The organism is Polynucleobacter sp. AP-Sving-400A-A2, assembly GCF_018688155.1.
Lineage (GTDB): Bacteria > Pseudomonadota > Gammaproteobacteria > Burkholderiales > Burkholderiaceae > Polynucleobacter.
The window spans coordinates 513249-628591 of the sequence record NZ_CP061312.1 but is presented as its reverse complement, the minus strand read 5'-3'; the positions used below and the strand labels follow the sequence as shown (position 1 = coordinate 628591).

111 protein-coding genes, 1 tRNA gene, 1 other RNA gene, 2 pseudogenes and 1 riboswitch (2 of these 116 cut by a window edge) are annotated in these 115343 nt (G+C 46.2%); of the genes and pseudogenes, 54 read left to right on the top strand and 61 right to left on the bottom strand.

What is annotated here, in order from left to right:
• The 5 genes in view from chrA to C2758_RS03300 are tightly spaced (at most 59 nt apart) and all read left to right on the top strand, a layout consistent with a single transcriptional unit that may run on beyond the window.
• Positions 1 to 1162, top strand: partial view of a chromate efflux transporter gene (gene chrA / locus C2758_RS03320; RefSeq protein WP_215329583.1) — the 3' portion only. The gene continues 164 nt to the left of window position 1, outside the view; 1162 of the gene's 1326 nt are visible here — the last part of the coding sequence; the start codon falls outside the window, past its left edge; the stop codon is at positions 1160 to 1162.
• A gap of 31 nt (positions 1163 to 1193) precedes the next feature.
• Complete coding sequence (locus C2758_RS03315) at positions 1194 to 2078, top strand: MaoC family dehydratase N-terminal domain-containing protein (RefSeq protein WP_215329582.1); 885 nt, start codon at positions 1194 to 1196, stop codon at positions 2076 to 2078.
• 15 nt (positions 2079 to 2093) lie between these two features.
• Positions 2094 to 3464, top strand: a complete 1371-nt coding sequence (locus tag C2758_RS03310; protein WP_215329581.1) for an MmgE/PrpD family protein — start codon at positions 2094 to 2096, stop codon at positions 3462 to 3464.
• Between the two features lie 31 nt (positions 3465 to 3495).
• Positions 3496 to 4341 (top strand): CoA ester lyase, encoded by an 846-nt coding sequence (locus C2758_RS03305; RefSeq protein ID WP_215329580.1) that lies wholly within the window; start codon positions 3496 to 3498, stop codon positions 4339 to 4341.
• A gap of 59 nt (positions 4342 to 4400) precedes the next feature.
• Complete coding sequence (locus C2758_RS03300; protein WP_215329579.1) at positions 4401 to 5393, top strand: tripartite tricarboxylate transporter substrate binding protein; 993 nt, start codon at positions 4401 to 4403, stop codon at positions 5391 to 5393.
• A 105-nt stretch (positions 5394 to 5498) separates the two neighbouring features.
• Here the strand turns inward: C2758_RS03300 and C2758_RS03295 are convergent, their stop codons facing one another.
• Genes C2758_RS03295 through C2758_RS03285 form a run of 3 tightly spaced genes read right to left on the bottom strand, consistent with a single transcriptional unit; the run spans position 5499 to position 9075 of the window.
• A complete protein-coding gene (locus tag C2758_RS03295) occupies positions 5499 to 6122 on the bottom strand; it encodes a hypothetical protein (RefSeq protein WP_251369248.1) in 624 nt (207 codons plus the stop codon).
• A gap of 5 nt (positions 6123 to 6127) precedes the next feature.
• On the bottom strand, positions 6128 to 7357 hold the full coding sequence (locus C2758_RS03290) for an exo-alpha-sialidase (RefSeq protein WP_215329578.1): 1230 nt from the start codon (positions 7355 to 7357) through the stop codon (positions 6128 to 6130).
• The gene (locus C2758_RS03285; RefSeq protein WP_215329577.1) at positions 7354 to 9075 is read right to left on the bottom strand and encodes a glycosyltransferase family 39 protein; all 1722 of its coding nucleotides are present in this window, start codon (positions 9073 to 9075) and stop codon (positions 7354 to 7356) included. The genes C2758_RS03290 and C2758_RS03285 overlap by 4 nt, the downstream gene beginning before the upstream one ends.
• 183 nt (positions 9076 to 9258) lie before the next feature.
• Here C2758_RS03285 and C2758_RS03280 point away from each other — a divergent pair, with 183 nt between their 5' ends.
• Positions 9259 to 9588: a c-type cytochrome gene (locus C2758_RS03280; RefSeq protein ID WP_215329576.1), complete on the top strand. Its 330-nt coding sequence runs from the start codon at positions 9259 to 9261 to the stop codon at positions 9586 to 9588.
• 9 nt (positions 9589 to 9597) lie between these two features.
• Positions 9598 to 10875 carry an NAD(P)/FAD-dependent oxidoreductase gene (locus C2758_RS03275; RefSeq protein ID WP_215329575.1) on the top strand — a complete coding sequence of 426 codons (1278 nt, stop codon included), beginning with the start codon at positions 9598 to 9600 and terminating at the stop codon, positions 10873 to 10875.
• A gap of 49 nt (positions 10876 to 10924) precedes the next feature.
• Here C2758_RS03275 and C2758_RS03270 read toward each other — a convergent pair whose 3' ends face one another.
• Both C2758_RS03270 and C2758_RS03265 read right to left on the bottom strand, forming a co-directional pair.
• Complete coding sequence (locus tag C2758_RS03270) at positions 10925 to 12280, bottom strand: DUF3422 domain-containing protein (protein ID WP_215329574.1); 1356 nt, start codon at positions 12278 to 12280, stop codon at positions 10925 to 10927.
• 33 nt (positions 12281 to 12313) lie between these two features.
• Complete coding sequence (locus tag C2758_RS03265) at positions 12314 to 13720, bottom strand: TAXI family TRAP transporter solute-binding subunit (protein ID WP_215329573.1); 1407 nt, start codon at positions 13718 to 13720, stop codon at positions 12314 to 12316.
• 72 nt (positions 13721 to 13792) lie between these two features.
• Here C2758_RS03265 and C2758_RS03260 point away from each other — a divergent pair, with 72 nt between their 5' ends.
• On the top strand, positions 13793 to 14497 hold the full coding sequence (locus C2758_RS03260; protein ID WP_215329572.1) for a pirin family protein: 705 nt from the start codon (positions 13793 to 13795) through the stop codon (positions 14495 to 14497).
• A gap of 49 nt (positions 14498 to 14546) precedes the next feature.
• On the opposite strand, the gene C2758_RS03255 is transcribed toward C2758_RS03260, so the two are convergent.
• From C2758_RS03255 to C2758_RS03240, 4 genes are read right to left on the bottom strand one after another with little or no spacing between them, the layout of a single operon-like run.
• Entirely contained in the window at positions 14547 to 15518 is a 972-nt protein-coding gene (locus C2758_RS03255; protein WP_215329571.1) for a tripartite tricarboxylate transporter substrate binding protein, read from the bottom strand.
• Positions 15519 to 15538: 20 nt separating this feature from the next.
• On the bottom strand, positions 15539 to 16588 hold the full coding sequence (locus C2758_RS03250) for an Ldh family oxidoreductase (protein ID WP_215329570.1): 1050 nt from the start codon (positions 16586 to 16588) through the stop codon (positions 15539 to 15541).
• Between the two features lie 15 nt (positions 16589 to 16603).
• Positions 16604 to 17338 (bottom strand): GntR family transcriptional regulator, encoded by a 735-nt coding sequence (locus tag C2758_RS03245; RefSeq protein WP_215329569.1) that lies wholly within the window; start codon positions 17336 to 17338, stop codon positions 16604 to 16606.
• Position 17339: 1 nt separating this feature from the next.
• Positions 17340 to 18272, bottom strand: a complete 933-nt coding sequence (locus C2758_RS03240; RefSeq protein ID WP_251369247.1) for an SMP-30/gluconolactonase/LRE family protein — start codon at positions 18270 to 18272, stop codon at positions 17340 to 17342.
• Positions 18273 to 18416: 144 nt separating this feature from the next.
• Here C2758_RS03240 and C2758_RS03235 point away from each other — a divergent pair, with 144 nt between their 5' ends.
• Positions 18417 to 19352, top strand: a complete 936-nt coding sequence (locus tag C2758_RS03235) for a 3-hydroxyacyl-CoA dehydrogenase family protein (RefSeq protein ID WP_215329568.1) — start codon at positions 18417 to 18419, stop codon at positions 19350 to 19352.
• Here the strand turns inward: C2758_RS03235 and C2758_RS03230 are convergent.
• Complete coding sequence (locus C2758_RS03230) at positions 19339 to 20484, bottom strand: mandelate racemase/muconate lactonizing enzyme family protein (protein WP_215329567.1); 1146 nt, start codon at positions 20482 to 20484, stop codon at positions 19339 to 19341. The two genes, C2758_RS03235 and C2758_RS03230, sit on opposite strands and share 14 nt — an antisense overlap.
• Before the next feature lie 66 nt (positions 20485 to 20550).
• Here C2758_RS03230 and C2758_RS03225 point away from each other — a divergent pair, with 66 nt between their 5' ends.
• The 5 genes from C2758_RS03225 to C2758_RS03205 all read left to right on the top strand — a co-directional run bounded on the left by C2758_RS03225 (position 20551) and on the right by C2758_RS03205 (position 25226).
• Positions 20551 to 21513, top strand: a complete 963-nt coding sequence (locus tag C2758_RS03225; protein ID WP_215329566.1) for a tripartite tricarboxylate transporter substrate binding protein — start codon at positions 20551 to 20553, stop codon at positions 21511 to 21513.
• Between the two features lie 28 nt (positions 21514 to 21541).
• Positions 21542 to 23089, top strand: a complete 1548-nt coding sequence (locus C2758_RS03220; protein WP_215329565.1) for a UxaA family hydrolase — start codon at positions 21542 to 21544, stop codon at positions 23087 to 23089.
• A gap of 132 nt (positions 23090 to 23221) precedes the next feature.
• The gene (locus tag C2758_RS03215) at positions 23222 to 24181 is read left to right on the top strand and encodes a DnaJ C-terminal domain-containing protein (protein ID WP_215329564.1); all 960 of its coding nucleotides are present in this window, start codon (positions 23222 to 23224) and stop codon (positions 24179 to 24181) included.
• Positions 24182 to 24186: 5 nt separating this feature from the next.
• Positions 24187 to 24504 (top strand): chaperone modulator CbpM, encoded by a 318-nt coding sequence (locus C2758_RS03210; protein WP_215329563.1) that lies wholly within the window; start codon positions 24187 to 24189, stop codon positions 24502 to 24504.
• Between the two features lie 50 nt (positions 24505 to 24554).
• Positions 24555 to 25226 (top strand): alpha/beta hydrolase, encoded by a 672-nt coding sequence (locus C2758_RS03205; RefSeq protein WP_215329562.1) that lies wholly within the window; start codon positions 24555 to 24557, stop codon positions 25224 to 25226.
• A gap of 11 nt (positions 25227 to 25237) precedes the next feature.
• On the opposite strand, the gene C2758_RS03200 is transcribed toward C2758_RS03205, so the two are convergent.
• Positions 25238 to 27169, bottom strand: coding sequence for an ATP-binding cassette domain-containing protein (locus C2758_RS03200; protein ID WP_215329561.1), 1932 nt, complete (start codon positions 27167 to 27169; stop codon positions 25238 to 25240).
• A 101-nt stretch (positions 27170 to 27270) separates the two neighbouring features.
• Here C2758_RS03200 and C2758_RS03195 point away from each other — a divergent pair, with 101 nt between their 5' ends.
• Complete coding sequence (locus C2758_RS03195) at positions 27271 to 27867, top strand: ATP-binding protein (RefSeq protein WP_215329560.1); 597 nt, start codon at positions 27271 to 27273, stop codon at positions 27865 to 27867.
• 4 nt (positions 27868 to 27871) lie between these two features.
• On the opposite strand, the gene C2758_RS03190 is transcribed toward C2758_RS03195, so the two are convergent.
• On the bottom strand, positions 27872 to 29482 hold the full coding sequence (locus C2758_RS03190; protein ID WP_215329559.1) for an NAD(P)/FAD-dependent oxidoreductase: 1611 nt from the start codon (positions 29480 to 29482) through the stop codon (positions 27872 to 27874).
• An 89-nt stretch (positions 29483 to 29571) separates the two neighbouring features.
• On the opposite strand from C2758_RS03190, the gene C2758_RS03185 reads away from it, so the two are divergent.
• Positions 29572 to 30120, top strand: a complete 549-nt coding sequence (locus C2758_RS03185; RefSeq protein ID WP_215329558.1) for a YaeQ family protein — start codon at positions 29572 to 29574, stop codon at positions 30118 to 30120.
• The gene (locus C2758_RS03180) at positions 30117 to 30539 is read left to right on the top strand and encodes a putative toxin-antitoxin system toxin component, PIN family (RefSeq protein WP_215329557.1); all 423 of its coding nucleotides are present in this window, start codon (positions 30117 to 30119) and stop codon (positions 30537 to 30539) included. The genes C2758_RS03185 and C2758_RS03180 overlap by 4 nt, the downstream gene beginning before the upstream one ends.
• Here C2758_RS03180 and C2758_RS03175 read toward each other — a convergent pair.
• Positions 30523 to 31539 (bottom strand): LLM class flavin-dependent oxidoreductase, encoded by a 1017-nt coding sequence (locus tag C2758_RS03175; protein ID WP_215329556.1) that lies wholly within the window; start codon positions 31537 to 31539, stop codon positions 30523 to 30525. The genes C2758_RS03180 and C2758_RS03175 overlap by 17 nt on opposite strands.
• 33 nt (positions 31540 to 31572) lie before the next feature.
• Between C2758_RS03175 and C2758_RS03170 the strand changes: the two genes are divergently transcribed.
• The 5 genes from C2758_RS03170 to C2758_RS03150 all read left to right on the top strand — a co-directional run bounded on the left by C2758_RS03170 (position 31573) and on the right by C2758_RS03150 (position 33133).
• On the top strand, positions 31573 to 31794 hold the full coding sequence (locus tag C2758_RS03170; protein ID WP_215329555.1) for a hypothetical protein: 222 nt from the start codon (positions 31573 to 31575) through the stop codon (positions 31792 to 31794).
• 21 nt (positions 31795 to 31815) lie between these two features.
• A complete protein-coding gene (locus tag C2758_RS03165; protein WP_215329554.1) occupies positions 31816 to 32019 on the top strand; it encodes a SlyX family protein in 204 nt (67 codons plus the stop codon).
• 68 nt (positions 32020 to 32087) lie between these two features.
• Complete coding sequence (locus C2758_RS03160; protein ID WP_215329553.1) at positions 32088 to 32420, top strand: type II toxin-antitoxin system RelE/ParE family toxin; 333 nt, start codon at positions 32088 to 32090, stop codon at positions 32418 to 32420.
• Entirely contained in the window at positions 32417 to 32722 is a 306-nt protein-coding gene (locus C2758_RS03155; protein ID WP_215329552.1) for a helix-turn-helix transcriptional regulator, read from the top strand. Before C2758_RS03160 ends, C2758_RS03155 begins: the two co-directional genes overlap by 4 nt.
• 63 nt (positions 32723 to 32785) lie before the next feature.
• The gene (locus C2758_RS03150) at positions 32786 to 33133 is read left to right on the top strand and encodes a phage holin family protein (protein ID WP_215329551.1); all 348 of its coding nucleotides are present in this window, start codon (positions 32786 to 32788) and stop codon (positions 33131 to 33133) included.
• 3 nt (positions 33134 to 33136) lie between these two features.
• Here C2758_RS03150 and C2758_RS03145 read toward each other — a convergent pair whose 3' ends face one another.
• Positions 33137 to 34951 carry an AsmA family protein gene (locus C2758_RS03145; RefSeq protein ID WP_215329550.1) on the bottom strand — a complete coding sequence of 605 codons (1815 nt, stop codon included), beginning with the start codon at positions 34949 to 34951 and terminating at the stop codon, positions 33137 to 33139.
• Between the two features lie 215 nt (positions 34952 to 35166).
• On the opposite strand from C2758_RS03145, the gene C2758_RS03140 reads away from it, so the two are divergent.
• Positions 35167 to 36042 (top strand): hypothetical protein, encoded by an 876-nt coding sequence (locus tag C2758_RS03140; RefSeq protein ID WP_215329549.1) that lies wholly within the window; start codon positions 35167 to 35169, stop codon positions 36040 to 36042.
• Positions 36043 to 36053: 11 nt separating this feature from the next.
• Here the strand turns inward: C2758_RS03140 and C2758_RS03135 are convergent, their stop codons facing one another.
• Complete coding sequence (locus C2758_RS03135) at positions 36054 to 36323, bottom strand: hypothetical protein (protein ID WP_215329548.1); 270 nt, start codon at positions 36321 to 36323, stop codon at positions 36054 to 36056.
• A 133-nt stretch (positions 36324 to 36456) separates the two neighbouring features.
• Between C2758_RS03135 and C2758_RS03130 the strand changes: the two genes are divergently transcribed.
• On the top strand, positions 36457 to 36768 hold the full coding sequence (locus C2758_RS03130) for a hypothetical protein (protein WP_215329547.1): 312 nt from the start codon (positions 36457 to 36459) through the stop codon (positions 36766 to 36768).
• Here C2758_RS03130 and C2758_RS03125 read toward each other — a convergent pair.
• Together C2758_RS03125 and C2758_RS03120 are read right to left on the bottom strand one after the other, a co-directional pair.
• The gene (locus C2758_RS03125; RefSeq protein WP_215329546.1) at positions 36759 to 37823 is read right to left on the bottom strand and encodes an extracellular solute-binding protein; all 1065 of its coding nucleotides are present in this window, start codon (positions 37821 to 37823) and stop codon (positions 36759 to 36761) included. The two genes, C2758_RS03130 and C2758_RS03125, sit on opposite strands and share 10 nt — an antisense overlap.
• A 62-nt stretch (positions 37824 to 37885) precedes the next feature.
• A complete protein-coding gene (locus C2758_RS03120; RefSeq protein ID WP_215329545.1) occupies positions 37886 to 39442 on the bottom strand; it encodes an iron ABC transporter permease in 1557 nt (518 codons plus the stop codon).
• Between the two features lie 68 nt (positions 39443 to 39510).
• On the opposite strand from C2758_RS03120, the gene C2758_RS03115 reads away from it, so the two are divergent.
• From C2758_RS03115 to C2758_RS03100, 4 genes are all read left to right on the top strand, one after another.
• Entirely contained in the window at positions 39511 to 40581 is a 1071-nt protein-coding gene (locus C2758_RS03115; protein WP_215329544.1) for an ABC transporter ATP-binding protein, read from the top strand.
• 99 nt (positions 40582 to 40680) lie between these two features.
• Positions 40681 to 41160, top strand: coding sequence for a glutathione peroxidase (locus C2758_RS03110; RefSeq protein ID WP_371817709.1), 480 nt, complete (start codon positions 40681 to 40683; stop codon positions 41158 to 41160).
• A gap of 20 nt (positions 41161 to 41180) precedes the next feature.
• Positions 41181 to 41864, top strand: a complete 684-nt coding sequence (gene folE, locus C2758_RS03105) for a GTP cyclohydrolase I (RefSeq protein ID WP_215329542.1) — start codon at positions 41181 to 41183, stop codon at positions 41862 to 41864.
• Between the two features lie 21 nt (positions 41865 to 41885).
• Complete coding sequence (locus C2758_RS03100; RefSeq protein WP_215329541.1) at positions 41886 to 42281, top strand: dihydroneopterin aldolase; 396 nt, start codon at positions 41886 to 41888, stop codon at positions 42279 to 42281.
• A 4-nt stretch (positions 42282 to 42285) separates the two neighbouring features.
• Here C2758_RS03100 and C2758_RS03095 read toward each other — a convergent pair whose 3' ends face one another.
• Positions 42286 to 42933, bottom strand: a complete 648-nt coding sequence (locus tag C2758_RS03095) for a glycosyltransferase (RefSeq protein WP_215329540.1) — start codon at positions 42931 to 42933, stop codon at positions 42286 to 42288.
• A gap of 72 nt (positions 42934 to 43005) precedes the next feature.
• On the opposite strand from C2758_RS03095, the gene C2758_RS03090 reads away from it, so the two are divergent.
• A complete protein-coding gene (locus tag C2758_RS03090) occupies positions 43006 to 43551 on the top strand; it encodes a YggT family protein (RefSeq protein WP_215329539.1) in 546 nt (181 codons plus the stop codon).
• 10 nt (positions 43552 to 43561) lie between these two features.
• On the opposite strand, the gene recQ is transcribed toward C2758_RS03090, so the two are convergent.
• Both recQ and C2758_RS03080 read right to left on the bottom strand, forming a co-directional pair.
• On the bottom strand, positions 43562 to 45397 hold the full coding sequence (gene recQ / locus C2758_RS03085) for a DNA helicase RecQ (RefSeq protein ID WP_215329538.1): 1836 nt from the start codon (positions 45395 to 45397) through the stop codon (positions 43562 to 43564).
• 87 nt (positions 45398 to 45484) lie between these two features.
• Positions 45485 to 45574: transfer RNA gene (locus C2758_RS03080), tRNA-Ser, on the bottom strand.
• Positions 45575 to 45712: 138 nt separating this feature from the next.
• Here C2758_RS03080 and C2758_RS03075 point away from each other — a divergent pair.
• Together C2758_RS03075 and C2758_RS03070 are read left to right on the top strand one after the other, a co-directional pair.
• Positions 45713 to 45958, top strand: a complete 246-nt coding sequence (locus C2758_RS03075) for an AbrB/MazE/SpoVT family DNA-binding domain-containing protein (RefSeq protein WP_215329537.1) — start codon at positions 45713 to 45715, stop codon at positions 45956 to 45958.
• Complete coding sequence (locus C2758_RS03070; protein WP_215329536.1) at positions 45958 to 46380, top strand: type II toxin-antitoxin system VapC family toxin; 423 nt, start codon at positions 45958 to 45960, stop codon at positions 46378 to 46380. Before C2758_RS03075 ends, C2758_RS03070 begins: the two co-directional genes overlap by 1 nt.
• Here C2758_RS03070 and serS read toward each other — a convergent pair whose 3' ends face one another.
• Genes serS through C2758_RS03055 form a run of 3 tightly spaced genes read right to left on the bottom strand, consistent with a single transcriptional unit; the run spans position 46381 to position 50726 of the window.
• Positions 46381 to 47691, bottom strand: coding sequence for a serine--tRNA ligase (serS, locus tag C2758_RS03065; RefSeq protein ID WP_215329535.1), 1311 nt, complete (start codon positions 47689 to 47691; stop codon positions 46381 to 46383).
• A gap of 31 nt (positions 47692 to 47722) precedes the next feature.
• Complete coding sequence (locus tag C2758_RS03060) at positions 47723 to 48442, bottom strand: outer membrane lipoprotein carrier protein LolA (RefSeq protein ID WP_251369246.1); 720 nt, start codon at positions 48440 to 48442, stop codon at positions 47723 to 47725.
• Positions 48414 to 50726 carry a DNA translocase FtsK gene (locus tag C2758_RS03055; RefSeq protein ID WP_215329534.1) on the bottom strand — a complete coding sequence of 771 codons (2313 nt, stop codon included), beginning with the start codon at positions 50724 to 50726 and terminating at the stop codon, positions 48414 to 48416. Before C2758_RS03055 ends, C2758_RS03060 begins: the two co-directional genes overlap by 29 nt.
• A gap of 39 nt (positions 50727 to 50765) precedes the next feature.
• Here C2758_RS03055 and trxB point away from each other — a divergent pair, with 39 nt between their 5' ends.
• Positions 50766 to 51722, top strand: coding sequence for a thioredoxin-disulfide reductase (gene trxB, locus C2758_RS03050; protein ID WP_215306311.1), 957 nt, complete (start codon positions 50766 to 50768; stop codon positions 51720 to 51722).
• Positions 51723 to 51792: 70 nt separating this feature from the next.
• Here trxB and C2758_RS10720 read toward each other — a convergent pair whose 3' ends face one another.
• The gene (locus C2758_RS10720; protein ID WP_251369245.1) at positions 51793 to 52134 is read right to left on the bottom strand and encodes a DNA-binding transcriptional regulator; all 342 of its coding nucleotides are present in this window, start codon (positions 52132 to 52134) and stop codon (positions 51793 to 51795) included.
• Positions 52112 to 52399 carry a BrnT family toxin gene (locus C2758_RS03040; RefSeq protein WP_215329533.1) on the bottom strand — a complete coding sequence of 96 codons (288 nt, stop codon included), beginning with the start codon at positions 52397 to 52399 and terminating at the stop codon, positions 52112 to 52114. Before C2758_RS03040 ends, C2758_RS10720 begins: the two co-directional genes overlap by 23 nt.
• 192 nt (positions 52400 to 52591) lie before the next feature.
• Here C2758_RS03040 and ppa point away from each other — a divergent pair, with 192 nt between their 5' ends.
• Genes ppa through glnK form a run of 3 tightly spaced genes read left to right on the top strand, consistent with a single transcriptional unit; the run spans position 52592 to position 55155 of the window.
• Complete coding sequence (ppa, locus tag C2758_RS03035) at positions 52592 to 53128, top strand: inorganic diphosphatase (RefSeq protein ID WP_215329532.1); 537 nt, start codon at positions 52592 to 52594, stop codon at positions 53126 to 53128.
• A complete protein-coding gene (locus tag C2758_RS03030) occupies positions 53109 to 54764 on the top strand; it encodes an NAD+ synthase (RefSeq protein ID WP_215329531.1) in 1656 nt (551 codons plus the stop codon). The genes ppa and C2758_RS03030 overlap by 20 nt, the downstream gene beginning before the upstream one ends.
• Before the next feature lie 52 nt (positions 54765 to 54816).
• Complete coding sequence (gene glnK / locus C2758_RS03025; RefSeq protein ID WP_215329530.1) at positions 54817 to 55155, top strand: P-II family nitrogen regulator; 339 nt, start codon at positions 54817 to 54819, stop codon at positions 55153 to 55155.
• A 42-nt stretch (positions 55156 to 55197) separates the two neighbouring features.
• Here glnK and C2758_RS03020 read toward each other — a convergent pair whose 3' ends face one another.
• A complete protein-coding gene (locus tag C2758_RS03020; protein ID WP_215329529.1) occupies positions 55198 to 56223 on the bottom strand; it encodes a helix-turn-helix transcriptional regulator in 1026 nt (341 codons plus the stop codon).
• 83 nt (positions 56224 to 56306) lie between these two features.
• Positions 56307 to 56933: a response regulator transcription factor gene (locus C2758_RS03015; RefSeq protein ID WP_215329528.1), complete on the bottom strand. Its 627-nt coding sequence runs from the start codon at positions 56931 to 56933 to the stop codon at positions 56307 to 56309.
• 227 nt (positions 56934 to 57160) lie between these two features.
• Here C2758_RS03015 and ilvD point away from each other — a divergent pair, with 227 nt between their 5' ends.
• Positions 57161 to 58852: a dihydroxy-acid dehydratase gene (gene ilvD / locus C2758_RS03010; RefSeq protein ID WP_215329527.1), complete on the top strand. Its 1692-nt coding sequence runs from the start codon at positions 57161 to 57163 to the stop codon at positions 58850 to 58852.
• Positions 58853 to 58928: 76 nt separating this feature from the next.
• On the opposite strand, the gene C2758_RS03005 is transcribed toward ilvD, so the two are convergent.
• The 8 genes from C2758_RS03005 to C2758_RS02970 form a co-directional block, all read right to left on the bottom strand.
• Positions 58929 to 59402: a copper chaperone PCu(A)C gene (locus C2758_RS03005; protein ID WP_215329526.1), complete on the bottom strand. Its 474-nt coding sequence runs from the start codon at positions 59400 to 59402 to the stop codon at positions 58929 to 58931.
• 96 nt (positions 59403 to 59498) lie between these two features.
• Complete coding sequence (locus C2758_RS03000; RefSeq protein WP_215329525.1) at positions 59499 to 59915, bottom strand: DsrE family protein; 417 nt, start codon at positions 59913 to 59915, stop codon at positions 59499 to 59501.
• A gap of 68 nt (positions 59916 to 59983) precedes the next feature.
• On the bottom strand, positions 59984 to 60355 hold the full coding sequence (locus tag C2758_RS02995; RefSeq protein ID WP_215329524.1) for a DUF2946 domain-containing protein: 372 nt from the start codon (positions 60353 to 60355) through the stop codon (positions 59984 to 59986).
• Positions 60356 to 60439: 84 nt separating this feature from the next.
• Complete coding sequence (locus C2758_RS02990; RefSeq protein WP_215329523.1) at positions 60440 to 61939, bottom strand: tripartite tricarboxylate transporter permease; 1500 nt, start codon at positions 61937 to 61939, stop codon at positions 60440 to 60442.
• A 44-nt stretch (positions 61940 to 61983) separates the two neighbouring features.
• Positions 61984 to 62511, bottom strand: a complete 528-nt coding sequence (locus tag C2758_RS02985; protein ID WP_215329522.1) for a tripartite tricarboxylate transporter TctB family protein — start codon at positions 62509 to 62511, stop codon at positions 61984 to 61986.
• A gap of 88 nt (positions 62512 to 62599) precedes the next feature.
• The gene (locus tag C2758_RS02980; protein WP_215330049.1) at positions 62600 to 63598 is read right to left on the bottom strand and encodes a tripartite tricarboxylate transporter substrate binding protein; all 999 of its coding nucleotides are present in this window, start codon (positions 63596 to 63598) and stop codon (positions 62600 to 62602) included.
• A gap of 189 nt (positions 63599 to 63787) precedes the next feature.
• A complete protein-coding gene (locus C2758_RS02975) occupies positions 63788 to 64264 on the bottom strand; it encodes a DUF1854 domain-containing protein (RefSeq protein ID WP_215329521.1) in 477 nt (158 codons plus the stop codon).
• The gene (locus tag C2758_RS02970) at positions 64261 to 66603 is read right to left on the bottom strand and encodes an ABC transporter ATP-binding protein (RefSeq protein WP_215329520.1); all 2343 of its coding nucleotides are present in this window, start codon (positions 66601 to 66603) and stop codon (positions 64261 to 64263) included. Before C2758_RS02970 ends, C2758_RS02975 begins: the two co-directional genes overlap by 4 nt.
• 210 nt (positions 66604 to 66813) lie before the next feature.
• On the opposite strand from C2758_RS02970, the pseudogene cphA (C2758_RS02965) reads away from it, so the two are divergent.
• A pseudogene (cphA, locus tag C2758_RS02965) lies at positions 66814 to 68982 on the top strand (cyanophycin synthetase); the annotation flags it as partial.
• 24 nt (positions 68983 to 69006) lie between these two features.
• Entirely contained in the window at positions 69007 to 71577 is a 2571-nt protein-coding gene (gene cphA, locus C2758_RS02960) for a cyanophycin synthetase (RefSeq protein ID WP_215329518.1), read from the top strand.
• A gap of 100 nt (positions 71578 to 71677) precedes the next feature.
• Here cphA (C2758_RS02960) and C2758_RS02955 read toward each other — a convergent pair whose 3' ends face one another.
• The 6 genes from C2758_RS02955 to C2758_RS02930 all read right to left on the bottom strand — a co-directional run bounded on the left by C2758_RS02955 (position 71678) and on the right by C2758_RS02930 (position 79813).
• Positions 71678 to 72688, bottom strand: coding sequence for a class 1 fructose-bisphosphatase (locus tag C2758_RS02955; RefSeq protein ID WP_371817708.1), 1011 nt, complete (start codon positions 72686 to 72688; stop codon positions 71678 to 71680).
• A 322-nt stretch (positions 72689 to 73010) separates the two neighbouring features.
• Positions 73011 to 75620, bottom strand: coding sequence for an aminopeptidase N (gene pepN / locus C2758_RS02950; RefSeq protein WP_215329516.1), 2610 nt, complete (start codon positions 75618 to 75620; stop codon positions 73011 to 73013).
• Between the two features lie 33 nt (positions 75621 to 75653).
• On the bottom strand, positions 75654 to 76229 hold the full coding sequence (locus C2758_RS02945) for a TMEM165/GDT1 family protein (RefSeq protein WP_215330047.1): 576 nt from the start codon (positions 76227 to 76229) through the stop codon (positions 75654 to 75656).
• Positions 76230 to 76303: 74 nt separating this feature from the next.
• Positions 76304 to 77422, bottom strand: coding sequence for an alanine dehydrogenase (ald, locus tag C2758_RS02940; RefSeq protein ID WP_215329515.1), 1119 nt, complete (start codon positions 77420 to 77422; stop codon positions 76304 to 76306).
• 10 nt (positions 77423 to 77432) lie between these two features.
• Positions 77433 to 78758, bottom strand: coding sequence for an amino acid permease (locus C2758_RS02935; RefSeq protein WP_305849076.1), 1326 nt, complete (start codon positions 78756 to 78758; stop codon positions 77433 to 77435).
• 305 nt (positions 78759 to 79063) lie between these two features.
• Positions 79064 to 79813, bottom strand: a complete 750-nt coding sequence (locus tag C2758_RS02930) for a ThiF family adenylyltransferase (protein WP_215329513.1) — start codon at positions 79811 to 79813, stop codon at positions 79064 to 79066.
• A gap of 22 nt (positions 79814 to 79835) precedes the next feature.
• Here C2758_RS02930 and pdxH point away from each other — a divergent pair, with 22 nt between their 5' ends.
• On the top strand, positions 79836 to 80471 hold the full coding sequence (gene pdxH / locus C2758_RS02925; protein ID WP_215329512.1) for a pyridoxamine 5'-phosphate oxidase: 636 nt from the start codon (positions 79836 to 79838) through the stop codon (positions 80469 to 80471).
• A 3-nt stretch (positions 80472 to 80474) separates the two neighbouring features.
• On the opposite strand, the gene msrA is transcribed toward pdxH, so the two are convergent.
• Positions 80475 to 81047 (bottom strand): peptide-methionine (S)-S-oxide reductase MsrA, encoded by a 573-nt coding sequence (gene msrA, locus C2758_RS02920; RefSeq protein ID WP_215329511.1) that lies wholly within the window; start codon positions 81045 to 81047, stop codon positions 80475 to 80477.
• On the opposite strand from msrA, the gene C2758_RS02915 reads away from it, so the two are divergent.
• Positions 81030 to 82502, top strand: a complete 1473-nt coding sequence (locus C2758_RS02915) for a coniferyl aldehyde dehydrogenase (RefSeq protein ID WP_251369244.1) — start codon at positions 81030 to 81032, stop codon at positions 82500 to 82502. The two genes, msrA and C2758_RS02915, sit on opposite strands and share 18 nt — an antisense overlap.
• A gap of 17 nt (positions 82503 to 82519) precedes the next feature.
• Here the strand turns inward: C2758_RS02915 and leuE are convergent, their stop codons facing one another.
• Entirely contained in the window at positions 82520 to 83188 is a 669-nt protein-coding gene (leuE, locus tag C2758_RS02910) for a leucine efflux protein LeuE (protein WP_215329510.1), read from the bottom strand.
• A 251-nt stretch (positions 83189 to 83439) separates the two neighbouring features.
• Here leuE and C2758_RS02905 point away from each other — a divergent pair, with 251 nt between their 5' ends.
• Positions 83440 to 85014: a DEAD/DEAH box helicase gene (locus C2758_RS02905; RefSeq protein ID WP_215329509.1), complete on the top strand. Its 1575-nt coding sequence runs from the start codon at positions 83440 to 83442 to the stop codon at positions 85012 to 85014.
• 2 nt (positions 85015 to 85016) lie between these two features.
• Positions 85017 to 85589, top strand: a complete 573-nt coding sequence (locus C2758_RS02900; RefSeq protein ID WP_215329508.1) for a chorismate lyase — start codon at positions 85017 to 85019, stop codon at positions 85587 to 85589.
• On the opposite strand, the gene C2758_RS02895 is transcribed toward C2758_RS02900, so the two are convergent.
• Positions 85586 to 86395, bottom strand: a complete 810-nt coding sequence (locus tag C2758_RS02895) for a uroporphyrinogen-III synthase (protein WP_215329507.1) — start codon at positions 86393 to 86395, stop codon at positions 85586 to 85588. The genes C2758_RS02900 and C2758_RS02895 overlap by 4 nt on opposite strands.
• 36 nt (positions 86396 to 86431) lie before the next feature.
• Positions 86432 to 87412, bottom strand: a complete 981-nt coding sequence (gene hemC, locus C2758_RS02890) for a hydroxymethylbilane synthase (RefSeq protein ID WP_215329506.1) — start codon at positions 87410 to 87412, stop codon at positions 86432 to 86434.
• Between the two features lie 43 nt (positions 87413 to 87455).
• Here hemC and argH point away from each other — a divergent pair, with 43 nt between their 5' ends.
• The 3 genes from argH to C2758_RS02875 are packed head-to-tail and all read left to right on the top strand — an operon-like array spanning position 87456 to position 90960.
• Positions 87456 to 88874: an argininosuccinate lyase gene (gene argH, locus C2758_RS02885; RefSeq protein WP_215329505.1), complete on the top strand. Its 1419-nt coding sequence runs from the start codon at positions 87456 to 87458 to the stop codon at positions 88872 to 88874.
• Positions 88875 to 88879: 5 nt separating this feature from the next.
• Entirely contained in the window at positions 88880 to 89431 is a 552-nt protein-coding gene (locus C2758_RS02880) for a TRAP transporter small permease subunit (protein ID WP_215329504.1), read from the top strand.
• On the top strand, positions 89428 to 90960 hold the full coding sequence (locus tag C2758_RS02875; protein WP_215329503.1) for a TRAP transporter large permease subunit: 1533 nt from the start codon (positions 89428 to 89430) through the stop codon (positions 90958 to 90960). The genes C2758_RS02880 and C2758_RS02875 overlap by 4 nt, the downstream gene beginning before the upstream one ends.
• A 20-nt stretch (positions 90961 to 90980) precedes the next feature.
• On the opposite strand, the gene C2758_RS02870 is transcribed toward C2758_RS02875, so the two are convergent.
• From C2758_RS02870 to C2758_RS02850, 5 genes are all read right to left on the bottom strand, one after another.
• Entirely contained in the window at positions 90981 to 91241 is a 261-nt protein-coding gene (locus C2758_RS02870) for a Txe/YoeB family addiction module toxin (RefSeq protein WP_215329502.1), read from the bottom strand.
• A complete protein-coding gene (locus C2758_RS02865) occupies positions 91231 to 91488 on the bottom strand; it encodes a type II toxin-antitoxin system Phd/YefM family antitoxin (RefSeq protein ID WP_215306249.1) in 258 nt (85 codons plus the stop codon). Before C2758_RS02865 ends, C2758_RS02870 begins: the two co-directional genes overlap by 11 nt.
• 118 nt (positions 91489 to 91606) lie before the next feature.
• Entirely contained in the window at positions 91607 to 93874 is a 2268-nt protein-coding gene (locus C2758_RS02860; protein ID WP_215329501.1) for an arginine/lysine/ornithine decarboxylase, read from the bottom strand.
• A gap of 48 nt (positions 93875 to 93922) precedes the next feature.
• Positions 93923 to 94489 carry a dCTP deaminase gene (dcd, locus tag C2758_RS02855; protein ID WP_215329500.1) on the bottom strand — a complete coding sequence of 189 codons (567 nt, stop codon included), beginning with the start codon at positions 94487 to 94489 and terminating at the stop codon, positions 93923 to 93925.
• A 41-nt stretch (positions 94490 to 94530) separates the two neighbouring features.
• Positions 94531 to 95373 (bottom strand): formate dehydrogenase accessory sulfurtransferase FdhD, encoded by an 843-nt coding sequence (locus C2758_RS02850; RefSeq protein ID WP_215330043.1) that lies wholly within the window; start codon positions 95371 to 95373, stop codon positions 94531 to 94533.
• Between the two features lie 133 nt (positions 95374 to 95506).
• Here C2758_RS02850 and metG point away from each other — a divergent pair, with 133 nt between their 5' ends.
• The 4 genes from metG to panC all read left to right on the top strand — a co-directional run bounded on the left by metG (position 95507) and on the right by panC (position 99239).
• Complete coding sequence (metG, locus tag C2758_RS02845; protein WP_215329499.1) at positions 95507 to 97177, top strand: methionine--tRNA ligase; 1671 nt, start codon at positions 95507 to 95509, stop codon at positions 97175 to 97177.
• Positions 97178 to 97325: 148 nt separating this feature from the next.
• Complete coding sequence (locus C2758_RS02840) at positions 97326 to 97517, top strand: DUF3460 family protein (RefSeq protein WP_371817707.1); 192 nt, start codon at positions 97326 to 97328, stop codon at positions 97515 to 97517.
• Between the two features lie 76 nt (positions 97518 to 97593).
• Positions 97594 to 98391, top strand: coding sequence for a ScpA family protein (locus C2758_RS02835; RefSeq protein WP_251369278.1), 798 nt, complete (start codon positions 97594 to 97596; stop codon positions 98389 to 98391).
• Positions 98388 to 99239 carry a pantoate--beta-alanine ligase gene (gene panC, locus C2758_RS02830; protein ID WP_215329490.1) on the top strand — a complete coding sequence of 284 codons (852 nt, stop codon included), beginning with the start codon at positions 98388 to 98390 and terminating at the stop codon, positions 99237 to 99239. Before C2758_RS02835 ends, panC begins: the two co-directional genes overlap by 4 nt.
• 29 nt (positions 99240 to 99268) lie before the next feature.
• On the opposite strand, the gene C2758_RS02825 is transcribed toward panC, so the two are convergent.
• From C2758_RS02825 to C2758_RS02805, 5 genes are all read right to left on the bottom strand, one after another.
• A complete protein-coding gene (locus C2758_RS02825) occupies positions 99269 to 100201 on the bottom strand; it encodes a methionyl-tRNA formyltransferase (RefSeq protein WP_215329488.1) in 933 nt (310 codons plus the stop codon).
• Position 100202: 1 nt separating this feature from the next.
• The gene (gene frc, locus C2758_RS02820) at positions 100203 to 101450 is read right to left on the bottom strand and encodes a formyl-CoA transferase (protein ID WP_215329486.1); all 1248 of its coding nucleotides are present in this window, start codon (positions 101448 to 101450) and stop codon (positions 100203 to 100205) included.
• A 240-nt stretch (positions 101451 to 101690) separates the two neighbouring features.
• On the bottom strand, positions 101691 to 102941 hold the full coding sequence (frc, locus tag C2758_RS02815; RefSeq protein ID WP_215306229.1) for a formyl-CoA transferase: 1251 nt from the start codon (positions 102939 to 102941) through the stop codon (positions 101691 to 101693).
• A gap of 83 nt (positions 102942 to 103024) precedes the next feature.
• A complete protein-coding gene (oxc, locus tag C2758_RS02810) occupies positions 103025 to 104734 on the bottom strand; it encodes an oxalyl-CoA decarboxylase (protein ID WP_215329484.1) in 1710 nt (569 codons plus the stop codon).
• Positions 104735 to 104944: 210 nt separating this feature from the next.
• Positions 104945 to 105562, bottom strand: a complete 618-nt coding sequence (locus tag C2758_RS02805; RefSeq protein ID WP_215329482.1) for a Crp/Fnr family transcriptional regulator — start codon at positions 105560 to 105562, stop codon at positions 104945 to 104947.
• Positions 105563 to 105633: 71 nt separating this feature from the next.
• Positions 105634 to 105849, top strand: a riboswitch (cobalamin riboswitch).
• A 147-nt stretch (positions 105850 to 105996) separates the two neighbouring features.
• Here C2758_RS02805 and C2758_RS02800 point away from each other — a divergent pair.
• The 5 genes and pseudogenes from C2758_RS02800 (at position 105997) to C2758_RS02780 (ending at position 109823) form a co-directional block, all read left to right on the top strand.
• Positions 105997 to 108120: a TonB-dependent receptor gene (locus C2758_RS02800; RefSeq protein ID WP_215329480.1), complete on the top strand. Its 2124-nt coding sequence runs from the start codon at positions 105997 to 105999 to the stop codon at positions 108118 to 108120.
• A gap of 73 nt (positions 108121 to 108193) precedes the next feature.
• Entirely contained in the window at positions 108194 to 108481 is a 288-nt protein-coding gene (locus C2758_RS02795; RefSeq protein WP_215329478.1) for a hypothetical protein, read from the top strand.
• Positions 108456 to 108686: pseudogene (locus tag C2758_RS10805) on the top strand (cell division protein ZapA); the annotation flags it as partial. The gene C2758_RS02795 and the pseudogene C2758_RS10805, both read left to right, overlap by 26 nt.
• Before the next feature lie 99 nt (positions 108687 to 108785).
• Positions 108786 to 109004: non-coding RNA, 6S RNA (gene ssrS, locus C2758_RS02785), on the top strand.
• Positions 109005 to 109823: a sulfite exporter TauE/SafE family protein gene (locus tag C2758_RS02780; RefSeq protein WP_215329476.1), complete on the top strand. Its 819-nt coding sequence runs from the start codon at positions 109005 to 109007 to the stop codon at positions 109821 to 109823.
• Between the two features lie 18 nt (positions 109824 to 109841).
• On the opposite strand, the gene C2758_RS02775 is transcribed toward C2758_RS02780, so the two are convergent.
• The 6 genes from C2758_RS02775 to C2758_RS02750 form a co-directional block, all read right to left on the bottom strand.
• Positions 109842 to 111365, bottom strand: coding sequence for a malonyl-CoA synthase (locus C2758_RS02775; RefSeq protein ID WP_215329474.1), 1524 nt, complete (start codon positions 111363 to 111365; stop codon positions 109842 to 109844).
• Between the two features lie 39 nt (positions 111366 to 111404).
• Positions 111405 to 112403 (bottom strand): tripartite tricarboxylate transporter substrate binding protein, encoded by a 999-nt coding sequence (locus C2758_RS02770; RefSeq protein WP_215329472.1) that lies wholly within the window; start codon positions 112401 to 112403, stop codon positions 111405 to 111407.
• Positions 112404 to 112509: 106 nt separating this feature from the next.
• Positions 112510 to 113814 (bottom strand): malonyl-CoA decarboxylase, encoded by a 1305-nt coding sequence (locus C2758_RS02765; RefSeq protein ID WP_215329471.1) that lies wholly within the window; start codon positions 113812 to 113814, stop codon positions 112510 to 112512.
• A 128-nt stretch (positions 113815 to 113942) separates the two neighbouring features.
• Positions 113943 to 114740, bottom strand: a complete 798-nt coding sequence (gene lgt / locus C2758_RS02760; protein ID WP_215329469.1) for a prolipoprotein diacylglyceryl transferase — start codon at positions 114738 to 114740, stop codon at positions 113943 to 113945.
• Positions 114741 to 114759: 19 nt separating this feature from the next.
• A complete protein-coding gene (locus C2758_RS02755) occupies positions 114760 to 115224 on the bottom strand; it encodes a DNA polymerase III subunit chi (protein ID WP_215329467.1) in 465 nt (154 codons plus the stop codon).
• Between the two features lie 9 nt (positions 115225 to 115233).
• Positions 115234 to 115343 carry the end of a leucyl aminopeptidase gene (locus C2758_RS02750; RefSeq protein WP_371817713.1) on the bottom strand. 1480 nt of this gene lie beyond the right edge of the window, so the window shows 110 of its 1590 coding nt (coding positions 1481-1590); its start codon lies beyond the right edge, outside the window — the gene reads right to left on this strand; the stop codon is at positions 115234 to 115236.

Below are 115343 nucleotides of genomic sequence, written 5' to 3'. Positions count from 1 at the left end.
GTTGCCTGGACCCGAGGCACAGCAGCTAGTCACTTATATCGGCTGGCTGATGCATCGTACTTGGGGTGGTGTTTTAGCAGGCACCCTCTTTGTTCTGCCTTCCCTCTTTATATTGATAGGCCTATCTTGGGTCTACCTCACCTTTGGGCAAGTGCCCTGGATTGCAGCCATCTTTTTTGGCATCAAACCTGCAGTCACTGCCATCGTCCTTCATGCAGCAGTTCGCATTGGTAAACGCACGCTCCACAATCAAACACTCCGTTGGATTGCAATCGGATCCTTTCTAGCGATCTTTGTTTTTAATTTGGCTTTCCCGATCATCGTTATCTTTGCTGCATTGATCGGCGCCTGGGGAGGCAAACGCTACCCAGAATATTTTCAGCAAACTGCCGCTCACGATAAATCAACAGAGGCACACCCTCCCGCAGTAATTGATGATCACACCCCCACTCCAGACCATGCTCAGTTTTCCAAAAAGAAACTGGCGCTACATAGTTCAGTTGTTCTCGCGCTCTGGTTAATTCCGTTTATTGCCCTTGTTCTGATCTTTGGCTGGAAAACGCTATACCCACAAATTGCTTGGTTCTTTACTAAAGCCGCCTTCCTCACCTTTGGTGGCGCTTACGCAGTTCTGCCCTACGTGTACCAAGGTGCAGTAGATCAATTCCATTGGCTTAGCGCAGGTCAGATGATGGATGGTTTAGCGCTTGGAGAAACCACTCCAGGACCGCTCATCATGGTGGTGGCTTTTGTTGGATATCTGGCTGGCCATATTCAACATCTGATTGGAAATAGCAATCCGTTTTGGTTTGGCGTGCTTGGGGCTTGTGTTGCCACCTGGTTTACTTTTTTACCTTCTTTTTTCCTGGTACTGGTCGGTGGTCCGCTCATCGAATCTACCCATGGCAAGCTGAGTTTTACTGCACCCCTGACTGCCATCTCTGCAGCAGTGGTCGGCGTCATCGCTAATTTAGGCCTGTTCTTTGCATATCACGTCTTTTTTCCGCATGGCCTTGGTGGTTCAATCTCATGGATTTCGATGGTGATCACCTTGTTTGCAGGCATAGCTCTCTTTAGGTACCAAAAAGGAGTGATTAGTGTGTTGATCGGTTCAGCCCTAGCTGGGCTTCTGAGTTATTTACTGACTACTTTATTGATCTAGCAAGGCTGTATTGGGGGCTGAAATTGGCATAATGGAACTTATGCGAATTGAACCCCAAACTATTACCCATCTCCAAGAATGGCTCGGGAAAACTGAGACCCTTCAAGACATCGTCACTGCAGCACCTGTTAGAGCTTTATCAGCAACACTCGATCGACCTGATGCTGCGCCCGTTACCGGAACCTTTTTACCAGAGCTATGGCATTGGCTCTATTTTTTACCTTGCGCTCTTCAATCAGAAATCGGCCCCGATGGCCATCCTAAGCGTGGCGGCTTTCTGCCCCCCGTACCATTGCCGCGTCGCATGTGGGCTGGTAGTCGGATTAAATGGTTAACCCCTTTGGCAGTTGGCGATGAAATCGAGCGCGTCTCCAAAATTGAATCCGTTACACACAAAGCGGGTCGCACTGGTGACCTCATCTTTGTATTGGTGAAACATACCATCTCTAATCAACATGGCTTGGCTTTAGTTGAAGAGCATGACATTGTGTATCGCGATGCTCCCGGACCAGACGATAAGCCAGCAGCACCAACACCAGCTCCTACGGGAGCCTCTTGGTCTAAAACAATTACTCCTGATGATGTTTTATTGTTTCGTTATTCAGCACTGACATTTAATGGTCATCGCATTCATTACGATCGCAAATACGTTACTGAAGTTGAGGGCTATCCCGGCTTAATTGTTCACGGCCCTTTAATTGCGACTTTGTTAGTGGATCTTGTGCGTCAGAGTATTCCAGCCTGCAAGTTAAAGAGTTTTGAGTTCCGCGCCATACGCCCTACTTTTGATATCAATGTATTTAAAGTGAGTGCTAAGCCTGATTTAGAGAAAGATCCTTCTGGAAAAACGCTCTCCATTTGGGCCGAAGATCATGAAGGCTGGCTCACCATGCAAGCGACCGCAGTTTTAGCTTAGGAAATTTTTTACTTAATGACTACTCCACACTTATCTAAAGCCTTAGCGACATTTGCTGCTGAATTAAAGATTGGCGACATTCCACAAGAGGTAATTGCACGCACTGAAGATTTACTGGTGGATTGGTTTGGCTCTGCCATTGCTGGCAAAGGTTCACGCCCAGTAGAAACGATGACGCAGTTTGCGCAAAACATGGGTGGCTTTAATGCCGCCAATCCCGGTTCCGCTGAAATTCTGATTAGCCGCAAGAGCTCGAGCCCTTTTTTGGCGACACTCGCTAATGCCGCAGCATCACATGTAGCCGAGCAAGATGATGTTCACAATGGCTCTGTCTTTCATCCAGGCACCGTAGTGTTTCCTGCAGCATTGGCAACGGCGCAAACGATTGGTGCATCAGGCGAAGATCTTCTGGTAGCTGCTGTTGCTGGCTATGAAGTCGGCATTCGGGTTGGAGAATTTCTAGGTCGCTCACACTACAAAACATTTCACACTACTGGTACTGCCGGCACCTTGGCTGCTGCCGCTGCAGTAGGTCACCTTCTCAAACTAAACTCCACTCAAATGCTGCACGCCTTCGGTTCAGCCGGCACCCAATCCGCTGGCCTTTGGGAATTTCTGCGCGATGCCGCTGACTCTAAACAATTACATACTGCACACGCTGCCTCTGCTGGTTTGATGTCGGCCTATCTGGCGCAATCAGGCTTTACTGGTGCCGAGCATATTTTGGAAGGCAAACAAGGTTTAGCGGCTGGCATGTCAAGCGATGCAGATCCTAGCAAGTTGATTGATCGATTAGGTAGCCGCTGGACTATTGCTGAGACAAGCTTCAAATATCACGCCTCATGCCGTCACACTCACCCTGCCGCAGATGCCTTGTTACAAGTGATGTTGGCACATCAGCTCAAGCCTAGCGATATCGCTAAAGTAGAAACTTTAGTTCATCAGGGTGCAATCGATGTGCTTGGTCCAGTGACTGATCCCGCGACTGTGCACCAATCGAAGTTCTCCATGGGAACTGTATTAGCCTTAATTGCTCACTATCAATTTGCAGGCTTGCAAGAATTTGATCAACACTTTCATGATCAAGCCATTTGCGCATTCCGTGATCGCGTCACTATGGTGCTGGATCCTGAAGTGGATGGCGCCTACCCTCAGCGCTGGATTGGCAAAGTCAAGGTCCATTTAAACAGTGGTGAAGTTTTAGAAGGTCGCGTAGACGAACCCAAAGGTGATCCCGGTAATACTCTGAGTCGCGCTGAAATTACCGATAAGGCTATGCGCCTTGCTGTATTTAGTGGCGGCGCAAGCCCAACTGAGATGAGCGCCGCTATTGAGCGCTTGTGGAATATCCGCAAGCAGTCCAAGATAGGCCTGTTGATCTCCTAAATTTCTGCCTCATATTTAAAAAACCACATTCATGAATCCACTTGATACACCTATCGGCTTTAGCAGCACTTTCTTATTCGTTCCGGGGACGCGCCCAGAGCGATTTACTAAAGCACTCGATAGTGGTGCTGATGGTGTCATCATCGACTTAGAGGATGCAGTTGCCCATGAAGATAAAGAATCTGCACGTGCAGCAATACGTGCAGCTTGGCCTTCATTCACCGCAGAACAAAAAAAGCGTCTGATCATTCGCTCGAATTCTCCTGGCAGTCATTTTTATGCGGCAGACCTCATCTTGATCCAAGAGTTAGATGCCGCTTGCTTACTCATTCCCAAAAGTGAGTCTCTCGATCAAATCAATGGCGCAGCACAAATCCTTCCAAACACAGCCATCATTCCCATGATTGAGACTGCCATCGGTCTTGATCGCCTCAATGAAATTGCAAACTCTGAACAAGTCTTGCGCCTAGCATTAGGCAACATCGATTTGCAGGCAGACTTAGGTATGGTCTGCGACGCACAAGAAACTGAACTACAAACAGCGCGCTTTCAGATTGTGTTGGCCTCACGCTTAGCCCAAATTGCCCCCCCAATAGATGGGGTTACTCCTTCTACTGACAATATTGAGCGCATCACGGATGATGCCGAGCGCGCCAAAAGAATGGGTTTTGGTGGCAAGCTGTGTATTCACCCAAAGCAGATTTCTCTGGTGAAGGATTCCTTTATGCCTACTGCTGCAGAGGTTTCTTGGGCTCATCGGGTCATCGAGGCTGACAAGGCATCTAAGGGAGGCGCAGTGAAATTAGATGGCCGCATGATTGACCGTCCAGTTGTTCTACTGGCCCAAAGAACTCTAGCGATTGCTGGTAAACCCTAAGGCCGATAGTGTTTAATAGTGGCAAAATTGGCTCGCATCACACATTAACGGAGACTTAAATGAAATTCAAGAAAACCCTCTTTGCTGGAATTGCTGCAGTTGTCAGCGCCAGTACTTTATTGGGCAGCAATATTGCATCTGCTCAAAAAGATTGGCCTACAAAATCAGTTCAATTGGTTGTTCCATTTGCAGCTGGTGGCCCAACTGACACTATCGCACGCTTAATTGCAGTGCCAATGGGTCAGGCCTTAGGTCAAACAGTGGTAGTTGAGAACGTGCCAGGTGCTGGCGGCACAATTGCCTCCACCAAGGTTGCACGTGCAGCTCCAGACGGCTACACCATCTATATTCATCACATGGGGATGGCTACAGCAAATGCGCTGTATGACAAACTCCCATACGACCCAATGACTAGCTTTGAGTACATCGGCCAAGTTGCTGACGTGCCAATGGTATTGCTCGGTAAAAAAGATTTGCCAGTCAACAACTTTAAAGAGCTTGAGGCTTACATTAAAGCCAATGGTTCAAAAGTAACGATGGCTAATGCAGGTCCAGGCGCTGTGTCACAGCTATGCGGCTTGTTGTTCCAAAGTCGCATGGGTGTTCGCTTGACCAATATTCCTTACAAAGGAACTGGTCCTGCTTTAACTGACCTCTTAGGCGGTCAAGTTGACCTCTTGTGCGATCAGACAACACAAACTATTCCTTATATTAAGGATGGCCGTGTAAAAGCATTTGGTACAACCACGATGAAGCGTTTACCAGCCATTCCTAACGTTCCTACTCTGAACGAACAAGGCCTCAAAGGCTTTGAAGTTAAGGTATGGCATGGTGTGTATGCTCCAAAAGGTACTCCAAAACCAGTGCTGGATAAAATCAATGCTGCTCTGAAGAAAGCATTGACCAATCCTGATGTGAAGAAGCGCTTGGATGATGCCAACATTGATATCGTATCAATGGATAAAGTATCCGCCAATGGCCTTAAGGATCACCTCGATAAAGAAATCAACGTCTGGGGTCCAGTCATTCGTAAAGCCAATATTCCAGATTAATTCCGGAATAGCGGTAAACAAAAAAGCCAGCAAATTTCTGCTGGCTTTTTTGTTACCTAAAATTATCTGATGTACTGATAATGTACTAATTGCCTAACTCACTAATTAATCCGCCCTAAACAGATAACCTGATTGAACTCTTTCACGACGCTTCTGATAAATCGCATTCGGGATTGCCAGCAAAGCCCAAATAGCCAAGAAGGGATCCAAGAGGTAGTCCCAGAGATTTGCAGATTCATGCCAATGCACTGCCCACGCAATAATCGCAAAGGATAAGATCCAAACACCCTTAGTCCAGCCAGCAAGGCCGCAAACTACAGCAAACAAGATGGTGGCAATTAAAAGGCCAATAGAACCGTATCCCCAAACATAGGGATCGAACATGCCAAGACCTAGCGCCAAGGGATAAAACATAATCGCAATCAAGGCTACTGGCACTTTAAATCCCATTGGTGTTTTTTTAGCAGCCGGAATAATGGAGCTCCACAGCAAGAGCATTGTCACAATACTGAGCTCACCAGTGACCCCGCGAACATAGGCAGATAAAGGTAGTTCCAGCGACATTCCTAATGGCCAGAAAAATAGATTCGCCAGCAACAAAACTACCAGCAGGCGAATTGCAAATGGAATTTCTTTTGAGAACATTTTTTGCGAGAGAATAATCAGTACTACTGCAGAAGTAAGCGACATCTCTAGAAGAGCGATCAGCTGTAAATAAGGGGTCATCATTATGATTACTTTTCTTTCATACTACTGAGGGCATGCTTAAACCAGGCAGCTGGAAAATACACATGCTTAATCTTTGCTCTATTCCAGGTATAAGCAAGATGCGCATCATCACCATTCGCGGAAATCAAATATGGGTAGGAGAATTCTCGATGCTGATCATTGAGTAAAGATGCATCATCCTCGAGTACCTGCACTACTTGCCATTGAGGGGAGCTTGGCTCACGCATGACCATCACCAAGCGATAGCGCGCTGCCTCGATGTTATTCAGGACCATCAATCTTGTGCCATTCGCCAAAGTGAGTGCAGCAAGCGCTGAATTGGGATTTGGAATCTCCAGGTCTTTTGTTACCGTCCATGATCGTCCAGCATCCTTAGTTTCACTTACAGGGATTTGCTTTGGCTGAGAACTGGGTCGAGTTTGGCGAAAGAAAGCTTTTGCCACCTGCGGGCCATCAGTAAAAACTACTGGCTGAATTGCACTCCTGCCCGAACTCATGCGTCGCTTATCGATTACCTGACTCGCATCGATTCTCAAAAGCTCCCCAAAGCGACCAATCCACTCATGGTATGCCGGTAAACCCAGTCGCCCATCTACAAATGCCATGGCTGGTGACTTTACCAAGGTACTGAGATTAATCAGCGGGGAGCTGATTAGGCGCTGCGGCCGATCCCAAGTCAAACCCTCATCATCTGAAATCATTGAAGAAATTGAACTACCAGCCCAACCTCCAATAGAAACTGTGACAAAAAATAATTGCATTCGACCATCGGCTATTCTTGCTGGAACAGGATTGCCTAACTTAGCAATATAACGAGACAAGCCTTTTTCAGCACTAACGCGATCCATCACAACTGTTGGAGCACTCCATCGAGATGCACGCGGATCAAATACAGATGTATTGATGACTACGTCTGGAGCGCCTTCTCGACTACCCGCGAACCAGAAGGCCCTCACTGCGCCATTCTTCAGCGCAATTAAAGAGGCGGCATGCACTGAAGGAGCGCCAGTGTCAGGTAACCAATCTATCAGCAGGTTGGGCTGAACGGGCTGAATGGGCTTTAGTGACTTTACTGGCTTAACATTCCCAGTTACTTCAGATGCAGCTTCAAATTGATTGGCATTATTCACTGGGTAATCACTTGCAAACGGCGCCCACACTGGGAGACTGTCAATGTGGAGATAACCCAGCACCGAGGCCAGCAATAAAAAACAAAAGGCAATCACACGACTCATCGACAAGCATCCTTACCAACCAGTGGCAATGCAATGTTTGCAGGGGTGGCAATTAAATATTCATTCACAAACAGGTGTTCTCCAATATGACCCCTGAGTATCGCCTGAATTTCTGCATCAGAATGGCGTGCTCGCATCTCCATTCGTTTGCCCACTATTTTGCAAGAATCGCATAGTGTGGGTTCCACACCAATCGCTGACTGCACCGCTACTATTGGATAAGTACTGGTCAGTAAATTAATTTGACTGGCATCCTTTGCCAAATAGCCATGCAATATTGCTCCAGGCAATAAGAGTCGATACTCTTCATCCTTGGCGCGATAGTCGCAAGGTACCCAAACATCTTTTCCGGCAAGGCCTTGAATAGTCGCTTGCGAGTACCGGCCTAAGGCACCCTCGAGAGGTGATAAGCCGCTAGTGAGTGCGCAGTAGCAAAGAAAGCAGCCCGCCAAAGCGATTGCCTTAGTACGCTCTCGATTAAATAGTCCAAGTAATACTAGGACTATCGCGGTTCCCATAAAAACCCAATGCCAAGGGGAGTAACTCCAGATGCCAGACTGACCTAGGAAGTTAGACAGCTGTAAATTACCGCCCACCCAAACAAGCGCAGCAAGTAATAGTAACTGCAGTAGTAATGCAATCCGAAATCCCCAGACGGGCAATCGATCCCAATACAGGGCGATCACAGCAGCAAAAGCTGGCATCACTGGAAGCAGATAACGCCCAGAGCGCTGACTTGGCAAACTAAATACAATAAAAAAAGCTAAGATCAATAGCAGTAACAGACTCTCTTCAAGAGACATAAAACGCCGCTCTCGCCAACATTGAATTAATGCAGTAATCAACACAAAGGTAAAGAGTCCGGCATTAGCTAAAGTCGTTAAAGCCAGCATCCAAACACTATCGCCACCTCGTACTAAATCCAATACATAGTTTGAGCTACGCGCTTCAAACTTACCGGCATTCTCACCCAGAACAAATTCTTTCCAAACCGCTTCAGGGAAAGGATCCAGGACAAACCAAAGTGCAAACACACCCAAAGCTAAAATAGCAATCAATAAGACTTTATAAAGGTCTTGCAATAAGACCTTGGGAATGCTCCACTCACGCCAGCGCCAGTAGAACAAACCTAATGCAAATGCAGCGGGCACAATATAAGCAAAAGACTTTGACAGCAAGGCCATCCCAAAAGAGGCGCCTGCCAATACAGGAAATAAAAGCTTCGATTCGAAAGCAGCTCTACCCCAATACAGCAGCGCAAAGAAAGGCAAGCTTAGCCAAAATACTTCAGGGGGATCTGTCAGAAATGGACGACCATAGCGGTAAGTTGCAAAAAAGGAGAGCCATACTAAAGAGGCCAATAAGCCAGTCTGCCGATTACCGCTAAAGCGAGATACAGCCAAAAATAAGAATAGCGCGGTTAAGCCGGTATATACAACACTGGGCCAACGCAGTGCGAAAAGTGTCCAGCTGCTTCCCCAGTCGGTACTAGCAATGCCCTCCCAAAATATCAAGGGAGGCTTCGTATTTTTAATGCCATCCATCTCAGACTGAAGGGGCAACCAAGCACCAGCATCCGCGGTCATTCGGACGATATGCATATAGGGGTATTCGTCCCCATTCTTTGGAGCGAAGCGACTATCTAAACCATATAGATAGGTAAATACACCTAGAAGAAGGATGAAAATAGCATTTCGATAGGTAAATGAGCCACGCATATTGTTAGTTTATAGGCTTAGAGTGGAATACTTAAAACTAGCATGGTCAATACCCTCATTTTTAGTTCTGAGCTTATTGAAAATCAATCTAAGTAAAACTACTAATCCTACCCCAATCTGATTAAGATAGAGTTCATCAGCAGCATCCTAAGAACAGTTGTATGTAAGACGGAGATGATTCCTATGCAGATGAAGTATTTAAAACCCATTTTGGTGACTAGCGCTCTTATTGGCCTTAGCCATTGGAGCGGACTCAGTTTTGCCCAAACCGCTGACCAACTATATAAACGAGGACTTGCAGCTACCTGCGCTAATTGCCACGGCACGGATGGCAAAGGCGTTGTGGATGGTGGTATGCCGCTAATTAATAATCTCACTAGCGAACAAATGCTCGCCAAATTAAAAGCTTATAAATCTGGAGCATTAGAGGGCACGATCATGCCGCAGTTAGCCAAAGGCTATTCCGACGAACAACTCACCACTATTGCCAATCAACTTGGCAAGAAACAATAAGGAGGCGCCATGGATCGTCGACATTTTATAGGTCAGAGCGCTGCAGCAGTTGGCCTGCTTGCAGGTCTCTCAAGTCAAACTAAAGCAGCTAATTTACAAAAAGCAGAAATCTTGGTTATTGGTGGTGGATATGGTGGTGCCACTGCCGCCAAATACTTGCGCCTGTTCTCTAATAACACTGCCAGAGTGACTCTGATTGAGCCCAATACTTCTTTTATCTCTTGCCCAATGTCTAACTTGGTCATCGGTGGTTCACGTACGATAGCTGAAATTACCTCACCGTATGACACTCTGAGCAAGCGCCACGGCATCAAGATTATTCAAGATAGCGTCAGCAGCATGGATCCAGATAAAAAGACAGTCACGCTCGCCTCTGGAAAAACTTTACGCTACGACAAAGCCATTGTGTCTCCTGGAATTTCAATGAACTTCAAAAGCGTTGAAGGCCTTGCACAAGCCAATAAAGATGGCGTAACACTACAAGCTTGGAAAGCTGGTCCAGAGACTGTGGCTTTGCATAAGCAACTCGCTGCGATGCGTGAAGGTGGCACCTTTGCAATCAGCATTCCAGAAGCCCCTTATCGCTGCCCTCCTGGACCCTATGAGCGCGCATGTCAGGTAGCAAACTATCTACAGCAAAACAATCCTAAGGGCAAGGTATTGATCCTAGATGCCAACCAAGATGTGGTTTCTAAAGGGGCCTTGTTCAAGAAAGTGTGGGCAGAGCAATATGCTGGAATGATTGAGTACCGCCCGAAGAGCAATGTCATTGGCGTGGATGCGAAAACCAAAACCCTCAAACTCGAAGTTGAAGATGATGTGAAGGCTGACGTATTAAATATCTTGCCGCAAATGGCCGCTGGTGAAATCGCTATTAAAACTGGATTAGCTAATTCCAATGGTCGCTGGGCGAATGTCAACTTCCTCAACTTTGAGTCAACAGCACGCAAAGATATTCATGTACTAGGTGACGCGATTCAAGTTGCACCACTCATGCCTAAATCTGGTCATATGGCTAATCAACATGCCAAAGTCGCAGCAGCAGCAATCGTTGCAGAATTGAATGGCTGGGAAATCAATCCAGCGCCAGTTCTGACAAACACTTGCTATAGCTTTGTGAATAATCGAGAAGTAGTGCACGTTGCTAGCGTCCATCAATACAACGCTGCTGAAAAAACTTTCAAGACTGTTCCGGGATCTGGGGGCTTATCGCCAGCACCTTCTATTCTGGAGGGTATTTATGCTTGGGGCTGGGCGCATAACATCTGGGCAGATAGCTTGGGCTAAGAAATATTTACGCTCATTAAAAAAGAGGCTGCGGCCTCTTTTTTAATATCTACAGCGCTTTACCCATCTCAATGATTCGCTTGCGTCTTCGCTTACTGATGAACAAGAAAGTAATCGCCACTACTGGGGCTGCAATAGCGGCAATAATTTCTGGATGAATAGCAAGACCAGCTTCTTTTACACCTTTAGCCATATAAGCCAACAAACTCACTGCATAGTAAGTCAACACTAGAACAGATAGACTCTCAACTGTTTCCTGTAATCGCAATTGCAAGCGCGCTCGCTGATCCATGCTAGCTAATAATTTTTGCGTCTGTTCTTCATTTACGAATTCAATACGCGTTCTCAAAGTTTGAGTCGTCCTTGAGATTCGGTCAGATAGTTCTTTTAATCTACGCTGAGTCCAAATGCAAGTTCCCATTGCCGGCTGAAAACGTCGATCCATAAACTCTGAGAGAGACTGCACACCCGGAATCGGAGACTCTACTAGCTCGTATAGATTTTTACTCAGCAACTGGCTGTATGCCTCAGAGGCAGTAAAGCGCAATCCATATCCAGAGATCCATTGTTCAGCTCGCGAGGCTAGATTAGAGAGTTCACCTAAAAAATGGCCATCTTTTTCGGTATGTACTCCCGACTCAGTTTGCAACTGAGAAATACTTTCAGATAAATCTGCCAATTCTGACTCTGCAGTTCTCAGTGGTATAGAAAGGCTCTTCGCTACTGGGAAAGCAATCATAGCTGCCATGCGATAAGTTTCAGCTTCAGCGATTGCACGCGCTACACGACCAGCCTGACGTGAGCCCAAAATATCGTGTGGAATGAAATAAGAGATAAAGCCATCTTCATCTAAACGCAAGTCCGTCCACAACTGAGCCTTCTTGCTAGATAGAATATAACTACCCAGCACGGTATTCCCGCTAAAGATGGAGGACACTTCTTGAGCTTCTGCAAATAGGGGGCGATGCTCAAATGCGAGATCTAAAGCAGAAATTCTTTCGCCACCGGCCTCAACAATAGTTGGGCAGCCTAGACTCTGAAGTAATGCATCTAAACTCTGTTCCAAAGCGAGGCGTGACTCTAGTAACGGTCCAGTGATTTTGATGGGATTGTGCGTAATGGCTGCAATGGTTGCGAACTCGCCATGCAACTCCCATTTAATTAACACCCTCTCTGGTTCGGGCGCCAGAGTCAACATCTTAAAGGAGTGATCCTGTTGATGATCATTAGGAATGCCTAAGGCGACACTAAGCTTTTGTATCCACTCAATTTGAGTTTGGCGAGAACTTGCATCAAGTAAAAAGGATTGCGACAGCACTCTTTCGTTTGGCCAGAGCGCAATAGGTGGACGCGCATGCACCTCTTCATGCAATTGTTTTCGAGCAGGATGATCGTACGGTTTCATAGGGCTTAGCTCGATTGGATAGATATGCTTAAACTATACGCCAACAGCATTCTCTTGGGATTGATATGGATGCACACCCCGATTGAGGCAGTTACGGACATAGTCTATGCTGGTGCGTAAGGCGTAATAATCGCTAGACATACTTTTAGAGACTTTTAACTGCAATGCCTCGTACTCCAGTAAATCCAATTTCTTCAGATATTCATCTTTCACTGCTGGCAGAAAGTTTGCAGTGAGTTCTTGCTCATAGCTCTTTAGAGTGCCGTACAACCTATCAATTTTTCGCTTCATTCGCTTGTTGCGATAGCCCGGTAAAGTAAGCAAGACAGGATATGCCACGGCACAGAACGGCAGCAATACAAAAACCAAGCGATTGATCAGCTCTGCCAACCAAAAAGGGAAATAGAGCATTAGTAATGGCGAGCCATTTTTTTCGTAATGCAAGGCTACAGAGCTTTGTGGGAGACCTGTATTTTTAAAGGAAGGGAATTCACCACTCTCCGCAAAGAAGCTTGCTTTACCATTAATCTCACGTGCAGCCTCTAAAAATAAAAATTGGAGTGCCGGATGCATTCTGTCATCAATCAGTAAATTGGTAGTTGAAGCCATCAACTTAATATCTCTTGGAGGAAAATTCCGCGCTAGGCTAAATGCACCTGCAGGGACATTTAGTATTTGCATATATGGCAGTAAGCGTGCATACGCCTCAGCTCGATCAAAGGCAACCAAATGTAAATTAGGATCCTTTAGCAATTTCTGGACATTCGGAGCCTCATAAGCATCCACAATGAACGCCGCATCGATCTCGCCTTTTTGCAAAGCTTCAGCCGAATGAGCACCAGAGAGATGCAGAAAATGTGACCCTTCCTCAAAGCCATTCGCTTTCAGGATATGCATTGCTTGAGCGTGGGTTCCACTACCCTTCAAACCAACCGACATTCTAGAATTTAGAAAGAAGCTGGCACGAGCTTTAATGGCCTGAAAATCATCCACCTTAATTTCTGGACCACGATAAAACAACCAAATTGGATCATATGAAATCGTGCCAAGAGATTCCACTCCAGTAACCTCATGAGGATTAAATGCGCCTGCTTGTACAAAGGCAGCTTGAACTGGATCCTTACGATCAACCAAGTGGGCCACATTTTCCTCGGCACCTTTTGTAGGGAGTAATTCGAGAGTAATGCCTTTTTTATTGAAAAAGGCAGCGTACTTTTTTCCTAAAACGTCGTAGGAACCCCCGAGCTGACCAGTTGCCATCACCACGTGTCTTGGTGGTGGTGGATCAGCGTACCACCACACTCCGAGCAAGGCTACCAAGAGAAAGACCAAGATAGGCCAAGCCTCTTTCAGGAACTGAGAAAAATCACTCCACTTTTCCTGAACGGTCTCATATAGCCCGAGATAGGTTTCTTTAATGTCTTGTTTGATACTTCCCATGGAAGGCCAATCAGCAAATATGTCAAAAGCTAATGATAATGTGATTACTACCCTCCAGAAAAGACTCTCCTCATGCTAACCCTTCGAAAAGCTCAAGACCGCGGCTACGCTGATCATGGCTGGCTTAAAAGCTTCCATTCCTTCTCTTTTGCGGGCTATCACGACCCCCGATTCATGGGCTGGGGCAATTTAAGGGTAATTAATGAGGACAAGGTGGCTGCAGGCATGGGTTTTGGTAAGCATGGCCACCGCAACATGGAAATCATCAGCTATGTTTTGTCTGGGCAATTAGCGCACGAAGACAGCATGGGAAATATCAAAGGTATTCCACCGGGTGACGTTCAACGCATGAGTGCCGGAACTGGAGTTACCCATAGCGAGTTTAATCACGCCAAAGATCAAACTACCCACTTCCTACAAATTTGGATAGAACCCAATGTCATGGAAATCCCGCCAAGTTATGAGCAAAAATCGATTCCACCCTCAGCAAAGCAAAACAAGCTCTGCTTAATTGCATCGCCGGATGGTTCAGGGAATGCCATCAAAATTCATGCGGATGCCAGAATATATGTGGGCCTTTTTGATGGTCACCATTCCCAAAAATTAGATCTCGATTTACAGCGTAAGGCCTATGTGCATCTGATAAGAGGCTCCCTACATGTCAATGACATACTTCTATCAAGTGGAGATGCACTACTAATAGAGAATGAAAGTAGCCTACTTATTGGTGACGGCAAAGATGCTGAGGTCTTGGTGTTCGATCTCAGCAGCGAATAAAAAAGGGTATCGACTGAGGTCAATACCCTTGCGACGGAGTCAGCTTAAATTAATCTAGCTTAATTTTTGCCTTTTCAATCACCACTTTCCATCTGGCAATATCAGAGACATATAAATCGGTAAATTGCTGGGTAGTCATCGGTGCAATTTGCACACCCGCCTTCACAAAACGCTCTTTCATCTCTGGAGTCTCGAGAATTTTCAAGATTGTCTTGCTGAGGGTGTTGATAATGGCAGGAGGCGTTCCAGCTGGAACAAACAGGCCTTGCCACAAAGCCATTTCATAACCCTTTACACCAGCCTCTTGCATGGTAACTAATTCAGGAGCCCCGCTAAATCGATTCTTGCTAGTAACAGCCAGTGCATTGACTTTTTCACCTTTATATAAAGGTAGCCCCACTGGCATGCCAGCAAAGTAAAAATCAATTTGACCGCCCACTAAATCTGTTGCAGCTGGTGATCCACCCTTGTATGGAATATGAATCGCTTGAGTACCAGTGGTTGCCAGGAATAGCTCTCCAGCCATGTGGTCGGAGTTACCAATCCCAGAGGAGCCAAAGCTCATCTTTCCAGGATCAGCTCGGAGCATAGAAATTAAATCAGCCACATTTTTAGCTTTGGAATTGGTATTCACAATCAAGATATGTGGGGTAGCGGCTACTCCGACAACGGGTAGCAAATCTTTTTGACCGTTAAAAGGGAGTCTTGGGTTTGCAGCGACGTTAATTGCTAAGCCATTTTGCGCAAATAAGACGGTGTAACCATCTGGAGCGCTTTTAGCAACTGCATCAGCCGCCAAACTACCTGCAGCACCGCCTCTATTCTCCACAATGACCGATTGCTTTAAGGCGATGCTGAGCTCATTGGCCACCATTCTCCCAACGATGTCGGTTGAACTTCCTGGCGCATACCCAACCAACATCTTTATGGGCTTATCTGGATAGGACGCAAACGCCGTCCCGAAAACTAGTGGCAACACTAAAGAACTCAACACTATTTTTTTAATTGATTTTTTAATCATTATTTGTCTCCTCCGGTAAGTTATAAATCTAATGCTGTAATCCCGCACTCTTTGGCGCAGTTATTCAATGACTCTTGTAATTCACTTGAAATCGGAATGCCACACGAAAGTCTCTCCGCCATCACCCTTGCAGCACCATCACCGGGCACCCGAATTTGATTCACGCCTGGCAGTGTAGAGGATGCCTTTAAATCATCGACCAAAGCAATCACTCGGGCAACAAACTGCTCTTTATCACCAAAAGCACTTGGATCAACAGCGATGATTGTTTGACCAGTATTGGTAATTAAATCATGATGCGCATTAAAGTCAATCGTGCCTTTACCAACTGCAGCATTATTGAGCGCCCCAGCAAGAAGGCCGATCATGACAGCTAAACCATATCCCTTGTAACCTCCGATAGGGAGCAATGATCCCTCACTCGATTTTTGCGGATCGGTAATGGGTTGACCTTGTCGATCGATCATCCAAGTATCAGGGATAGATTCACCCTTTTGGGCGGCAAGCTTTACCTTGCCGTAGGCAGCGACTGTAGTCGCGATATCCAAGAGAACGATCGGCTTATCCCCGGAAGGAACCGCAATAGCAATCGGATTGGTGGACAACAATAAGTCAATGCCGCCCCATGGCGCCATGTGATTGGCGTTACCAACCGCCATATAGATGCCGATATATCCCTGCTCGGCTAGCTTTCTGACATATACAGATGCTGCACCGGAATGATTTCCATAGTGACTACCAACCCAACAAACGCTGTGTTGTTTTACTTTTTCTATTGCAACATCAACTGCCTTGTTCATTACCAAATGACCTAAGGCGTTATCCCCATTGATCAAAGCGGTTGCACCCTGCTCACGTTCAATCTGAATATTGGGACTCAAATTAATACCGCCAGCCCGAATCCGCTTAATGTAAGCGGGCAGTCTGAAAATTCCATGGCCATCAGCGCCAACGAGATCTGACTGGATCATCAGTTGGGCTACAAGCGTGGCATCCGCCAAAGGTACTTGGTTAGCGTGCAATGCTTGTGCAATGAATGCCTCGGCCTTAGTTGTAGATAAATATTTCATGTTTATTCTGACGATTTAATTCCCAGCATCACTCTTAAATTCCATTTTATAAGTGTATCTATTGTGAGGATGGTAAGTGAAGGTTACTTCAAAAAGCTTATCCTGATTGTCAAAGTAACGCCGAACAATGACTAAACAGGGGGCATGCACCTTTAACCCAAGCTTCTTTGCAATATCAGAAGATACGTTAATGGCATAAACATCAACCTCAGCTCGATCAATTCGAGTGCCATACTTTTTCTCGATCTGCTCGAACACCATCACTTGACTGTGCTCAGGCTCCGATGTCAAGGATGCAAATTGAGGCAGAATATAAATATCAGTCCAAGCAATCACCTCTTCGGTATCTCGCTGCTTTCGAATAGCTCCAATGTGATACCAAGAGGATCCAACTGCATCACCAATCATCTCGCTAAGCGGTTTATCGAGCTCAATAAATTCTTCAATGGTGTTTTGTCGATAGGTATTTCTTGGATAACTCAAAATATCAACAGGTGAATTAAAGCTTTGTGTAAACCTTCTCACCTTCCGTCTGGAGATCACCTGAGTTGGCGCCCCTTGACGACGCAAGACCATACCATCTCGCTCCAAGGTTTGAAGAGCATGTCTTAAGGTATGGCGACTTGCTGTGAAACTTTTGCAAAGTACTGCTTCAGATGGCAAGTGAGAACCTACCGCCCAATCGCCCTCATAAATACGCTGAGCTAGCGCATTCGCTAAGGTTTTATAGAGCGGTAGAGATTCTTTCAACTTAGGACAGACCAAACATTTTTTTGCCGGCTACGGGTAAGCGTGCCTTCAAGATATCGCCGGAGAGAGATTCAGTAATGTACAAATCTCGATTATCTTCGCCACCAAAACACATGTTTGCCAAGTGATGGTGGTGTGGGTTATCTGAGTAGATCAAATGTGTCGGGAGCATATTGCTATCAAATCTCCAGATACCAATGCCTAAGTGGCAAACGAGCAAACCATTTTCAGAATCCATCTCAATACCATCAGGTCCGGCAACACCACCTGTTAACTGAATTGCAACACCCGTTTTAGAGACAGAACCATCAGCCATCAGTGGTAAACGCCAAATTTGCTGAGATCTTGTTGCCGCAACGAATACATGCTTTTCTTGCGTATTTAAGGTGATGCCATTAGGACTCGGTACGTTAATAGCCAAACGATCTAATTGGCCATTGGCACGCAATCGAAATACTCTGCCTGTTGGATCTGCAATTCCAGTTTGCCCCTGATCAGTAAAGTACAGATCACCATTGGAGGCAAAGTGCAAATCATTCAAGCCCTTGAAGTTTTCGCTATACATGGACCCGAGAATTGTTTCTACTTTTCCAGTTTTCGGATCGAGGGCCAATAAGCCTAGCTTGTAATCACAAATAAACGCACGGCCATCTTTGTGGAACTTCAATCCATTCGGCCAGCCATCAAATTGGGTTACCAAATCCCAGTCACCCTTGGGTGTAATTCTGAAGACTCGTCCAAAAGGGATGTCTAGAAACCATAAGTTACCCTCACGGTCAAAAGAAGGGCCTTCTAAAAAGCACTCTACTTCAGCGTTTTGGCGGTTTGGATCAGACCAGCCTGTGCGGGACTTCTTTCTGAACTTCCCAGGCATTGACATAAAGACTTCTGCCTTAATTTTCTCTACAGGCTGAAATGGGTTGTGCATCGTCATAGTTGATTGTTCCTCTTTGTAGTTATACGGATAGGTTTATTTAAATGATTCACAATTAAAACATAATTGGTGATAATGTACTGTAAATATAAGCTTATGATGAGCTTAATTTATTAAAACTTAACCGTATAAGTAAGGTTTCTTATGAACTATGTTGCCGTAATCGGTACCGGAATCATGGCCGCAGGTATTGCTGCAGGATTTGTTGCACAAAGTATTCCAGTTGTCATTTTGGGTAGAAGCAAAGATAAAGCGGATGCATGCCTAGATAAAGCGCTGACACTCGCTCAGAAAATGGGGATTGTCGGGGTCTACTCCAGCCAGAGCCAAGATGCAATCAAGACTAAACAGAAGACTGCAGTCCTTGAGAACTGGTCCGACTGGAATGGGTGTGACTGGGTCATCGAAACTGTGGCAGAAAATCTTGCACTGAAGCAAGAGATATTTCAATACCTTGACGAACGCGTTCCAGCGCATATCCCCATTGGCAGCAATAGCTCGGGGTTTCCAATCAGCAAAATTGCTTCTGGACTTAAAACCGCCAATCGAATGATGGGAGCGCATTACTTTATGCCAGCCGAGGTTGTACCTTTAGTAGAGGTGGTCATGGGGGAGAAAACGGAACTGGTATTTGCAGAGCAGGCTTGCAGCCTTTACAAAAGCATCGGCAAAAAACCCGTTTTAGTAAAAAAAGATATTCCTGGTTTTTTGGCGAATCGTATTCAGCATGCACTCATGCGTGAAGCCCTATCGCTTGTACAAGAGGGTATTGCAAGCCCTGAGGATATTGATGATGCCGTTCGTTATAGCTTTGGCTTTCGATATGCCGCAGTTGGCCCAATGACTCAAAAAGAGATCTCAGGATGGGATGGGATGGCAAATGCCGCAAAAGAGATTTATCCATCGCTCTCCAACATCACTACCCTACCCCCGAAGGTAGTGCAGCTGATGAGCGAAGGAAAAACAGGGATGAAATCTGGCGAAGGTTTCAGAAAGTGGACGCCAGAAGAAATACAGCAAGTCTCAGACTCCTACTCCAGGAGGCTGAAGGCCGCTTTCGATGTTCTCAATATTGAATAGCCGCATACCCCTTTGCAATGGCTTCCTTTACTCGATCAAGATTTGGAACTACACCAATGCCGCTCGGCGCTAGTTGGCTCACCCCAAAGCTTCCCTGCTTGGCTATGAGTGGTATGTCACAAATATCAAACTTCAAGTACTGATTTGACATGCTAAAACCCCAATTGACTTTGCCCATCGCAAATCCTAGAGATGCTGTCGCTGCCGCTGACAAAGAAGTCTCCGCAATCTTGCACGCTAAATTGAGTGAGAGCTCATGCCGCTCTAGTAATTTGGCACATTCAAGTGCCTGCATCACTCCACCTGTTTTAATCAGCTTTAAGCTTGCTCCACTCAATGCCTTAGCCTCGATTAATTGCTCAAGCTCACTAAGGCCATGGACTGACTCATCCAATCCGATTGGAATGGGAGAACTCTTATTGAGTAGTACGAAATCTGCCATGGGCAGCTCTGTAGAAACCAACTGCTCTGCAAACGTTAATTTACTTGCCGACTCTGACTGGCAAAATCGAAGAGCATCTGTCAAAGTGAGCGCGCAGTTTGCATCAACAGAGATGACGTCACCCTCCAAGGCATCGCACAGCACTCTCACCCTGTGCAGATCTTCATCAAGCGACAGTGAGCCAATTTTAATTTTCCAATGCCTAAATCCAAGCTCACGAAATGCCTTGGCATCGCTCAGCTCTTTGTCCAATGAGCCGCCCAGCATTCTCAACAAGGGTATGGGTGCAGGAACTGCATCTGCTAAGACACCACCTTCAGTACGCAGATATCGCCATAAAGGTAGGGAGCGCTCTTGGGTGTATAAATCTAATAAAGCCATCTCTAAACAAGATTTTGCTGATGCATTGGCATACAAAATTCGATTAAAAACACTTGCAAATTCGGCTGGCTCACTCCAATCTATTGGCAATGCATATTCCACCAAGTACTTAATGCTACCAACGAGACTATCCAGGCTTTCCCCGGTCATCAAAGGCGCGACTGAGGCCTCACCCCAACCCTGTCGACCCTTATCATCGGTTAGGCAGATCAATACCGTTTTTGCATCCACCACCATTTCACGAGACATTTTGATGGGCTCGATAAGTGGAATGGATAAGGGGTAGATTTCAGCGCATTTGATTTTCATTTTTGCTTTATGAGCTTTGACAAAATAGTTTTGATTTTAAAAAAATAATATCTAGGAGAACGATACATGAGAAAAATCATCTTTACCCTACTGGCTTTAGGAATTAATCTGCCATCGCTAGCAAGCGCGCAAGGATATCCGAACCAACCAATTAAGCTAATCATCCCATTTGCAGCTGGTGGACCATCAGACGTCCTCGCTCGAGGATTTTCTCCCAAGCTTGGTGAAAACCTAGGCCAGCCCATCATCATTGAAAACAAACCGGGTGCGGGCGCCAATCTAGCCGCAGAGTATGTAGTCAATTCTAAAGGCGATGGTTACACACTCTTCCTGATGCTAGTGGGCACCCAAGCTATTAATGAAACCTTATATAAAAAACTCAATTACAACGTTGTTAAAGATTTTGCCCCGGTCTCACTGGTTGCCTCCTCCTCATTGATGTTGGTAGCCAACCCTGGTGTACCTGTAAAAACCGTTGCAGAATTGATCGCGTTTGATAAAGCCAATCCTGGCAAAGTTAGCTTTGGTTCTTCGGGTGCAGCCACACCACTCCATCTGGCGGGCGAATTATTCAACACTCAAGCAGGAACTAATATTCTCCATGTGCCATACAAAGGTGCGGCTCCTGCATTAACAGATGTGCTGGGTGGACAGATTCAAACAGCTATTGTTGGCACCCCAGCGGCGCTACCTTATGTCAAATCTGGAAAACTAACTGGATTGGGCGTCACAAGCTTAAAACGCTCTCCAAATGCCCCAGAGATCCCAGCCATATCGGAGACCCTGCCTAAATTTGACGTAGAACTGGTTTATGCCATTGTTGCGCCAGCGGGCACACCAAAGGCTATTGTGGACAAATTAAATACTCAATTAGCTAATGTGCTCAACAACCCTGAAGTTAAATCCCAGTTGAACTCCAGAGGATTTGATGTTGTCACTAGCACCCCGGGCCAGCTTGGTGACTACATAAAATCTGAAGTCGCCAAGTGGGCGCCGATTGTCAAAAAATCAGGCGTTTCTGCAGAATAATTAAAAATATAGGAATCGAAAGTCGCTCATGATTGAAACATCTGAAAAAAAATTGGCTGGCGCAATTATTCGCCTGCATCCAAATGACAATATTGTTGTTGCACGAGTCGATGTCGCTATCGGCGAGCAAGTGCCCAGCGAGAATTTCACGAGCCGTAGCCAAGTACCTGCGGGTTATAAGATCGCTACAAAGAAAATCTTGAAGGGTGAGCCTATCCTCAAATACAACGTCACCGTGGGCTTTGCTAATGCCGATATTGAGCCTGGAATGATGGTCCACAGTCATAACACTGAGTTTCGTGAATTCGATCGTGACTATGCTTATGCAAGCGAATATAAGCCCACCACCCTCCTTCCGGAATCTGAGCGTGCAACATTTCAAGGTTACGTGCGCGCCAATGGAAAAGTAGGTACACGTAATTTCATCGGCATCCTATCAACCGTCAATTGCTCTGCAACGGTGGTCAATAAAATTGCTGACTGGTTCACACCCGAGAGATTGAAAGATTACCCCAATATCGATGGCGTAGTTGCTTTTAGTCACGGCATCGGCTGTGGCATGGAAATGAGTGGCGAGCCAATGCAACTGCTACGTAGAACGATGGCAGGTTATGCACAACATCCTAACCTCGCTGCAGCCCTCATCATTGGCTTAGGTTGCGAGCGTAATCAGCTAAAAGGCTTGATGGAGCAAGAGGCATTGCAAGAAAACTCTACTTTGCACACTTTCATCATGCAGGAGACTGGTGGCACACGCAAAACGATTGAAGCGGGAATTGAAGCTGTCAAAGCACTCCTGCCAGAAGCCAATAAAGCAAAACGTCAAACTGTTTCTGCAAGCCACCTATGTGTTGGTCTGCAATGTGGTGGATCTGATGGATTCTCTTCCATCACCGCAAACCCAGCTTTAGGCGCTGCGGTAGATATTTTGTCGCGCCATGGTGGCACAGGTATTCTTTCTGAAACGCCAGAAATTTATGGGGTTGAGCACACACTTACCCGTAGAGCCGCTACTAAAGAAATCGGCGAGAAGCTCATTAAACGGATTCGTTGGTGGAAAGATGAGTATTCCGTTGGTCGTGATGTTCAGATCAATGGGCAAGTGAGTCCCGGCAATCAAATTGGTGGTCTTGCTAACATCTTTGAAAAGTCACTCGGCTCTTCAATGAAGGGCGGCACTGGACCCCTGATGGAGGTCTATCGATATGCGGAACCCGTCACAGCCAAAGGTTTTGTATTTATGGATACGCCTGGTTTTGACCCTGTCTCAGCAACCGGTCAAATTGCAGGTGGGGCAAACCTGATTGCTTTCACTACGGGACGCGGCTCCATGTTTGGATCTAAACCGGCGCCTTGTATCAAGCTGGCGACTAATACACCCATGTATCAAAGACTAACTGAAGACATGGACATCAATTGCGGAGAGATCTTGGATGGTACGGTTTCTGTTCAAGAGATGGGTCAACGTATTTTTGAACTCTTCCTCAGGACAGCCTCAGGAGAGACTTCTAAAAGCGAATTGTTGGGCCTGGGTGACTATGAATTCGTGCCCTGGCAAGTTGGCGTCATGAGCTAATCAAAGACTCCACCTTACAGTAGCGATCAGCGGGCACCTGTCCCGCTTTTTCTTTACCTAAAAGAAGCTAGAAATCAGCGCCGGGGACTGTAGAATTAATGCTATTGAATCAATCAGGACTTCATTAGGCTTATGAAATTCAGGGACTACTATGAAACACTCGGTGTAGCGCGTGGCGCTACTGAAGCAGAAATTAAAGCGGCTTACCGAAAGTTAGCGCGCAAATATCACCCAGACGTAAATAAAGAAGCCGGGGCAGAGGACCAATTTAAAGAAGTTGGCGAGGCCTACGCCGTTCTCAAGGACACTGAGAAGCGCGCTGCCTACGATCGTATGGGCGCTAACTGGAAAAATGGTCAAGACTTCACTCCCCCTCCAAACTGGAATGAGGGCTTTGAATATTCTGACAGCAACTTTGGTGGTGGCTACGAGGGTGATCAAAGTGAATTCTTTGAATCTCTGTTTGGCAGGGGACGTCATACTCAAGGCGGTAGGGGTGGTAACCCACGCCAAGGCATGAACTTCAAGGGTCAAGATCATCACGCCAAGATATTGATTGATTTGGCGGATGCCTATAACGGTGCTCAACGAACTATCGCCCTGCATATGCCTACGCAAGATGCTAACGGTAATGTCAGCACCCAGGAACGTAAGCTCGATGTCAGCATTCCGAAGGGTATTAAGGCCGGACAAAATCTACGCCTATCTGGTCAGGGCGGTCCAGGCATGGGTTCTGGTGGCGCGGGTGACTTGTACCTTGAAATTGATTTCCACCCCAATCCCATTTATCGCGTAGATGGCAAAGATGTTTATCTTGATTTGCCGCTGGCCCCATGGGAAGCAGCGCTTGGAACTACCGTCAATATTCCAACTCCTGCAGGCTCAACTTTAGAGCTGAAGATTCCAGCGGGTACAGCATCTGGTCGCAAGATGCGACTCAAAGAGAAGGGTATCCCTAGTAAAGAAGCAGGCGATCTATACGTAGTTCCAAATATTGTTTTACCCGGCGCGGAAACTGATGCGCAAAAAGAAGCATATCAAGCGCTGGAGAAAGCTTTTGATTTCAAACCCAGAAACCATTTGAAGGGATGATGAATATGGCACAAACACAAATCACCTGGATTACAGGTAGTGTTGTTGAAGAAGAAGTACATATGAGTATTGTAGAAATTTCACAAGCGACACGCGCACCAGAGGATCTCATCATGTCTTGGGTATCCGAGGGTGTTCTCAGCCCTGTGGGCTCATCCCCAGAGGACTGGCGCTTTAGTGGAGAGTCCCTTAAGCGCGCAAAGACTGCTGCTCATCTGACCCATGATCTAGAACTCAATACTCCTGGAGTCGCTCTAGCGCTAGATCTTCTAGACGAAATCAGCCGCCTTCGCAATCAGATTCTTCGTGAAAAAATAATTTAAGCCCCAAGGGACTTAGTAACACTGTACTTTGTAATTTAGGATAAAAATAAATGACTGCGTTGCCCTGTATTGAAATTGAAACTGCTCCCAATCCAAGTACTGCTGTCATTTGGCTTCACGGACTAGGAGCTGATGGCAATGACTTTGTACCCATCATTCCCCAGCTCAATCTTTCTGAATGCCCTGCCATTCGATTTATTTTTCCAAGCGCGCCCTCGATGGCTGTCACAGTCAATGGCGGCTACGTGATGCCAGCCTGGTATGACATTACAGGGAGAACTATCAACGACCGCGAAGATCTTGCTGGTATTCAGAAATCAGCCACAGCAATCTCAGAGTTAATTGAACGAGAGGCAAGTCGCGGGATTGCCTATGAAAAAATTGTTTTGGCTGGCTTCTCGCAGGGCTGCGCTATGTCTTTGCAAGTTGGTCTACGTTTTCCACATAAATTGGCTGGGATCATGGCACTGTCAGGCTATTTGCCTTTAGCAAACTCGCTGGCACTCGAGAGAAGTCAGGCTAATAGCAAGACTCCTATTTTTATGGCGCATGGCATTTGGGATGCAGTGATCACTCTCGAGCGCGCAGAAGCCTCAGACGATACTCTAGAAAAATTAGGCTATCAGGTGGATTGGAATACCTACCCAATGGAACACTCTCTTCATCCAGATGAGCTGGTAGATATCTCCAGATTTTTGACTATGGTGCTGAGCAAGTCATAAGACATATTGCATTAAGATTCTGAGCGACTTAAGAGTAACTCCCAGCGCTGTAGTTTGATATCTAGATCGGCAGTGATTTCTGACAAGCGCGCTTGCATGCTTGCCGCTAATTCAGGTTCATTCTTATAAAGATCTGGATTACTCATGGCAATCCCAATATCAGCCTGCTCCGACTCCAAAGTTTCGATCTGCAACGGTAGGACTTCTAATTCTTGCCGCTCCTTACCATTGAGCTTGCTGACTCCAGTTTTTGCAGCGGCGGGTTTTGATTCAACTTTTGCCTCTGGCTTTACTTCTGGTTTTGATTCAGATTTCTCAGCAGCCTTAAGACCACCGTTGGCTGCACGAATCTTGTCTGAACGCGCCTTCTGAATCTTCCAGTCTTCGTAACCGCCTTCATATTCGCGCCAAAATCCATCACCTTCATTAGCGATGATGCTGGTCACTACGTTATCTAGGAAGTAGCGATCATGACTGACCAAGAACACGGTGCCCTTATAGTCTTGGAGCAGTTGCTCAAGCAAGTCTAAGGTATCGATATCCAAGTCATTAGTTGGCTCATCCAAAACCAAGACGTTCGCAGGACGCGCAAATAAGCGTGCCAACAATAAGCGGTTACGCTCGCCACCAGACAAAGTGCTTACCGGTGAATTTGTACGCTCTGGCGCAAACAAGAAATCACTCAGATAACTCTTCACGTGCTTCTTATTGCCATTGATTTCGATCCACTCGCTACCTGGGCTAATGTAATCCTCAAGAGAGGCATTGAGATCGAGACCTTCACGCATTTGATCAAAATAGGCCACCTCAATACGAGTACCCATGGTTGCTGTGCCAGAGTCTGGCGCAATTGTTCCGAGGATCAATTTAAGTAGCGTAGTCTTGCCAGCGCCGTTAGGACCAAGCAGTCCCACTTTATCGCCACGTAAAATCGTTGCCGTGAAATCCTTCACAATCGGGCGCTCGTATGACTTAGAAACATTTTGCAGATCAGCAACAATCTTGCCACTCCTATCTCCTGCTGAAACTGCAAGCTTGACTTGCCCAACAGCATCACGCCTTTGTGAGCGAGTAGCACGAAGATTTTCTAGGCGTGCAATACGCGCCACGCTACGAGTGCGCCTAGCTTCAACGCCTTTACGAATCCAAACCTCTTCTTGTGCAAGTAACTTATCTGCACGTGCATTAGCCAAAGACTCTGAGTTCATTTCCTGATCTTTTAATACCTCATAGGCCGAAAAATTGCCTGGATACGTACGCAAGATGCCGCGATCAAGCTCAACAATCTGAGTGCAAACGTTATCCAAGAAAGCGCGATCATGGGTAATCAAAATCACAGAGCCCTTGTACTCTTTCAATAAATCCTCCAACCAAGAAATGGAATCTAAATCCAAATGGTTGGTAGGCTCATCTAGTAGCAATACATCTGGCATCTCTACCAGCGCACGGGCAAGAGCAACCCGTTTCTTAGTTCCGCCCGATAGGGTATTAATTTTGAGCTCAGCCTCTAGATGCAGGCGATCTAGCGTTTCATGAACGCGTTGCTCCCAATTCCAACCGCTTAAGGCTTCGAGTTGCGACTGCACTTCGTCTAAACGATGGTGGGCGGCATCGTCCCACTCTCCAATACTGAGGGCTTCATATTCTTCACGCAGGGCTTTAGCTTGAGCTACGCCCTTCGATACGGCATCAAAGACGGTCTCCTCAGCTTCAAATATAGGCTCTTGTGGAACATAGGCAATGCGGAGACCTTGCTGATACTGCAGCAGGCCATCATCCATTTTTTCTATGCCAGCCAAGATCTTCAATAGAGAGGATTTGCCAGTGCCATTGCGGCCAATTAAGCCAACCCGCTCCCCAGATTCCAGTGAGAAAGCAGTGTTTGCGAGGAGGTCAACATGGCCAAAAGCCAGTTTTGCATCAGTGAGTACGATTAAAGCCATGGCGACATTATCGTCACTTCACCCAAAGTGGTGATATTTCCAATAAACATGGGATTGAGAAGTAGAATTTACTCAAGGAACACCTCCAAATAAAGGGATAAATGACCTGCAAGCTCAGCCCTAGCGCTCCACGACTTATTCTCTTTGCCGGCCATGCGGGCACCGGTAAAACCACTTTAGCTAAAAAAGCACTACCCCTCATTGTTGAGAAGACTGGGGAAAGCTTTTTCTTTCTAGATAAAGATACGGTGTATGGCGCCTACAGTGCCCATGTCATGGAGCTCACTACCAATAACCCCAATGATCGAGATAGCCCCTTTTATCTTCAGAACTTAAGGGATTGGGAATATGCAGGACTGATTGCCATCGCCAAAGAAAACCTACAGCTCGGGGTGAATGTCATCCTAGTGGGCCCCTTCTCTAGTGAAATCCAAAGTGGTCGAATGTTCAAGCCCGAAGAGCTCGGTGTACCCAGCGTATCGAGCATCAGAATTGCCTGGATTGATTTAGACGAGAGCGAAGCTAAAAGCCGCATGGAGCGGCGTGCAGATCCAAGAGATGAATACAAACTTCAGCATTGGGATGAATACACTAAGCGAAGAGTAGAGCCGCCAAAGCATCCTGCAATACAGCGCTTTGATAATTTACATTTTGATGAAATTCAGTTTGAGAAATTAATCGATCACTTAATTGTTTAACTATTTACTTAGATAGATAGTCGAGCGCAACTGCTTCCGCTACCTTAATTCCATCAACCCCTGCCGATAAGATTCCACCAGCATAGCCAGCCCCCTCGCCCGCAGGGTAAAGACCTTTGATATTTAAGCTCTGATAATTGCCACCTCGAGTAATGCGTAATGGTGAGGATGTACGCGTTTCGATACCAGTCAGCACTGCATCCTTCATCGAGAAGCCTTTAATCTGTTTCTCAAAAGCCGGAATTGCCTCTCGAATTGCTTCAATTGCATAAGGAGGCAAAGCATCAGCAAGATCTGTCAGGTGCACGCCAGGTTTATAAGATGGAATTACGGAACCAAATGCTGTAGAGGCTTTACCAGCCAAGAAGTCACCCACTAATTGACCGGGGGCTTCATAGGTAGATCCACCTAAGTCATAGGCCTTGGACTCTAAGGCTCTCTGAAAATCGATACCAGCCAAGGGGCCGCCAGGATAGTCATCCGGGGTAATACCAACAACGATGCCTGCATTAGCATTACGCTCGTTACGCGAATACTGACTCATGCCATTGGTGACAACCCGATTGGGTTCAGAAGTAGCTGCCACTACTGTTCCACCAGGGCACATACAGAAGCTATAGACAGCTCGGCCATTCTTGGCATGGTGAACCAATTTGTAATCAGCCGCGCCAATTAACTCATTACCAGCATGTGGCCCTAAGCGCGCCTTATCAATTAAGGATTGGGGATGCTCAATACGAAAGCCCACAGAAAACGGCTTGGCTTCCATATACACGCCCGCCGCATGAAGAGCCTCAAAGGTGTCGCGAGCGCTATGCCCCAAAGCAAGCACCACATGATTGGCAGGCAGATCAGGATGTCCTTCAATTTTAACGCCCGCAATCTGATCATCCTGAATATCAAAGCCAATCACTTTTTGTGAGAAACGAATCTCTCCACCAAGTTCAATAATTTCTTGACGCATTCTTTCGACGACGCCCACCAAACGAAAGGTTCCAATATGTGGCTTAGCAACATAATGAATTTCTTCTGGGGCGCCCGCTTTGATAAATTCAGCAATGACTTTGCGACCGTAAAATTTCGGATCTTTAATTTGACTCCAGAGCTTGCCATCAGAAAACGTACCTGCTCCACCCTCACCAAACTGCACATTGGATTCTGGATTGAGGACATTCTTACGCCAAAGGCCCCAGGTATCTTGGGTGCGTTCACGCACAGGTTTGCCGCGTTCTAATACGATTGGCTTAAAACCCATCTGCGCCAACACCAAGGCAGCAAAAATTCCACAAGGGCCAAATCCAATCACAACAGGTCGCTCAAAGCTTTCGCTCTTCACTTGTGATGCGTTGGCCACAAAGTGATAACTCATATCCGGTGATGGTCGAATATGAATGTCGTTCGAAAACTGCTTCAGTAATTTTTCTTCGTTCTTTACCGATAGATCTACGGTATAGATAAAGGCCAGAGCCACGTTTTTTCTCGCGTCGTAGCTGCGCTTAAAAATATCAAACCGAATCAAGTCTTGAGCCTGGATATTTAAGCGCCGTAAAATCGCCTCTTCCAATGCCTCGGGGGCATGGCTGATAGGTAGGCGAAGTTCGGTAATACGGATCATGGGTCTCTACGATACACAGTAAATTAGGGCATTTTTCCAAATAATACTGGGATAGGCCGAATGATTGCGTTAAAAGGCGATAATGCTTTATGGCTCTACGCGCAACTATTCATAAAGTCGACCTTCACGTCGCAGACTCTGACCACCACTATTACGGCAGTCACTCACTCACTATTGCCAAGCATCCTTCTGAAACCGAAGAGCGGATGATGATACGCATCATTGCATTTGCTCTGCAAGCACAAGAAGAGTTGGCTTTTACTAAAGGCTTGAGTGATACCGATGAGCCCGACCTTTGGGTTAAAGACCTTACGGATGCCATTAAGTTGTGGATTGAGATAGGTCAGCCAGATGAAAGACGTATTCTCAAAGCCTGTGGTCGATCCGATCAAGTCATCGTCTACTGCTATGGCGGACACACCAGCAAAATCTGGTGGGATGGTATTGCTAATAAATTGACTCGCGCCCGTAATCTTCAGGTGATCTCCATTCCAGCAGAGCAAGCTAAAGAACTGAATAAGCTAGTCGAGCGTAGTATGGTGCTGCATGTGAATATTCAGGATGGGGAAGCATATGTTTCTTCTGATATGGGACAAGTCACTATCACCCCAGAAATCTGGCGCAATCAACAGCAATGAGGTCCGTAGTTTTAGACACCAATATCTTGCTAGATATTTTTGTCTTTAATGACGAAAGAGCCCTTCATTTAAAGAAAGCGCTTTTTGATAAAACAACACACTTCGTAGCTAGCCAGAAAACTATTGCAGAGTTTGCGGATGTCATCTCGCGCCCCCTCTTTAAGCTGGATGAACAAACTCAAGCAGCCATTCTGGCTCAATGGCAATCTATCGCAGAGCAGCAGGATGATTCCGATTTAGCTCCCGCGCCCTGGACATGCCAGGATCCGGATGATCAGATCTTCCTGGATCTAGCCCATCAACTTAGGCCCTCAATACTCATTAGCAAAGATAATGCAGTACTTCAAACCGCCAGCAGAGCGGCCTCAGAGGACATTATTATTACCAGTGATTACAACGCATTTAGGCTACAGAACTAAAACGCAAGCCTTTAGCTGCTTCAGCAGCAATCTCAAAGGACTTGAGGCGAGCTTGATGGTCATGAATTTGACCCGTAATGATGATTTCATTTGCGCCGGTCTGATCGAGCCAATACTGCATCTCTTTTCTTACGGTCTCTAAAGATCCAACGGCAGAACAGCGCAAAGCATGAGTCGCAGTCATTTTTTCATGCGACTCACAAAAGTCATCTAAGTTTTCTATTGGGGGTGGTAACTGCCCGCGAGTATTGCGGCGCATACGAATAACGTTTTGCTGCAAAGTAGTAAATAGATGAGCAGCCTCTTCATCGGTATCTGCAGCGACTACATTCATCAGAAATGCGCAATAGGGTTTGGCCAACTTATCCGATGGCTTAAACAGTTCACGATAGGTAGACATCGCATCTATTAATTGCTCAGGTGCAAAATGCGAGGCAAACGCGTAAGGCAAACCGAAGTGAGCCGCTAGTTGAGCGCCATATAAGCTAGATCCTAATATCCAAATCGGTACCTCAGTATCCACACCCGGAATAGCTTTCACAAGCTGCCCCTCCTGAATAGGGCCAAAATAATGCTGTAGCTCGCGTACATCCTGCGGAAAGCGGTCATCACTTCCAAGTAAATCGCGTCTTAAGGCTCTGGCTGTCATTTGATCTGACCCTGGCGCACGCCCTAAACCCAGTTCAATCCTACCGGGGTAAATAGATGCCAAAGTGCCAAATTGTTCTGCGATCACCAAGGGGGCATGATTTGGCAACATCACGCCACCTGAGCCAACACGAATAGTTTTTGTACCGCCAGCAATATAGCCAATTAAAACTGCGGTGGCAGAGCTGGCATTGCCCGTCATGTTGTGATGCTCGGCTAACCAATAACGGGTATAGCCTAAAGCCTCCGCATGCTGGGCAACATCCAATGAGTTCCGCAAGGCATCTGCAGCAGTAAATCCCTCGGGGATCGGAGATATATCTAGAATGGAGTATGGGACAGCATTTGTCATTCCTAGATCATACCGAGAAAGTATTTATTAAACATGAGTAAACCAAAAATGGCGGACGCCGATGACGGCCTCTTTAAGCCGGGTAGTAAGCTAAAGCACGTGAAGACGGGTGGTTTTTATAAGGTGGTCTTACTTGCCAATGTCGAAGCCAATCTAGAGCCAGCCTACGTCTATGAATCCCTTCAGTCACACGATTTTTGGATCAGACCAAAAGCGGAGATGGAAGATGGTCGATTTGAATTGGTCGACGCTTAAGATAAAGATGAGAGAACTGACATGACCGATGATCGCATCACCAATCTTGAAATCAAGCTTAGCTTTACTGAAGATTTGATTGATCAACTCAATCAAACAATCTACAAGCAGCAGCAACAAATTGAATTTCTGTATCGTGAGCTTAAATCCATCAAGGAGCAGGCTAGTAGCGGGGATAGCGCAGGTAACAACAGTCCAAAAGATGAAATCCCTCCGCATTATTAAAGCCCTTGATTTATTGTTGATTAGGTTATATCATTTTTGACATATATCAATATTGATATAATTTATGGATGACCACATGGACCGTACATACCCTTAACACCACAGTTGACGATGAGCTAGAGGCACTGCCAGTAGATATTAGAAGTAAGTTTGTCAGAGTCTCTGGATTACTTGAGCAGTTTGGCCCCCAAAATGTTGGAATGCCTCACATCGGGTCTTTGGGTGATAAATTCTGGGAAATACGAGTTTCTGGTCAGGATGGAATTGCAAGAGGAATTTATATCTACTCCAGTGGGAAAAAAATAATCGTTCTACATGTATTTATTAAGAAGGCTCAGAAAACTCCACCAGCAGCTTTGCAGATGGCGACAAGAAGAGCTAAACAGGCAAAGTTAATATGACTAAGATCTCAAATTTACATAAAAAGTGGACTAAAAATCCAGATTACAAAGAAGCTTACGACGAATCTCGTATGGAATTTGAGATTGCGAAGGAAGTTATTGAGGCTCGTATGAAGAGTGGGCTATCGCAAGAGGAGCTGGCCGCACTGATGAGCACCTCCCAATCCGCAATTGCAAGACTTGAGAGTGGGGTTAGCCTCCCCTCCCTAAGAACCTTGACTAAATTAGCGGCGGCCACAAATACGCATATTGAAATCCACTTTAAGCCAATTAAAAATTCAAAGCAAAAATTAGCCGCTTAGGGCTACACTAAGATTAGCCGCGTACGATATTGATTTCTAAGTCTATTAAAAAGGTTAAACGTCATGGGTAACTTAGTACCGTTTTTCGTCCAGTGGGGCTTAACTTCGTTATCCCTCTGGGTTGCCAGCCATCTCTTTAGTGGCTTACGCTTTGCAGATGGCGGCTCACTCTTGATTGCCGCTCTACTGCTGGGATTTGCGAACGCGGTAGTGAAGCCTTTATTAATTCTCTTCACGCTGCCACTAACCGTCCTTACGATGGGATTATTTCTACTGGTAGTGAATGCATTGGTTCTCATGCTGGTGTCTTCAGTAGTGAGTGGCTTTACGATCTCCAGCTTCTGGACCGCATTCTTTGCCAGTATCTTTATTTCATTATTCAGCCTCTTTATCAGCGGAATACTGTTTTAAAAATTACTCTGCCCCAGGGTAAATATCAGACCAGGGGTGGAGCGCATCACGGCATGGGTGGCTCTTTGAGGTCATTGATCTAGCATTCTCAGCCAAAATGCTTGCGCCGCCCGTCAAAAAACCAAGTCCAATAGAGACAGCGCTGTTCACCACCCCAGCTTGATTAATGCCCGCCTTAGGATTTGTCAGAGTACCGCCCATCTTGACCATTCCAGTTAAATCCAAGCCCGTTGTAAGCCCTGATTTCTCTTGTGGATCAATAGTGAGATTAATGGCCTCCGTCTTCAGATTGATATAGCCAGCTAAGGCCGCATCCAACTTATCCGTTTCAATCCCAACTGACTTAGCTATATTGATCTGGCCATTATTAATTGGTAAGTAGGCAACTGCACATTCCAAAACTGTCTCAGTTGTTTTTTTACGTAATGGATTCATCGAATCCAAAAGGGTCACCACAAAATCACCAGCATCGTTTAAAAAATTCGTCCCCATACGAGCCTGGTTAATACTCAACTGAATCTTGCCACTTGAATTTGATGCCATTTGGTGGAAGCTACTCCCAGATGTTTTCACATCAAATGCCATCTTCATACTGCCTCCACTCACCTTGGATCCCGGGTCAAGCCTAGCCAGCAAGTTCTCAAGCGTTAAATCCTTCGTCACTCCTTTAGCTGTGAGAACAGGAGTTGAGGTATCCAGCTCTGAGAGCTTGATCTGTAGACCAGCACTTCCCTTACCCATCCCAAACCTCAGGTTTGGAATATCAATCACACTGCCATTCAGTTGCAAGGAGGCCTGAAGATTTTCAATGGGCTTACGCTTTGGCAAATTCAATTCACCAATATTAATCACGATCTCTCCCTTGGCTTGCGGCAGTAGATCAAAGGGAATGCTCTCATTGCTAAATAAGTACTTAGGCTGCGGCTTTTGAACCTGATGCACGACTAATACCGACTTATCGCCACTTACAGCCCGCGGAGGATGATTAGGAGACACCCCCAGGACGGGCCAGTCAAATGCTTTTGAGTTCAAGCTCAAATTGATCATGGGTGGAGTCTTGGGATTTTTACTAAGCTCACCTTTCATCATCATAGACTTGCCATTCATAGTGAGATTCAGGTCAACTGGAAATTGCGCCGAGGAAACATTCCACTGCTTGAGTAATCTAGAAAGTGAGCCTGTTTTCCCGCTGAGCTCTAGAGCCTGATCTTGAACCTTCATACTGAGGGATACGACTGTTTTATCACCACTATCTGTCAAGGATAAACGCCCAATTTGGTAGCTTGATATGGCGTTTGAAGGATTTTGATATTGAATGCGAGCATCTGCAATCGAAACACTATCCATAGAGATTAAATTATCACTAGCAGGAGAGCTGACTGAATTATTGTTAGCTGCCGGGGAGCCCCCAGATGCCTCTGCACTGAAATCCCAATTAGCCTTACCAGCCCCATTTTTTTGAAGAAATACTTCTAGACCAGTAAGCTTCACGCTGCCAATCTCAATACGCTTACTCAGCAGCGGTAGAGTTTTAATATTTAAATCAATTCGCTTAAGCGTCAGCATCTCAGAATCAGATCCCCAAGATGCGTTACTCAAACTTAAACCCTCTGCGGAAACAGAAATCCCCGGAAAAAAACTTAAGCTTACTGGACCGGTGATTTTGAGATCTCTTCCAGTAGCAGTTTTTACAGAGGAAGAGAGTAGTTTAGTCAGTTGCACTGGGTCTACAGTTGAGGCTGCGTACCAAACTCCCACTGCAATAAGAATGATTACACCACCCAGGGCGCTAATGATGATTTTGACTAATTTACTCATGGATAAGTCATTCTAAATTACCTACCAACCTTAACCTAGGATTGATTTTTATATTATTGGATTTAATCGCATAAGGCACTTAATAAACAATTAGGCATTGAGTACTGATATTGCAAGGTAAATCCCCATATTAGTATCAGCAAAAGTGGAAAGATCTGAAGTAAGATCAAAGGTGTAATAAGCATATTAACTACCAATAGAAAGGGTAATAGACCATGGCTACAAAGAAGTCTCCAGCAAAAAAGAAAGTAGCTACTAAGGTGGTAAAAAAAGCCCCTGCAAAGAAAGCCGTCAAAAAGGTCGCCGTGAAGAAAGTGGCAGCTAAAAAGGCCGTAAAAAAGGTAGTGAAAAAACCAGTAAGCAAAAAGCCGGCTGCTAAAAAGCCAGTAGCTAAAAAAGCGGTTAAAAAAGTAGCGGTGAAGAAGCCTGCTGCCAAAAAACCTGCCCCAAAGAAAACCACTAAAAAATCCCCTAAGGCATCTGCACCCAAGAAACTTAAAGTTGATCAGTACGGACTCGAGGAAGATGATGAGTTCTATGGCCTCTACTTTGCCAAATCGACCAATAAGGGTTTAGTTGAAGTAAAACCTTGCACCTTCTCCTTAATGTATTGGTGGAAAGGCTTACTTGGCTATCCTGACATGATTGAAATCTCTAAAGATAGCAATACTGCGATGTTGCAGTTTGAGTCTACCTTCGGCGGTGGCGATTCTGGTGAGACAGAGTTGACAGAAAAAGATGTGTTCGATGTTGACCATATTATTGAAATCGATGAACAAGAGCAGTTAGTCTCCCTCTACTCTTACGTTCCGATTCCTGTTCCAGAAAAGCTGATTGGTGCATTAGGCCTCTCTATTTTGAATATCAATCCAGAAACCCGTTATGGCAGCCTTGAGATTTGCTCTACTGATAACGAAGAAGGTGCAAATGAGCACTTCCTGCGCTACCGTGCAGCTACTTATTTGCGTGGCGTGAAATCTGGCAAGGTTGAAGCCATCGAAAGCATGGTCACCAATGGTTCAGAGTTCTTTGGCTTGGCTTTAGATGCAATGTGCGTTAATAAGTCGATTAAGAAATGGTTGCTGAGCTAAGCAGTTACAACTTAATAGGTATTGCACACAAAAATGTAGGTCATAGGAAAGCGGTCGTTCACTGTTTTACGAGTTTCGACAATAGTGGCGCCTCGCTTTCCTAGTTTTTTACACTCCTCTGCTGCGGCTGCTTGAGCCTCAGTATCTTTAGCGGATTTAGGGGCGTGAACCCCAACCGTTCCATCAGACTGTCGGTAAACTCCAAACTCGCTTGGCGGTGTTGCGCAAGCTAGAAGAAATAACCCAAGGCTTGAGACCGAAATTTTTAGTAGACGTTTCATAGATACCAATCCAACACCAAAAGAAGTAATGCCTCATTCTAGCTAGATTCTCTAAATAAGCGATCAAAGCAAGCCTGCTGAATTTCAATTAGGATTGGAATTGTCCCAAAACTAAATCCACTGAAAGCACGCTATGCAGGTACTCGCCATTAATCCCCTCACCAAAGAAATCAATACTGTAGAAATTGCTAATACAAAAGAAGCGCTTCAAGAACTGATTGGTTTTAATACCGTTGACTCAGATGAAATTGACGACAATGGCGACCGACTCTTCTTCGATGAAGAGTGCTTTATCAGACAACAGGGCAATGTAGGTCGCTTTAAAGTCGACAGCTTAGCCCCAGTCGCTGGTATTGGCGTGATCGTCAACAGTAAAGATGGGAAAACCTTTCAATCCCCCGTAATCAATGCACAAGAACTGCTACAGCGAGTAACTTACTTGTAGCCCACCCTGTCTAGCAATCTTTGTGCGGCAATTTGATTCTTTCCAATCGCCGCAATAGAGATATTTTCTGCCTTGAATGGGCCCAACATTTTGAGGCCTTCATTTTCAATTTTGACTGACTTCACTACGGGCCACTCGTTATTACCGTTAGCAAAATACTCTTGCGCAGAGTCACTTGCCAAGTATTCAAGAAATTGTTTTGCAGCCTGTGGATGCGGCGCACTTTTAGCAACCCCACCCCCCGCAATATTGATGTGCGCACCAGTAGTCTGCTGATTTGGCCAAATAAATCCAATCTTAGAAACAATGGCCTGATCTTCTGGCTTGGTTGATCGTAAGAGCCTGACCAGGTAATAAGAATTTGTTAAAGCTACACCGCATTCACCTGAGGCTACCGCCTTGATTTGATCGGTATCGCCACCTCTTGGAGGGCGAGCCATATTAGCCACCATGCCCTTGGCCCACTCCTCAGTAGCAAGCTCGCCACGACGTTCGATCATGGCACCAATTAATGACAGCATGTAAGGATGGGCGCCTGAGCGGGTACATACCTTACCCTTATTCATAGTCTCTGCTAACTTCTCGTAAGTATCAACGTCTTGTGGATTTACTTTTGCTTTGTTATAGACCACGAGACGCGCTCTGGTTGAAAAGCCAAACCAAGTTGATCCCTCTGGCTCGGGCTGAGAACGTAAGTTCGCCGGGATACGGCTCTCTAAATATTTTGACTGTATCGGCCTAAAGAAGCCATCAATTTGAGCGCGCCATAATCGAGCTGCATCCACCATTAAAATCACATCCGCTGGACTATTGGTGCCTTCGCTTTTTAATCTCTCTGCTAAGGCATTGTCATCAGCCTCAATTCGGTTGATCTTGATGCCTGTCTTTTTTGTGAAGTCACTGTAGAGCGCCTCATCAGTTTGATAGTGACGGGCTGAGTAGAGATTAAGCTCTCTCGCTTCCTTTACGTCCTGTGCCTGCAAAGGCAAGGCTAGAAATACGCTCAACAACAAGCTAGAGCTACCTAGGAATTTTCTTATAAGTGAGTTTGCCATTGCTGTATTTGCGATCAGAATTAGATTAAATCTAATGTATCACAAATACGAATGATTATCAATTAGGATTTGGAAATAACCCTTGACAGCAGCAATACTGGAAAAAGTCCAACCAAAACAATGGTTAAGGAAGGTAATGCCAGTTCAGCAAGACGCTCATCTGCAGCCAACTGATAAGTTGCGACAGCCAAGGTATCAAAGTTAAATGGGCGCAATAAGAGCGTTGCAGGTAATTCCTTCATGACATCCACAAAGACAAAGAGGCCCGCAGTAATCAGGCTTCGCTTGAGTAAGGGCACATGAACCCGCTTCAAAATTTGCATCCTAGAAAGTCCCAGTAGTGCCGCTGAAGCATCCATAGATGGGGTAATGCGCGCCAGACCAGCCTCTACACTCTGCAAACTAGAAGAAAGAAAGCGGACTAGGTAGGCATAGACTAGTACTAATATGCTGGCAGACATCCACCAAGCAAGCTGAAAGATTTCCAGAAAAGAAAGGATGCCAATGGCTAAGACCGCACCGGGTAAAGCATAACCAAAACCTAGTAATCGATTAACCCAACTTAAGCGTGTATTCATGCGTACGGAGTAAGCAAAGAATACGGCTAACGCTACCGAGATAAGCGCAGTCAGAATCGAAACTAATAAAGAATTACTTAGCCAATCTAGATATCGAACATCGATCGTGAGGCCTTGTTTGAAGAGTAATTGCAAGAGCGCAAATGCAGGTATCAAAAATCCGCACAAGAGCGTAGCACCACAAAATGCAAATGCAAAAAAAGCTTTCTTGCCTTTAAGAGACTTCGCGATTGGCTTACTCCGAGTTGCAGAGGCAAAACGTAATTTTGAGCGACTACTTTGCTCGATAAAGAAAATTAGCAAGACAAAACTTAAGAGCCCTAAGGCAAGTTGCACTGCAGCTATTCGGTCTCCAAATGAGAGCCAAGCCTTAAAGACGCCTGTTGCAAAAGTCTGCACACCAAAGTAAGAGACGGCACCAAAATCAGCAAGTACCTCCATCAGCGCCAGCGCCATGCCCGCAAAAATGGCTGGCCTTGCCATAGGCAATACCAATTTCACAAATCCTTGAAGTGGACTGTAGCCTAGTGTTTCTGAAACCTCAATCAATCGACCACTACGCTCTAAGAATGCTGTACGGGTAATAAGATAAACATAAGGAAACAGGCAGAATGAAAAAGACCAAATAGCCCCAGTCAGCGATCTCGGATCAGGAAAGAACCAGAGTGCGTCAACTCCTAGTGCAGCACGCAGCGCACTCTGTATCGGACCCGAAAACTGCAAGAGATCAACAAAGAGGTAGGCCATGACATAAGTGGGCACTGCCAAAGGCAAAATAAGAGCCCACTCAAATATTTTCTTCGCAGGAAAATCATAGCTCGCAACAATCCAAGCATTGCCCACCCCGAGGATAAAGACTCCCACTCCGACACCAAAAATAAGCACTAAGGTCGAGGCAATATAGCCACCCAGTACAAAGTTCCATAAATGGCTGAGGGTACCGGTGGCCAATAACTCCCTCCCGGGGAATAGGAAAGGTGCTGCCAGGCCAAAGAGGGGCAAAAATAACAACAGGGCAAGTGGCACCACAATACGATTCATGAAATCGGCAATCCGTTTAGACTCTAGCTATGCATTAAACCACTAGCATTAATGAGAAAATTATAGAGATGAACTCCGCTCGCACCCTACTTTCGATTCAAGCACTGGAAATCGACTACCCCAGTCGAGATGGTCAAGGTCGTGTTACTGCTGTTAAAGATCTTAATCTCGATCTGGCTCAAGGTGAGATTGGCTGCTTATTAGGCTCATCTGGCTGTGGAAAATCCACCGTCTTGAGAGCTGTTTGCGGGTTTGAGCCCGTTAAAGCAGGGAAGATTCTCTTGCGTGATCAGGTGGTAAGCTCAGATTCCTCTCACCTCCCACCCAATCAAAGAAAAGTTGGCATGGTCTTTCAGGACTTTGCCCTCTTTCCCCATCTCAATGTTTTAGAGAATATTGCCTTTGGCTTGCAACACCTATCAAGCAAAGAAAGATCTGCAGTGGCCATGGAGTGGCTTAAGAGGGTGTCGCTAGCAGATAAGGCTGATGCATATCCTCATGAGCTCAGTGGCGGCCAACAACAGCGTGTGGCACTGGCTAGGGCAATGGCACCAGAACCAGATTTAATTTTACTAGATGAACCCTTCTCTAGTTTGGATATTGAACTGAGGGAGCGTCTTGCAGGCGAGATGCGAGAAATCCTCAAAGCAAACAACATTACCGCCCTACTAGTCACACACGATCAATTTGAGGCTTTTGCCATTGCTGATAAGGTCGGCGTTATGACTGATGGCAATGTATTACAGTGGGATGTCCCTTACGAGCTGTATCACAAGCCAGCCAATCGCTATATTGCCGACTTTATTGGTCGCGGGGTATTTCTGAAGGGGATCGTCCAAGCTAACAACAAAGTCAAAATTGAGTTAGGCGAGCTCGACCTAGAAGAAGATCGCAGCGCTGAAGCTGGAAAAGAAATCGATGTTCTCTTGCGTGCTGATGATATTGTGCATGATGATCACAGTACCTTGTTAGCAGAGGTTGTACGTAAGACCTTTAGGGGAGCCGACTTCTTGTACACCCTTAAGCTCGCTTCAGGTGTTGAAATTTTTGCTTTTGTACCTAGTCATCATGATCATGCGATTGGCGAAAAGATTGGTATACACCTGGTGGCTGATCACGTGGTCACCTTTAGCCAATGAGTGGCTTTCATCAAGAAAAGCACCCTCATTTCACGCTCAGCAGAAAGCACTCTTTTCAGATACATTGGACTTTTGACGCTATAAGATCTTTTCTGGAAATTGAACGTGCTACCGAATATCGAGTTAGAGCGCCTAAACGGCAATAAAGAACCTATTACTGACTATGCGGGCAAAGTGCTATTAGTAGTCAATGTAGCTAGCCAATGCGGCTTTACTTCCCAGTACAAAGAGCTACAAGGTCTATATGATGAATTTCATAGCCAGGGCTTAGAAATCCTTGCTTTTCCATGCAACCAATTTGGTGGCCAAGAGCCCGGTACTCCTCAGCAGATCGAAGCGTTTTGCAGCACCCGGTTTGGAGTCACCTTCCCTGTTTTTCAAAAAACGGATGTCAATGGCTCCAATACCCACCCCCTCTTTGAATACCTCAAAACAGCTGCTCCAGGTTTGCTTGGGACCGAAGCTATCAAGTGGAATTTCACAAAATTTCTAGTAAACCGTAATGGACTTCCAGTAAAACGATTTGCGTCAGCTAGCTCACCCGCGAGCATCAGTGCGGATATTAAAAAACTACTTTAATTAATGAAGAATATTGATACATGAACGATGGCATCCCACTCTCAGAAGTAATACGCAAACGCATCAAAGCTAAAAAAGCACGATTTCATGCAAACGATAATATCTCTGCATTTATTCAGCCTGGGGAGCTCGATGCCTTAGTAGAAGAGGTAGCGGTAAAAATGCAGGCCGTCCTTGAGAGCCTGGTGATTGATACAAAAAGCGACCACAACACTCAAAATACAAGTAAGCGTGTTGCCAAAATGTTTGTCAATGAAGTGTTTAATGGCCGCTATGTAGAGCAACCTTCGCTAACAAAATTTCCTAATGTCAGTCAACTGAACGAGTTAATGATTATTGGCCCCATTACCGTCAGAAGCGCTTGCTCCCACCATCTTTGTCCGATTATGGGCAGAGTGTGGATTGGGATACTTCCGGATAAGAACTCCGCCCTCATTGGCCTCTCGAAATACTCTCGTCTAACCGAGTGGGTGATGTGTCGTCCGCAGACTCAGGAAGAGGCGGTTGTAGAGCTTGCCGATATGATTGAGAAAAAGGTTAAGCCTACTGGTGTTGCGATTGTGATGGAAGCTGATCATTTTTGTATGCAGTGGCGTGGCGTTAAGGATCCAGACTCTAAAATGATTAATAGCGTGATGCGGGGATCTTTCTTAAAAGATCCCAATTTACGTCGTGAATTTTTATCACTAATTGCACGCAATTAAGACCGGCAAAGAGAGTATCGAATGACATCAACGGCCTGCATCGAATTAAAAGATCTTAGATTAGATACCCAGATTGGGACTTATGCGCCTGGCGCCTCAATCCCCGATCAGCATTTACTAAATCTGACTTTATGGATCAGCCCTAAATTGATTTTGATTTCAGAAGATCTCATGGATCGGGTGTTCGACTACGATCCCCTCGTCCTTGAAATCGATCGCTTAGCTGCCGATGGTCATTACGAGACTCAAGAAAGATTGGCTACCAGAATAGTTGAGGCATGTGCTCGCTATTCGGAAATTGAGTCTCTAGAAATTAGCCTCAGAAAAACACCCGTACGGGAAAGCTCAGGCGTATTGGGGATCAAACTATATATTGATCAAAGTAGTCTTGCCAGTATGAGAACAATACTTACTTAAACGCTTAAGCCTCTTCCTCAAGAGCGTCAACGAGATGGTCGTACTTTAAAAAATTTTCTCGATGTCTTCTGTAGTACAAAAGGCCTTCATTCAGACTGGCCACAGTAGCGCCCTGCTCGCGCATTTTGTCCCAAAGATTCCAGTCCTCTTGCGGATGAATGCCATCAGCATATCTTTCCCTATAACCTACTTGTTGACCGAGCGAGGTTCGATACATCATTGAACCATGGTGCTTACCCTCACGATCCCAGTAGAGATCTCCTTGGTGAGACCTAGTCTCGCCAGGAACACGATCATGAATCTCTTCTTTTAATTCGCCAGTAACCACGATGTCATAAGTAACGATATCGGCACTAGCATTTGACAATAACTCAATTGCATCTGATCTGAGCCAATTGTCAGCGCCAATAAACAGAACGTATTCCGTATTGACCCTCATGAGTAAATCATGGAAATTATCCACAGTACCTAAATTCTGCGGTCTGAGAATATATTCAATATCGGGATATAAGCTAGGTAAGTGGCCACAATCATGCGCCCCATCATCGACAAATAGAATTCTGGCGGGGGCTTGTGTTTGAGATAGCAGGGACTCAATGCAGTGTGCCGCAAGGTGGCCGTACTTATAAGAGGCGATAACGACTGTAATCATATTGCTGGGCATTAGAACACGAAAGTGTGATGTCTGAATGAAGCCTCGCTTTAAACCCCCTACAATAGAACTATGTTGATACAAATCGCCAATCTTCTCCTCCAAGTCCTCGTGAGCATTGTTGCGGGAGCATGTCTCCTGAGATGCTATCTCCAGTGGCTCGCCTTTAATCTGGGCTCTGGCCAAAGCAGAACCATCGGCGCATATGTGCTTCCACTGAGTAATTGGATCGTGATCCCACTTCGCAAGATAGTCCCAAGCGTTGGTCGCTTTGATGTCGCTAGCTTTTTAGCTGCTTACCTACTGGTTGTAGGCAAGACGGCCATCCTTTTATTACTCTCAGGAGCTACTTTAACGAACATCTCGTGGCTCCTATTGGCCTTAATCGATTTAGTGGATCTGATACTTTCGGGATTAGTTGGCTTGGTTTTTGCAAGCGTCATTCTCTCTTGGGTTAGTGCTGGCTCCCAGATACAGTATTTGGTCTCACTTTTAGTGGAGCCTCTGCTGGCGCCAATCAGAAAAGCAATGCCGAACTTTGGGGCCCTAGATTTATCACCTCTTTTGCTGCTGCTTATCCTACAAGTTTTGCAGATTGTGGCGAGTAATCTGAGGTGACTAGTTAAGTCTAATTAGCCTCAAGATGTGCCGAAATGACCTTGATAAAATGTTCACCATAACGCTCTAGCTTAGCTTGCCCGACTCCACCAATGCGACTGAATTGATCTAAGGTAGTGGGGGTAGATTTGACCATCTCCTGCAAAGTGCTGTCATGAAAAATTACATAAGGTGGCACTCCTTGTTCGCGGGCTAGTTCAGTACGCTGAGACTTGAGCGCCTCCCAAAGTTTTTCATCTGCAACATTACTAAAAGGATGTGTAGAGCCCTTCCTTACCCCAGACTTCGTAGCCTTACTCTTGGAATAGCCTGTTTCTTTTCGCAGCCAAACTTCTTTGTCTCCACGCAGTACAGGCAAAGCAATGCTGTCTACCAACTTTAAGCCGCCATGTAATTCAATATCTGCATCTAAATAACCGCCAGCTACCAATTGACGATAGATACTGTTCCACTGAGCCTGATTAAGCTCTGCACCAATACCAAATGTACTTACTTGCTCATGAAAATATTGCTTTACCCTAGGAGTCACTTTACCCAATAGCACATCAATTAAATGGGTCACACCAAAGCGTTGACCGGTGCGATAGACACAGGACAATGCTTTTTGCACTTCTTGTGTGGCATTCCAGGTAGCTACTGGTTCTAGGCAGTTATCGCAGTTACCACAGCTACCAGCATGTATCTCTCCAAAGTAGCGCAGGATTGTTTGATGGCGGCAGGTTGTGGATTCGCAATAGCCCAGCAAAGCATTGAGTTTTTGGCGCTCCACCCTCTTACGATCTTCAGAAGCTTCGCCAGAATCCACCATTTGCCGCAAGCTCACCACATCCCCAAATCCGTAAGCCATCCAGGCATTGGCTGGCAAGCCATCACGTCCTGCTCGTCCGGTTTCTTGGTAGTAGCCTTCCATACTTTTGGGTAGATCTAGATGAGCCACAAAGCGGACGTTGGGCTTATCAATACCCATACCAAACGCTACGGTTGCAACCATGATGACGCCTTCTTCACGCAAGAAGCGTTTTTGATTGGCGCTGCGTGTTTCTACACTAAGGCCAGCATGATATGGCATGGCATCCCATCCGCGGTCTTGTAACCATTGCGCAGTCTCTTCTACACTGCGACGGGATAGGCAATAAATAATTCCAGAGTCATCGGCGTGCTCAGCGTCTAAAAAGTGCTCTAACTGTTGCTTGGCACTCTGCTTTTGCAGAACTCGATACTTAATGTTGGGGCGATCAAAGCTAGAGACGAACTGCTCAGCAGATTCCAGTGAAAGTCGCTCAACAATTTCTGCGCGGGTTGGCGCATCTGCCGTTGCTGTTAAGGCGATACGGGGCACCTTTGGAAAGCGCTCATGCAAAACAGTTAACTGGCGATATTCTGGACGAAAATCATGACCCCATTGCGAAACGCAGTGCGCTTCATCAATTGCAAATAATGCAATCCCAGGTCCCGCATGAAGTCGATCAAGCATGGATAGAAAGCCTGGGTTCATTAATCGTTCTGGCGCTACATAGATCAAGTCGAGATCTCCAGCCAGCAATTGAGTGCTTACCTGCTGTGAGGTTGCCGCATCTAGACTGGAGTTTAGAAATGAAGCCTTAACACCTAGCTGGGTTAAGGCATCGACTTGATCTTGCATCAACGCGATTAAGGGTGAAACTACCACCCCTACACCGCGGCGCACTAGGGAGGGAATTTGATAGCACAGCGACTTGCCAGCGCCAGTGGGCATGAGTACTAAAGCATCACCACCAGCAACTACATGCTCAACAATAGACGCCTGAGCACCACGAAATTGATCAAAGCCAAAAACATCATGAAGTATTTGCTGACTCGATTGCAACCGTAATACTCCTTTGAAATAAAAAGCCCCACGTCATGGCGGGGCTGTATGAATATCTTGTTTGTATTTAAAAATACAGAATCTGGCTGGCGGAGAGGGTGGGATTCGAACCCACGGTACCTTTGACAGTACGCCTGATTTCGAGTCAGGTACATTCGACCACTCTGCCACCTCTCCGAACCAAGGTGCAATTATAGCTACCGATACACAAACCCATGCGCCCAATATTGCCTATCAAATTTAGTAGACATGGTTGATATAGCGTATTAATATAGATATACATTGATGTATATCTATATTAGAAAGGATTTGCCCGTGAACATCCAAATATCGAAATGGGGAAATAGTCTGGCTTTACGCATACCCGCAACGTTGATTAAGCAAATTCAACTCAAAGATGGGGATAAGGTTGAGGCAACCCTATCAAAAGATGGCGCAATAATTATCAGGCCACAAAAATTAGATCGCAAAGCAATTGCAGCCCAACTTAAAGCATTCAGAGATACATTGAAGATGGGTAAATCGGTAATGGATGAAGTCCGATCAGAGGCACGCTATTAATGATTTATGTTGATACAAGCGTTTTTGTAGCCTTGTGCACAACTGAGCTAAAGAGTGATGATGTTGCTAAATGGTACGCAAATAGTTCGGCAAAGATGATCTCCTCTACTTGGGCATTTACCGAATTCTCTAGTGCACTGAGTCTTAAGGTCAGAACTAGCCAATTAACAGAAAAGCAAAGTCGAGAAGCTTGGAAAAAGTTTGATAGCCTCTGTCAAAGCGATGTTGAACTCTTACCGATCGAAAGCAAAGTATATTATTCAGCCGGAATCTTAGTGGTTGATAGTAAATCAAATCTGAGGGCAGGCGATGCCCTTCACCTGGCTGCAGCGAAGCAATTTAAATCCAAATCTTTGGCCACTCTAGACAAAGTTTTAGCCAAAAATGCGAGCAATGTAAAAATTCAGGCTGTTTTAATTTAATCAGATTGGCCTGAGAACCTCTAAACCACCCAAGTAAGGTCGCAAAGCTTTCGGTATCGCAATGCTGCCATCAGCCTGCTGGTAGTTCTCTAAAAGCGCAACACCAGTTCTACCAACAGCTAGACCTGATCCATTCAAGGTATGCACTAACTCTGGCTTGCCTTGCCCGGCCTTATATCTTGCTTGCATACGCCTTGCCTGAAAATCACCCATATTGGAGCAAGAGCTGATCTCACGATACGCATTTTGCGATGGGATCCATACTTCAAGGTCATAGGTCTTTGTGCTTCCAAAGCCCATATCGCCAGTGCAGAGCAATACTTTTCGATAAGGTAGCTCAAGTAGCTCTAAAACCTTTTCTGCATGCGAAGTTAATTCTTCAAGTAACTGCATTGAGTCTTCTGGCTTGGCAATTTGTACGAGCTCTACTTTTTCAAATTGATGTTGACGAATCATGCCGCGCACATCACGACCATAGCTTCCTGCCTCAGATCTAAAGCATGGGGTATGCGCAACGAATTTCAGTGGCAACTCTTCAGCCGCAGTAATGGTGTCACGCACTAAATTGGTAACTGGTACTTCTGCTGTCGGTATCAAATAAAAGTTTTCAACTTTTGCTTCGCCTGCCCCATCTTCACCACCCATTTGGCGAGGAACCTTAAACAGGTCTTCTTCAAACTTCGGCAACTGACCAGTGCCACGCATAGATGCCGCATTCACCATGAGTGGGACGTTAAGCTCCTCGTATCCATGTTGAGTTGAATGCAAATCAATCATGAATTGCGCTAGGGCACGATGCAGTCTGGCCGCAGGCCCCTTCAGAACCGCAAAGCGTGAGCCGCTAATCTTTGCAGCAGATTCAAAATCAAGTCCTAGTGGTACGCCCAAATCCACATGATCTTTCACGGGAAATGAAAACTGGGGGGTCGCGCCCCAACGCTTGACTTCTTTATTCTCAGTCTCGTCTTTACCTACTGGAACTGCTTCATCCGGCAAGTTAGGAATCCCCATCAAGAAATCTGCAATCTCTGCCTGCAATATCGCCAAGCGAGCTGAGCCTGATTCCATATCGACGTTAATCTGGGTTGCTTCAGCCATTTCAGCAGCAGCATCTTCGCCCTTACCTTTTTTCATGCCAATCGCTTTAGCCAGCTGGTTACGCTTGGCCTGCAATTCTTCAGTGCGAGTTTGCAAGGATTTACGCTCGGACTCTAAGGTGTTAAACCTCTCAACATCGAGTTGAAATTTGCGCGTAGCTAAACGGGCAGCAACAGCTGCGATATCTTTACGAAGTAATTGCGGATCAATCATGTAATGCTCTATTGGTTAATGGGTATGTACGTTAGTTTAAGCGTAAGACTTCTGCGCCGGCAGGTGGCGCAAAGGTAAAGCGATTGGCGGGCAGGTTCACATTGAGCTGAATCTTGTCTAGCGTGACTAAAACAACACTTCCAAGGCCATCAATAAGCTCTAGTGCTTTAGGTAGGCCATTGGCCATTCCGACTGAGATCTTGGTATAGGGCATGTCTTTACCATTTTTTTCATTGGGATTTTTCTTAGGCACGAGGGCAACCCATTTCATACCCAGACGATCTTCACTCTCAACTAAATCAAAATGTTGATCTAGCGAAGTTTCACCAAAAAGAATTGCGGCAGGAGTTGCAGCCAATGCTTGACCAGCAGGCCTGAAGGTGGCTTGATTTAAATCCTTATCCCACATGATGAGTTGCTTGCCATCGGCAATTAGTTTTTGCTCGTATGGTTTTTGGGTATCCCAAATAAATCGGCCTGGGCGCTGAAATACAAAACGTCCCTGCGTTTGGCGAACCACTTTTAAACCTTTATCTTGTGGTTCATTTGCTTTGGGTGCACGCAACTGCTGTTGCACAAACTCACCTTCAGCGGTTTTGGAGTTGCGCACGAACTGACGCAACTGCTCTGCTCCACTCTCAACTTGTGAAAGTGCCACCCCTGAAAACAGAATAGCTATTCCTAAAAATGCTGCAGAAAAAAATCTTTGCAAAATGACTGCCTTACTCTGAAGAACGATGGAGGATTTCACGATTACCGCCATTACCCATCTTAGAAACTAAGCCAGCTTTTTCCATATCTTCCAGTAAGCGGGCTGCGCGGTTATAACCAATACGCAAGTGGCGCTGCACCAAAGATATTGAGGGGCGCTTGTTTTCCAAAACAATAGCGACTGCTTGGTCATACAAAGGATCAGCTTCGCCACCACCCTCACCGGTTAGGGCATCGATAGTTGATTCGTCAGCGCCTTCCAGAACGCCATCAATATAGTTAGCCTCACTCTTCTCCTTGAGCCACTCGACCACACGATGAACCTCGTCGTCAGAAACAAAGGCGCCATGGACGCGAACTGGTAAGCCTGTACCTGGCGCCATATAGAGCATGTCACCCATACCCAGCAGCGCTTCAGCACCCTGTTGATCCAGAATCGTACGACTATCGATCTTGCTACTCACCTGAAAAGAAATACGAGTTGGAACGTTAGCCTTGATCAGGCCGGTAATTACATCCACGCTAGGACGTTGCGTTGCCAAGACTAAATGAATACCTGCAGCACGTGCCTTTTGAGCAATACGGGCAATTAACTCTTCAATCTTTTTACCAGAGACCATCATCAAGTCCGCCAACTCATCAATCACGATGACTATCACTGGCGCTTTATAAATTGGCTCTGGATCATCAGGAGTCAAGCTAAATGGATTGGTAAGCTTCTCACCTTTTTCTTCAGCCTCTAAGATTTTTTTATTGAAGCCAGCCAGATTACGTACGCCAAACTTACTCATGAGCTTGTAGCGACGCTCCATCTCATTGACAGCCCAATTGAGAGCGTTATACGCTTGCTTCATGTCAGTAACCACTGGACACAAGAGATGGGGAATCTTGTCGTACATTGCCATCTCGAGCATCTTCGGATCAATCATGATCAGACGCACTTCATCAGGCTTCGCCTTGAAGAGAATAGACAGAATCATCGCGTTGATACCAACGGACTTACCAGCACCAGTAGTACCAGCAACCAAGCAATGCGGCATCTTCGCTAAGTCAGCAACGACGGGGCTGCCTGAAATATCCTTGCCCAAAGCAAGGGTCAAGTTAGAGTGGCTATCGTTATAAACCTGAGAACTCAGGATCTCGGAGAGGTAAACCGATTGACGAGTTGGGTTTGGTAACTCCAAAGCCATACAGGTTTTACCTGGAATGGTTTCTACTACACGCATACTCACTACACCTAGCGAGCGCGCTAAGTCACGTGAAAGATTGACAATCTGACTACCCTTTACACCAACAGCAGGATCGATTTCGTAACGAGTGACTACTGGGCCCGGGTAGGCTGCAATGACTTTCACATCTACGTTGAACTCGGCTAACTTGCGTTCGATTAAGCGAGACGTGAATTCCAATACATCTGCTGAAATAGTTTCTTTTACTTCTGGGACTGGATCCAATAGAGCTAAGGGTGGCAATTCTGAATCTGGAATATCCACAAACAGTGGCTGCTGTTTTTCACGTTCAACGCGGGCGCTCTTCAGAATTTCTACTGGGGCACGAACAATCTGTACTGGCTTAGCAATTTCCACTCGCCCACGAAACTCTTCAACGAACTCTTCGCGCTCTTCAGCAGCCGCTTCACCTAACTTACGATCCTCTTCGCTATCGCGACGCTCACGCAAACGGTTGTAAGCAAGCTCAAGGGTGCGACCTACTTTCTCAGCAATATCTAACCAGGAAAAGTGAAGGAATAAAGACAAGCCGGCACACAGAGTGAATAACAACACCAGGGTAGAGCCCGTAAAACCCAGCGTCATTTGCAAAGGATCACCAATCAGCTCTCCCAAAATACCGCCAGGAGGTCTAGGAAGCTCCCAGGTCAGCGAATGCATGCGAATGGACTCAAGTCCCATGCTGCTCAATAAAGTCAGCCCAAAGCCCAACCAACGCACTACCAGGGAGTCTGGTTTAGCTTCTGGGTCTAATGGAAGGGGAATGCTCCAAAGTTCTCGCCAACCACTCAGAACTCGGCGGCCAAAGAGCATGACCCACCAAAATGCAGAAATGCCAAAGATGTAGAGCAATAAGTCAGCCAAATAGGCTCCAAAACGCCCGCCAAGGTTCTTGGGAGCCTCAAAGCTGGCATGCGACCAAGCTGGATCCGCCTTGGAATAAGTCACCAAAATAGCCAATAAAGCCAAACAAAGACCAACCGAGATAAACCAACGGGCCTCTAAAAGGAGGCGGGGCATCCTACCCTGCCCTTGATTCTCAGGGGGCTGGAGGCCTAAAGGTGTTTTGGACTTCGGGTATGCGGTTCTTGCCATGTTCTACCGATTGTAATCAAGCAATCCTATAATTTGAATATGACTACAAATACCCCAAAACACTCCAAAGTTCTCATCCTCGGTTCAGGCCCTGCTGGCTACACAGCTGCCGTCTATGCAGCGCGAGCCAATCTGAGCCCCACTCTCGTTACCGGCCTGGCACAAGGCGGCCAATTAATGACCACGACAGATGTAGAAAACTGGCCAGCTGACCCAGATGGCGTCCAAGGCCCAGAGCTCATGGATCGTTTTTTAAAGCATGCTGAACGATTTAATACCAACATCATCTTCGATCATATTCATACTGCTGCATTAACTGAAAAGCCCATCCGTTTGGTTGGCGACTCGGGAACTTACACCTGCGATGCCTTGATTATTTCCACTGGCGCTTCCGCTCAATACCTTGGCCTTCCAAGTGAGGAAGCATTTATGGGTCGCGGTGTTTCTGGATGCGCGACTTGCGATGGCTTCTTCTATCGCAATCAAGATGTATGCGTAGTCGGTGGTGGCAATACTGCTGTTGAAGAAGCGCTCTACCTTACTGGCATTGCCAAAAAAGTTACCGTGATTCATCGGCGCGATAAATTCCGTGCAGAGCCAATCCTCAATGATCGCCTCATGGCTAAAGTAGCTGAAGGCAAAGTCGAACTCAAATTGAACTCCACGCTTGACGAAGTTTTGGGCGACGAAAAAGGTGTCACTGGTGTACGCATTAAGAAAGCCGATGGCAGCACAGAAGACATCGCTGTCACTGGCGCCTTTATTGCGATTGGCCATAAACCGAATACCGAGCTATTTATTGGTCAGCTCGATATGAACAACGGCTATATCAAGACACACTCTGGCTTGGAAGGTAATGCTACTGCTACCAACATCCCTGGCGTATTTGCATCAGGCGATGTGCAAGACCATATTTACCGGCAAGCCATTACTAGCGCAGGCACGGGCTGTATGGCTGCGTTAGATGCTCAGCGATACTTGGAGACTTTGGATTAATACAAGCAATCCAAGGCATCCAAATAAAAATACCTAGCATTGCTAGGTATTTTTATTTCTAAGATGGCTATCAAGCACTAAGAGCAAGCAATGCAATTTCAGGCGCCCTATCCAAAATTTTCAATAAAGCCTTAGCGGCACCAGTGGGACTGCGTTTCCCCTGCTCCCAGTTTCGAATGGTTTCTAAAGAGACTTCGATACGCTTAGAAAACTCTTGCTGGGACAGGCCAATTCTCTCTCGTACGCCTTTTGCATATTGAGCAGCATCTAACATGGCCTCTGCATCATCTTGATGTTGATGCAATTTAATTAAACGTTCCGTTGCCGCATCGAGTAATTTTTTATCGACGAATCCTTTGGGAAAGCTACTTGGATCATTTAGATCCACGCTAACTCGAATGATTTTCTTCATAACGCCTTACCTCCCTACGATTGGCCCGCCTAGCTGAAATAATCCTCATTGCTGTAGGCCTCTTTGTATAAATTACTACAAACACTTTTTCATCGAGCAAGCCTAATGCCCGAAATCGCTCTTCGCCATAATCCCAACGCTGATCTTTTTCTATCAACAAATTCGAATCTATAAAAATTGACATCACATATGTGAAATCAAAATTTCGAGAGATCTGGCATAAGTCACTTTTAGCCATATCCCATTCAAAATCCTTTAATTCCATTGTAGGCCAATGGCCTACCACTAGTCAAGCAAGCCAGGACTCATATCGATAAGCTTCACTACAGAAAGCCTTAAAATAGAAGCCATAAAGCATTCATGGCTTTAATAGCAGGAAATAGATTCAATCTTCAGCAGCATGGCTTTGCCTCTTTGCTAAGATCAGAGCGCACATTAATCACTAAGCGGAGTATTTATGAGTTACGACAAGGTCAGCCCAGGTAAGAAAATTCCAGAAATATTCAACGTCATTATTGAGATCCCCATGAATGCGGATCCAGTGAAGTATGAAGTGGATAAAGAAACTGGCTGCCTCTTCGTAGATCGCTTCATGGGTACGGCAATGCACTACCCATGTAACTACGGCTATATCCCTAAAACAGTTGCTGGTGACGGAGATCCTGTAGACGTCCTCGTCATTACCCCATTTGCATTGGTGCCAGGCTCAGTCATCAGCTGTCGCGCTATCGGCATGTTAGAAATGGAAGATGAAGGCGGCCAGGATGCAAAGTTGTTGGCTGTTCCAGAAGACAAGATTTTGCCAATCTACAAGAATTTACAAAAGCCGGAAGATGTGAACGAATTACTTCTCGCCCAAATCCAACACTTCTTCGAGCACTATAAAGATCTCGAAAAAGGCAAGTGGGTAAAGGTTAAAGGTTGGACTGGTGTTGCTGGTGCCCATAAAGAAATTTTGGACGGCATCGAAGGCTATGCCAAGTCACAGAAATAATTCAGTAGTCATTGGAGTGAGCTCGCAAAAAATCGCCCTAGCGCAAATCAACCCACTTTTGGGTGATTTGCCTGGCAACGCGCAACTCATCTCACAAGCTGCCGCAGATGCTTATGCAAAAGGCGCCACTGTAGTTCTTACGCCCGAGCTCTCGCTCACTGGCTACCCTCCAGAAGATTTGCTATTGCGCCCAGCCTTTATTGAGGCAGCAGATCGAGAGCTCAGTTGTTTAATATTGGGGCTCCAAAAATTTCCGGGGCTAACTGTCATCGTTGGCCACCCTCAGAAGACTGCCCTTGGTTTACAAAACTACGCCTCAGTCATTCGTGATGGCAAGATCATTGCTGGCTATGCCAAACAAGAGCTGCCTAATCATGAAGTGTTTGATGAGGTGCGTTATTTCACGCCAGGTAATGAAGCCTGCGTCTTTGAAAATGCCGGTATTCAGTACGGACTCATTCTGTGTGAAGATGCATGGCATGCAGGTCCAGCAAAACAGGCTCATGCAGCTGGCGCCCAAGTGCTACTGGTTCTCAATGCCTCTCCTTATCACCTGCAAAAAGAATCTTTACGTATTGAGGTGCTGCGCAAACAAATTGCTCTAAGTAAGATGCCATTAATTTATGTAAACGCAGTAGGTGGCCAAGATGAACTAGTTTTTGATGGTGGCTCATTTGCTTTAAATAGCGCGGGCAAAGTAGTGATGACCATGCCGCAATTTGAGACTGCTCTTGGCTATGTAGATGTCAACGCCTCCGCTGATTTAGTGCCAGGAGCAATGGTTACTCCATCCAGTGTGGAAAGCCAGGCTTACCAAGCACTTGTTCTGGGTGTGCGTGACTATGTTCAGAAAAATCATTTTCCGGGAGTCATTATTGGCCTCTCGGGTGGAGTTGATTCTGCATTGGTGTTAGCGATAGCAGTAGATGCATTGGGTGCAGACAAAGTTCGCACTGTCATGATGGCCTCGCGCTATACCGCTGACATCTCTTGGATTGATGCCAGAGAAATGGCCCAGAATCTAGGCGTTCAATATGATGAGATCCCAATTAGTGAGCCTGTTGATGCGTTGGAACATGCCTTAGCTGAACAATTTAAGGGCCTCAAACTCGATGCTACTGAAGAAAATATTCAGGCACGGGTACGTGGCACTCTCCTGATGGCACTTTCAAATAAAACAGGTCGTCTAGTTTTAACAACAGGCAATAAGAGTGAAATGGCTGTGGGCTACTGCACTTTATATGGAGATATGGCTGGTGGCTTTGCAGTCATTAAAGATATTGCCAAAACTTTGGTCTATCGTTTGTGTACTTATCGCAACAGTATTGCCCCGATCATTCCAGAGCGGATCTTGACTCGCGCCCCTTCCGCAGAATTACGCCCCGATCAGACCGATCAAGACAGCTTGCCATCATACGAAGTGTTGGATGGCATCGTAGAGCGCTATATGGAGCAAAACCAATCCATTGCCCAAATGATTGCCGCCGGCTTTGATCCCGACAGCGTCGAAAAAGTCACCCGCCTCATTAAGCTCAATGAATACAAACGTCGCCAAGCACCTCCTGGCGTTCGAGTCACAACCCGGGCCTTTGGGCGTGACTGGCGTTACCCTATTACCTCTCAGTTTAGGGCGTAACAGGGCACTGATTTTTAGTTCTAGGTATGATTACTGTATTAAGGGGAAATATATGAAGCTAATCACATCCGTTATTAAGCCGTTCAAACTCGATGAAGTTCGTGAAGCCTTAGCTGAAGTGGGCGTTACCGGACTGACCGTTACTGAAGTCAAAGGCTTTGGTCGCCAAAAAGGGCACACCGAACTCTATCGCGGCGCCGAGTATGTAGTCGACTTTTTACCTAAAGTAAAAGTTGAAGTAGTCATTGCCGATGATCGCGTAGATGCAGTAATTGAGGCAATTACTAAAGCAGCACGTACAGGCAAGATTGGTGATGGCAAGATTTTTGTTAGCCCAATCGAACAGGCTATTCGTATTCGCACCGGCGAAACCAACGACTCAGCAGTTTAAGTACTAGCATTCAATGCGCTAACTCACCCACTCTTTTGAGGGTTAGCGCAGTTGAGAATCTGTCCGGTCTACTGATGGAGCCGCTATTTCAGCGGCCTCTAACACTAAAGTTTTGAAATTGAGATTTGTCAGGCGTACTTTTGCACCCTGAAAAAACACGTCAGCCTGAGCAAGACCGCTAGTGAGAACTTTGAATGGAGGTTTGCCATAAAAGGATGCTCCCGCGCCAGGCTCAATAAGCTTGTTTTGCATCTTCCCAGAAGCATCGCTGACGCAAACAACTTGCTTTGATTTCACTTGTACGTAGACCATATCTGCCGCCTTACGCGGTGCATCTGTTTTGTAGCTAATAATGCCCTCTTCAGCAGGGCATACTCCCGTGGCTTCAGCACTGGCAGCGGGAGCTGGCGGCACTACTACCGCTGCTACGGCGGGTGCTTGGGCTGCTGCTACCGACTCCACTGGCGCCGCCGCTGGCACAGGCTCAATGATTTCTTCTTTTACAAGGACAATTTCTGCTGGTTTTTCTGGGGAAAATACAGGCTGTAAATTCACTACCGCAAATGCTGCAGCAGCAGCCACGCTCAACCCAAGAAACAGTTTCTTTTGTGTAGCTGATTTTGGCTTTGAGATGACTTGATTCAGAGGCACTTCTTTTGTCTGAACTTTTTTTTCTGCTACGGGCATCTGACTCTCTTGCACCTGCTCTTGAGTTTTGACCGCCTCTATTTTTGCTTCCGCTTTTTTAGTGCCCTCAATCTTTGGAGCATCTGTTAATTTAACTTCTGCAATTGGTAGCTGCACTTCACTTGAGGTTTCAGGCGCAGTTGCACCGAAATCAAACGCCTCCTCATCACCTAACTTGAGTAGATTTGCTACTTTCTTGGCAGCAGTTGCTTTAATTTGAGCGCTATAGAAGGAGCTGGTTTCACCGCTTTCAATCTGCTCAATTTGGCGTGTGGATAGACATGCCATTACACCAAGCTCTTTAGTACTTAAGCTCAGCTTTTCGCGAGCCTTGATGAAGGCCTCTTTGCGAATCTCAGGAATTTTAGAATTGGTATTCACAAAAAATGATTTAAGTGTTTTATCTATCAAAAATATTAGCTCATCTTAGTGTCAATTTAGTACTAGGGCAATTAGCCTAAAGGCTAGCTACTCTGGAGGTTTTCTAAATCGGATTCAAGGTACTTTGCAACTAACAATTGCACAGAATCCACACTCATCTTGTCCATCACTCTAGCCTTATGAACCTTGATTGTGGCATCAGTTGTACCTAACTTGACAGCAATATCCTTGTTGAGCAATCCCTTCACCAGCCAAAAGCAGACTTCCTTCTCTCTAGGGGTGAGGGTTGCGTAGTCTTTCTTAGTTTCCACCTCCTTGGAAACCCGCTTGAGCTGACGTCTATCAAACTCAAGGGCATCTGCAACTGCCTTCAGTAAATCTTCTAAATTAAAGGGCTTAAAGAGGAAATCTACAGCACCACGCTTGAGACCAGTAACAATTTGATGGGGATGACTCTGACCGCTGACAAACACAATAGGGGTTTTACGACCCAGTTGGACTAATTTTTCCTGTAAATCCAATCCGGTCACATCCGGCATTTGCATATCGAGCAAGATGACGGCTGGCGCTACCGGTACTGAATGCTCTAAAAATGCTCCTGCGGAGGAAAAATCTTCCACGATATAACCGACCTCCTTGAGCATTCTGCTTAAAGAGGTGCGCATCGACTCATCGTCATCAATTAGGTAGATGTGGCCAACTTTAGTCATTGAATTTAAAAGGAAAAGTAATAGATAAAGCAATGTACCGCAGCTTTCTTAGCAAGGATATTAGCTTTATAGCCAATAATGAGGCCAAATCAACAAATACAATAGATAAATGTCTTTGTTGCGATGCAGGACAAGGGCATGGAAATGAAGCAAAAACCCTGCATTCCGCCTTGTATCACGGCACAATAGAGCTTTTCGACAAATTCTTTTCTGGAGTCAATATCAGCATGAAACGCCTCAATGAACGCTCACGCAATGTCACCGAAGGGGTTGCTCGCGCACCCAATCGCTCAATGTATTACGCGATGGGCTACGAAGAGAAGGATTTTGTTAAACCGATGGTTGGCGTTGCTAATGGTCATTCCACTATTACCCCATGTAATAGTGGCTTACAGAAACTCGCCGATGCAGCAGTAAGCGCTCTTGAAGAGGCGGGTGCTAAGGCGCAAATGTTTGGCACTCCGACCGTCTCAGATGGTATCGGTATGGGCACTGAGGGTATGAAATACTCCCTCGTCTCACGTGAAGTGATCGCCGATAGCATCGAAGTGTGTGTAAATGGTCTATGGCAGGACGGCGTGCTTGTGATTGGTGGTTGCGATAAAAACATGCCAGGCGGAATGATGGCGATTGCGCGCACCAATGTACCGGCAATTTACGTTTATGGCGGAACCATTAAGCCCGGTCATTACAAAGGCAAAGAACTCAATATTGTTTCTGCATTTGAAGCTGTTGGTGAATTCACCTCAGGCCGTCTCAGCGAAGAAGATCTGAAGGGCGTTGAGCAAAATGCTTGCCCAGGTAGCGGCTCCTGCGGAGGTATGTATACCGCCAACACCATGAGCTCCTCATTCGAAGCCTTGGGTATGAGCCTGCCTTACTCATCCACTATGTCTAACGTAGATGCTGAAAAAGTTACTAGTGCCCACGATTCAGCAATTGTCTTAGTTGAGGCTATCAAAAATAATTTACGTCCACGCGACATCATTACCAAGAAATCGATTGAGAACGCAGTCAGCGTCATCATGGCAGTGGGCGGCTCTACCAATGCGATTTTGCATTTTCTAGCGATCACTAGCGCTGCTGAAATCGATTGGACAATTGATGACTTTGAGCGCATTCGTAAGCGCGTACCCGTGATCGTCGATATGAAACCATCTGGTCAGTATTTAGCAACTGATCTTCACCAAGCTGGCGGCATTCCACAGGTGATGAAGATCTTGTTGGATGGTGGACTCTTGCATGGTGACTGCATGACCATCACTGGTAAAACGATTTCAGAAACATTAAAAGATATTCCATCCGTGCCGCGTGCCGATCAAAAAGTGATTCGCACTTTAGATACCCCGCTGTATAAACAAGGTCACTTAGCAATCCTCAGGGGCAATATCTCTCCTGAAGGTTGCGTTGCCAAAATTACTGGCCTCAAGAATCCATCTATTACTGGCCCTGCTCGTGTATTTGACTCTGAAGATGACGCAATGGCCGCAATCATGGCGCAAAAAATCAAGGATGGTGATGTTGTGATTATTCGTTATGAAGGTCCTAAAGGAGGTCCGGGCATGCGTGAGATGCTTGCCCCTACCTCTGCCCTCGTTGGTCAAGGCTTAGGTGAGACAGTGGGTCTCATCACTGATGGGCGCTTCTCTGGCGGCACTTGGGGAATGGTTGTTGGTCACGTTGCTCCTGAAGCTTATGTGGGCGGGACAATTGCCCTCATTAACGAAGGTGACTCTGTCACGATCGATGCCCATAAGTTACTCATTCAACTCAATGTGAGCGATGATGAGATTGCGAAGCGTCGAGCTGCATGGGTACAGCCTAAGCCACGCTATACCCGTGGCTTGCTGGCTAAATATGCCAGCTTGGCAAGCAGCGCTAGCAAAGGCGCAGTGACTGATTTGGATTTAAAAATCTAAATTGACTAACCTAACTAAAAAAGCCCCTAAGTAAAACTAGGGGCTTTTTTATTGCACGCACTAATTGAGGTTTAGCTTAGTGCTTCATTGCACCTGGGTTGCCCATAGCATTCACAGGCATCTTCACTTCCACTTCACCCGCTTTAGCAAACTTGAGCTTCACAGGTACAGTTTCTCCAGCAGCCAATGGTGCCTTAATATTCATGAACATTAAATGCAAACCGCCTGGCTTGAGCTCAACGGTAGCACCTGCTGGCACTAATACCTCTTTGACTTGGCGCATTCTCATGACGTTGCCTTCCATCGCCATCTCATGCAATTGAACTTCACCGGCAACAGGGGAACTAGCAGAAATAAGTTGATCGGCAGCACCTTTGTTTTCAATCTTCATGAAACCACCAGCTACCTGCTGCCCCGGGACAGTAGCGCGTGTATATGCACTCTCAATTTGTACGCTACCCACTTTTGCAGTTTGCGCTTGTGCCGTAGCAACCATACCGAAACCTGCTGTAATAAAAAATACTGCATTAAATAATGTATTGCGTTTCATTCGCACATCCTCCTAATTAGCCTTCAATCCCAAGATATTTTTCGGGTTTATTTTTAAAACTACGTTCACTCATTAGAGTAAATAAAAATTTCACTACTACCAGCTCATCGTTTTAGTACCATCCTTAAAAAGAGCATCCCCCGTAACTTTAGGACCGCCCAGCTTTACTCCAGCAATAAGATCTGCTTCTGAATAGCCAGCTTGCTTTAAGCAGATTGGACACATGATGACGAGAGCCCCAGCAGTGATTGCTTCAGATAAAGCTTGTTGCAGCTCAACGTATTTACTAGACCCTGCTTTCACACCCAACATGACCGCCTTGTCATTTAAGAAAATAGTGAGTGGATGACCAGAAGAGAAATGGTGCTTACCAAAGTTGATCGCCATTGAGGCACGACTCACTTCATCGGTAGACAAATTAATAAATAGCGGATCATTTGCGGCAGAGAATGCCAATTGCGTAGTTGTAAATACAAATGCAAATACAAATAGTTTGAATAATTTTTTCAACATGCTACTTCCCCTCAAATTTCAGCAAGCTTCTTGCTCAATACACGGCTTTAAGCCGTGACCTAAAAAATTCAGGTTTTGATAGGAGGGGCTGCTGAGGGAGGGGTCAACCAAACAGCAAGTGGCTTGGGTGATTGATAAAAAAGCTGCGGCAGCAAAGAAAATGTTTGCGGCACCTGGAATGTCAGATTGGTATTAAAAGCTGGGGTAACTATGCTCTGGGCTAGGCAATACGGGCAAGGTTGCGCCCCCACGAGATCCAATTGATCATCAGTTTGGACTTGAATCTGCATCTTCATGCCCTCTGCAGAACAGATCTCCATAGCAAAACCTTGACCATGTTTTGCAAGCGATACCGCTTGAGAAACTGCTGGCGCAAGCGCACTCATTGCGATTGCTAGAGCAGCAATCCAGTGAATGAGGCAGTTTTTGCGGAAATTCATGATGGATGGATTCTATCGGATTTTTCGCTGAAATAGAAAAAGGGGGCTTGCGCCCCCTTCTCTTTGCTTTGTAAGCTATCCAGCTTACGCTGCAGCTACCTTTTTCTTACCAATAAACTTACCAATTAATGGCCAGAATAGCAGCAATAGTGCGAGAGAAGTAATTGCGCCTACCAAGTAGTTAGAGAAGAAAATATCTAAGCTTCCCTGTGAGAACAACATGGATTGGCGGAAGGAGTCTTCTGCGCGGTCGCCCAATACCAGAGCTAAAACCATTGGCGCCATTGGGTAGTCAAGTTTTTTGAATACATAACCCACAATGCCGAAGCCCATCATCAACCAGACATCAAACATGGCATTGTGAACGGTGTACGCACCCACCGCACAAATCACAATAATGACTGGCGCAATGATTGAGAATGGAATTCTCAAAATAGAGGCAAATAATGGAACGCAAGTTAATACAACAAACAAGCCCGCTAAGTTACCCAAGTACATACTAGCAATCAAGCCCCAAACAAAGTCTGGCTTCTCAACGAAAAGCAATGGACCAGGTTGTAGACCCCAAATCAATAGGCCGCCGAGCAATACAGCAGCTGTTGGTGATCCTGGGATCCCTAACGACAACATTGGTAACAAGGCGGCCGTACCTGCAGCATGGGCTGCAGTCTCTGGAGCAACAATACCTTCCATTTTTCCGGTACCAAACTTGTCACCTTCTTTAGATACGCGTTTTGCAACACCGTAAGCCATGAAAGATGCAGGAGTTGCCCCACCTGGAGTAATACCCATCCAGCAACCAATTAAGCAACTACGTAATGAAGTGGCCCAATATTTTGGCAACTGCTTCCAAGTTTCCCAAACAACCTTACCGCGAATCTTCGCTGCTGCACCTTGGAAGGCCAAGCCCTCTTCCATTGAAAGAAGAATCTCGCCAATACCAAACAAGCCGATCACAGCGATCAAGAAGTCAAATCCACGCATCAACTCTGGGTTACCAAAAGTTAGGCGCAACTGACCTGTAACGGTATCCATACCAACGGTAGCCAAGGCAAAGCCCAACATCATGGCGGAGATAGTTTTAAATGGTGAACCCTTGTTCATACCGACAAAACTACAGAAGGTCAGGAGGTAAACCGAGAAAAACTCTGGTGGACCGAATTGGAGCGCAAACTTCGCCACCAATGGTGCCAAGAAAGTAATCATCACAATTGCGAAGAAAGCGCCAACGAATGAAGATGTGAACGCTGCAGTTAATGCCTCGCCAGCTTTTCCATTACGTGCCATTGGATAACCGTCAAAGGTAGTTGCAACAGACCAAGGCTCACCCGGGATATTAAAGAGCACAGATGTAATTGCACCGCCAAACAATGCACCCCAGTAGATACAGGACAGCATGATGATTGCGGAAGTTGGCGGCATTGTGAAAGTCAATGGCAACAGAATCGCAATTCCGTTGGCGCCACCTAAACCAGGCAATACGCCAATAATCACGCCGAGTGTTACGCCAACAAGCATCAGCAGTAAGTTAAAGGGCGTCATTGCAACGGCAAAGCCGCTGAATAGAGCGTTAATTTCTTCCAACTTGGACTCCTTCTTTTCTAATCTTTTTTAATAATTATTGTTTTTTATTGCACGCCAATGAACTCAAGCGGATTGAACCATGAGCCATGTGGCAATGGAACTTGGAACCAGTATTCGAACATGAGGTAGAGGGCAGCACTCACTCCAACAGATACAGCAACCGCTTTCCAGATTGGGTATTTTCCCAACCAAACCATGAAGATGGCGATGTAGATGGCTGAAGCAACATAAATACCAATCAACTGCACACCTAGAACAAACACAATCGCTGGCAACAACACTGCCATCACCTGCCTAGAAGGCTCTCTGTCAACAAACGATTCTGTTTTCTTATTCTTATTCACAACTGCAACTTGATACAAAGTAATTGCACTAGAGATCATGATGATCAAGCTGATGTAGAAAGGGAAGTAACCAGCCTCTGGACCATCGACCCCCCAGCTAGCACCCAGCTTTAGACTACCAATCATTACAGTCAGGCCTAGAGCCAGGAATGCGATAGAGGTAACGATATCCATCATTCTCACACCAATCACTGAGTCTTGATTTGTATTATTTTTATGTTCAGACATTTTTATACTTTTTTAATAAATTTAATAAACAGAAGTACTTAAGAAATAGGACCCCTTACTAGCGGGGTCCTATTTAGTTTCTCGAAAATTACTTAGCCAAGAAACCAGCCTCAACCATTAACTGCTTATGCAAAGCTTCATTTAATGTAAGCCAATTTCTAAACTCTTTACCAGTCATAAATGTCTGATTGAATGCGCCATCAGCCATAAACTTTTTCCACTCTGGTGTGGCGCGTACTTTTTTGAACAAATCGATATAAAAATCAACTTGCTCTTGAGTTACGCCTGGAGCCATGAAAATACCGCGCAGCATCACGTAGTCAGTTTTTACACCTGCCTCGTTACAGGTAGGTACGTCATACCATGACATAGTGTCGGTAACTTTTTCTTTGTAAGGCATGCGTGTGTCATCAAATACACACAATGCACGCAACTTGTTAGCACGCCATTGCGCTACTGCTTCAATAGGGTTGTTCACTGATGAATCAATGTGATTACCTACGAGCTGAACAGCAACGTCGCCACCCCCTTTGAATGGGATGTAGGTGAACTTAGCACCAGTTGCTTTTTCAAGTGCAACAGTAATGATCTGATCTTCTTGCTTAGAGCCAGTGCCACCCATCTTGAATTTACCTGGGCCAGCTGCTTTAGCGGCATCAATATATTCTTTGGCTGTTTTGTAAGGCTTGTCAGCGTTATCCCATAAAACAAATTGGTCAAGGGCCAACATCGCTACAGGAGTAATGTCCTGCCAATTAAATGGCACGCCAGTTGCTAATGGAGTTGTAAACAAGTTCGAGAGAGTAATCACGATTTTATTTGGATCTCCCTTAGCTTCTTTCATCGCTAAGAATCCTTCAGCTCCAGCACCAGCACCCTTGTTCACAGGAATTACAGCCTGCTTCATCAGGTTATTTTTGGTAATAATGCCTTGGATCATGCGGGCCATTTGGTCAGCACCACCGCCAGGGCCTGCAGGAATGATGAACTCAACTGGCTTAGTCGGCTCCCATGCAGCGAACGCAGGTGAAACACTTGTAACACCGAGGGCTAATGCGGTGGAAATCAATGCCCCTTTTAACTTCATCTTCATGAACGCTCCTCCAAAAAAAATTTGAATACCAATATTACTTTGGCTTTTATTTGTTATGTCAAGATTTTTACCTAATCTGAGGAGAGTGCACTTGACTCTTATCAACAATTATTAAATGGATGGTTAGGGATAACACTAGTTACCTAGTGCTTACCCTAGTACGAATTTTGCAGGGGTTAACTCCTAACGGAATCGATCCAAAAGCTTCTTACTAACCTTGTCTAGCTGAGTGGAATCTTTAATCAAAAATTGTAGCCCATTGGAGTCGGCAATCAGAAGTGTATTACCAGCTATGCGGCGAATATCTTCCTCGCCTTTGAGACGAATCCTGGTGAGGCCACGATCAGTTTCGATATCCCAAATACTTGGGGTTGCAAAAGTAGATACCTTGGTGATTTTTTCAATCATAGGCATGAACTCGCGAGTGGCCAGTTCTTCTTCAATCAGCGCTAACTCGCCTTTAGGAATTGTGGTGATACCGTCAAACCAGCACAACTCTTTGCCCGACTGATCCATGATCGAGATTCCGTCGCCTGGCGCGGTAATCGGGAATGCCCTGACTGGATAAACGCCAACATGGTGAGTTCCAGCTGCATCGATGAATACCAATCGACCAAGCGCATCGCGTTCTAATGTGTGCGACTGTTGATGCTGGCTCATAAACCGCCCCCAGTTGCTTTGGTAATGACTTGTAAGCCTTCTTCTTTGCGCTCAATCTCGTCAATGCTTTCACCAATAGCAGCGCCTTCAACTAGCTCTGCAGCGTGGCGTAATTGAGCTTGATACAAGGCGTAGTAAGCGCCCTGCGCATCCATCAACTCATCATGCGACCCAATCTCTACGATCTCACCTTTATCAAGCACGACCAAGCGGTCTGCTTTTCTTAAAGTAGAGAGGCGATGGGCAATCGCAATCGTAGTGCGGCCCTTAACCAAGTTATCTAAAGCGCGCTGAATTTCTTTTTCAGTGGTGGTGTCTACGGATGATGTGGCTTCATCCAAAATCAGAATGCTGGGATTAATCAATAGCGCACGCGCGATAGAAATACGCTGACGCTCACCACCAGAAAGGGATTGACCACGCTCACCTACTAATGAGTCATAACCCAGTGGTAAGCGAAGAATAAATTCATGCGCATGTGCAGCGCGCGCCGCTTCAATAACTTCCTCGCGAGTAGCGTCTGGCTTTCCGTAAGCAATATTCTCTGCAATCGTGCCAAAGAATAAAAATGGCTCTTGCAAAACTAAACCAATACGCTTGCGATAGTCAGCAATTCTGATACTACGAATGTCGCGTCCATCTAAGCTAATCGAACCAGCACTCACATCATAGAAGCGGCAAATCAAGTTCACCAAAGTGCTCTTGCCAGAGCCGCTATGACCCACTAAACCAATCATCTCTCCAGGGGCAATATCTAGATCGATTCCTTTAGTAACCGCACGGTTGCCGTAGCGGAAACCCACGCCCCGCAGGGAGATGTGGCCCTTCACTGCACCCAAAGGCGCTGGGTTGATGGGCTCAGGAACACTCGATACGTGATCCAAAATATCAAAAATACGCTTAGCCCCAGCCGCAGCTTTTTGCGTATGCGAAACAATGCGACTCATTGAATCGAGTCGAATGTAGAAGCGCCCAATGTAGGCCAAGAAGGCAATTAACACACCAACAGTGACCTTTTGATGCGCAACCTGCCAAATACCAAATCCCCACACTACGAGGAGGCCGGTTTCTGTTAACAGCGTTACTGTTGGGGAAAATAATCCCCAGACGCGATTGACGCGATCATTAATTTGCAAATTGTGTTTATTGGAATCAACAAAGCGCTTGAGTTCACGGTCCTCTTGGGCAAAGGCTTTGACTACCCGAATCCCTGGAATCGTGTCAGTCAAGATATTGGTTACTTCAGACCAAACGCGATCAATCTTTTCAAAACCAAATCGCAACTTGTCGCGCACTACATGAATCATCCACACAATAAATGGCAATGGCGCCAAAGTAACCAGTGCAAGCAAAGGATCGATCGACACCAAGATTGCTGCCGTCATCGTAATCATGATGACATCGGTTATGAAATCCAAAGCGTACAAAGATAAGAATACGCAGATACGATCTGTCTCAGCGCCAATACGTGCAATCAAGTCGCCAGTTCTTTTGCCACCGAAATACTCTAAGGACAATTTGAGCAAATGCTCAAAAGTCGTATTGCGCAGATCTGCGCCGATGCGCTCACTCACCAATGCGAGCAAGTAGGTTTTCCACCAACCAAGGCCCCAAGCAACAATTGCTGCAGCAAATAAAGCGACGAGGTATTTGCTAGCTAAATCAAAATCAATCGGATTGCCTTTTTCATACGGAATCAATACATGGTCCATTAAAGGCATCGTCAAGTAAGGGGGAATCAGTGTGGCACCGGTTGACAGTAAGGTCAGAACAAAGCCTAACAAAAGCTCTTTTTTATAGGGGCGTGCAAAGCGCCACAACTTAAATAAAGTCCAAGTCGATGGAGGGGCATCTTCCTCTGGATCGCAAGTTGGACAAGCGTCTGAGTTAGCAGGCTTGGGACTTAAACATACCGGGCAAACTTGTTTATCGTATTCAGAAGCCTCGGGATCCTGACTAAGCTGATCACCCCTGATTAATTGCCTAAAACTACTCTGTAGGCGCAATACCTGAGGGTTGACAGCCAGCGTGAAGTACCAGAGTCGTAGCAGGCTAGTCTCAGATTCCAGTTTAAGATGCCCTACTCCGGCGTGATCACCATGCAAAAGATGAGCTCCAGAGCTAGCAGGCCAGAATTCTGAATGAGTGCCGTCACTCCAAAATAGACCCCCAGGAATCAAACAAAGTAGGCTTTTCTCAAAGCGCATTTCACCGTCGAGATCAAGCTCAACCCATGCCAGTATGGAGTTGAGGTCTTTTACTGGGAATTCGGGAGCTTCTAAAACGCTAGCCCAATGACCTGGCAACGGGGGAGCGGATGGGGAAATTTCTGGCTTCATTAGTCTTAAAAGTATAGTGGAGCTAGATTTTTAAGATTTAGTAATACTGTCAACTTTAGTGGGTAGAAAGCCGTTAAATTGGCGAAGCAGGCTTTTTTATGCATTTTTGCTAATTTTGTGGATTTTGAATAATTACTAGAACCAGAGAGACAGTCTGAGACATCTCCGCCACCTTTTTCTATGTTGGCGCTGAAATCCCCCACTCCACACATGCCCCAATTACTAGATAAAACCATTGAGATCTTGAGTGTCAAGCATCTTCGCGGCCCCAACATGTGGACTTACCATCCCGTTATTGAAGTTTGGCTCGATATTGGTGAATTAGAAGATTTCCCTTCCAATCTCATCCCTGGGTTTTATGACCGACTTGTTCGGGCGCTTCCCAGCCTTCAAGAGCATCGCTGCAGCTATGGTGAAGCTGGCGGATTTCTCAAAAGAGTTGAGGAAGGCACTTGGCCTGCTCACATCCTTGAGCACCTTACCCTGGAATTACAAAATTTAGCCGGCATCCCCGGCGGCTTTGGTAAAGCCCGTGACGGTGATCGTCGCGGTGTTTACAAAGTCATGGTGAGCGCAATCAATGAAGAAGTAACACTCACTGCACTCAAATACGCTCGCGATTTATATCTTGCTCTAGCGCAGGACACCAAAGATCCTGTCGCACTAGTTGCCAGCATTCTTGAAGAGCTACGTGAGCTCGGAGATGATCTATTACTTGGCCCCAGCACCGCCTGTATCGTTAATGCAGCCGAAGAGCGGGGCATCCCCTCTATCCGACTCTCTGAGGGTAATTTAGTACAACTTGGTTATGGCGCTAAGCAGCGTCGTATCTGGACAGCAGAAACCGATCAAACGAGCGCTATCGCTGAAACGATTTCTCGAGATAAAGATCTCACGAAGAGCCTTCTTGCTAGCGCCGGAGTTCCGACCCCTGAGGGTCGCACCGTTACCAGTCCTGATGATGCATGGGAAGCGGCTCAAGATATCGGTTTACCAGTCGTAGTCAAACCAATCGACGGCAATCACGGGCGTGGTGTATTTATCAACCTTTTCACCCAACAAGAAATTGAAGCGGCCTATGCTGTTGCAATCGATGAAGGTAGCGAAGTTTTAGTAGAGCGACACATTCTGGGTGATGAGCATCGTCTGCTAGTAGTTGGCAACAAAGTAGTTGCAGCCGCCAAAGGTGAGACTATTTGGGTTACTGGTGATAACCAGCATTCTGTTCTTGAGTTAATTCAAATTCAGATTAACTCCGATCCACGTCGCGGCAGAACTGAAGAATGCCCACTCAACCCAGTGCGCATTGACTCTGCAGTGGAGTTAGAACTTGTGCGCCAAAATTTAAGCGGCACCAGTGTTCCGGCTTTGGATCAAAAAGTACTGATTCAAAGCAATGGCAATGTCGCCTTTGATGTCACCGACTTAGTTCATCCAGATGTAGCCAGTCAAGTTGCTCTCGCTGCGCGCGTAGTGGGATTGGAAATTGCTGGCGTCGATCTGGTTGCGCAGGATATTAGCAAACCACTACATGAGCAGAATGCAGCCATTGTTGAAGTCAATGCTGGGCCTGGCTTATTGATGCACTTAAAACCTGCCAGTGGCAAACCTCAACCGGTCGGCAAAGAGATCGCCAACCACCTCTTCCCGCCGGGAGCTGATTTCCGTATCCCTGTAGTGGGAGTTTGTGGTGCTCGCGGCAAAACCCCTGTAGCTGAAATGATTGCCCACTTCTTGCGACTCACGAATTTATATGTCGGTCTTTCTTGCAGCAAGGGTTTATTTTTTGGTCATCGCTCAATTCAAAAGAGCAATGCTGCTAACTGGGAAAATGCCCGCCGTACTTTACTGAATCGTGCAGTTGAGGCGGCCGTGATTGAAAATAACAATCTATCTATGCTGATAGAGGGATTAGCTTACGACCGCTGCCAAGTAGGTGTTGTATTAAACGTAGATCCAAAAGCTAACTTTCCCCAATACGCTATCTACGATGAAGACCAAGTGTTCAGTATCGTCAGAACTCAAGTAGATGTAGTGCTACCGACGGGAGTGGCTGTTCTTAATGCAGATGATCCCATGGTAGCCAGCATGGCGGAACTCTGTGACGGCGAAGTTATTTTCTTTACCCAAGACTCGACATCCCCTATTGCACAAGAGCACCTTAAAAATGGTGGTCGTGTCGTGATGATCGGTAATCAACAAATTACTCTAAAGTCTGCTGAGCAGGATCAGAAGAGTATTCCAGTCCCGCATAACTCTGAGCCTAGCGCCAGTGAGCCATGGAAACCATTAAATCTTGGCGCCGCAATTGCTGCAGCTTGGGCCTTAGATATTCCTTTCAACGTTATCGAAGCTGGTGCTGAAACTTTTGTTTCTGACGCGAGCATTCCAGTAGGGGCTTAATTGGATATCACCCGTATTCGCATGTTGCGTGGCCCAAATTTATGGAGCCGCCATACCGCTTTAGAGGCTATTGTGTCTTGCGAGGAATCAGAACGTTCAATTGATCTGATTCCCGAATTTGAAATCAAGATTCGTGAGCGCTTTCCGCAATTAGGCAGTATGCGTCGCGGTGGGCAAAATGAAACTCTCTCCCTAGCACACGCGCTAGAACATGCTGCTTTAGGTCTTCAATCACAAGCAGGTTGTCCAGTCACTTTTAGCCGCTCGGTACAAACTATTGACGTAGGTGTATATCAAGTCGTCGTAGAGTACACCGAAGAAGTTGTCGGGCGTATGGCTTTTGACTTTGCCTTTGCCTTAATTCAGGCAACGCTCAATGATGTGCCATTTGATTTAGCGGCCGCTCTATCAGAGCTAGAAGCCCTGTATGAAGATGTGCGCCTAGGACCGAGTACTGGCTCCATTGTTGATGCTGCAGTACAAAGAAACATCCCCTATCGCCGTATGACTGAGGGCAGCATGGTGCAGTTTGGCTGGGGTAGCAAACAAAAACGTATCCAAGCTGCTGAGACTAGCGACACTAGTGCGATAGCCGAGGCGATTGCACAAGATAAAGAGCTCACTAAAAATCTTCTAGCGGCTGCAGGAGTATCCGTTCCAACTGGTGAAGTAGTCACTACCGCAGATGATGCATGGCGTGCCGCCCAAAAAATTGGTGGCCCTATTGTGCTCAAGCCCAAGGATGGCAATCAAGGTAAAGGTGTCGTTGCCAATATTCAAACGGAAGCAGAAGTGCGTACTGGCTTTGTAGTCACCCAGGCTTTTGGCCGGGAAACCATAGTCGAACGCTACTTACCTGGCGCGGACTATCGCTTGCTCGTGGTAGGTAATCGCTTATCCGCCGCGGCGCGGCGCGAGCCTGCACAAGTAGTAGGAGATGGCAAGCATAGCGTCGCTGAACTGGTTGAGCTGGAAAATAAAAATCCATTGCGCGGCGATGGTCACGCAACCGCATTAACCAAGATTCGCTTTGATGACATTGCTCTTGCACATTTAGCTAGTAACGGTCTCAGCCCGCAACATATACCCAACACTGGCGAACGCGTTCTCTTGCGCAATAACGCCAATCTCAGCACTGGTGGTACGGCTACCGATGTGACTGATGACGTCCATCCTGATGTTGCAGCCAGCGCTATCGCTGCTGCGCAAATGATTGGATTAGACATCGCTGGTGTCGACATTTTGTGCGAGGCAATTTATAAGCCTTTAGAGAGTCAAGGCGGCGGTATCGTTGAAGTCAATGCTGCTCCTGGCCTACGTATGCATCTCAAGCCTTCCTACGGCAAGAGCCGTCCTGTAGGCGAAGACATCATCAACACAATGTACCCGCTTGGCGAGGATGGCAGAATTCCAGTTGTGGCAGTCACTGGAACCAATGGCAAAACAACTACTGTTCGCCTTATTTCTCATTTACTCAATGAGACTGGCTTACGTGTTGGTATGACGACTACTGATGGGGTATATATCAACCATCGCCTAATTGATTCTGGAGACTGTAGCGGGCCTAAGAGTGCTCGTAACGTTCTCATGCATCCTGATGTAGATGCTGCTGTCTTAGAGACAGCCCGTGGCGGCATGCTGCGCGAGGGCTTAGGTTTTGACCGCTGTGAAGTTGCTGTTGTTACCAATATTGGTGAAGGGGATCATCTTGGTCTTAACTACATCACGAGCGTTGAAGACTTGGCTATCTTAAAACGAGTAGTTGTCCAAAATGTGGCGCCGTCTGGCGCTGCAGTCCTCAATGCCACGGATCCCATAGTCGTTAAGATGGGGGATGTTTGCACGGGGCGAGTGATTTTCTTTGCGCAAAATCAACACCACCCTGTGATTGCTGCCCATCGAGCTAAAAACAAAAAAGTGATTTACTTTGATGGTGCCTTTATCGTTTGCTCCAAAGGAGCTCGCGTACTCTTCCGCTTCCCAGTCAGCGAAATTCCCTTAACCCAGAATGGTGTTTTAGGATTCCAAATTGAAAATGCCATGGCCTCTATTGGTGCGGCCTGGGCACTAGGCTTGGATGCTGAAAAGATTGCGCGTGGCCTCCACTCCTTTGAAAGCTCTGCCAACGCAGTGCCTGGACGCTTCAATCAATTCCAGCACAAAGGCGCTACCGTCATTGCCGACTATGGCCACAATCCAGATGCCATGCGCGCTTTAGCTAGCGCAATTGAGGCCATGAAACCTCAGAAGAGTCACGTAGTCATTAGCGGTGCCGGCGATCGTCGCGATGAGGACATTCGTGATCTGACCCGTATTCTTGGCAATAGCTTTGATAATGTCATCCTGTATCAAGATCAATGTCAGCGTGGCCGCGAAGATGGTGAAGTACTCAAGCTTCTTCAAGAAGGTTTAGTGGGCACCAAGAAAGCCAAACAAGTCAAAGAAATTACCGGTGAATTTCTTGCTATTGATACTGCCCTCAACGATTTATCTGCCGGTGATATCTGTCTGATACTCATTGACCAGGTCGAAGAGTCGCTGGCTTATCTCAAAGAGCAGGTGCGACCATAATCGTTGAATTCACTTTTTCAGACAATCATCTGAAGTAAAAAGCCCAATCAGTGATTGGGCTTTTTTGTTAGATCTTAGTAGTTCAGATAGTAGCGAATACTTACGCCTGAGAATGGTAATGTTGCAAGCGCTCAATCTCTTCTTTAGACCCCAACATCACAGAGACACGCTCATGTAATTCCGTGGGAACCATATCCATGATTAATTGATCGCCATTAGTTGATGCGCCACCAGCCTGCTCCACTAAAAAGCTCATAGGGTTCGCTTCATACATCAGGCGCAGCTTACCTGGCTTATGAGGTTCGCGTTGATCCCATGGGTACATAAAGATGCCGCCACGCGATAAGACGCGGTGAACGTCGGCAACCATAGACGCAATCCAGCGCATATTAAAATCTTTATCGCGTTCGCCACTCACACCTGCTAAGCACTCATCTACATAGCGACGAACAGGCTCAGCCCAGTGACGCATATTTGACATATTGATGGCGAACTCTTTAGTGGAATGCGAAATCTCTACTGCGTGCTTAATTAATACAAATTCACCGGTCACCTTATTAAGCGTAAACATCACTACGCCATCGCCCAACGTTAATGCCATGGTTGTTTGCGGGCCGTAGACAACATAACCTGCAGCCACCTGATGCCGACCTGATAATAAGAAATCCGAAGTTTGTAATGGCGCTAGAGGATCTTGCTTCTTAAGTACAGAAAAAATCGTGCCGATGGATACATTCACATCGATGTTAGATGAACCATCCAATGGATCAAACAATAGCAAGTAGTCTCCAGTGCCCTGAACTGGAAGCGGTAACTCCATCTCTTCAGAGGCTAGGCCAGCCAAGGATTTACACCCTTGTACGCCGTCAATTAATAAGTCATTAGCAATCACATCCAGCTTTTGCTGAACTTCACCTTGGACATTGCCGGTACCAGCAGAGCCTAATAAGCCAATTAAGGCACCTTGTGCGACCTCATGACTCAAGCTTGAGCAAGTATCTGCAACAGCTTCTAAAAGCTCCTGAAGACCCGCAGGGATGTCTTCACCCTTCACCTTGGTAGATGTCAGGTATTGCTTGAAATTGGTATTAAAAGTACTTGAAGCGCTCAAAAGGAATTTCTCCATAGATGCTGTCTAAACGACATTTTTCACATGAGGTCTATTTTGCCCTGTTCCCAGCTGGGCAGCATAATTTAGGGGTGCTAGTAAATTTATTTCCATCAGATAAAGAGGGGATTACGCAAAATGATTGTTGATATCAATGAGTTGTTATATGAGGAGGCCCTGAAATACTCATATCAAGACCTCCAACAGGCTGATTTTGTTGAGGAAGTATTTACTTTTTATATCAGAGCCCACGCGAATCAAAGTCTGGCAGAGCTAGGAGGAAAAACTCCAAATATGGAAGATATTAACCGTAGATAGCTACCCTTTAATCGCCCAAAGCCTTAGAAACCACCTCTTTCACATCCGGAGAGAGGGTTTCGCAAGCCGCAACCTGCTTTAGGGCTGACAGCATCTGCTCCTGATAAATCGGGGCAAACTGACGCCAGCGATCCAATCCCCTTGCTAAACGAGCGGCAACTTGAGGATTGATTGGGTTCAAGGCCAGAACGGATTCGGCCCAAAATGCATATCCACTGCCGTCCGCCTGATGAAAGCTAGCGGGGTTGTTCATACAAAAGGCATGAATGACGCTGCGAACTCGGTTGGGGTTATTCATTTTGAAGGCTTCATGCTCACGCAAGCGCTTGACTTCATTCAAGGTAGATTCAGCGTTTACGACTGGGGGTCTACTCGATTGCAATGCAAACCATTTATCAATCACTAAAGCATCGTCAGCAAACCGAGTATAAAAATCCTCTAAACAAGCTGCTGCTGATTTTGATCCATGAATTACTAAGCCCGCTAGAGCGGCATATCGGTCAGTCATGTTGTCGGCATTCTGATATTGATTAACCGCCATTGGCGCCCAGATCAGAGGATCCGCTTCGAGCAACATACTTAATGCCAGATTCTTTAATCCGCGTTTACCAGCACTTATTGCATCAGGATTAAATGGTCCTGGTGTTTGCATCTGCTGATAGAGGGCAGCCCACTCGATGCGCAACTCACTAGCGAGGGCATGACGGAAAGCACGACGTGCGTGATAAATTTGTTGTGGATCAACGCTCACGCACTGCTCATACAAATAAGTCTCGGCAGGTAAAGTCAGCGCCAACTCTTTGAATGCAGGATCCAAGTCTGGATCAGTTAATAAAGTGCGATAAGCCTCAATCAGAGTTTTATCAGGCAAACGATTACCCAGAATCATTTGCATTGCCAGTTTCTGACCAGCTTCCCAACGATTAAAGGCATCATCATCACTCGAGAACATAGTGAGCAAATCAAGCTCGCTTTGATCAAAATTTAAATTAATTGGGGCTGAGAAATTGCGATTGATGGATAACACTGGGCGACTCATCACCTGATCAAAAGTCCAAGTTTGCTGATCTTGAGTCAACTCCAACAAAGTTTCAACCTGGTCATTTTCAGATGTTAGTAAACGCATCTTCAGTGGAATGTGGAAAAGCTTGCTATCTTTATGCACTGCATTTGCTGAAGGGCTTTGCGTCAGAGTCACTTGATATTGCTTTTTATCTGCATCATAGAATTCCTCTACCTTGACCTGAGGAGTGCCAGCCTGGCTGTACCAGTTCTTAAATTGAGAAAGATCGCGGTCATTGGCATCAGCCATAGCAGCCAAGAAATCATCGCAAGTCACCGCTTGGCCATCATGACGATGGAAGTACAGATCCATGCCTTTACGGAAACCGTCAACACCCAATAGAGTTTGATACATACGAACAACTTCAGCGCCCTTCTCATACACCGTCACGGTGTAAAAATTATTGATCTCTTGATATTCATCTGGACGAATTGGATGGGCCATCGGACCTGCATCCTCAGGGAACTGTAGTTGGCGCAACAAACGCACATCTTCAATTCGCTTTACTGCCCTGCCGGACTCACTACCCATCTGATCTGCAGAAAACTCCTGATCGCGGAATACAGTCAAACCTTCTTTAAGAGAAAGCTGAAACCAATCGCGGCAAGTAACGCGATTACCAGTCCAGTTGTGGAAATACTCATGGGCTACAACGCTTTCAATATTGGCAAAGTCGGCATCGGTTGCAGTCTCTGCTTGAGCCAGGACATATTTAGTATTGAAAACATTCAGGCCCTTGTTCTCCATCGCGCCCATATTGAAGTCACCCACTGCCACAATCATGAAGCGCTCGAGATCTAACTCAAGACCATAGCGTTTCTCATCCCAATGAATTGAGGCAATCAAAGAATCCATCGCATGACGGGTCTTTTTCAAATCATGCGGCTCAACCCAAATCTGTAATAACTTTTTTGCACCACTGCCAGTAGTGATCGTCTCTTCAATACATTCCAACTTGCCGGCGACCAAGGCAAATAAGTAAGACGGCTTTGGAAACGGGTCCTCCCAAACGGCGCTGTGCCAACCATTCGGTAATTTTTCAGTACTAATCAGATTGCCATTTGATAACAACACTGGGCACTCCGCCTCACGAGCACGCAGAGTCACGCGATAACGCGCCATCACATCAGGTCTATCGAGGAAGTACGTAATCTTTCTGAACCCCTCGGCTTCGCACTGGGTAAAGAAATTCCCGTTGGAAACATACAAACCCATGAGTGAGGTATTTTTCTCAGGCACACAGACGCAGATAATCTCAACAATAAAAGCCTGCTTACCTTCATTCGGTAAAGCATGAACAGTGAGCGTTTCTAGGCTTAGTTCAAATTGACGATGGGCTACACCATTAATGCGTAAGCTCACAAACTCGAGTTCATGGCCCTGCAACACTAAAGGCATGCCAGCCTCATGACCAAGACAAGGTAGAACCTCTAGGCGACTCTTCACAATTGTCCTAGCCGGATCTAAAGCAATGTCTAGTTCAACCTGTGAAAAGGTGTAATTGGGAGCGCGGTATTCGAGCCTGCGAAAGCTCTGTGGAAGATCGGTTTTCATAGCTCAATTTTAAGCCCCATAGGGAAATTCGACCTAAGCCCAAATCAGGGTGGCAACACCAATAGCGATAAAGGTGACAGCCGCTACCGCATGCACCCACTTAATGGGCATACGTTGAGTGAATTTTTGCCCAATCCAAACTGCTGGGGCATTCGCCAGCATCATCCCTAAAGTAGTACCAACCGTTACTGCAAAGACATCAGAGTATTTAGCACCCAAGGCAATCGTAGCGATTTGGGTCTTATCCCCCATCTCAGCCAAGAAAAAGAGTCCAACCGTCAGCATGAACACCTGAAAGGCTCTATCCGTTACCTTGGATCCGCCTACATCATCAATATGATCGGGCACCAAGAGCCACAGGCCTATTCCTAAAAAGCTCAAACCCAAGATCCACTTGAGAAGATCTGTACTGATAAAAGTGGTGAGCCAATGTCCTAGTAAAGCTGCACAAGCGTGATTGGCAATCGTCGCGATGAATATCCCGCCAATAATGGCGAGCGCCTGCTTTGGATAGCGCGCAGCCAACATCAAAGAAAGTAATTGGGTTTTATCACCCATCTCAGCTAGGGCGACTACACCGGTAGAAAGTGCTAATGCAGATAAGTCCATTCTGAGGATGATAGAGGAAAGCTTGGGAGCCTCGACTCCCAAGACATTCAATCTTTAAGACTGTACTGAAACCACTAGGCCACTAATAATTCTTCTGCCGGCACAAAGTCGACTTTCTGCGCCTTAGCAACGGGTTCGGATGTGAGCTTACCCCGGTGAATACTCAAACCATTTCGCAGATGATGATCATGTGACAGCGCCTTCACCATACCTCGATTGGCCAAGGCTTCAATGAATGGATAAGTTGCATTTGTCAAAGCAAAAGTAGAGGTTCTGGCGACTGCACCAGGCATATTTGCAACACAGTAGTGCAGCACACCATCTACGATAAAGGTAGGATCAGTATGTGTAGTAGCTTTTGATGTCTCAAAACAACCACCTTGGTCAATTGCTACATCCACTACTACTGCACCCGCTTTCATTTTCCGCACCATCTCGCGTGTTACTAGCTTTGGTGCTGCGGCACCAGGCAATAACACAGCACCAATCACCACGTCTGCTTCACAAACCTCAAGCTCCACCAAAAGTGAATCAGCGTAAAAGGTTCTCACGCGATTGCCATATAGCATGTCAATCTGCCTTAAACAGTCGATATTGCGATCGAAGATACACACATCTGCACCCATACCAACAGCCATCTGTAGGGCATTACGACCTACTACTCCCGCGCCCAATATGACTACCTTTGCGGGCGCTACACCGGGGACACCTGCCATCAAGATTCCTAACCCTCCATTTGTCTTTTCTAGATGCGAAGCAGCCGCTTGTATAGACATCCTCCCCGCAACCTCACTCATCGGAGCCAAAAGTGGTAAAGCGCCATTAAATGAAGTGACTGTTTCATAGGCAATACAACTGGCACCCGATGCGAGTAATGCTTTGGTCTGCTGTGGATCCGGCGCTAAATGTAAATAGGTAAAGAGAAGTTGATCTTCACGCAACATGGCACATTCTTGAGGCTGAGGCTCCTTGACCTTCACGATCATCTCCGCCTTAGTAAAAACTTCAGCAGCACTATTGATTAAAGTGGCGCCAGCCAAGCGATAGGACTCATCGCTCAAACCAATCTGCTCACCTGCCCCACGCTGTACTAAAACAGAGTGTCCCTGTTTGCACAAGCCCCTCACATTACCCGGGGTTAAGCCAACACGAAATTCATTATTTTTTACTTCTTGAGGTACGCCAACAATCATGTATATCTCCTTATTTGAATTCACGACTCAGTTTTGTTTTGCGATGCAAGCCAACGATGTAGAACATGGCGAGATACACGCCTAATAAGCACGGACCCAATACCAAGGCAATCCGCGCATCCTCATGAAAGCCCATCAACACCACTACCAAGGCAATAAATGCCAATGCGAACCACGAGGAATAAGGCCACCAAGGTGTGCGATATGCCAACTCGGCAACCTGGACTTTGGTCAGTGAGCGACGAAACTGAATTTGTGTGATCAAAATTGCAATCCACACCATCAAACCTACAAAGGTCACTGCAGCCATGATGTATTGGAATGCCTTATCTGGAACAAAGTAGTTCAGCACTACGCCGGTCATACAAACCGCTACAGTAGCCATTACCGCAAGATGTGGAACGCCATACCTCGATAACTTGGCAAATGGTGAAGGTGCGTATCCATTAGCTGAAAGTGCGTATAGGAGTCGCCCGCCACTAAAGATGCCAGCATTGCAAGATGACAAGGCAGCAGTGATGACTACAAAGTTAATAATTCCGGCAGCTTCACGTAAACCAATGCGCTCAAACATTACTACGAATGGACTGCCTTGTTGACCAACCTCATTCCAAGGAAAGATCGCTAAGATGACAAAAATTGCGCCCATGTAGAAAATGAGGATGCGCCATACCAATGAATCAATCGCCATCGGAATAGTTTTGCGTGGGTTCTCTGCTTCACCGGCAGATAAGCCAATCATCTCAATACCAACATACGCAAATAGGACCATCTGCAAAGAGAGCAGCATGCCACTAATGCCATTAGGGAAAAAGCCGCCGTGTTGCCATAAGTTAGCAAGTCCAATCGGATTCCAGTCATTAGTAAAGCCAAAGAAAATGACTGAACAGCCCAAGGCAATCATGGCAACAATGGCGACTACTTTGATGAGAGCAAACCAAAACTCAAACTCACCAAATACTTTGACAGCAATAAGATTAATCAGGCCCATCATCACAATGGAAGACAAAGCCCAAATCCACTGCGGTGTCTCAGGAAACCAAATCCCCATATAAATGCCAACTGCAGTGACTTCAGCTATGCCAACGACGATCCAGTAGGTCCAGTAGCCCCACCCGACCATATAGCCAGCAAGCGGTCCCACATAGGTATTAGCATAAGCCGCAAATGAACCAGCGACTGGTTCATGCACCGCCATCTCACCCAAGGTGCGAAGCACGATGAAGGCCACGATGCCAGCTAGAAGATATCCCAATAAGATTGAAGGTCCTGCGATTTGAATCGCACTTGCCGAGCCTAGAAATAATCCAACGCCAATAGTGGACCCCAGAGCCATGAGGCGAATATGCCGCACTTTGAGGTGGCGCTGTAAACCAGTTTGTTCAGTCTGCAAAAGAGACCTCCTTTCGATTTGTCGTTGGTAAATCACCAACGAGGCAAAGTCTAGGGAGGACTGCGCATCTGTACTAGGGGATGAAAATGCACAAAGTACTTAAAAGAATAAATGTGATGCGCAATAAATGAACATTTCACATCAGCGAGGGCTCAATGAGATATTAATAAATTTGGGATGACATCAGAATCCGTAATTTCCTACAGGGATTCCCCTTAAGGATTTATAGATGGATTTGAAAGAATGGCTTACTGAGTAGCAATCAGATTTAAAACTTCAGCAGCAGCGGCTAAACCACAAGCTGCCGTGACCATCACGGTAGAACCATATCCAGAGCAAGCAAGGCCACCACTAGCAGCGCCCGCGCGGGGCTCATGCGAGTAAATTGCACGAATACCTATTTTTCTTTTTAAATTTCTAGAAAAGCCATGATCTTGTCGGAGGCCTTGACGCACCTTTGCCAGCAAAGCATCTTGTTCGGTTCTAGAAAGATCATCGCAACGCACAGAAGTCGGGTCTGACTTTCCGCCAGCAGCCCCACACATCACTAAAGCACGCTCATTTTTGTTCGCCCACACGGCCAAAGCAATTTTGGTTTGCACTGAATCTGTGGCATCTAAAACAATTGCCTGTTCCGGAATCAAGATATCTAGATTTTCTGGCTCCAAAAACCCGTCATGGGCAGTCAACATGATCTCAGGATTAATTTGGCGAATGCGATCAGTCATAGCCTGTACTTTTGCCTTGCCATATTCGCCCTCTAAGGCATGCAGTTGTCGATTGGTATTGCTTTCAGCGATGTGATCAAAATCGATGAGGACGAGATGTCCGATAGCAGTGCGAGCTAATGCTTCAGCCGCCCATGATCCCACTCCGCCCAACCCAGCCACCACCACTGTTGCATGACGAAAGCGCTCACGCAGCTCTGAGCCATATAGACGAGCTACACCCCCAAAACGACGATCTCCCAAACTGTCTTCTAACTTGTCTTCTGCCATAGACTCTCTTTATACTGAAAAAATGGACTCCATTGCTCAACTCCGCAAAAACTATACCTTCGGCCAGCTTTCAGAGACTGAGGTTTCATCTAATCCACTAGATTTATTTCAGGTTTGGTTTGATCAGGCTGTCAAAGCGGAATGTCCCGAACCCAACTCCATGACTTTGGCAACCGCGGATTCAGCCGGCAATCCATCAGCCCGTATTGTCTTACTAAAAGGCGCAGATAGTGCTGGCTTCACCTTCTTTACTAATTACGAAAGCCAAAAAGGTAAAGAGCTGACTGCTCGCCCACACGCTGCCTTGTTATTTCATTGGCACGAGCTAGAGCGTCAGGTTCGCATCAAAGGGCTTGTTGAACGCGTTAGCCCTGCCGAGAGCGATGAATACTTTCACTCTCGACCAGCAGCATCTCGCATTGGCGCCTGGGCTTCACCACAAAGCTCCGAGATTCCCAATCGCGAATTTCTGGAGGAAGCTGAAAAGCGTTTCGCAGCAGACTTTGGAGATAAGCCACCACGCCCAGAACATTGGGGTGGATACCGCCTAAAACCTACTGAGATTGAGTTCTGGCAAGGTCGTCCTTCACGCCTGCATGACCGCATTCACTATCAACTTGATGGTGCTCAATGGCGCATTACTCGTTTGGCGCCTTAAAATCTAGCGAAACTCTGGCGCAATCAGAGATTGAAACTTCGCTCGGAATTTCGCTAATTTAGGAGCAACGACTGCCATGCAGTAGCCCTGCCCTGGATGCTGACGAAAATAATTCTGGTGATACTCCTCAGCCGGATAAATAACCGGTGCTATATCAATTTGCGTCACCACCGGATTGGAATAAATTTTTGCACTCTCTAGCTCTTTCACTACTTCATGAGCAGTTGTATTTTGGGTGTCGCTGTGAGTAAAAATCACTGAGCGGTATTGAGTACCGCGGTCATTGCCCTGGTAATTCAAGGTGGTTGGATCATGGATAACAAAGAAGATTTCCAATAAATCACGAAAGGACACTACAGCCGGATCAAAGTAAACGTCGACGATTTCAGCATGTCCAGTTTGGCCGGAGCAAATAGATTCATAGTCTGGGTTTAGCATCGCCCCTCCCGCATATCCTGAGATCACGGCACTCACGCCGGAGATTTGCTGGTAAACGGCTTCCAGGCACCAGAAGCAGCCGCCGCCCAAGGTAGCGCGTTCAAGGGATAAGTTGTTTTTGTGAGTAGTTTCGTTCATGGCTTTATCCTAATACCTTATTCAATCGTTTGCTTGCCTCCATATAACCCTATGTCGATCAATCGCTTCACACTCCAATTAGATGAAATCAAGGCAGCGTATGCCTCAGAACCCAACCCCACGCTACAGGTTCGCCTTGAGCGGATTGGACGTATTGAGCGGATGATTGCCGCCAATGAAGACAAGATCTGCAAAGTCTTGGCTGCGGATTTCGGCAATCGGAACCCCATTGAGAGCCGTTTACTTGAGTTTCAGATGATTTATCAGGCTTGCAAACATGTCCGCAAGCACCTCAAAGAGTGGATGAAGCCTCAGCTAGTATCAACACCAGGATTTTTAGGCTCATCTCAAGCTTGGACTCAAATGCAGTCGATGGGAGTCGTGGGCATCATGAGTCCTTGGAACTACCCAGTGCAGCTAGCACTTGTCCCAGCCATTGCTGCCTTTGCAGCGGGTAACCGTGTCTGGCTCAAGCCTTCGGAAAGAAGTTCACGTACCTCTGGATTCTTGGCGACCTTGATTCAAGAATATTTTCACCCGAGCGAATTTTGCGTCAGCGTTGGTGGCACTGAAGTTGCAGAGCCTTTTGCTGCGCTTCCCTTTGATCACCTCTTTTTTACTGGCTCAGGAAACATTGGTAAGAAGGTTATGCGCGCAGCTGCAGATCACCTGACTCCAATTACATTAGAGCTTGGTGGAAAATCACCGGCGATTGTTGACCCTTCAGCCAATCTTAAAGATGCTGCCGCTAGCATTGCTTACGGCAAGCTAGTGAACAGTGGTCAGACTTGTATTGCACCTGACTACGTAGTGGTTCACGCAAGCGATTGCGATGCATTTGTTCAAGAGTTACAGAATGCAGCCCAAAAACAATTCTCTAATCCAGCAGAATTCACTAGCGCCATTGACGAGCATCAACTCGCACGTTGGCATCAACTCGTTCAAGATGCTGTGGATCGCGGCGCACAAGTTATCCGACTCATTCCCTCCGCTAACAATATTGAATTGCCATTCACCCCGGTAGCTCTCCGCAATGTTTCTGAGGATGCCCTCATCATGCAAGAAGAGGTATTTGGTCCCATTCTGCCAATCGTGACAATGCACGATATCGACTCCACCATTCGCTACATCAATCATCGTCCAATGCCATTAGCCCTATATTGGTTTGGCAAGAATAAAGAAGCAATGAAGCGCATTCTGAATGAAACTCGCTCTGGCGGCGTAACGATCAATGACACTTTGCTACATGCAGCCGTAGAAGATCTCCCATTTGGTGGCATCGGCGCAAGCGGTATGGGCGCCTATCACGGCAAAGCAGGTTTTGAGTTGTTTAGCCATCGCAAATCTGTTTTGGAGGTGCGAGGCTTCTTTGGTCTTCATTTTTTACGCGGCACTCAATTGGCAAGACCACCCTACGGCAAAGGTATTGAGCGCCTGTTGCGATGGCTCAAATAATGGCCAAGCGAAACTTATCAATAGAGTAGTAGCTTGCCAGCAAAGCCTATTAGCAGAGTCCCCACCAGAAACCAGAGGGCTGCAGCGTAATGTCGATGCTGATTAAAAAAGCTGAGAAAAAATTGCCCAGCACAAATGAGGCTTATCAAATAGGTCATGCTCACTATTTGCAATACCAAAGCTAGGTACAAAAAGGCATGCACTGGATACGCATACTCTGCTTGAATAAACTGCGTAAAGAATGAGACGAAGAAAAAGATTGCCTTAGGATTAGTTAAGGATAGAGTCAGTGCAGCTATTGCTGGATGAAGGGTATTGAAATAACCAGACCGGCCATCTCCTGATACCAGTACTTGTGTGCCATACCATCGTGCGAGGCCACCCCGAATAAAGCCATACCCCATATACGCTAAATAAGCGGCACCAAGCATACGCAAGAAGTTGAATGTGGATGGCGATGAGTTGAGTAAAGTTGCTGCGCCTAAAGCGACCCCCATCATCAAGATAGCGTCGCCAATAAAGATACCTACTGTTGCCCACGCGCCAGCACGCCACCCCTTAACCGAAGCAATCGCCAAGACATATAAAGAATTTGGGCCGGGAAATAAGATCGTAAAAATGACGCCAACTAAGTATGTGGGGAAATCAACAATGCCCACGCTTGAGGGCGAAATAAACCAGTTCATCACCTGATCATAATTAAATTCGGGAAAACCCTTGTAATAAGCTTCTTAAAATGCCATAATAAGAGGCTTTTTAAAGCAATTTGATTCATCGCCCCCCAGCTATATTTCAGCGTATCGTTTAGAAGTCATAAACACCGAATTTACAAAACGCGCTGCCGCCTGTCTGATGGTCGATGCCTTTGACCATCACACTCAATAAAAAACAGAGAGTGTATACACGGAGACATCCCATTAACGGGATGTGTAATAGCATGACTTTTTCTAAAGAAACCAATCCCGCCGGAACTGAATTCCAGACTTTCGCCCTTGCGGCGCCACTCCTTAAAAACGTTGCTGAACTGGGATACACCCAAGCTACCGAAGTACAAGCTCAGGTTATTCCTGCCGCCCTTGCTGGTGGTGACTTATTGGTTAGCAGCCAAACTGGTAGCGGTAAAACCGCAGCCTTCTTATTGCCTTTGATTAATCAACTCATTGAAGACAATCCAAACGGCTCACCTGTACCAGGACGCGCACAACCTAAAGTACTAGTGCTCTGCCCTACTCGTGAATTAGCGCAACAAGTTGCCGCTGATGCAGTGAACTTAGTTCGCGGCATGAAAGGCATTCGTATTGCAACCGTCATGGGTGGCATGCCTTACGGCAAGCAAATCCAAGCACTGAAAGGTGCATTGTTAGTTGTTGCAACTCCTGGTCGTTTACTTGACCTGACCGACAGCAAAGCAATTCGCTTAGATGATGTAAAGCAACTTGTCATTGACGAAGCAGATCGTATGCTCGACATGGGATTTGCCGATGACCTCGAGGCAATTGACAAGCGTTGCGCTAGTCGTACCCAAACTTTGATGTTCTCCGCAACTTTTGCGCCAAAGATTATGTCTTTAGCTAATGAGTTGACTACTAACGCTAAGCGCATTGAGCTGGCTCATGCTGGCGAAAAGCACGCAAACATTGAACAGAAGTTGCACTGGGCTGACAGCATGTCACACAAGCATAAATTGCTCGAGCACATTTTGGCTGATGCCTCTTTGGATCAAGCGGTAGTTTTTGCAAGCACTCAAATTGAAAGTGAAAAAATTGCTGACACCTTACGCGCTAACGGCTACGAAGCTAGCGCCTTGCATGGTGCTATGCCTCAGGCTGTACGTATGCGTCGTCTTGAGTCACTGCGTAAAGGTCACACCAAGATTTTGGTTGCAACTGACGTAGCAGCTCGCGGTATTGATGTGCCACGTATTAGCCATGTAATTAACTTTGGCTTGCCAATGAAACCGGAAGACTATACGCACCGCATCGGTCGTACAGGTCGCGCTGGTCGCAATGGTGTTGCTATCACTTTGGTTGAACATCGTGATCGCGCCAAGATTCGTAATATCGAACGCTTTACACAGCAAGACATTGTTGCTTCAGTCATTGCTGGCCTCGAGCCACAAGCCAAGCCTAGCTTTGGTGGTGGTGGCGGTCGCCCAGGTGGTGGTCGTTCTGGCGGTGGCTTTGGTGGTGGCAATCGCTCTGGTGGTGGTGGCGGTGGTGGTCGTTATGGATCTGGTGCTCGCTCAGAGTCTCGCTCTGGTGGCGGCGGCGGTAATCGCTCAGGCAATCATTTTGAATCTCGCTCTAGCGATTCACGTCCTGCAGGTGACTCCCGTCCATCGGGTGATTCACGCCCTGCTGGCGCTAATCGTTTTGCTGATTCACGCCCTGCGCGCTCTGGTGACTCACGTCCTGCTGGCGGCAATCGCTCGGGTGACTCACGTCCGTCCGCTGGTCCACGTTTTGGTAAACCCAAAACTGGCGGTCAACGCAGAAGCTTTAGCGGCAACTAAAAATGGTTCACCGTCGTCGCCTCCGTTCTTCATGGAATCGAGTCGATTCCGGTGAATCGCATCAAGCGCCACGCCAGTGGCAGCCTTGGCTTAGCGATACCGGTTCTTTAACCCAAAAAATTGAACGTGCAATCGGGCAAAAACTAGAAGTAGTTGTTTTGCGTGATTGCCGTCAAAACCTGAATAGCGACGAGAGTCGCTATTTTCATTTCAAGATCAAGCGTTGTCGCATTAGAGAAGTGCTACTTTGCGCTAATGGCATTCCTCTGGTGATGGCACATAGCATCATCCCCAGTGCTAGCTCAAGCGGCAGTAATCATGAGGTTCTGCGCTTAGGAAAGAAGCCATTGGGTGCAGTGCTATTTGCCAAAACACGCATGCGCTCTTACAAGAAACCACCCCGAGAGATTGCTCGCCTTGATAAGCAGAGCGCTCTATGGAAAAAATGTTTTCAGCAATACTCAGGCCTACCACAGGTCAGCTGGGCAAGACGTACGCTATATCAACTGAAAGGACGCCCACTCTTAGTGAGTGAAGTTTTTCTGCCAGCCCTTCTCAACTATCCTGCAAATTAAATAGAGAGCCAAGCTTGCGATGCGGCAATCAAAGCCTCGTCTCCAGGCTCACAAGTAAACACCTCACCAAAGCCGATTTGCTTAGCCGCATCGGCAATGTTGTGATGCGGGCAAATGGCCGTAGCGAGATCAAGTGGCAGTTTCGCTTGACCTAAATACCTTACCGCCTCCGATGAAGTCAGAAGCCAAAGTGATTTAGCAAGCTCTATTTCATGAATTTCATTCCAGGTCGCACTATTTAGATCTAAAGGAACGCGGGCATAGACTGAGAATGCTTCAACTTGAGCGCCAGCATTTTTTAAAGTGTCGGCCAGCCAATCGCGCCCACCCTCGCCTTTAAAGATGATTACTTTTTTAGTGGGCCAATCCCAGTGCAGGCTCTGCAACTCAGTCCACAAGCCCTCCGAATCCCACTGCGTATTATTCTGCGGAAGAATGACTTTTGCGGGCTTACTCTCCAGACCAATGCCATGATTTTTCAGAGCTGCCATGCTGCTACCACCCATAACTCCTATGGGCACAGGCTTGTTTGATAACTCTTGCCAGGAGCACTCCAATAAACGCATCGTGCATTCAATGGCATTCGGGCTAACAAAGATGGCTAAGTCTGCAGTCTGTAGGGCTGTAGCAATCTGTTCTACCAAAAGATCATCGCCCTTTGGGGCAATAGTCAGTAAGGGTAAAGAAATGATTTTGGGGATAGATTCGAAAGTAAAGCCGCTATTACGCAAGCTCACCTGAAGCGCTTCTGATAATTGACGTGCCTGTCCACTGGGGCGAGTAATGACAATGGTCTTATTGCTCATCCGCAACCTGTCTAATAGATTATTACTTGTAAACTATTATTTAGGCAGACCATTAGGTAACAAACGCTCTGCACCTTGAGCAATCAAATCTTGCGCTACTGAGAGCCCTAAAGCCTCTGCTTCATCGAGACTCTTGACAGTGCCTTGAGCGCTGGCCAAGCAGCTTGCAGTGCCATCCACGCTTGCAACAAAGGAGCGGATATTCATATGATCTTTGTCCCAAGTAGCATATGCAGCCAAAGGTACTTCACAAGAACCGCCTAATTGACGCGACACCATGCGTTCGGCAGTCACTGCATAGAGTGTTGGCAAGTCGTTCAGAGGCGCGAGCCACTCTTTTATTCTAGGGTGCTTAATCAGGGTTTCGATACCAAGTGCACCTTGTCCAGCAGCTGGTGTATACGGATCAATAGGTAGCAAAGCCCGAATACGGCTTCCTAAACCCAATCGCTTAAGACCTGCAGCGGCCAAAATAATTGCTTGGTACTCGCCGCGATCGAGCTTGCCCATCCGGGTATCTAAATTTCCCCTCAAGGGCTGGATCACCAAATGCGGAAATCTGGATCTCAGAACGGACTCTCGTCGCAAACTAGAAGTACCCACTACCGCACCTTTCGGCAAATCCTCCAGGCTGGCATAGTCGTTGGAGACAAATGCATCATGGGCATCCTCCCTTACCATCACACAGGACAGATCAAAACCCTCTGGCATGACCATAGGAACGTCTTTTAGAGAATGCACCGCTAGATCTGCCCGACCATCTTCTAGGGCAGTTTCGAGCTCTTTTACAAATAAGCCCTTACCACCCACTTTGGAGAGGGCTTTATCTAGAATTTGGTCCCCTCTGGTAGTCATACCCAGAATCTGTACATCGCATGCCGGATAGAGCTTTTTGAGGCAATCCCGGAGGTGTTCAGCCTGCCACATAGCGAGACGGCTCTCACGGGAGGCTATTACTAGGCGCTCAGGGGTGCCAGAGTTAGAGGCTGCAGGACTAGAAATTGGGGTTTGGGACATAGCATTTAAAATAATTAAAGATTTACATCAATATACTGCGTTTATGAGCTCATCAAAAAATTCCCTTTCCAACAAAGCCCAAGCTTGGTCGGCCCGGTTTAACGAACCTGTTGACGAACTAGTTCAACGTTATACCGCCTCTATTGGGTTTGATCAACGATTTGCCTTGGTGGATATCGCAGGATCTTTAGCTCACGCTGAAATGCTGGCTACTCAAAAAATTATCGGCGCCCAAGATTTGGCGGATATTCAAAAGGGTATGGCCCAGATCAAAGGCGAAATCGAAGCTGGTGAATTTAACTGGCAACTGGCGCTAGAAGATGTACACCTCAATATCGAGGCACGCCTGACTGAGTTAGTTGGCGATGCTGGAAAGCGTCTTCATACTGGTCGTTCACGTAATGATCAGGTAGCGACTGATTTGCGCCTCTGGTTACGTGGCAGCGTTGATGAAATCGCAGCCACTCTCAAAACCCTGCGCATTGCCTTACTCAATCTTGCTGAGACTCATGCTGCCACGATCATGCCTGGCCATACGCATTTACAAGTAGCCCAGCCCATTACTTTTGGTCATCACTTGATGGCCTATTACGAAATGTTTAGTCGTGATGCGAGCCGCTTAGCCGATCTGCGTGCCCGCTTTAATCGTTTACCGCTCGGTGCAGCTGCTTTAGCCGGAACCACTTATCCTATCGATCGCGAGCAGGTTGCCAAGATCTTGGGTTTTGATGGCATCTGCAACAATTCTCTTGATGCAGTATCTGATCGTGACTTTGCAATTGAGTTCTGCGCCTTTGCATCCATCTTGATGATGCACGTATCCCGCCTATCTGAAGAGTTGGTACTCTGGCTGAGCCCACGCTTTGGCTTTATTGATTTACCAGATCGCTTCTGTACTGGCAGCTCCATCATGCCGCAGAAAAAGAATCCGGATGTACCAGAATTAGCACGTGGCAAAACTGGTCGTGTCTACGGTGATTTGATTTCTTTATTGACCTTAATGAAGAGCCAGCCATTGGCATATAACAAGGATAACCAAGAAGACAAAGAGCCTTTGTTTGATGCAGTAGATACCGTGCAAGATACCTTGCGCATCTTCGCTGACATGGTTCCCCATATTCAGGTGAAAGCTGATGTAATGAAGGCCGCTGCTGAAGAAGGCTTCGCAACCGCCACTGACTTGGCCGATTACTTAGTTAAAAAAGGCTTAGCTTTCCGTGATGCTCATGAAGCAGTAGCTCATGCAGTCAAAGCCTGTGTCGGCCGTAACTGCATGCTTACCGATTTATCACTCTCTGAATTGCGTTTTGCTTGTGGCTTAGACACCCGTCCCGAGCTCATGGGTGATGACGTCTTTGCTTTACTAACCGTGGATGGCTCCGTGAATTCTCGTCAACATGCTGGCGGTACCGCCCCGGCTCAAGTACTTGCTGCAATTAAACGGGGTCGTGCAGATCTCTAATCCGCATGGGCTTTTGGGGAACGCTCTCAACAGGAATTGACCGCTTAAATCAATTTCTGGGCAAGGCAGCTAGCATCATGATCTTGCTGTCTTGTGTAGTGTCAGCTGTTAACGCTGTGCTTCGCTATAGCCTAGATATCAGCAATAACTGGCCACTAGAATTACAGTGGTATCTGTTTGCTGCTGCTGTCATGCTGGGAGCCGCATACACCCTTAAGCGCAATGAACATGTTCGAGTCGATTTAATTTACTCACAGCTTTCTGATCGCGGCCGTCTATATATTGACCTCTTTGGCTTGATTGTTTTTTTATTACCCGCTTGCTTATTGTTTGCGTGGTTATCTTGGACTACTTTGTTTTACCCGTCCTGGTTAGTTTCTGAACATTCACTCAATGCAGGTGGTTTATCACGCTACCCCATTAAGTTTGTTGTACCTTTTGGTTTTTTCATGCTGAGCCTACAAGGACTTTCGGAAATCATTAAACGCATTGGCGCCCTCAAAGGCAAAGAGACATTGCCTGCCGCCGATCTTCATTATGAAAAGCCCATGCAATGATTCCATTGGAATGGATGCCACCGTTGATGTTTGGCGGACTCATTGTGTTTATGTTGATCGGTTTTCCGGTGGCGTTTTCTTTGATGGCCGCGGGATTATTCTTTGCTGGCATTGCGATTGCTGAAAATTTCTTTGGTATGCCGTTTTTGCAAGCCATTCCTCAGCGCATCTTTGGTAGCGTTCTTGCTAACGACCTGCTTCTAGCAATCCCCTTCTTCACCTTCATGGGCGCCATCTTGGAACGCTGCGGCCTTGCAGAAGAAATGTTGGACTCCATGGGTCAGCTCTTTGGACGCATACGGGGTGGGCTTGGCTACTCTGTGATTATTGTGGGATTTATTCTGGGGGCGATTACTGGCACAGTAGCTGCTCAGGTGATCGCTATGGCGATGATTTCCCTGCCGGTAATGATGCGATATGGTTACAACATGCGCTACGCTACTGGCGTTTTAGCGGCTTCTGGGACTATTACTCAGCTAGTGCCACCCTCCTTGGTGCTGATTGTGTTGGCCGACCAGCTAAAAACCCAGAGTGGCAGCGCCGATGTAGGCAGCATGTATCTGGGCGCTTGGGGTCCCTCACTACTGCAAATTGGTCTTTTTGCTCTCTACACATTCTTCCTCTCTCGCTTTAGACCCGACTACCTACCAGCTGCGCCAGAAAATGAGCTCACCCTCAAAGGCTGGGCGTTGTGGAAAAAATGTCTGCTAGGGATTATTCCATCGGCAGTGCTGATTTTCTTGGTACTGGGAACCATCATGACTGGCATTGCCACTCCGACCGAGTCTGGCGCCATGGGAGCAATGGGCGCACTACTCCTGGCTTGGATGCGCAGGGCCAGCATTCCTAATCTCAAGGGCTTGATACAGCAAGCCTATCAAACCACCATGCGCATTACCGCTATGGTTATATTTATCTTGATTGGTTCAACTTGCTTCTCAGTCGTCTTTCAAGGTGTTGATGGCGGTCACTGGGTAGAAGCATTATTTTCAGATCTACCAGGAGGTTGGATTGGATTCTTGGTTGCTGTGAATCTATTTGTTTTCTTCTTAGCATTCTTCTTAGACTTCTTTGAAATCGCTTTCATCGTTGTACCGTTGCTTGCACCAGTGGCAGTCAAACTACTTGCACCAGTATTACTAGCCTCTATGAATGGCAACCCCCAAGCAGCGGCTAGTGCTGCTCTAGTGTGGTTCGGCGTGATGTTGTGCGTGAATATGCAAACCTCATTCATGCATCCCCCATTTGGATTTGCACTGTTCTACCTACGTGGTGTGGCACCTAAGGAAGTCAAGAGTAGTGATATCTACTGGGGCGCATTACCTTGGGTTGTTCTGCAACTCATCATGGTTGTGGTGGTGGTAGCATTCCCAGCCTTAGTCACCACCTTGCTTGATAAGCCTGCGGCAGTAGTGCAGAGTCAGGATTTTAATTTCACGGGAAGTGAAGAAGCTAAACCAAACTCATTGCCAAGTAAAGTTGATGAAGATGCGCCGGTGATCTTTCAGTTAGATAAACCAGGCAAATAACCATCTTCAATCCGCAATTATTAATAGTGATATCGGCAAGCAATAACCACAAGCTGATCTTTCTCGATGGCGTAGACAAGACGATGAACATCATCAATTCGTCTAGACCAAAATCCCGATAGACTTTCCTTTAATTCCTCAGGCTTTCCAATGCCATCCTCAGGATTTCGCATGGCATCTTTTATAAGTGCATTAATACGCCTTAAAGTTTTTTTATCTTGCCCTTGCCAGTAAACATAATCAGACCATGAAGCACTTGTCCATACAACCCTACTCAGCATCTACAAGATTCTTTTCTTTGGTTTGCCCTTTGCGATATTGCGCCAATGATTTCTCCAAATGTTTTACGTTAGCTGGAGATTTTAATAAATGGAGTGTTTCCATCATGCTGTTATAGGTATTCAAAGACATCACTACAGCATCATCAGCATCTCTGCGAGAGATGATGGCTACATCACAATCACTCACCACTTGATCGATTACTTGTTTAAATTGGTTTCTTGCGTCAGAAAAATTAATTACTCTCATGACTCATCCTTACTTGTTCAATATATTGTACAAGTATAGTTAAAACCCCCTTCACACGCAAGCAAAAAAATACCCTGCAAAAGCAGGGTATTACGAGGGATTGATTACTTAAACTAGATCACAGGTTGATATCCGGCTCCTGTCTTACGCAATCAACGTAGTACTCGCTACTGCCATTGACATCACCTTTTACTAGCCCATGAATATCCGTTTCAAAGCCAGGGAATTGCGCATTGAAGTCACGGGCAAAGTAGAGATAGTCAATGATGCGTTTATTAAATCGCTCACCCGGAATTAAGAGTGGAATACCTGGAGGATATGGTGTTACCAACATGGCGGTAATACGATCTTCAAGTTGATCTAAAGGAACACGATCCACTTTTTTGTGCGCCATCTTCGCCCAAGCTTCTGAAGGCATCATCGCTGGCACCATATCGGATGTATACATCTCGGTAGTCATGCGGGCTACATTAAGGCTCTTATAGAACTCATGGATCTGCTGGCAGATATCTTTGAGGCCAACGCGCTCATAACGAGGATGTTTGGCAACGAACTCTGGCAATACTTTCCACAAGGGAGCGTTCTTATCAAAGTGGTCTTTAAATTGCTGTAGCTCAGTTACTAAAGTATTCCAACGACCCTTAGTGATACCGATGGTGAACATGATGAAGAAGGAATACAAACCACACTTCTCTACGATCACGCCATGTTCAGCCAAGTACTTAGTAACGATACTTGCCGGGATGCCCATAGATCCGAAGTTACCTTCGACATCTAAACCAGGCGTCACTACAGTCGCCTTGATAGGATCGAGCATATTGAAATCTTGGGCAACATTGCCAAAGTCATGCCAGTTGGCATTAGGCCTCAGAATCCAATCTGAACGTTCGCCAATACCTTCTTCGGTTAAATGGTCTGGACCCCAAACCTTAAACCACCAGTCTGCGCCAAACTTATCATCCACTTCACGCATCGCACGACGGAAGTCCATCGCCTCAGCAATAGACTCCTCAACCAGCGTAGTACCACCAGGAGACTCCATCATGGCAGCAGATACATCGCAAGAAGCAATAATGGCGTACTGCGGACTAGTAGAGGTGTGCATCAAATAGGCTTCATTGAAACAGTCGCGATCAAGCTTCGTATCTTCTGCGTCCTGCACCAATACTTGTGAAGCTTGTGAGAGACCGGCCAACAACTTATGAGTTGATTGGGTAGCAAACATCAAGCTCTTCTTAGTACGCTTACGATCCGATCCGATGGCATGCATGTCTTTGTAGAACGGATGGAATGCGGCATGTGGCAGCCAAGCTTCATCGAAATGCAATGAATCGACTTTGCCATCGAGCATATCTTTAATCATCTCGACGTTATAGACGATGCCGTCATAAGTGCTTTGTGTGAGCGTCATGACACGCGGTACCACGTTCTTATCTTTAATAAAGGGGTTGGCATCAATTTTTTTCTTGATGTTTTTCCACTCAAACTCTTCTTTAGGAATCGGGCCAATAATGCCGAGGTGATTACGCGTTGGCATCAAGAAGATCGGAATCGCGCCCATCATCGTGATCGAATGAATCACAGACTTGTGGCAGTTACGGTCTACCAGCACCACATCACCAGGAGCAACGGTAGAGTGCCAAACAATCTTATTGGATGTCGACGTACCGTTTGTCACAAAGAATAAATGATCAGCATTAAAGATGCGGGCAGCATTGCGCTCGCTTTGTAACACGGGTCCGGTGTGATCTAACAGCTGACCTAATTCTTCTACTGCGTTACAGACGTCAGCGCGCAGCATGTTCTCACCAAAGAATTGATGGAACATGCGCCCTACCGGACTCTTCAAGAAAGCTACGCCGCCAGAGTGTCCTGGGCAATGCCAAGAGTAAGAGCCTTCAGAGGCGTAATTAGTTAAGGCGCGGAAGAATGGAGGCGCCAATGAATCTAGGTATACCTTAGCCTCACGAATGATATGGCGCGCTACAAACTCTGGCGTATCTTCATTCATATGAATAAAGCCGTGCAACTCGCGCAAGATGTCATTTGGCATATGGCGTGATGTGCGGGTCTCGCCATACAAGAAGATGGGAATATCTTCGTTGCGTTTACGAACTTCAGTAATAAAGGCACGCAAATTATTTAGTGCAGGCAAATCGTGGTCTTCAGAGTCAGAAACAAACTCCTCATCATCAATCGACACAATAAAACTAGAAGCGCGGGAGGCCTGCTGGGCAAAGGATGTCAGGTCGCCGTAGCTAGTCAAGCCAATGACTTCCATGCCCTCAGTTTCAATCGCCTCTGCTAAGTCGCGAATACCCGAACCTGAAATGTTTTCAGAGCGAAAATCCTCATCAATAATGATGATTGGAAAACGAAATTTCATGTGTATCCTTTAAAGTCGCCAATAGGGCGATTAAGCAGATTAAGCAGATTAAGTCTTCGGCAGAGTAACGCCGACTTGGCCTTGATACTTACCGCCACGATCTTTGTACGATGTGCCACATACTTCATCGCTTTCAAAGAACAGAACTTGTGCGCATCCTTCGCCGGCATAAATCTTTGCAGGCAATGGGGTCGTATTAGAAAACTCGAGCGTAACGTAACCTTCCCACTCCGGCTCGAATGGGGTGACGTTCACAATAATTCCGCAACGCGCATACGTACTCTTACCAACGCACACCGTTAGGACGCTACGCGGGATCTTGAAGTACTCAACCGTTCTTGCCAAGGCAAATGAGTTTGGAGGAATGATGCAAACCGGGCCCTTGAAATCGACAAACGATTGTTCATCGAAATTCTTAGGATCAACGATAGTGCTGTTGATGTTCGTGAAAATCTTGAACTCATCAGCACAACGAATGTCATAGCCATAGCTTGAAGTGCCATAGCTCACAATTTTTTGCCCGGCAGCATCATGGCGGACCTGCTCAGGCTCAAATGGGCTGATCATGCCTTGCTCGCCCATGCGGCGGATCCAGTGGTCAGATTTAATAGTCATGGCCGAATTGTAAAACCATCACGGGCTAGTTGCCCACGAATTTACAAGGCGGCAGGTGGAGAAGTAAAAATCACCCTCTCTGGGGCATTAAAGATCTCAAAATGCTTTCCAGAACAACGGGATAGCAAGGTGAGATTGGTCTTGCGGGCAAGCTCCAACCCCATTAAAGTCATGCCAGAGCGAGTCATGAGGAAGGGGATGCCCATCTGAGCACCTTTGATCACCATCTCTGAGGTGAGGCGTCCAGTAGTGAAGAAGATCAGGTCTTTGCCTGGCTTGTCCGCGAGCCACATCAGCCCAGAGATCGAGTCAACGGCATTGTGACGTCCAACATCCTCAATAAAGTGGAGGAGGCGGACATTATTATTACCGTCCCGCTCAAATACAGCACAAGCATGAACTGAACCAGATTTTTTGTAGATGGTGTCATGAACTCGAATGCTATCAATCAGATCAACGATGGCCTCTTGGGTTAACTGAGGGCCATCCGGCAATCTAATCTCTGCCATCTCCTCAATCAAGCCACCAAACATGGTGCCTTGGCCACAACCCGTCGTCACAACGCGTTTGCTGGTGAGGGCATCAATATCAACCGTGCTGCGATGAGTTTTGACTGCTGCCGAATCGGTTTCCCAATCCACCTGAATACTCGCTATATCGTCTGGTGACTCTACTAGGCGTTGATTACGCAAATAGCCTAGAACTAAAGCCTCAGGGGCGCTCCCTAAGGTCATCAGAGTAACGACTTCGCGCTTATCCAAATAAATGGTGAGAGGCCGCTCCCCAGGGATGTGGGTGGTCTTGATGCGCCCTGCCTCATCCATGACCTGTACCTCGTGCACCATGGGCACGGAAGCGTGAGACATCTGAATGTTGTGGGGCAAAGCCATAAAACGCCTCTTGAATAGGTTCAAATCGGTGTTAACTTTAACCGCAGACTAAAATTGGTGCTGAAATAGGGCTCCAAGCCCCATAATCTGGTATTCCTATTTGTTAAATTTTTCTATTTAAGTACGCATGAGTAGCCCCAAACGTCGCCTGCTAGTTACCTCCGCCTTACCTTACGCCAATGGCCAGATTCACATTGGGCATTTGGTGGAGTATGTCCAGACAGATATTTGGGTTCGCTTCCAGAGAATGCGTGGTCACGAAGTGCACTATGTTGGCGCTGATGACACTCACGGTACTCCAATCATGTTGCGCGCCGAAAAAGAGGGCATCACCCCGAAAGAACTCATTACCAATGTTTGGAAAGAGCACAAGCGCGACTTTGATGATTTCTTAATCTCGTTTGATAACTACTACACCACAGATAGCCCTGAGAATGAAAAGTTGTCGCAAAGCATCTATCTGAAGTTGCGTGATGCCGGCTTAATTGAAATGCGCTCGATTGAGCAAGCATACGACCCCGTAAAAGAAATGTTCTTGCCAGATCGCTTTATTAAAGGCGAGTGCCCCAAGTGTGGCGCTAAAGATCAGTACGGCGACTCTTGCGAAAAGTGTGGAGCAACTTACTCTCCAACAGATTTGAAAAATCCGTTCTCAGTAGTGAGCGGTGCAACGCCCATTAAAAAAGTTTCCGATCATTACTTTTTTAAGTTATCCGATCCCCGCTGCGAAACCTTTTTACGTGAATGGACTCAAGTAAGAACCCCACTGCAAGCTGAAGCTCGCAACAAAATGAAAGAGTGGGTTGGGCAGCCCGGGGACAGTAAGCTAGGTGACTGGGATATCTCCCGTGATGCTCCCTACTTTGGCTTTGAGATTCCGGATGCGCCAGGCAAATATTTTTATGTCTGGCTTGATGCGCCGATTGGCTATTACGCCAGCTTCCTCAATTACTGTCAGGCTAAAGGCATGAACTTTGAAGAATGGGTCAGGCCAGATACCACTACGGAGCAGTATCACTTTATCGGTAAAGATATTTTGTATTTCCACACACTCTTTTGGCCAGCAACTCTGCACTTTGCAGGCTACCGCACGCCAACCAATGTATTTGCTCACGGCTTTCTCACGGTCGATGGTGAGAAGATGAGTAAGTCACGTGGCACTTTAATTTCAGCACACAGCGTCATTGAATCTGGATTTAATCCTGAATGGTTCCGCTATTACTTTGCAACCAAACTCAATGACAGCATGGAAGATTTGGATTTAAATCTTCAAGACTTTGTTGCCCGCGTGAATAGCGATCTACTAGGAAAATACATTAACATCGCCAGTCGTAGTGCTGGTTTCTTGGTAAAACGTTTTGGTGGTGTAGTTTCTGACACAGCAATGAATAATCCATTACTTGCTGACATTGCATCTGCTAGTGAAAAAATTGCTGCCCTGTATGAAGCTCGTGAATATGCCAAGGCATTACGCACCATCATGGAATTGGCTGACAAGGTCAATGCCTTCGTTGATGAAAACAAGCCTTGGGAAATCGCCAAAGATCCTGAGCGCGAGTCTGACTTACAAGGAATCTGCAGCGTCACCTTAGAGGCATTCCGTTTATTGAGTCTGTATCTCAAGCCAGTACTGCCACAAGTCACAGCTGGGGTTGAGGACTTCCTCTCTGTGTCAGCCATGACTTGGAATGACGTTAAAACACCCCTCTCCAGCCAAAATCCGATCAAGCCCTACAAACACCTCATGACGCGTGTTGAAGCGCCTCAAATCGAGGCTTTATTGGCTGCAAATCTCTAAAAATAGGGTCAAAAGAGCGAATTTCTAGGGATTAGCCAAAAAGTCGGCAGGCTTGTAGGAAAAATCGTTAATAATGATGGCCTAGGTAATACATTGCTTCGCAGTAATTTTTTGTAAGTTATTGAATTAAATAAGAATTTTAGGAAATATGATGGCTAGGTATACATCCGAATTCACCCAGTTCTTAAATGAGCTCAAATCCGAGAAACCAGATCTCGAAGCTGGCCAGCAAGCTGGTCGCGCCCTCCTCTGGGATAAAGAGCCTTTGACTACTGAAGATCAACGTCGCGCTAAGGCAGCTAAATTAAAGCAGCGCGCTTACGTGTATTCGAATGACTAACTCAAGTAATACTTTGGGAGCAGAGCCAAGCGTTCAAACCGAGTTGCTTGACAGCACACCATCGGTTACCGATGGAATGTCATCTGCATTTGCTAAGTTGTATGGTGAACCGCTATTTAAGCTTCCAACAGATCTCTATATTCCGCCTGATGCGCTAGAAGTTTTTCTAGAGGCATTTGAAGGCCCACTTGATCTTCTGCTTTATTTGATTCGTAAACAGAATTTCAATGTACTTGATATTCCAATGGCACAGGTGACTCAGCAGTACCTTAGCTACATCGATCAGATCCGCCATCACAACTTAGAGCTTGCTGCTGAATATCTTTTAATGGCAGCCATGTTGATCGAGATTAAATCTCGCATGCTATTGCCAATGAAGAAGGCTGATAGTGATGAAGAGGTTGAAGATCCTCGTGCGGAATTAGTTCGTCGCCTCTTAGAATACGAGCGCATGAAGCTGGCTGCTCAAGAGCTTGACCAAATTCCGCAACAAGGGCGTGATTTCCAAATCGCTCATGGTTACGTTGATACCACTGTTGCAGTGACTTGGCCTGAGGTCAATCAAGATGACCTACAGATGGCTTGGCGTGACGTGCTACACCGCGCAAAACTGAATCAACATCACACAATTACCCGTGAAGAATTGTCTGTTCGTGATTTCATGACGCGCATTTTGCGTCGCTTACAAAACACACGCTTTGTTGAGTTTGGTGAGTTATTTGAAGACGCCATCAAATCTGGCAAAGGTATTCCGATAGTCATCGTGAACTTCATTGCAATGCTTGAGCTCTCGCGTGAGGCTTTAGTTGAAATTACTCAAGCAGAGCCATACGCTCCAATCTACGTTCGCCTTGCCTATACCCCTGTTGCATGAAAATTATTAGCGATATACAGGAGTTACGCGACCACTTGCGCGGACAAAATCGTGCCTCTTTTGTGCCAACCATGGGCAACCTCCATGAGGGTCATTTATCACTGATGCGTCTTGCTAGGCAACATGGTGATCCGGTAGTCGCCAGCATCTTTGTGAACCGCCTCCAATTTGGTCCAAATGAAGATTTTGATAGCTACCCGCGTACTATCCAGGCAGATATCGATAAGCTGGAAAAAGAAGGGGTGTACATCTTGTTTGCACCCACTGAGCGAGACCTATATCCACAGCCCCAGGAATACCGCGTAGATCCGCCACAGCAACTAGGAGATATTCTTGAGGGCGAATTCCGCCCCGGCTTCTTTAAAGGTGTTTGTACTGTTGTACTCAAGTTACTTTCTTGCGTTCAACCCAAAGTTGCGGTGTTTGGAAAAAAAGATTACCAGCAACTAATGATCATTCGCCAGATGGCCAAACAATTTGCCCTACCTGTAGATATCATTCCAGGAGAAACGATTCGTGCAGAAGATGGTCTTGCCCTCTCCTCTCGTAATGGTTATCTCTCCAATGAGGAACGCCTAGAAGCACCTGAGCTTCAAAAAGTCTTGCAGCAAGTTCGTGCTCGCGTGCTGAATTTGAGTGAACGCAATACGCATTCGCTGGTCGAGATTGAAAAGCTCGCCGTGGACCTTCTGACTGGCCGTGGTTGGCAACCAGACTATATTGCCATACGCCAGCAAAGTGATTTAGCGCCTGCCTCAAATCAAAGCCTGCAATCAGGCGAACCTTTAGTTATTTTGACGGCTGCCAAGCTAGGTAAAACACGTTTGATTGATAACTTAGAGATTTAATCTCTAAGTTATCAGCTTTGCAACGGGATTTACAGCGCGAAGAACTGACCTGACTCTAAGTTCAACTCTTTAGCCAATTCAGCACCCGTTACTTTTCCTGAGGCGCCTTTTGCTTTAAGGACTTCGATTTGTCCGCCATGACAAGCTACGAAGAACGAGTGCGAAGTAATTTGAGTGATTTCACCAGGCTTTCCTTTAACTGCGCCGAAGGTGGCCACTACATGCTTGTGACAATCGTAGATCTGGACTTTTTGCTCACCAAATTTAGTCCAAGCACCTGGCGCCGGGTTAGATGCACGAATCAAATTGTAGATTTGATTGATATGCGTAGCCCAATGAATTTGAGCAGCATCAACACCAAACCAACCTTCATAATTTGCCTTAGATTCATCCTGAACGATCTCTTGGTGCTTATTGGCAGTCACTAGATCTGCAGCCTCAAGCAGCGCTTTAACACCCAATGGAAATAATTTATCAAAGTAGACTTTTCCTAAAGTGTCATCAGGAGCAATTACCACTTCTTTTTGCAGAATCACTTCGCCCTCATCCAAACCATCAGATGGACGGAAGATAGTTAGGCCTGTTTTATCTTCACCCAAAGCGATCGCCCAGTTAATAGCGCTAGGACCCCGATATTTCGGCAGGAGTGATGGGTGATATTGAATCGTGCCGTGCTTTGGTATCTTACAAAGCTCTTGTGGCACAAACTGCAACACATAAGCCATGACGCAGATATCAGCTTTGCTATCAATCATTGCTTGCGCTGCTTCAGGACTCTTGAGGGAGGAAAATTGCAAAGGTGATAAACCCTTCGCAATAGCGGCCTCTTTTAACACTTCAGGCTTGGTCGACTTTGGATTATCCGGTGGACAAAATACGGCAACGACCTCATCGCCACGATCTAAAAAAGCCTCTAAGGCTGCTTTACCAAAATCAGCACTACCAATCAGCGCAACCCGCATCTTAGATCACCTTATCGTGGCGCAGAGCAATCAGCTCATCGGTTGAGTAACCTAGCTCACTCAGAATTTCATCAGTATGCTCACCCAATAATGGTGAACGCGTCACATCAGTGGGGCTGTCAGACATCTTGATTGGATTACCTACAGTAAGGTACTTGCCACGAATTGGATGATCTACCTCAACCACAGTTCCAGTCGCACGCAATGCTGGCTCTTCTGCGATTTCTTTCATGGACAAAATTGGGCCGCAAGGAATGTCATATTTATTCAGAATATCCATGACTTCAAACTTGGTCTTAGTCATTGTCCATTTTTCAATTTCACCAAAGATTTCCATCAAGTGTGGCAAGCGAGCCATTGGTGATGCAAAACGCACATCCTTAATCCAATCTTCGCGGCCAATTACTTTGCAGACCGCCTCCCAGACTGGCGCTTGCACGATAACGTACATGTAAGAGTTTGGATCTGTTTCCCAACCTTTGCATTTCACAATCCAGCCTGGTTGACCACCACCAGAGGCATTGCCAGCGCGGGGCACAGCGTCACCAAACTCTCCATTTGGAAACTGTGGATACTCTTGCATCAAGCCGTTACGCTCTAAGCGCTGTTGATCACGCAACTTCACGCGGCACAAGTTCAATACAGCATCTTGCATCGCTGCCAATACTTTTTGGCCACGGCCAGAGTGTGTGCGCTGATATAAAGCCGTAACGATACCTAGAGCCAAATGTAATCCTGTACCGCTATCGCCAATCTGCGCGCCAGTCACCATTGGAGGACCATCATCAAAACCGGTAGTAGATGCTGAACCGCCAGCACACTGCGCTACGTTCTCATATACCTTACAGTCCTCGTAAGGACCGGGACCAAAGCCTTTTACCGAAGCCATGATCATCATTGGATTGAGTTCCTGAATACGCTCCCAAGAAAAACCCATGCGATCTAATGCACCAGGAGCAAAGTTCTCAACCAGCACATCACACTCTTTTATCAGGCGCTCTAGAATTTCTTTACCCTTAGGAGTTTTAGTATTCACAGTGATGGAACGCTTGTTATGGTTCAACATTGTGAAATACAAACTATCTGCATCTGGGATGTCGCGCAATTGACCACGGGTAGCATCACCCTCACCAGATTTTTCTACTTTGATTACATCAGCACCAAACCAAGCAAGCAGCTGAGTACAAGTAGGTCCAGATTGAACGTGCGTGAAGTCAAGAACCTTGACTCCTTCTAATGCTTTTGCCATGATTAAAGTCCCAATAAGAATAAAATTTTGAATTGAAACAATTTTACCAGCGCCGGATTATGGTGCAATACAGGATGCCTATTTTCTGGGCATCCTCGCTTTTAATGCCCGAGAATAGCTATTTGGCTGCAGACTTAGGGCTTTACAAGATCGAGCAAGGGCTGTTTGTTGCCGATAGTGAATAAAAAAGGCGCCCACCAGGAGCGCCTTTCAAGCTAAAGCAAATACTGCTAATCGTTATTAGACTGCTTTTGCTGCGTGCAACTTAGCGATGTCATCAGCGCTATAGCCAAGGTCAGTCAACACTTCATTAGTGTGTTCACCTAATACTGGTGATGGACCTACTTCGATTTCCAAATCTGAGAACTTGATTGGGCTACCGATAGTCAAGTACTTACCACGTACCTTGTGATCCACTTCAACGATAGATCCACTCTTACGCAAGTCAGGTGAGTTAGCCAATTCTTTCATTGACAGAACTGGTGCGCAAGGAATGTCGAACTTGCGGAGGATGTCCACAGCTTCGTACTTGGTCTTATCCTTGAGCCACTCTTCGATTGTTGCGAAGATATCAAAAATCTTGTCCTGACGCGCTTCCGCAGTCATATACGCTGGATCAGTTGCCCACTCTGGCTTACCGATCGCACGAGTGATTGGCTCCCATGCGTGACCTTGAATTGTGAAATAAATGTAGGCGTTTGGATCTGTTTCCCAGCCCTTACACTTCAATACCCAACCTGGCTGACCGCCACCACCAGCGTTACCGCCACGTGGAACTACGTCAGAGAATGTACCGTGTGGGTACTGTGGGTACTCTTCGAGGTAACCAATTTTGTCCAAACGCTGTTGGTCGCGTAACTTCACACGGCACAAGTTCAATACAGCATCTTGCATTGAGCAAGACACTTTTTGACCCTTGCCAGTTTTTTGACGCTGCATCAATGCAGTCAAAATACCAATAGCCAAGTGCATACCAGTGTTGCTATCGCCCAAAGCAGCAGCAGAAACTGTTGGAGGACCATCCCAGAAACCAGTTGTAGAGGCGGCACCACCAGCACACTGAGCAACGTTCTCGTATACCTTTAAGTCTTCGTATGAGTGACCATCACTAAATCCTTTTACAGAAGCCATGATCATCTTTGGATTCAATTCCTGAATACGCGCCCAGCTAAAACCCATACGATCCAAAGCGCCTGGACCGAAGTTCTCAACCATCACGTCAGAAGTCTTGATCATCTTTTCTAAAACTTCTTTACCTTCTTGAGTCTTAGTATCCAAAGTCAATGAACGCTTATTACCGTTCAACATAGTGAAGTACAAAGCATCCGCACCTGGAATATCGCGCAACTGGCTACGAGTGACGTCGCCAGAGCCTGGGCGCTCAACTTTAATCACGTCAGCACCGTACCAAGCCAACAACTGAGTACATGCAGGTCCTGCTTGTACGTGTGTGAAATCGATGATGCGAATACCGTCTAATGGTTTAGTCATGTTTGATTCTCCTTAAAGTATTGCTTATTTATTACTAAATTTAGTTCAAAAATATTACGTCTTGATTACCAATTAACTTTGAATTAGTGCTTAACAGCTGCAGTGGATGGATTCAAATTAGTTAAACGTCCACTCTCTGTACCAGCAGTTTCATCAATCACGGCATTAATCAAAGCAGGCTTGCCTTCAGCAATCGCTTTAGTCAATGCAGCCTCTAACTCCGCTGGGGTAGTCACGTAGTAACCAACACCACCAAATGCCTCAATCATTTTGTCGTAACGGGCATTTTTCACGAATACTGTTGGGGCAACATCAGCACCGCCAGTAGGATTCACGTCAGTACCGCGGTAAACACCATTGTTGTTAAACACCACTGTAGTGATTGGCAAGTTGTAACGGCAAATGGTTTCTAACTCCATACCGCTAAAGCCAAATGCACTATCGCCTTCAACCGCAACTGTAGGCAAGCCACTCGTTACAGCAGCGCCAATGGCGTAGCCCATACCAATACCCATGATGCCCCAAGTGCCGGAGTCAAAACGTTTACGTGGCTTGTACATATCAACGATTGCGCGGCAATAGTCGAGTGTGTTCGCACCTTCGTTTACCAAGTTCACGTCTGGGTTTAGCTTAATCACATCACGAATGGCACGCAAAGCGCCATGGAAGTTCATTGGTGAAGCTTCTTTGGCTAATGTTTCAGCCATCTTCGCCATGTTCTTATCTTTTTTCTCGTTGATCGCGCTGATCCACTCGGCGGAAGGCTTAGGAACTGCAGCAATACCTTTCAAGAGCTCACCAACAACAGAGCCGATATCGCCAATCAGTGGAGCATCGATTTGTACGTTGCTATCCACTTCGTTTGATTGAATATCGATCTGAATAAATTTCTTAGGATCTTTGCCCCAAGTCTTGCCCTTACCATGCGCAAGTAACCAGTTCAAGCGCGCACCAACCAACATCACCGCATCAGCCTCAGCCAATACAAATGAACGCGCTGCAGAAGCAGATTGTGGGTGATTATCTGGCAACAAACCTTTAGCCATCGACATTGGCAGGTATGGAATGCCAGACTTCTCAATCAATGCACGAATATCTGCATCAGCTTGAGCATAAGCAGCGCCCTTGCCCAACAAAATCAATGGACGCTTAGCACCCTTCAATACATTCAATGCACGCTCTACTGCATCTGCTGCAGGGATTTGACGTGGAACTGGATCGATTACTTTAAAGATCGATTTCTTGGCTTCTTCAACGGGCATTGTTTGAGCCAACAACTGTGCCGGTAAGTCTAGGTAAACACCACCTGGACGACCAGAAACAGCCGCACGAATTGCACGCGCAAAACCGATACCGATATCTTCAATGCGATTAATACGGTAAGCAGCTTTGCAATATGGCTTAGCTGCATTGAGCTGATCCATCTCTTCGTAGTCACCCTGCTGCAAGTCAACGATCTCGCGCTCACTTGAACCAGAGATCAAAATCATTGGGAAGCAGTTCACAGTGGCATTTGCCAATGCTGTTAAACCGTTCAAGAAACCTGGTGCAGAAACAGTCATGCAGATACCAGGCTTTTGAGTCATATAACCTGCAATCGCTGCAGCGTTACCAGCGTGCTGCTCATGACGGAAACCAATGAAGCGCAAACCTTCAGCTTGAGCTAAACGGCATAGGTCGGTAATTGGAATACCAACGAGACCAAAAATGGTGTCTAAGTCATTTGCTTTTAAAGCATCGATAACGAGATGAAAGCCATCAGTGACTTGGGTATTTTGATTATCTGTTGTCATAGAAATTTATAGTTAATTACACCGCCCGAACGTTAAGCACGCTCAGTGCAATTTAGCTTTCGCTAACTGTCTCCAATTAAGTTATTAGTGGTGCCACGGGTAACAAAAACTCTCCCGTTAAGGCTGATACGAATCTTAGGCTCTGGGATCAGGTTCATCATTGACTTCGGTCAATTTCCCCTGAAATCTAGAAACATCTAGGCCTGCTATTTAGACAAAAAGCTCTTTATGCTTTGTTTTAAGGCGGCTTAATGTCTCTGGGGAGAGATTAAGGTAAGCGGCCAACTCTTTTTTAGGGAGCAGCTCAAACAAGTCTTCGTATTTACGTAAAAAACGCTCTACACGACCTGGTGCATCCAGCATATGCAGGGTAATCGTATGCGCCATGATCTCACTCATCAAACGCATCACCTCAAACTCAAAGCTCTCTTTGAGGGGTTTATGAGCCTCCAAAAATTCAGCCCATTTTTTTAGTGGCATACGGGCAACTCGAGCCTTGGTGACCGAGGCAATGCTATATGGGGCGGCGGTCTTAAGGCGCCAGGCCGCATAACTCGTTTCAATATCTTTTTCGATGGCGAAGCGCAAAATCATCTCTTTTGCATCGGCGCTAGAGACAATTCTCTTCAAAATCCCATCTAAAACAAAATATTGCTCCATCTGATGGTCACCTTGATGCAGCAGGATTTCTGATTTTTTGAGGTCTGAAATCACTAAATGGCGCTCTAAATCAGCCATTGATTCAGGATCTAAGCTTTTTAACACCGAGTTTTGGCTCAACTGCAAACGAATGAGGTTTTTTTCGGGATGTTTGTCTAATGCTGTCATGAATCCTTGTTCCTAGAGCGTGCATTGTAGGCTTTTTTGGTATTCAAAACGGTTTAATCCCTATTCATAGGATAGAATTGAAACGTCGTGGTGCTTTGTTGCAATGCAATAGAGTTAAACGGGAAACACTAAACGTGTGCTGCCCCCGCAACGGTAAGTAAATGAACCCTAACTTCAAAGTAAAGGTGTCAGGAGTCTGAATAAGCCACTGTGCGCGTCAATTGCATGGGAAGGTCAGATTCTGAGATTTACTAGCCCGGATACCGGCCAAGACAGGTGGAATTTTGCGGACGGGGACCTTCGCGCGCCAATGAAGCATTCCCTGCCAAGCTGGCACGATGCCCAATTGACGCCTGATCTCTCGCATTGTGAAATTCTGTTCGACCCAGCTTACGGGGAAGTGAGCCAGGTGATTCGAAGGCAGAAGGTTCATCATGAAACAGCAGTTCAGCAGTAAAAAAGTAGTCGTCCTAATTTGCGGCGCGGTAATAGCATTCAACGCAGCAGCTCAAAACTCCCAATCAACAGTCATTGTCTCGGGCTCACGTTTCGAAGAAAACCTCAATGAAGTTCCAGCAAATGTAAAAGTCATCACGCGTGATGAAATAGCGAACTCCACATCCAACAATATTCCAGATGTTCTATCTCAAATTGGCGGCCTTAATGTTCGTAATATCAATGGGGGCGGACAACTCAATCTAGATGCCACTGTGGATATGGGTGGCTATGGAATGACAGCTGGTAGCACCACTCTAATATTGATTGATGGACAAAGAATTAATCCAATCGACTCTTCATCGGTTATGTGGGGATCCATTCCGATAGATTCGATTGAACGTATCGAGATTCTTCAAGGTGGTGCCAGTGTGCAGTATGGTAACGGTGCAATTGGTGGAGTAGTCAATATCATCACGAATGGAAATACTTCCAAGCTCAATCAAGCGAGTACAAGTTATGGCAGTTACAACACCGTCATTAATAACATGATACTGCGCGATACTTATCAGGACACCACATACCAGCTAACTGCTAATACCTCTAATAGTCAAGGATGGCGCCAGAATTCTGCAGCAAATGCCTACGCCTTTGATGCAAAAATAACCCAAAAATTTAACAGTATTGATAAGGCCTATATTGACTTGATTTATGGCTATACCAATCAACAATTACCTGGCGCTGTAATTGGCCAAGTCGGCAGTGGTAACCCACAATCAGCCTTCTTCAAGAATATTGGAGCAAACAACACTGTCAACAACTCAGGATTTCGTTTTGGCGGTACAAAGGAATTGGCTGAAGGTTACATAGGAGAGTTGGACACCTCCTATACTAATAAAACTTCGTTTAATTACTACCCATTTTATGACACTGTGGCAGCCATCAATACCAGTAGCGGATCACCAGTATGGTCGAACACGAACAACACACTTTCAGGCTGGCAACTCAATCTCTCGCCTCGCGTCAAAGCCAATTTTGGCCCTCTAGGAACAACGATTGTAGGGTACGAGTTCAATAAAGCTGCTCAAGAATCTGTTGGGTCGTACGGCTCAAATCAGTTAAATAGTTACATGATTCCTGGTTACATTACCAACCCCAGCGGCCAAACCAATAATGTCCAAAACGCCTCTTTGTTAAACCAATCCCTATATGGCCTCCTCAAACTACCTATAACGAATGGCATCAGCTTTACTGGAGGCGCAAGACATCAGAAACAGCAAGCGAATACGTATTACTCAGCCATTGGCTCAACAGACGGTCCTTCGACAGCAAATCAAACTTTTTCTGCCAACGCAGGGGATGCTGCGCTTAATTTCAATTATGCAAAGAATCAAAATCTCTTCCTTAAATGGAATCAATCGTATCGCTTCCCTAATATTGATGAATTTTGGGGCTCCAATCCGACTACCGGCGCACAAGTTTTTAATGGCATCTTAAGCCCTCAAACCGCTCAAACCTTTGAGTTTGGTGGCAACTGGGTGCTCAAAAGCCTAAAAATAAATGGCTCCATATTTTCTTCTGTTTCTCAAAATGAAATAACCTACAACCCTACAACGGGAGCAAACTATAACTCTCCATACAATATCAATCGAAGAGGTTTTGTTTTAGACTCCTCAGTCAACCTGACAAATCGATTGAACATTGCGGGTGGAGGAAAGTTTCAACGCTCCTACTATGCTGATGGGCCATACATGGGTCAGTCTGTAGCAGTTACGCCTGATTTGCTGCTAAATGCTAGAGCAAGTTATTTAATCGACCAAAGTTGGTCTTTTGGTGGCGTGGTCAATTATGTTAGTACACAGCATTACGATGCTGGAACAAATGCCACCTTATACAACTCACTCGCATTAATGCCCTCTTACACTGTTGGAGATGTGTATTTAAATTACAAAACAGGAGGGTGGGATACTAAATTCACGATTAAAAACGTAGGCAATGCTTTATATGCCACCTACGGGGGTTATGCCTCCACCCAAGTCGCCAGCGGATTATTTGTGAATAATTATTACTACTATCCCAGTGATCGAAGAGCATATTACTTAACAGCTAGATATACTTTTTGAGGTCTTTTAGCCTAAAACCAAGAGATTGAAGGACAGCTTTCACAAGGTCTAATCAAAAAGCTACAATAGTGTGATGAGCGAGCAAACCCCTTTCTCCCCTGACTTGACCGATACAGAAATCGAGTCTATCAGTGCGTCTGTAAAACGTTTGACCGATAAAGTTCAAGCAATAGCTGAGGCAGTCAATAACTTAAGACAGAACCGGGTTCAGCTTGAGGAAAAAATTGAGGATGCACAAAAACGGGTTCAGCATATTTTGAGTCGTCTACCAGAGCAGAGTGATGGCCGTCAATTGAACTTACTCAGTGAGCCCGCGAAACCAACGAATCCAGAGGATGACAATGAGCCAACAACGCATTGAAGTAACCCTCGCCGGTCAAAAAATTACTCTAGCCACGAGCACTGAGCATGAGCCACTACTTCGTGCTGCCTGCACATTAGTTGATGAACAAATTCAGCTGGCAATTAATGGTGGTAACCGCAGCATTGAACGTGCGAGCATGATGGCCGCACTGAAGATTGCAGGCGACCTCATTAAGCTACAAACTGCATCTCAACTTGCTTCCGCACAGAGCATTTCATCTAACTCCAATTCAGAAGAAATTACTCGACTCCAGAATGAAATTTATGCCCTGGAAGATCAAGTGGATGCCCTGATGCAAACTCTTTCCCTGCCTGGTTCGCCAAGGCCAATAGTTCCTTGAACCGATGCGCAAGCATCAGGAACGATCTTTACACTGTGGGCGTGAGCGTTTCGAATTTTCAAAGTGGCAGCTTCGCGCTGTTCACTCCCTGAACTTCTTAATGCACCCGAAGCAGAGTAGCCGTTCCACCTTGAACCTTAGGGTTCAGGATGACGGCCTAGCGGCTAAGGCGGGGAATTCATGTCAATAGCCGATATCGCCATGCTGATGTTATGTGGCAGCATATCGGGGTTTCTAGCAGGACTCTTGGGCATTGGGGGTGGCATGATTTTGGTGCCCTTCATGATTGTGGTCTTTAATCATTTAGGGTTTGGCCAAAACGTCATCGTACATATGGCCATCGCAACTGGTATGGCTACCATCCTCTTCACCACCACCTCCGCCATCTGGGCGCATCACAAACACAACTCTATTGATTGGAAGTTAGTGGCAGCACTCAGTCCCGGTCTAGTAATCGGCAGTCTGGTTGGTGGTAGTGAGATTTTTGAGGCTATCAACACCTCCTGGCTATCCCTATTCTTCGCCATGTTTATTGTCTACACCTCGATCCAAATGATCATTAATAAAAAGCCTGCAGCTGGGCGAGAATTACCCGGTACCGTTGGCCTTTTCTCATTTGGAGCACTAACAGGAGTAATTGCGAGCCTAGTAGGTGCAGGCGGGGCATTTATTACCGTGCCATTTATGCTGTGGTGCAATGTCAAACCACATACTGCGATGGCAAGCTCCTCAGGCTTAGGATTTCCGATTTCAGCTGCAGCGACGATTGGCTACATGTATGGCAGTTGGGGCAATCCCAATCTTCCCGAAGGATCACTTGGATTTGTTTATGTACCAGCGGTACTCTGTATTGTGGCAGTAAGCATATTTACCGCTCCGCTGGGCGCAAAGATGGCCAGGAAACTCGATGTAGCTCAACTCAAACGCATCTTTGGTGTAATGCTCTTTATGCTTGCAGCTTTCATGTTTAATGAAAGTCGCAAGGCATTTGGTTTTTAAGAAACCGTCTTATTACTCTTAGCTGGTGTATTGCTGACGCAGAATATTCTTCTGAACCTTACCCATTGCGTTACGAGGTAAGTCAGCAACAATCTCTAAACGCTTAGGAATCTTAAAATTCGCAATTTGCGTTTTTAGTGTTGCGATCATAGCTTGCGCGTCCAGCTTGGCGCCTGCTTTTGGCACTACCACCGCCATTACTGCCTCACCAAAATCAGGATGCGGAATGCCAATCACAGCGCTCTCATCTACGCCATCCATATCATCGATAAAACTTTCGATCTCTTTTGGATACACGTTGTAGCCACCAGAAATAATTAAATCCTTGCTACGACCAACGATACAGAGGTAGTCCTGAGGTGCTTTACCGCCATTGGCATCGCCACCCCAGCGGCCAACGTCACCCGTCTTAAACCAGCCGTCTTTAGTAAACTCTTCCGCAGTTTTTTCTGGCATACGCCAGTAGCCCTTAAATATATTTGGGCCCTTCACTTGAATGCTGCCGATCTCATCAATACCGCAAGGCTGATTACTTTCATCCACCACGCGTACTTTGACGCCTGGTAAGGGCAAGCCAACGGATCCGCCTACGCGACTGCCTTTGTATGGGTTAGAAACGAGCATCACGGTTTCACTCATGCCATAGCGCTCAAGAATTGGCTGGCCAATCACTTCTTTAAACGAATTAAATGTTTCAGTCAGTAATGGCGCAGAGCCCGATACAAACAAACGCATATTGCGTGCGACGTGTTTATTAAAACCTTTATCCGCTAGCAAACGTACATAAAATGTTGGTACACCCATCATCACAGTAGAATTTGGCATGTGATTAATTAGTTGCGCAGTATCCAGGCGTGGCAACCAAATCATTTTGCTACCATTAATTAATGCCCCATGCGCAGCGACAAATAATCCATGCACATGGAAGATTGGGAGCGCATGCAATAAGACATCGCCTTTTTTCCAACCCCAAAACTTATGCAACACTTGCGCATTACTTCCCAAATTCTTATGGGTCAGCATGGCGCCCTTGCTGCGACCAGTTGTGCCGGAGGTATACAAGATAGCGGCTAAATCATCATCTTTCACAGCGACGGTTTTGAACTTATCACTTTGGCCAGCAGCACGATCCAGTATGGTGCCCTTACGATCTTCATCCAAAGTAAAGACATGCTTGGTACCCGCCTTAAAAGCAACCTTAGATACCCATGAGAAATTTTTGCTACTGCATACCACCACTGCAGGCTCAGAATTCTCAAGGAAATATTGAATCTCTGCCGCTTGATAGGCGGTGTTCAGAGGCAGATAAACATATCCTGCTTTTACAGTTGCTAGATACAGAAAGAGCGCTTCAGGCGACTTTTCAACCTGAACAGCAATACGAGATCCTGCTGGTAATTTGAAGCTCTTAAGCAAGTTAGCCATCTTAGAAGTAGCACGCTCCAGATCACTCCAGGAGTAGTACAAACCATCATGCGTTTCTAATGCACACGCCTGCTTATCTTTTGGAAAACCTGTTTCCAATAAAGAATATAAATTCATTCGAGCCTCAAAAAACCAAACAATTAAACCGCTTACTAATTAATCTAACGTAGCGCCAGATTTCTTAACCACTGCAGACCAACGAGTTACATCGGCACGAACCTGCTTACCGAAGGCATCACCATATAAATTAGGTGTATCAGAACCACTCTTTTCCCAAATTGCTTTGAGCTTTGGTGTATTCAAGGCCTTTTGCACTTCAACGATCATTTTATCTACGATCGGTTTTGGAGTGCCGGCTGGAGCAAAAATAGAGTACCAAGTAGATACTTCATAGTCTGGCAAGCCAGCTTCCTTAAAAGTTGGCACATTTGGAACCGCGAGTGAGCGCTTATTTGATGCCACGGCAATTGCCGCCAACTTACCAGCATTAATTTGTGGGGCGGAAGTTGCAAGACCATCAAATTCAAGATCAACTTGGCCAGCTAACAAGTCATTCATAGCAGGGCCTGCACCACGATATGGAATGTGCGTAATAAAGGTGCCTGTTTGAATCTTAAATAATTCACCGGCCAAGTGATGCACTGTGCCACTACCAGCGCTAGCAAAATTATATTTACCTGGATTCTTCTTCATGAGCTCAATGAACTCTTTAGCATTGCGTGCACTCACGCGCTGTGGATTAACCACCAATACTTGTGGAACACTAGCAATCATTGCTACTGGGGTAAAACTCTTCTCAATGTCGTAATCCAAATTTTTATACATGGATGGAGCGATGGTGTGATGGGTTGCGCCAACTAAAAAAGTATAGCCATCTGGAGCTGCTTTTGCCGCCACAGATGCGCCCACGGTTCCACCTGCACCACCCCGATTGTCAATCAGAAATTGTTTACCCAGTTGCTCGGTGAGTTGGGCTGCCAGCGGCCTAGCAAAAGTATCTGTGCCTCCACCTGCGGGAAAGGGAACAACAAAAGTAACTGGCTTATTGGGCCACTCTTGAGCCATGACTATCAGAGGTGCTGCGCACAGCAAAAAAAGTGCTTTTTTCAAGGCACTCTTTGAAAATACAAAGGGCTTCATTTTTTTAGTAAACATCGTCATCTCCTTTATTTGCCAAATAAGGTATTGGCTTGATTTTTTAATTCCAGCTTATTTTAAGGGTACTTATTCCATGGCGCGGAAGTCATATTAAGGGAAAACACTAGGGGGCCATAAGGCGGCCTACAGCCCTCGAATACACAATTTCACCATTAGCAAAGCGCTCATGGTTGTCCTCCACACTTCCCAGGTCATAAAGGTAATTAACCATCAAGCCGGCGGATTGACGCAAGCCTTTGCGTGATAGATCGCCTGCCCAATTCACCAGGTGCAATTTGGCACCATTACCCAAATGAAACTTCGCCACAGGGTTGCCATCGCGCCCCGTAGAAACCAAGCCTAAATACATGCTCGCCAAGCTCAATAAAGCCGCTTTTTCTTTCTCGGAGGCTAGGTCGGGGTGCCATCCGCCCGCCAATCGTTCAGCCCATGATTGACTCTCGAGCCCCAGTACCGCCAAAGCAGCATCTCGCGCCACCCTGAGGTTCGGCTTCAATCTATCAGCTGGAACACCATCACCTAAATTCGCACCTGCAGCTACCCAATCCATAAATCCTGGAATAGGCGACAAAGTTACAAAAGTTTTTATTCCAGGGAACTCTGCATGTAAATGCTCTGCTACCCGTTTGATTAAAAAGTTACCCATCGATACACCGCGAAGTCCAGACTCGCAATTACTAATCGAATAAAAAACGGCAACTTTATATTGCGATGCCTGATCTACTGTCTCTGCTTTTTTATCAACCAATGGCGTAATCACCGTTGGAATCTCCGGTAGGAGCGCTACCTCCACAAAGATTAAAGGCTCACTTGGAAGCTGTGGATGAAAGAAAGCAAAGCAACGACGGTCAGGCTGCAGGCGGCGACGCAGGTCATCCCAACCATCAATAGCATGCACTGCCTCATGTTGAATCAACTTCTCAAGCACCTCTGCAGGGGACTTCCAGTCCACCTGATGCATTTTCAGAAACCCTGGATTAAACCAAGAAGAAAGTAAGTGGCGCATATCGAAATCCACTGCAGCCAACTCAGGTTTTTTATCTAACAACTGCAGTAAATCACGGCGCATTTGTACTACAGCCGCAGTACCCTGGCTGGCGCGATTTAAGCGGCGGAAGAATTCTTGACGAGGAGATTCAGAAACTTTTTGCAACTGAATGTAATTGCGTGCGCTCGAGTCAGCCACAAAATTTTGCGCCGCTTTCAGTACTGCATCAGCTTGAGGATTGAGCTTCTCAAACAAAAAAGTAAAAAATGAGACGTATTGATCTTTTGACAACTTACGATAGTTGTTAACCACGTCATCGGCCATGCTAAGCGCATTGGATTCTCCTCGCTCCGATATCAGACGCTTGATTGCGTTATTTGCCTTCGACAAATTTCGAGCTTTAGTGAGCTTTTCCAGCATGAATTACTTTCGATTGGGGTAGAGATGATCAGAAATTAGGCAGAATCAGTGAAAATTCCAAGCTTTTTTGGAGATTCAGTTAATTCCGAAAAATTAACTACAAAAGACCCAGCAAATCGGATTTTTAACTACTGATAAGTGCCTTTTTTAGTATTTACTCTCACTATAAGGTAAATTCCGAAAATGATCATGGGTATAGAAAGCCACTGACCCATAGAAAGACCTAGACCCAAGAGCCCCAAGAAGGCATCAGGCTCTCGCGCAAATTCTGCCAAGAATCGGCAAACGCCATAACCTAATAAAAATAAGCCTGAAATCTGCCCTATCTTGCGAGGCTTACTGGAATAAATCCAGAGGATGATGCCCAAGCAAATCCCCTCACCAAGAAATTGGTAAATCTGGGAAGGATGACGGGGAATCGAGTCCACCATTGGGAAAACCATAGCCCAAGGTAAGTCTGTCGGCCTTCCCCACAGTTCTCCATTAATGAAATTACCCAAGCGACCAAACGCTAAGCCAAATGGAACTAGTGGCGCAACTAAATCACTAACAACAAAGAATGAAACCTTACGACGATAAGCAAACCAGAGCAAAGCAAGCAACACTCCGAGGAGCCCACCATGAAAAGACATGCCACCTTCCCAAATTTTGAAGATACTCAGAGGATTTGCAAAGTAATAGCCTGGCATATAAAACAGGGTGTAACCCAAACGTCCACCAAGCACTACGCCTAAGACACCAACAAATAAGAGATCCTCAAGGTCTTTATATGACCAACCTAAAGATTGATATCGCGGAGCGCGTATACGTAAACGACCCAGCAATAAAAATTGAGCAAACGCCAAGAGATACATCAAGCCATACCAGTGGATGGCAAACGAGCCAATACGAATTACGGCAGGATCAAATTCGGGATGAATCAACATGCTGAGAGGTAAATAAAAATCACGCTTTAGATTGATCGAAGTTGTGCAACTCGTGACCTAAGTCACGATAGGCTTTATAGCGCTCACGACCAGCAAGACGCTCTGCTTCATCAATGGTCACAACCTCAACAATACGAGGAAAGCGGGCAAGTAAACCTGGAACGTCAGAAGGCATACGCATTCCCAAATGAATCAGCACATCTGCATGCGGAAGGTGAGATAAAGCGGGTGACAGAAAATCATCTGTCAGCAAGATAGGTGTATCGATTGCCGTTTCATCTTCAATCAAGCAATGCGGCAAGAAATCCGTTGCACTAAATGCCCACAATAATTCATCCAACTTTTTGAGATCCGCTTTCTCGCCCACCATCACGATATTGCGAACAGGCTCGCCAACAGGCGTAGCACTCCAGATCTTACGCGTTAAGCGACAAGCATATTCCAGCTTATCGCTCACGTTGCTATGAAAATCAATCCGAGCCATGAATTACTTTTACTCTAACAAGTAATTTACGAGCAAAGGAACTGGACGCCCAGTTGAACCTTTGGCAGCGCCACTCTTCCAAGCGGTACCGGCGATATCTAAGTGAGCCCATTTGTATT

Excerpts from the sequence above, each read along its gene's own strand:
- C2758_RS03140 (WP_215329549.1), top strand. The coding sequence starts at position 35,167 with ATGGCTACAAAGAAGTCTCCAGCAAAAAAGAAAGTAGCTACTAAGGTG.
- C2758_RS03230 (WP_215329567.1), bottom strand. The coding sequence starts at position 20,484 with ATGAAAATCAAATGCGCTGAAATCTACCCCTTATCCATTCCACTTATC.
- C2758_RS03240 (WP_251369247.1), bottom strand. The coding sequence starts at position 18,272 with ATGACGATGCACAACCCATTTCAGCCTGTAGAGAAAATTAAGGCAGAA.
- C2758_RS03300 (WP_215329579.1), top strand. The coding sequence starts at position 4,401 with ATGAAATTCAAGAAAACCCTCTTTGCTGGAATTGCTGCAGTTGTCAGC.
- C2758_RS03100 (WP_215329541.1), top strand. The coding sequence starts at position 41,886 with ATGACATCAACGGCCTGCATCGAATTAAAAGATCTTAGATTAGATACC.
- argH (WP_215329505.1), top strand. The coding sequence starts at position 87,456 with ATGAGCTCATCAAAAAATTCCCTTTCCAACAAAGCCCAAGCTTGGTCG.
- C2758_RS03005 (WP_215329526.1), bottom strand. The coding sequence starts at position 59,402 with ATGAAACGCAATACATTATTTAATGCAGTATTTTTTATTACAGCAGGT.
- C2758_RS03185 (WP_215329558.1), top strand. The coding sequence starts at position 29,572 with ATGGCTCTACGCGCAACTATTCATAAAGTCGACCTTCACGTCGCAGAC.
- ilvD (WP_215329527.1), top strand. The coding sequence starts at position 57,161 with ATGAAACGCCTCAATGAACGCTCACGCAATGTCACCGAAGGGGTTGCT.
- C2758_RS03310 (WP_215329581.1), top strand. The coding sequence starts at position 2,094 with ATGACTACTCCACACTTATCTAAAGCCTTAGCGACATTTGCTGCTGAA.
- ppa (WP_215329532.1), top strand. The coding sequence starts at position 52,592 with ATGAGTTACGACAAGGTCAGCCCAGGTAAGAAAATTCCAGAAATATTC.
- C2758_RS03220 (WP_215329565.1), top strand. The coding sequence starts at position 21,542 with ATGATTGAAACATCTGAAAAAAAATTGGCTGGCGCAATTATTCGCCTG.
- C2758_RS02870 (WP_215329502.1), bottom strand. The coding sequence starts at position 91,241 with ATGCTGAGTAGGGTTGTATGGACAAGTGCTTCATGGTCTGATTATGTT.
- C2758_RS02765 (WP_215329471.1), bottom strand. The coding sequence starts at position 113,814 with ATGCTGGAAAAGCTCACTAAAGCTCGAAATTTGTCGAAGGCAAATAAC.
- C2758_RS02900 (WP_215329508.1), top strand. The coding sequence starts at position 85,017 with ATGGTTCACCGTCGTCGCCTCCGTTCTTCATGGAATCGAGTCGATTCC.
- C2758_RS03275 (WP_215329575.1), top strand. The coding sequence starts at position 9,598 with ATGGATCGTCGACATTTTATAGGTCAGAGCGCTGCAGCAGTTGGCCTG.
- C2758_RS02835 (WP_251369278.1), top strand. The coding sequence starts at position 97,594 with ATGTCATCTGCATTTGCTAAGTTGTATGGTGAACCGCTATTTAAGCTT.
- C2758_RS03115 (WP_215329544.1), top strand. The coding sequence starts at position 39,511 with ATGAACTCCGCTCGCACCCTACTTTCGATTCAAGCACTGGAAATCGAC.
- C2758_RS03315 (WP_215329582.1), top strand. The coding sequence starts at position 1,194 with ATGGAACTTATGCGAATTGAACCCCAAACTATTACCCATCTCCAAGAA.
- C2758_RS02840 (WP_371817707.1), top strand. The coding sequence starts at position 97,326 with ATGATGGCTAGGTATACATCCGAATTCACCCAGTTCTTAAATGAGCTC.
- C2758_RS03180 (WP_215329557.1), top strand. The coding sequence starts at position 30,117 with ATGAGGTCCGTAGTTTTAGACACCAATATCTTGCTAGATATTTTTGTC.
- C2758_RS03235 (WP_215329568.1), top strand. The coding sequence starts at position 18,417 with ATGAACTATGTTGCCGTAATCGGTACCGGAATCATGGCCGCAGGTATT.
- pepN (WP_215329516.1), bottom strand. The coding sequence starts at position 75,620 with ATGAAAACCGATCTTCCACAGAGCTTTCGCAGGCTCGAATACCGCGCT.
- C2758_RS02805 (WP_215329482.1), bottom strand. The coding sequence starts at position 105,562 with ATGACAGCATTAGACAAACATCCCGAAAAAAACCTCATTCGTTTGCAG.
- C2758_RS03125 (WP_215329546.1), bottom strand. The coding sequence starts at position 37,823 with ATGGCAAACTCACTTATAAGAAAATTCCTAGGTAGCTCTAGCTTGTTG.
- C2758_RS03190 (WP_215329559.1), bottom strand. The coding sequence starts at position 29,482 with ATGATCCGTATTACCGAACTTCGCCTACCTATCAGCCATGCCCCCGAG.
- lgt (WP_215329469.1), bottom strand. The coding sequence starts at position 114,740 with ATGTTGATTCATCCCGAATTTGATCCTGCCGTAATTCGTATTGGCTCG.
- C2758_RS03270 (WP_215329574.1), bottom strand. The coding sequence starts at position 12,280 with ATGAAACCGTACGATCATCCTGCTCGAAAACAATTGCATGAAGAGGTG.
- C2758_RS02880 (WP_215329504.1), top strand. The coding sequence starts at position 88,880 with ATGGGCTTTTGGGGAACGCTCTCAACAGGAATTGACCGCTTAAATCAA.
- C2758_RS03195 (WP_215329560.1), top strand. The coding sequence starts at position 27,271 with ATGACCTGCAAGCTCAGCCCTAGCGCTCCACGACTTATTCTCTTTGCC.
- ald (WP_215329515.1), bottom strand. The coding sequence starts at position 77,422 with ATGATTGTTGGCGTACCTCAAGAAGTAAAAAATAATGAATTTCGTGTT.
- C2758_RS03155 (WP_215329552.1), top strand. The coding sequence starts at position 32,417 with ATGACTAAGATCTCAAATTTACATAAAAAGTGGACTAAAAATCCAGAT.
- C2758_RS02770 (WP_215329472.1), bottom strand. The coding sequence starts at position 112,403 with ATGTTTACTAAAAAAATGAAGCCCTTTGTATTTTCAAAGAGTGCCTTG.
- C2758_RS03305 (WP_215329580.1), top strand. The coding sequence starts at position 3,496 with ATGAATCCACTTGATACACCTATCGGCTTTAGCAGCACTTTCTTATTC.
- C2758_RS03290 (WP_215329578.1), bottom strand. The coding sequence starts at position 7,357 with ATGAGTCGTGTGATTGCCTTTTGTTTTTTATTGCTGGCCTCGGTGCTG.
- C2758_RS02935 (WP_305849076.1), bottom strand. The coding sequence starts at position 78,758 with ATGGCTCTGGGGTCCACTATTGGCGTTGGATTATTTCTAGGCTCGGCA.
- dcd (WP_215329500.1), bottom strand. The coding sequence starts at position 94,489 with ATGACTATTAAATCTGACCACTGGATCCGCCGCATGGGCGAGCAAGGC.
- C2758_RS03255 (WP_215329571.1), bottom strand. The coding sequence starts at position 15,518 with ATGATTAAAAAATCAATTAAAAAAATAGTGTTGAGTTCTTTAGTGTTG.
- C2758_RS03285 (WP_215329577.1), bottom strand. The coding sequence starts at position 9,075 with ATGCGTGGCTCATTTACCTATCGAAATGCTATTTTCATCCTTCTTCTA.
- C2758_RS02780 (WP_215329476.1), top strand. The coding sequence starts at position 109,005 with ATGTCAATAGCCGATATCGCCATGCTGATGTTATGTGGCAGCATATCG.
- leuE (WP_215329510.1), bottom strand. The coding sequence starts at position 83,188 with ATGAACTGGTTTATTTCGCCCTCAAGCGTGGGCATTGTTGATTTCCCC.
- C2758_RS02930 (WP_215329513.1), bottom strand. The coding sequence starts at position 79,813 with ATGGCAGAAGACAAGTTAGAAGACAGTTTGGGAGATCGTCGTTTTGGG.
- C2758_RS03250 (WP_215329570.1), bottom strand. The coding sequence starts at position 16,588 with ATGAAATATTTATCTACAACTAAGGCCGAGGCATTCATTGCACAAGCA.
- C2758_RS02985 (WP_215329522.1), bottom strand. The coding sequence starts at position 62,511 with ATGTCTGAACATAAAAATAATACAAATCAAGACTCAGTGATTGGTGTG.
- C2758_RS03120 (WP_215329545.1), bottom strand. The coding sequence starts at position 39,442 with ATGAATCGTATTGTGGTGCCACTTGCCCTGTTGTTATTTTTGCCCCTC.
- C2758_RS02755 (WP_215329467.1), bottom strand. The coding sequence starts at position 115,224 with ATGGCTCGGATTGATTTTCATAGCAACGTGAGCGATAAGCTGGAATAT.
- C2758_RS03295 (WP_251369248.1), bottom strand. The coding sequence starts at position 6,122 with ATGATGACCCCTTATTTACAGCTGATCGCTCTTCTAGAGATGTCGCTT.
- trxB (WP_215306311.1), top strand. The coding sequence starts at position 50,766 with ATGACTACAAATACCCCAAAACACTCCAAAGTTCTCATCCTCGGTTCA.
- C2758_RS03040 (WP_215329533.1), bottom strand. The coding sequence starts at position 52,399 with ATGGAATTAAAGGATTTTGAATGGGATATGGCTAAAAGTGACTTATGC.
- C2758_RS03145 (WP_215329550.1), bottom strand. The coding sequence starts at position 34,951 with ATGAGTAAATTAGTCAAAATCATCATTAGCGCCCTGGGTGGTGTAATC.
- folE (WP_215329542.1), top strand. The coding sequence starts at position 41,181 with ATGAACGATGGCATCCCACTCTCAGAAGTAATACGCAAACGCATCAAA.
- metG (WP_215329499.1), top strand. The coding sequence starts at position 95,507 with ATGAGTAGCCCCAAACGTCGCCTGCTAGTTACCTCCGCCTTACCTTAC.
- C2758_RS03090 (WP_215329539.1), top strand. The coding sequence starts at position 43,006 with ATGTTGATACAAATCGCCAATCTTCTCCTCCAAGTCCTCGTGAGCATT.
- C2758_RS02945 (WP_215330047.1), bottom strand. The coding sequence starts at position 76,229 with ATGGACTTATCTGCATTAGCACTTTCTACCGGTGTAGTCGCCCTAGCT.
- C2758_RS02865 (WP_215306249.1), bottom strand. The coding sequence starts at position 91,488 with ATGAGAGTAATTAATTTTTCTGACGCAAGAAACCAATTTAAACAAGTA.
- C2758_RS03070 (WP_215329536.1), top strand. The coding sequence starts at position 45,958 with ATGATTTATGTTGATACAAGCGTTTTTGTAGCCTTGTGCACAACTGAG.
- C2758_RS02905 (WP_215329509.1), top strand. The coding sequence starts at position 83,440 with ATGACTTTTTCTAAAGAAACCAATCCCGCCGGAACTGAATTCCAGACT.
- C2758_RS02825 (WP_215329488.1), bottom strand. The coding sequence starts at position 100,201 with ATGCGGGTTGCGCTGATTGGTAGTGCTGATTTTGGTAAAGCAGCCTTA.
- C2758_RS03160 (WP_215329553.1), top strand. The coding sequence starts at position 32,088 with ATGACCACATGGACCGTACATACCCTTAACACCACAGTTGACGATGAG.
- serS (WP_215329535.1), bottom strand. The coding sequence starts at position 47,691 with ATGATTGATCCGCAATTACTTCGTAAAGATATCGCAGCTGTTGCTGCC.
- msrA (WP_215329511.1), bottom strand. The coding sequence starts at position 81,047 with ATGAACGAAACTACTCACAAAAACAACTTATCCCTTGAACGCGCTACC.
- C2758_RS02975 (WP_215329521.1), bottom strand. The coding sequence starts at position 64,264 with ATGAGCCAGCATCAACAGTCGCACACATTAGAACGCGATGCGCTTGGT.
- C2758_RS02860 (WP_215329501.1), bottom strand. The coding sequence starts at position 93,874 with ATGAAATTTCGTTTTCCAATCATCATTATTGATGAGGATTTTCGCTCT.
- C2758_RS03135 (WP_215329548.1), bottom strand. The coding sequence starts at position 36,323 with ATGAAACGTCTACTAAAAATTTCGGTCTCAAGCCTTGGGTTATTTCTT.
- C2758_RS03175 (WP_215329556.1), bottom strand. The coding sequence starts at position 31,539 with ATGACAAATGCTGTCCCATACTCCATTCTAGATATATCTCCGATCCCC.
- glnK (WP_215329530.1), top strand. The coding sequence starts at position 54,817 with ATGAAGCTAATCACATCCGTTATTAAGCCGTTCAAACTCGATGAAGTT.
- C2758_RS03095 (WP_215329540.1), bottom strand. The coding sequence starts at position 42,933 with ATGATTACAGTCGTTATCGCCTCTTATAAGTACGGCCACCTTGCGGCA.
- panC (WP_215329490.1), top strand. The coding sequence starts at position 98,388 with ATGAAAATTATTAGCGATATACAGGAGTTACGCGACCACTTGCGCGGA.
- frc (WP_215306229.1), bottom strand. The coding sequence starts at position 102,941 with ATGACTAAACCATTAGACGGTATTCGCATCATCGATTTCACACACGTA.
- C2758_RS03170 (WP_215329555.1), top strand. The coding sequence starts at position 31,573 with ATGAGTAAACCAAAAATGGCGGACGCCGATGACGGCCTCTTTAAGCCG.
- C2758_RS03210 (WP_215329563.1), top strand. The coding sequence starts at position 24,187 with ATGGCACAAACACAAATCACCTGGATTACAGGTAGTGTTGTTGAAGAA.
- C2758_RS02800 (WP_215329480.1), top strand. The coding sequence starts at position 105,997 with ATGAAACAGCAGTTCAGCAGTAAAAAAGTAGTCGTCCTAATTTGCGGC.
- C2758_RS03280 (WP_215329576.1), top strand. The coding sequence starts at position 9,259 with ATGCAGATGAAGTATTTAAAACCCATTTTGGTGACTAGCGCTCTTATT.
- frc (WP_215329486.1), bottom strand. The coding sequence starts at position 101,450 with ATGGCAAAAGCATTAGAAGGAGTCAAGGTTCTTGACTTCACGCACGTT.
- C2758_RS03015 (WP_215329528.1), bottom strand. The coding sequence starts at position 56,933 with ATGACTAAAGTTGGCCACATCTACCTAATTGATGACGATGAGTCGATG.
- oxc (WP_215329484.1), bottom strand. The coding sequence starts at position 104,734 with ATGACAACAGATAATCAAAATACCCAAGTCACTGATGGCTTTCATCTC.
- C2758_RS02795 (WP_215329478.1), top strand. The coding sequence starts at position 108,194 with ATGAGCGAGCAAACCCCTTTCTCCCCTGACTTGACCGATACAGAAATC.
- C2758_RS03130 (WP_215329547.1), top strand. The coding sequence starts at position 36,457 with ATGCAGGTACTCGCCATTAATCCCCTCACCAAAGAAATCAATACTGTA.
- C2758_RS03200 (WP_215329561.1), bottom strand. The coding sequence starts at position 27,169 with ATGGCTTTAATCGTACTCACTGATGCAAAACTGGCTTTTGGCCATGTT.
- C2758_RS02970 (WP_215329520.1), bottom strand. The coding sequence starts at position 66,603 with ATGAAGCCAGAAATTTCCCCATCCGCTCCCCCGTTGCCAGGTCATTGG.
- C2758_RS03165 (WP_215329554.1), top strand. The coding sequence starts at position 31,816 with ATGACCGATGATCGCATCACCAATCTTGAAATCAAGCTTAGCTTTACT.
- C2758_RS03260 (WP_215329572.1), top strand. The coding sequence starts at position 13,793 with ATGCTAACCCTTCGAAAAGCTCAAGACCGCGGCTACGCTGATCATGGC.
- pdxH (WP_215329512.1), top strand. The coding sequence starts at position 79,836 with ATGGACTCCATTGCTCAACTCCGCAAAAACTATACCTTCGGCCAGCTT.
- C2758_RS03030 (WP_215329531.1), top strand. The coding sequence starts at position 53,109 with ATGCCAAGTCACAGAAATAATTCAGTAGTCATTGGAGTGAGCTCGCAA.
- C2758_RS10720 (WP_251369245.1), bottom strand. The coding sequence starts at position 52,134 with ATGAAGAAAATCATTCGAGTTAGCGTGGATCTAAATGATCCAAGTAGC.
- C2758_RS03000 (WP_215329525.1), bottom strand. The coding sequence starts at position 59,915 with ATGTTGAAAAAATTATTCAAACTATTTGTATTTGCATTTGTATTTACA.
- C2758_RS02895 (WP_215329507.1), bottom strand. The coding sequence starts at position 86,395 with ATGAGCAATAAGACCATTGTCATTACTCGCCCCAGTGGACAGGCACGT.
- C2758_RS03205 (WP_215329562.1), top strand. The coding sequence starts at position 24,555 with ATGACTGCGTTGCCCTGTATTGAAATTGAAACTGCTCCCAATCCAAGT.
- C2758_RS03150 (WP_215329551.1), top strand. The coding sequence starts at position 32,786 with ATGGGTAACTTAGTACCGTTTTTCGTCCAGTGGGGCTTAACTTCGTTA.
- C2758_RS03265 (WP_215329573.1), bottom strand. The coding sequence starts at position 13,720 with ATGGGAAGTATCAAACAAGACATTAAAGAAACCTATCTCGGGCTATAT.
- hemC (WP_215329506.1), bottom strand. The coding sequence starts at position 87,412 with ATGTCCCAAACCCCAATTTCTAGTCCTGCAGCCTCTAACTCTGGCACC.
- C2758_RS03055 (WP_215329534.1), bottom strand. The coding sequence starts at position 50,726 with ATGGCAAGAACCGCATACCCGAAGTCCAAAACACCTTTAGGCCTCCAG.
- C2758_RS03215 (WP_215329564.1), top strand. The coding sequence starts at position 23,222 with ATGAAATTCAGGGACTACTATGAAACACTCGGTGTAGCGCGTGGCGCT.
- C2758_RS02875 (WP_215329503.1), top strand. The coding sequence starts at position 89,428 with ATGATTCCATTGGAATGGATGCCACCGTTGATGTTTGGCGGACTCATT.
- C2758_RS02980 (WP_215330049.1), bottom strand. The coding sequence starts at position 63,598 with ATGAAGTTAAAAGGGGCATTGATTTCCACCGCATTAGCCCTCGGTGTT.
- C2758_RS03225 (WP_215329566.1), top strand. The coding sequence starts at position 20,551 with ATGAGAAAAATCATCTTTACCCTACTGGCTTTAGGAATTAATCTGCCA.
- C2758_RS02775 (WP_215329474.1), bottom strand. The coding sequence starts at position 111,365 with ATGAATTTATATTCTTTATTGGAAACAGGTTTTCCAAAAGATAAGCAG.
- C2758_RS02995 (WP_215329524.1), bottom strand. The coding sequence starts at position 60,355 with ATGAATTTCCGCAAAAACTGCCTCATTCACTGGATTGCTGCTCTAGCA.